Raw genomic sequence first — 89801 nt, forward strand, 5'->3', positions numbered from 1 at the left:
AGCGTCGGCAGCGTCAGGTGTGTAGAAGAGACAGATGCCGGAACTGACCCCCAACGTATTTGTGAGCGATTTGTGGGGAACTCCACACGACACTGGGAACACCAGGACTGCTGCCAACAGGCCTGACGTCATCATTCCCACTGTCCACAGGAGTTCCCATGTTGCAAGTACCAACCGCCCCAACCCCGCTGCTTGGTTCCGTCGTTTGCACGCCTGCCGTCGCCGCCATCGGCGACAGCGTCTGCGTCGAAGTCAAGGCGCCGAACGGCCAGTCCTACGACAACAACGAAAGCGGCAACATCTGCATCAACGGCGTGCCCGGTTCCAAGCAGTACCTGGTGTGGAACCGCGCCGGCAAGAAGACCATCAACGTCACCGCCGGCAAGCGCGGCGCCATCGAGAAGCTGAAAGCCGAGGTCCAGATCAACGCCCCCGCCGACGGCAAGCAGCCGCCGATGCTGACGGTGCGCAGCGCGCCGCACAACCCGACCGCGATGATACTGACCGTGCAGAACGCGCCCGAGCGCCGCACCCAGGGCACGCCGCGTCCGCGCATCGAGATCAAGCCGCGCATCACGGCGATGAGCGCGCAGACCATCCCCGCACGCGACGCCGCCAGCCATCCGATCCTGCTGCCGACCACGCAGCCGCGCCTGGCCATCAACGCCGGCGGCGGCGCCACCGCCGCCGTCTACAACTGGCAGCTGGGCGCAATCGCCCTGGGCAGCACGCATCCCACCCTGCAACACGATTTCGCCGCCCAGCTCAACCCCAACCGGCCGCACACGGTGTTCCACGTGCAGGTGACGGTGCAGCAGCCCGGCGAGGCCCCGCGCGTGATCCAGCGCAGCGTCAGCGTGGCCAATCCCTACTTCCTGGCGCGCCAGCGCGGCGTGCTGCAGCCGCCGGTGGACAGCAGCGACTTCAGCGCGCAATTCATCGACGGCAGCTTCCGCGCCAGCTTCGTGGTGCGCAATCCCGAAGCGGGCAACCTCACGCTGACCAGCATGCAGCTGGAACTGGCCTATGAAGACGGCCCGCGCGAATTCGAGCTGCGCCCCGCCGTCGCCAGCGTCATCGTACTGAAGGCCCAGGCTAGCACCCGCATCGACGTCGCGATCCCGAAAGCGCAGCTGCCGCGGCAGGCCATCGCCTTCAGCGTGCATTACAAGGGCACGGCGCCGAACGGCCTGCCGGTGCGCGTCAGCGCCCACTTCGACCTGCCCCTGCACATGAGCAAAAAACTGCTGGTCAACGCCAACGCGCAAGCCCTGCTGAGCGACCTGGCCAGCCGCCAACTGGTCGCCAATCCGGCCTCGATCACGCTGGACGAAGTGGCGCACCTGAGCAGCTACGGCATGCTGCCGGCCGCCGCCTCGTCGGCGCTGCAGGTCGGCGCCAGCCGCGTGCCCGCCGCGCTGGCCAGCGCGCTGCAACCGCTGCACACGCTGACGGCGATGGACATGCACATGGCGCCGCCGTTCCCGGTCGAAGGCCAGGAATGCGATCCATGGAATATGCCGGACCACATCCCCGACGGCATGTTCTGCATGCCGACCCAGGAAAAACGCTGGATGCAAATGCCGCCGCGCTTCATGAACGCCAAGAAGGGCGACTTGATCCTCAACCCCAGCAACGGCAGCCTGATCTCCGCCGTGCTGCAAACGGTGACGCCGCCGCAGCGCTATTCGCACTCCGGCATCATGACCCGCAACCGCGACGAGATCACCCACTCCACCGCCTCGGAAGACCGGCTGATCGAATTCATCGGCGGCGACGGCGCCCGTCCCGACGTGCTCAAATACCTGTGGCCGGGCGTGGTCACGCAGACCGTCGAACACGCGGTCGACGGCGAGGACATGATCGATCCCGAGACCGGCAAGAAGCACCCGATCGCCGGCTTCGCCACCATCGAATCGAAGATGGACCTGGGCGGCGTGGCGCCGGAGATCGTGCCGGCCATGGTGGTCAAGCCCGACCCGCTCAACGAAACGCTGGAGATCCGCCAGACGCTGCACGGCATCGCCGATTTCGCCGCCCAGCAGGCCGGCAAGAGCCACTACCGCTTCTTCTGCTACACCAAGCCGTCCATCGGCCTGACCGACAAGGCGCCGGCCAGCGCCAAATGGGCCGCCAACACCTTCCCGACGGTGTGCTCGTCGCTGCTGTGGATGTCGATCAGGCAGTCCGGCGTGCCGATGGAGGGCGGCATGCTGGAGCAGAGCGACCTGGCGGCCGGCGCGCAGATCGTGCAGTCGACGCCGGACGGCCTGTACGTCTACCAGTCCGACGAGCGCATCGCCGCCGGCGAGATCCTGTACTCGAAGATCCACGAGATGGTGCTGGAGAGCGCCGGCTGGGCCGGCAACGCGCTGACCGACGCCGCCGACGATACCGCCAACCAGATGCTCAACGCCTTCGCCTCCGACTGGTGCGAGACCGACGCCAAGGACTCCGACGCCTGGCGCCAGACCGGCGACGCCAACGCCGTCAGCCCGGCCAACCTGTGTTTCTTCGACGCGCCGCTGTACGGCTACGCCGAACCGCTGATCTACCGGCCGGCGCGCTGGGAGGAAGTGACCATCTACCAATGGAAGAAGGTGGCGCAGACCGGGACGCTGCACGGCGTGGTGCATTACGGCGGCAAGCCGGCGGCCGGCGTCAACGTGCAGCTGTCGCAGAACCAGTTCACCCACAGCGCCGCCGACGGCAGCTTCACGCTGACCGGTGTGCCGGTGGGCAGCGTGCAAGTCACGGCCGACAAGCAGGAGCTGCGCGGCGCCGCAACGGTGACGGTGGCGGCCAACCAGACCGCCAATGTGACGGTGGACCTGAAGGATCCGCCGCACTGGTTCCGCCGCGTCACCATCGACGGCTGGATGGCGACCACCGATTATGAATTCGCCGCCGCGGCCTATCCGCACAGCGTCGGCGATTTCTACAACATCGCCCAACTGGGGCCGTCGTCCGACACCCATGTGGTCAAGGTGTTCGACCAGGTGGCCGACGACGCGATGGGCCGCCTGATCCTGACGCTTGACCTGCTGGCCAACGACGTCATCCAGGTCAAGGCCACGCTGCGCTGCTATGGCGAAGGCTATGCCGACGGCGACAACTACCAGGAAGGCCACCTGGCGCCGTTCACCGTCGGGCCGAACAAGAGCGGCACCTGGTGGATGTTCGTCGACGGCGACAACTACGCCGAGGCGCACTTCACGCTGACCAACAAGGTCGATCCGGTGTAAGCCGCAAGGCCAGGGGGCGGCCCGGCCGCCCCTTGCAGCACGATAGTTGTGGAAATAAAAGATTTGTTCTTTTCATAATCAGAATTAAACTGGTTGTTCCCGCGCAGTCCGCTTCCAGGAACCGCCATCATGGCTTCACTTGCCAAGACCTCCCGTCCCGCCGCCCGCCTGATCGGCCGCCACAGCGCCGTGCAGGCCATGCTCGACTCCCCCGCCACGCTGACCTGGATCGCCGCGCCGGCCGGTTCCGGCAAGACCAGCCTGGGGCTGGAATTCTGCCAGGCCGCCGGCCCCACTGTGGCGTGGCTGCGACTGGACGAAGCCGACATCGACCCGGCCAGCTTCCTGCTCTACTTCGAACAGGCGATCGCCAACGGCGGCGTGGCGCCGGGCTGGCAACCGCCGCCGCTGCTGCGCGAACACCTGCCGGCGCTGCACGGCTACCTGCGGCTGTACCTGCGGGCACTGGGCGCGGCGCTGGCGCCGGCCAGCTGCATCGTGCTGGACGACGCCCACCGCTGCCAGGACGCGCCCTTCTTCCGCCAGTTCCTCGACACGCTGGCCACCGAACTGCCGCCGGCCAGCAAGGTCGTGGTGCTGAGCCGCGCGCTGCCGCCGGCCGCCTGCGCGCGCCTGCTGGCGCACGGCGACATGCATGAACTGGACGGCGCGGCGCTGGCCTTCAGCCGCGACGAAACCGAAATCCTGCTCAACGTGCTGGGCATCGTCCATGCCGACAGCGTGGCCGACAGCGTCTACAACTTCACGCGCGGCTGGGCCGCCGGCATCGCGCTGGTGGCCTCGTGGCTCAAGCGCCGCCCCGGCGCCGCGCTGGCCGCCGAGGACGTGCTGTCGGAAGCGATGGTGGGCTACCTGGCCGAGGAAGTGTTCAGCGCCTACAGCGACGAGGAACGCGCCACGCTGCTGGCCGTGTGCTGGCTGCCGCACTTCAGCGGCGCGTGGGCGGAGGCCTTGTCCGGCGCGCCGCACGCGGCCGACATCGTGGCCCGCCTGGCGGCGCAGGGGGCGCTGATCTACGAATACCCCGGCCGCCAATATGCGCTGCACCCATTGTTTCAGGGCTTCCTGCGCAAGTGGGCCGCCACCCGCATCGACGACGCGCAGCGCCGCGCATGGATCGCCGGCTGCATCGACACCCTGCTGGCCGACGGTGGCGGCGACACCGCCATCAAGCTGGCACTGGAACACGGCATGCCCGAACGCGCGGCCGGCCTGATCGAATCGCGCGCCGAAGCGATGCTGGCCAGCGCCCGCCACACCACGCTGGCGCGCTGGATCGACGCCCTGCCCGAAGCGCAGCGCAGCCCGTGGCACCACTACTGGCTCGGCCTGGCCGTGTTCATGAGCGACACCGCGCGCGCCCGCGCCGCGCTGCTCAAGGCGCTGCAGGCGTTCACGGAACAGAACCGGCCGATGCACCGCTTCCTGGCGCTGAGCGCCATCATCAGCTCCTACTTCTTCGACGGTGCCGCCGAACAGCCGCTGCGCGCCTTCCTGCAGCAGCACATGGGGCCATCGGAAGACTACGACCAGCTGCCCGATCCCGACCTGAAAGCCCACCTGACGCACAGCATGTGGAGCGGCTTGTTCATGACCGATCCCGGCCACCAGGACATGGACCTGTGGGAGCAGCGCGCGCTGGACGTGCTGCGCCAGCCGGCCGATCCGACGTTGAAGGTGCGGTTGGGCGCCATGCTGGGCCAGCACTACTACCAGTCCGGCCGCTACGCCGCCGTGCGCTCGGTGCGCGTGCTGCTGGACGGGTTGCCGGAAGCGGCCACGCTACCGCCGTACGCGCGCTACCTGTCGCACCTGGTGCAGCTGTACGACGCGCTGGCCGCCATGGACCACGCGCGCTTCGACGCCGTCCTCGCCGCCTGCCGCGCCAGTTCGGAAAGCAGCGGCATCCGCATCATGGACGCGCACTACGTGCTGCTGTACGCGGCCGCCAGCCTGCTGCGCGGAGAACTCGACAAGGCCGCCGCCGCCATCGCCGACGTGGCGGCGCAAACGCCGCCGCAGCACCACAACCTGGTGGCCCATCTGCAGCTGACCCAAACCTGGCTGGCCAGCTGCGGCGGCGACGGCCAGGGCGCGCTGGCGCACGCCCGCCTGGCGCATGAAGCGGCGCTGCGTTTCGGCAGCGTGCCCTACGAGATTTACGCGCAGGCCGCCAGCTGCGTCGCCTGGACGCTGCTGGACCGTGAACGCTGCGCCGCCGAAACCGTCGTGCTGCGCCAACATGGCCGCGACTACAGCTCGCCGCTGGCGGCAACCCTGGCCGACCTGCTGGAGGCGTGGCTGTTCATCACCGGCGCCGACGGCAAGGCGCAAGCGCTGCCGCACCTGCAACGCGCGCACCCGGCGCAGCTGCTGCTGGCGCAGGACAAGCTGCGCCGCGCGCTGAACCACATCGCCTCGCAGGGCGGCGGCTACCTGACCTTCGCCACGCCGCACATCCTGCAACCGCTGTGCGCGCACGCGCTGGCGGCCGGCATCATCCCCGGCGCGGCCAATATGCTGGTGCGCGCCTGGCGCCTGGCGCCGCCGGAAGACGCCGGCGACAACTGGCCGTGGCCGGTGCAGGTGCGCAGCTTCGGCGGCTTCGAACTGCGCATCGCCGGCGAGCCATTGCGCTCGCAAGGCAAGTCCAAGCACCGCCAGCTCGACATCCTGAAACTGATCGCGGCCCATGCGCCGTCCAGCATATCGCTGGAGCGCGCCGCGGAATTGCTATGGCCGGACGCCGACGGCGACACCGCGCGCCATGCGCTGGAGACCACGCTGTCCCGTCTGAGGGCGACGCTGGGCGCCGGCTGCATCCTGCTGGAGCAGGGAGCGCTGTCGCTGGCGCCGCAGCAGTGCTGGAGCGATACCGCCGCGTTGGAACGGCTGCTGCCACGCCTGCAAACCCTGACGCAGGAATGGGCCGCCGCCGGCGATGCGGCTCCGGCATCGCATGAAGCCGCGCTGCTGGCGACCGCCACGCAGGTGCTGTCGCTGTATCGCGGAGAATTGCTGCTCGGGGAAAGCGCGCCGTGGTTGTTGGCGCGGCGCGAACTATGGCGCGGCAAGCTGGCGCGCGCACTGGGCGACGCCGGACGCCAGCTGGCCCACGCCGGCAACACGGCCGCCGCCGCGCAGTTGCTGGAGCGGGCGCTGGAGGCCGACCAGTACTGCAAGGTGCTGAGCGCGGACCTGATGCGCATCCATCTGGACGACACGGCCTTCGAAGCAGGACTGTCGGTCTACCGCCGCTATCAACGCATGTCATTGAGCGCGCTGGGCGCGCCGGTGGCGCCGGAGATCGAAGCGCTGGCGCAGCAGCTGCTGGCCGGCGCCGCGCAATCCGGCCCCGCCCACTTTGCAGGCAAGACCGGACCGACGCGAACTACATGATGTACTTCAGATGCGCGGCCGGGATGCCCATGGTCTTGGCCAGTTCGGGATTGGCGCGTATCTGCCGCTCCGCGCCTTCCATCGCCGGCACCTGCTGCACATCCAGCCGCACGGTGTGGGCTTCCGCCGCGCCGCCTTCGGTGCGGCGCGTGACTTTCTGCTTGTCCGGCGACACCAGCAGCACCACGCCGCCATGATCGCGGGTAGCGTTGAGCAGCGTGCCGTGTTGGTCGTTTTGCACGGTCAGGCCGGTGTAGCCCGCTTCGCGCAGCAGCGCGGAGATGTCGTTGACCAGTTTTTGATCCTTATCCATTTTCATTTTCCTTTTAAGCTGGGAGCAAGCCGAGCGCGGTATCGACGCTGGCGTTTTGTACGAAGGTGCCGGCGGCCTTGGTGCCATTGCCGGGCAGGTAGTAAGCCTGGGAGAACTTGACGTTGGCGATCGCCGACGTCAGTTGCGGCAGCAGGTTCTGCACCTGCTTGCGCACCGCCGGCATGGCCGCTTTCAGCGCGTCGGAAGCGGGACCGGCGCAGAACGGCGAGCCGCCTTCGAACGAGAACCAGGTGCCGTCGACCGTCACGTGCAGGTGCTTCTGGCTGTCGAGGAAGACGAACAGGAACACCGAGATGGTGCCGTCGATATCGCTGCAAGCCCACGGGGTCTCGATATGGAAATCGAAATTGACCTTGGCCAGCATGTCGAAAGGCTTGTGCGCGGCCGGCGACTGGATAAAGTAGGGAACGCCGATCCACGGCGTGCCCTGTACGCGCAGGCCGCTGGTGAGCGAGGCGCCGGCGGCGATCAGCTGATTGGCGACCATGCCGACGTTGGCGTTGGTATTAATCAGCTTGCCGAGGTCGACCACGATTTCGCCGCTGGGACGGTGGACGACGGACACCACGCTGCCCGGAGGCGATTCGGTGAACAATTGGTCGGCGGCGCTCACGGCGTTCTGGCAGATAAAGATGCCGTTGAAGTAGCCCTGTATGAAGGTGTATGTGCTGGTGACTGACATGATGCTTTCTTCCTGTAGATGAAGCGCCGCCGATGGAGTATCGGTGACCGCTGGAAGAACGTTAATCTTGTCCGACCCACAAATGACTTGCAAATGCCCGATGGCCAAATTGCAAGCTAGCGCCGCCCACTTCTACGCCAGCACTTTCCCCGACAGCAAAGCAAGATAGATGTGGCCAAGATCGAGGCTGCGGTGCGCGCGGCGGCCCGCCCCCGGCAGGCAAGTTCAGGCCGTCGTTTCCCGCGCTGGGTTGAGCAAGGAAGTCAGCACGTGGTCAGCCCACTGGCCGTTGATTTTCAAATACTCCTTCGCCAACCCTTCCCGCTCAAATCCTAAGCGGGACAATAGTTTCTCGCTTCTGTGGTTGTTCGGCTGGAAATTGGCCATAATCCGATGCAGACCATGGCTGTCGAAGATGTAGGGAATAGCCGCTTCCAGGGCCTCCTGCATATAGCCCTGTCCCTGATGGCCGCTGCCGAGGGAAAATCCCAAATGGCAGGCCTGAAAAGGGCCCTGGATGATATTCGTAAAACTGCACTCGCCGATCACTTCGGCGCTGCCCGCCGCCAGTACCAGCCAGTAAAGCGCCGATTTTTCTGCGACTTCGCTTGCCATCTTGCGCAGCCGGCTTTCGACTGCCTGCAAGGTAAAGAACTGCTCCGACCGTTCAGGCTCCCACGCATGCAAATGGGCGCGGTTGGACACGCGATAAGCGAGAACGCCGGCGCTGTCTTCGATCGTGGGAGCTCGGGGTACCAGGCGTTCAGTGATGAGGCGATCTAGCTTGTGATTAACCATGAGCGGAGATCAAAACAGTGTTTTCTTGGAACTCTTCATGCAAATTCCCATGGGGGTCAAGTCTGACATTCGGACACAAGCTCTACTGTACGTCCCTCAATAGCTGACCTCGTGTCCGAATGTCAGACTTGACCCCGGGGTTACTGTTTCAACAGACCCTCGATCGCGTCCAGCAGCACCGGCTCCTGGAACGGTTTGCCGAAGTAGGCGTTCACGCCCAGTTGCAGCGCGTAGTTGCGGTGCTTGTCGGCGCTGCGCGAGGTGATCATGATGATGGGGATGTTCTTGGTGCGCTCGTCGCCGCGCACATTGCGGGTCAGGTCGAAACCGTCCATGCGCGGCATCTCGATATCGACCAACATCAGGTCCGGCGTGACGCCCTGCAGCTGCTCCAGCGCGTCGACGCCGTCCTTGGCCAGGACCACGCTATAGCCTTCGCGCTCCAGCAGGCGCTGGGTCACGCGGCGCACCGTCATCGAATCGTCCACCACCATGATCGAGCGGCCCGGCGCGCGCGGCGCGCGGCTGTCGCCGGCCGCTTGCGCGTAGTGCTGCTTCATCTCGGGATGGTGCGCCAGGTGCTGCGCCAGCGCGACCGGGTTCAGGATCAGGACGATGTCGCCCGAACCCAGCACCGTGGCACCGGCGATGCCGACCATGCGCGCCAGCTGCGGGCCGATGTTCTTGATCACGACCTCGCGGTTGCCCAGCACTTCATCGACGCGCACGGCCAGCCGCTCGTTGCCGTTCTTGAGCATCATCACCGGCGCGGAGCGCTGCACCGGCGGATGCGCCGCCGCGTCGCCCAGCAACGCTGGCAAGTAATGCAGCACGGCGTGCTGGCCTTGGATCGGCACATAGCCGTTGTGGTGCGCTTCAACCAGCGCCGCTTCCTTCATCTGCAGCACCTGCTCGACCAGGATGGCCGGCAGCGCGTAGGTCTTGCCGGCGGCAGCCAGCAGCACGACCTGCGTGACGGCCAGCGTCAATGGCAAGTGGATGATGAAGCGCGTGCCTTTGCCGCGCTCCGTGAACGTGTCGACGCGGCCGCCCAATGCCTGGGCTTCGGACTGCACGATGTCCATGCCGACGCCGCGGCCGGACAGCTCGGTCAGCGCTTCGGCGGTGGAGAAGCCTGGTTCGAAAATCAGGTCGGCGATCTGAACGTCGGTGACTTCTTCGTCTGCTTGCAGCAGGCCGTTGCTGATCGCCTTGGCGCGGATGCGCTCCAGATCGAGGCCGGCGCCGTCGTCGGTGAATTCGATGACGACTTCATTGCCCTGCTGCGTCACTTGCACCAGCAGTTCGCCGGTTTCGCTCTTGCCCGCTTCGCTGCGGGCGGCGCGGCTTTCCACGCCGTGCGCGATGGCGTTGCGCAGCAGGTGCTCGAACGGCGCGGCCATGCGTTCCAACACGCTGCGGTCCACCTCCACCGCGCTGCCGCGAATATCCAGGTTGACGCGCTTGTCGACTTCCTTGGCGCTCTGGCGGGCGACGCGGAACAGGCGCTCGGAGATGCTGGCGAAGGGCACCATGCGCACGCGCATCAGGTCGCGTTGCAGGTCGCGCGTGAGGCGCGCTTGCAGCACCAGGTCGTCGCCGGCGTTGTCGACGCTGCGGGTCAGGCTTTCGTGGAAGGAGGCGACGTCGTTGACGCTTTCCGCCATCATGCGGGTCAGCTCCTGCAGGCGCGTGAAACGGTCGAATTCGAGTGGGTCGAATTCGCGTTCGCTGGAGATCGACATGCGGGAAGCGATCTGCGATTCAGCTTGCATTTCGACTTCGCGCAGTTGACGGCGCAAACGGGTCAGGTTTTCGGAGAAGTCGAACAGCGAGGCGCGCAACGTTTCGACCTCGTTCTCCAGCTTGGAGCGGGAGATCGATACTTCACCGGCCTGGTTCACCAGACGGTCAAGGATGTCGGCGCGCACTCGGACCAGTGGCGATTTGACGCTCGATTGCAGCTCGTCGGCCGGCGCGAGGGCGGTCGGCGTGGCGGCTGGGCTGTCGCCGGCGTCCGCGGCGATGTCGCCGGTGCCGGCGATGGCGGGTTCATTGGCCTCCATGCTGGCTACATCGGCGGCCAGGCCGGCGGCGGCTTGCTGCAAGGCGTCCGGATGCTGGAGCTGTTCGAACAGCAGCAGCGCGTGGTCGTAGTGGGCCAGCAGTTCGTCGAACGCTTGCGGCGTGGCGGAACCGGCGTGCACCATGTTTTCAATGTGCGTTTCGATTTCGTGGGCATGCTGGCCGAGGCGCATTGCGCCGGCCATGCGGGCGCTGCCCTTCACGGTGTGCAGGAGGCGCAGCAGGCTTTGGGCGTGCGCGGTGTCGGCGGGACTGTGCTGCCAGGCGCGCAATGCTTCGCCTACTTGCGGCAGCAGGTCCGCGCCCTCTTCCAGGAAGACTGGCAGCAGGTCGGCATCCAGTTCGTCGTTGAAGATCGCTGGTGCAGCGGTCAGGATTTCCGGTTCGGCCGGAGGAAGTTCGAGGATCTCGGTTTCCAGTTCGGGCTCGGGCTCGGGCTCCGGCTCCGGTTCAGGCTCCGGCTCGAAGATTGGCGGCTCCGGCTCCAGCTCCAACGCGGAAACTGGCGGCGCCGGCTCAGGTTCCGACGCAGGTTCCGCAGCCAGAGGCTCGGCTATCTTGAGCGGCGGTTCGGCGAAGGCATCGTCAAACGCTGCGTTGAACAGGTCATCGATGCTGTCGTCGGTCCGCGCTTCCGCTTTTTTCGGCGCTTCCACTGCCGCAGGAGCACCGGATTCCGGCGCGCTTCCGCTGAGCGCATCAAACGCCTCGCGGAACAGCCTATCCATCATCGACTCCATCGGCGCGGGTGGCGCGCTGGTGATGTCGTGCATCGTCTCCGCGACCAGATCATCCAGCCGGGCTTCGATCGCATTGCTGGCGGCGGGCGCCGTAGCTTCCAGCTCAGCGCGCAGGTCGTGCAGCGCGGTGACCAGCTCCGGCTGCGCGGACGGCATGTCGCCCGCCGCAAAACTTTGCAGCATCTGGCGGATGCGCTCTATCGTAAAGTCCAGCAAATCATGCTGCACCTGGTCCAGGTGCGGCGCAGGCGGCAGCAGCGCCTGGAGCGTGGACTCCAACGCCAACGCCAACTCGCGCAAAGCCTTGAAGCCCACCGTGCCCGAAGTACCGGCCAGCGTATGCGACGCCTGCAATGCCTCCGCATTGACCGGACGGCGCGGCTCATGGCGCCACTCGCCGAAGTCCTGCGTCAGCAGGCGAACCAATTCGTCCGTCTCGTGCAGATAGATGTTGTACAGCGGTAGAGGAATCTCCAGTTCGCCGATATGCTTGACGTTGTCGTCGCGCGGCACCGCCGGCGTGATGGTCGGGAATTCGATGACGTTGCCGGTGGAGGCGTACGCAGGTGGCGCCACCGCTTCCTCGGTTGCAGCAAGCGCAGGCTCCTCCGCCGCCACATCTTCCGGCGGCGGCACCGGCGACAGCGGCGACAGCGGCGACAGCGGCGGCGAAGGTGGCACAACCGCTGCGTCCACCGCGCCATCGATCACAAAATCGCCGCCATCCTGCACCCGCGCAGCCGCAGCGACCAGCGCTTCCGCGTTGCGCGCCGAAACGCCGGAGGCCACCAGCTCCACCACCCAGGCGCCCATCTGCCGCGCCGCTTCGTTGAGCAACTCAAACAATGCATCCGTCGCCGGCCGCGCTTCGGCCAGCCACACATTCATCACCCGCTCGATGCCATGCGCCGCATCGGCAAACTGGTTCAGGCCCACCATCCGTCCGCTGCCCTTGAGCGTATGGAAGGAGCGCCGCAGCATGGTCAGATGTTCCTCGCTACCCGATTCCGCGCGCGGCTTGGCCAGCGTCGCATCGACAAACTTCAGCACATCCTGCGCCTCGGAGATGAAGATATCGAGCAGCTCGGCCTCCACCGCCGCGTCGCTGCTGGCCGGCGCCGGCGCTTGCACCGGCATGGCCACGGGCGCCGGTGCCGGCACCTGCTGGTCCAGCACCGGTATCGACTCCGAACCCGCCATTTTCTTGAACGGCACCGAACGGAAAGTGCCATGCTCCGCGTCGAACGCAAAGCGCTCGCGCGCGCCGGCCGCGTTCTGCGCCAGCATATCGACAAAGAAGCCGAGCGCGCCGACGTTCTGCGCGATATCGTCCAGCGCCTTGGGCTCCAGCGACGGATCGCCCTCGCCGGCCGCCAGCGCATGAACAGCGGCCTTCACATGGCGAGCCGCCTGCGTGGCGCCTTCCTGGTCGAGCATCGCCAGCGCGCCCTGCAACTGGTGCAGCACCCGGTCCAGCTCCACCAGCGACGGGCGCTTCGACGGATCGATGTAGTACTCGTCGAGCACCTTCTCCACCTGTCGCAGGCCGGTCTTCATTTCCATCGCCAGCGCGACGACGGTATCGTCCTGCTGCATCTGCTGCGCCAGGCCGCGCTGCCACTGCGCAGGCTCCGGCGGCGTTTCGCCGGACACCAGCGCCAGCAAGCGGGCGCCTATCGTGTCGGCATGCGCGGCGAAATCGTCGGGCAGATGACGGATCTGCTCCAGTCCATGTTCGGCGAACAGCAGCGCGGTGGCCATCTCCAGCGCCAGCTCCTCGCTGCGGCCGGCGGAGATGGCGGTGCGCGCCACCTCGGCCAACTGCCGCAGCAGCACGCTCAATGCCGGCATCTCCAGCTGATCGCAAGCCTCGGCCACCTCGCCCAGCGCGCCGCCGAAAGCCGCATCCAGCGCCGTATCGATTTCCGCCCCGGCCAGCCGGTCCCAGTTGGCCTTCGCCTTCGCCATGCCGACCTTGGCGCGTTCCAGCGCCTCGAGGTCGATTTGGCCGTAGCGGCGGCGTTCGTAATCGGCCGGCACCAGGCCGTCGAGCGCGAACACGCGGCGCAGGCGCTGCACCGTTTCCGAGGCCGAAGCAGGCCCCGCGGCGGCGATGAAGAACAAGGCGTCGCGCAGCATCGCGTCCGGCTGCGCGGCGGTGCCCTGGCTCAGGCGGCGTATCTGCAAATTGATCATGCCGAACAACTGCTTGACGTACAGCCCACCCGCCAGTTCGCCGTTGGCCACCAGTTCGGCGAAGGCCTGCATCGCCAGCCAGAAGGTGCGCGCCTTGGCGTCCTGCTGCGCGGCGGCGACCAGCTTCACCGCCTCCAGCAGCGCGGCGGCATGCTCCTGCTGCTGCGCCGCGTCGGCGCTTTTCAAATACGGCAGCAGCGATTTTTCAAAGCGCTGACGGTAAGCCGTGTAGTCGGCGGCTGGCACTTCGCCGGCAGCCGCCGGATCGGCGCTGCGCGACAAGTCGGGATAGAACAAATCGGCCGGATGGATGCGCTCCGTGCCCAACATCTCCTGCACCGCGCGGTAATACGGGAACAGCTTGACCGGTTGCGATGGCCCGCCTTCCAGCAGCTCCTGCAAATACTCGACCAAGGCCTGATACAGCTCCGCCAGCGTCTGCGCATGGTCGGTGCTGCATTTGAGCGCGCCGGCCTTGAAGCGGTCCAGCGCGTCCTCGGCCACCTGCGTCACCAGGCCGACGCCGTCCACATCCACCATCATCAGCGCGCCGTGCGCCTGGTGCAGATGGGATTTGGCGTGCTGCAGCTGGGTCGCCTGATCTTCCGGCGCCCGGCCGCCCGCCTCGAACAGGGCGGTTTTCGAGCGTGCCAGCGACTCGCGGATTTCCACCATCACCCACGACAAGGGGCCGGTATCAAATTGCGGTTGCGGCGGATTCGGAAAATCAGTTGTGGTCATGCTTGCCTCGGCCTTTCAATGATGGGCGGTTCAGGACGCGATACGGAATCGCGCCACCGAGTTTTTCAATTCCTGCGCCAGCACTGACAGCTTATGAATCGATTGTGCGGTTTGTTGGGTGCCGTCCTGCGTCTGCTCGGTCACCGTCAAAATGTGTTGGATGTTCTGCGCCACGCCGGTCGCCGACGTGGCCTGCTGGCCGGTCGCCATCGAGATACCGGAGATCAGCTCGGCCAGGCGGTTCGACACCTGCGAAATGTCGTTCAGCGCCGCGCCGGCCGCGTCGGACAGGCGCGCCCCTTCGACCACGCCCTGGGTCGATTTCTCCATCGCCGCCACGGCGTCGTGGGTATCGGTCTGGATGGTGCGCACCAGCGCGCCGATCTGCTTGGCCGCTTCGCCCGAGCGTTCCGCCAGGCGCTGCACCTCTTCCGCCACCACCGAGAAGCCGCGTCCCGCCTCGCCTGCCGATGCGGCCTGGATCGCCGCGTTCAGCGCCAGCACGTTGGTCTGTTCGGTAATGTCGGAAATCAGTTCGGTGATCTCGCCGATCTCCTGCGACGATTCGCCCAGGCGCTTGATGCGCTTGGAGGTGTCCTGGATCTGCTCGCGGATCTCGTGCATGCCCTTGATGGCGTTTTCCACCGCCGTCGCGCCCTGCTGCGCCGCCGCCACCGACTGGCGCGCCACGTCGGCCGATTCGCTGGCCGAGCGCGAGACATCGGTAATCTCGTTGGCCATCTTGACCACGGTGGCCGATGCATCCTGGATCTCGCGCGACTGCTGCTGCGACGCCAGCAGCAGGTCGCTGGAGATGCTCTGCGCGTGGGTGGACGCCTTGGTCACCTGCTCGGCGGTGGCGGTCACGCGGCCCACCAGGCCGCGCAGCTCTTCGACCGTGTAGTTGACCGAGTCGGCGATGGCGCCGGTGATGTCCTCGGACACCGTGGCCTGCACCGTCAAGTCGCCGTCCGCCACTTCCTGCAGTTCGTTCATCAGGCGCAGAATCGCCGCCTGGTTTTGATCGTTCATGGCCTTGGCTTCTTCTTCCTTGCGCTGCGACTGCTGGCGCATGGATTCCGCCTCCTGGCGGCGGCGGTCGGCGCCACGGGTGCGGTTGTACGAATCGACCAGCAGCACGCGGCCGATGGCCGCCGCCGACACCAGCGTCAGCATGCCGCCGGCCACCATCAGCCAGAAGGTCATGCCCAGCGAATCCTGGTCCTGGCGGTAGGCCTGCTGCAACACCGACAGGCGCTGGCGCAGCGCCTCGTTGTCGGTGAAGATCAGCTGCTCGGCGCCCTTGGCGGCGCTGAATTTATCCAGCTTGTCGAGGATGCCCGTGACCAGCTTCTGGTATTGCTCGAATTCGGTTTTCAACGCCGTGAACTTCTCGCGCAGGTCCGGCTCGCGCACGGCGGCCAGTCCGAGCGGCGCGCTGCCGTTGAGGAAGCCGTCGACGGTGTTGCGGAACACGGTGGTGTCGCGCCCCAGCTGGAACGCGCTGTCCGACTTGATGCCGCCGCCGATGAGGAATTCGCCGGCGCTGCGGCTCATGCGCTGGGTCAGCATGGTCAACTTGCCGAGCGCCGCGATCTCGCGCGCCGTCCCGCCGCGCTGCACCTTGAGCGCGGAGATTTCCTCGGTGTGGGTCAGCAGGCCGGGCGACATGGCGTTGAGTTTTTGCAGCGTCTTGTCGACATCGCTCAAATCGGTCTTCAGCAGCAGGATGGTGTTGGCCGCCTTGTCCGACTGGTTCCACTGCTTGCGCGCGGCCGCGACGACCGGCGCCAGCGACGAAATCGGCTCGCCGATCTCGCGGCCCTGATAGCGGCCGCCGCGCGTCATCAGCACAAAGTCGTTGTTCAGTTCATTGCGGCTTTCCTCCAGCTGGCGGAAGCCTTCGGCGCTGCCCTGCACCGCGTTCGGCGTCGCCTTGCCGATGCGCTGCGAGTGCATCAGCGCATCGCTGGCGACCTGGGTCTGGGTCGAGCGGTTGGCGCCGTGGATGGTGTTGAGGGCGACGAACAAGGCGCTCAACAGCAAGCTGACCGCCAGCGCCGTCGACAGGATGCTCAGCTGGCGCTGCGCCGGCAGGTGGCCGATCAGCGGCAGCTTGAAGCCGGCGCCCGCTTCGGCCGCCGCGACGGGCGCACTGCCACGCCGGCCCAGCGCATCGCGCAGGCGCAGCGGCGCGGCGCTGTCTTCGCTGTCGGCGTGACTGGTGCCGACGGGCGCCTGCTGCGCCTGAACGGCGGTGTGCATGAACTGCGAATCGCCTGCTTCGCCGAATTCTGAATTCGCTGCCAGATCCTGGCCGGCATTCCGGTTGCCACGCGAGAAAAACCCCATCTTGAAAGCCATTACACCCTCTCCGGATTAGTTGCGACCTACACCAGTATGCCGCCCTTACAAACCAACTTGCAGAAAACGCGCTTCGCGCACCAGCTGCGCCAGGTCGATGCGGGTCCATTGCTGGCCCTCGCTGTCGGTGAAATGCTGGCGGCACCATTCGGGTCCGGCGTCGTCCTGCGCCTCCACGGCCTGCATGTCGGCCAGCTTGCGCAGGCCCAGCACGCGCTCGGCCAGCAGTGCGCAGTTGAAGCCCAGCGAGGGCGCGAATGTGATCAATCGGCAGTCGGAGGCCGCGGCGTCGCCGGTGGCCTGGCCCTGGTAGCGCGCCAGGTCGACCACGCCGGTCAGGTTGCCCCGTATATTGGCCAGGCCCTGATACCAGTCCTGCGCCAGCGGCACCGGCGTGACCGGTTGCAGCGGAACGATCTCGCTGATCTGCGTCAGGTCAAGCAGGCAAAGACGGCCGCCTACCAGCACGCCCAGTTCGCGGCCGCCGACGGCGACGCCGGTTTTGGCGGCCTGCATGCGCTCGAGCAGCTGCACCTGGTACTGGCGCAGGCGGCTGCGGCGTTCCGGACCGGCCGGTGTGGATGGGGTATCGGGCGTCTGGCTGCTCATCGTTTAGCCGAGGGCGGCGATTTTGGCCAGCAATTCGGCGGCGTCGACCGGTTTCACCAGGTAGTCGCGCGCGCCCTGGCGCAAGCCCCAGATACGGTCGGTCTCCTGGTTCTTGCTGGAGCAGATAATCACCGGCACGTCCTGCAGGTCGGGATCGCGGGCGATCGCGCGCGTGACCTGGAAGCCGTTCGCGCCGGGCATGACCACGTCCATCAGGATCAGCTGCGGCTTGTCGGCCTTGATCTTGGCCAGCGCTTCCTCGCCGTTTTCGGCGGTGGAGACGGAAAAACCGTTCTTGACCAGGATGTCGGTCAGGTAGTAACGCTCCGTGGGCGAATCGTCGACGATCAGAATTCTTTGTATGGCCATGGTATTCCCCTGAAGCTTAGTTATTCTCTTAGTTATTCTTGTGGTGAGACTGCGCCGCCGGTGTGCTCGCGCACCGCGGCCAGCAGGCTGTCTTTGGTAAATGGTTTGGTGAGGTAGGCCGCCGAGCCAACCATGGCGCCGCGCGCGCGGTCGAACAGGCCGTCCTTGGACGACAGCATCAGCACCGGCGTGGCGTGGAATTTGGCGCTCTTCTTGATCAGCGCGCAGGTCTGGTAGCCATCGAGGCGCGGCATCAGGATGTCGCAGAAGACCAGCGCCGGATGATGGTCGTTGATCTTGGCCAGCGCGTCGAAGCCATCCTCGGCCAGCACCACCTGGTAGCCGGCCTGGGTCAGGAAGATCTCGGCCGACCGACGTATCGTGCTGCTATCGTCGATCACCATGATTTTCAGGGCATTAGCGTGCGGCGTGGTCGTCGTCATAGTCGGTTCGCTGGAATGGTGGCTACACCATAGCATAGGCGGGAGGCGGCTGGCGCGTTAGTCGCAACGCTTAATAGCAGCGTTTAACAACGCGCCAGTCGGCCGGCGCGGGGTATCAGATGGCTACCATCTCGAAATCGTCCTTGCGGGCGCCGCATTCCGGGCAGCTCCAGTTCATCGGCACGTCGGTCCAGCGGGTGCCGGCGGCGATGCCCTCGTCCGGCAAGCCGGCTTGTTCGTCGTAGATCCAGCCACAGATCAGGCACATCCAAGTCTGGAACTCCTGCGTTGTTTCATTGCTACTCACGTTCTGTCACCCTTCAATCAAGTAAAATGCTGAATTAGGTATCTTAATCTACCCGCCGTGCAAAACCAAACATCTCCTCTCATATTAAGCTTCGGCGCCGCCGATCCGGCCGGCGCGATCGGCGTCCAGGCCGACCTGGCAGCATTTTCCGCCCTCTCCTGCACCGGCCTGGCGGTGACCACCGCGTTGCTGATCGGCGACAGTGCCCGCGTCGAAGACGCGCAGGACATCGATGCCGACTGGGTTTCCGACCAGGCCCGCGTGATCCTGGAAGACATGACGATGGCCGCCTTCAAGGTCGGCGCGTTGAATAATGTCGAGCAGGTCGCGGCCATCGCCGAGATCCTGTCCGACTATCCCGATGCGCCGCTGATCCTCGATCCCTTCAGTTCCCGCCTGCCCGATCCGGCCGACGCCGACGAAGTCGAAGAGCTGCTGACGGCCCTGCGCCAGCTGCTGGTGCCGCAGGCCACGCTGCTGATGCTGTCGCAGGTGGAGCTGGGCCGGCTGGCCGAAACCTGGCGCGAAGGCGCCGAGGACACCATGGAATCGGATGTCGAGCATTTGCTGGCCCTGGGCTGCGAATTCGTGCTCGTCACCGGCACCCACGCCGGTGCGCAGCAGGGCGAAACGGCCGCGCCGAACACGCTGGCCAACACCCTGTTCGGCGCCGACGGCATGATCAGCCACGACGCCTGGCAGCATATGCCCGGCCCATTCCTGGGCGCCGGCGGCACGCTGTCGGCGGCGATCACCGCCTTCATGGCGCGCGGCAGCGACGTGCCGGACGCGGTGAAGGCGGCCCAGGAATACACCGTCGGCGCGCTGGCGCACGCCCAGCGCTACGGCATGGGCAAGTTCATACCGAACCGTTTCTTCCACATGCAGCAGGCTTTACCAACTTGATATTGAAGATGCCATCATGACCACGACTTCCAAAAAACAGGTTTCAAAGAACGACGAGTTGTTCGAACGCGCCCAGAAAACCACGCCCGGCGGCGTCAACTCGCCGGTGCGCGCCTTCCGCTCGGTGGGCGGCACGCCGCGCTTCATCACCCGCGCCGAAGGCCCGTACTTCTGGGACGCGGACGACAAGCGCTATATCGACTACATCGGTTCCTGGGGCCCGGCCATCGTCGGCCACGCGCATCCGGTGGTGGTGAAGGCGGTGCAGGAAGCGGCCGCGCGCGGCCTGTCGTTCGGCGCGCCGACCGAAGGCGAGGTCCTGATGGCCGAGGAAATCTGCCGCCTGGTGCCGTCGATCGAGCAGGTGCGCCTGGTCTCGTCGGGCACCGAGGCGACCATGAGCGCGCTGCGCCTGGCGCGCGGCGCCACGGGCCGCGACAAGATCATCAAGTTCGAGGGCTGCTACCACGGCCACGCCGATTCGCTGCTGGTCAAGGCGGGCAGCGGCCTGCTCACCTTCGGCAATCCGACGTCGGCCGGCGTGCCGGAGGACTTCGTCAAGCACACGCTGGTGCTGGACTATAACAACGTACAGCAGCTGGAAGAGGCGTTCGCCTCGTTCGGCGACGAAATCGCCTGCGTGATCGTCGAGCCGGTGGCCGGCAATATGAACCTGATCAAGGCCAGCGAAGCGTTCCTGAAGTCGATGCGCGCGCTGTGCACCAAGCATGGCGCGGTGCTGATCTTCGACGAAGTGATGTGCGGTTTCCGCGTGGCGCTGGGCGGCGCGCAAGCACTGTACGGCATCAAACCGGACCTGACGGCGCTGGGCAAGGTGATCGGCGGCGGCCTGCCGGTGGCGGCCTTCGGCGGCAGCGCTGAGTTGATGAGCAAGATGGCGCCGTTGGGCGCCGTCTACCAGGCCGGCACCTTGTCGGGCAATCCGGTGGCGGTGGCGGCGGGCATGACCACCCTGAAGATCATCCAGGAGCCGGGCTTCTACGAGAAACTGAGCGCGACGGCTACGCGCCTGGCGGCCGGCCTGACCAAGGCGGCCAAGGATGCGGGCATCGTGTTCTGCGCCGACGCGGTGGGCGGCATGTTCGGCCTGTACTTCAGCGAGACGCCGCCCAACAACTACGCCGAGATGATGGCCGGCGACCGTGCGCGCTTCAATGTGTTCTTCCACGCGATGCTGGACGAAGGCGTGTACTTCGCGCCGGCCGCGTTCGAGGCGGGCTTCGTCTCGGCGCAGCACAGCGACGCGGTGATCGACGAGACCATCGCCGCCGCCGCCCGCGTCTTCAAAAAACTCGCGTAAAAACCGGGGGGCAAGTCTGACATTCGGTGTTAGATTTCGTCTTCCTCGTCCTCTTCGGACAGCTGGATCACGCCGGTGTTGAAGTTGTATTCGAACAGGTCGCCGTAGCGGCCCCACTCGATGGCCACGCGCAGCGCGCGTTCCGCCTCTTCTTCGCTGAGCGTGAAGCGCAGCAGCTTGAGGAACAGATCCTCCGGCAAGTCGCCCGACTTGTCCTGCTGCAGACCGTGACAGATGTAGGCGATCAGCGGCACATGCTCCAGCAGCTGCTTGCCGAAGATCTCCTGCCGCTCCGTGTTGCTGGCCGCCGCGTACTTGCCACCCAGATCGGTCAGCAAAATATCGCCGTTGGTCAGGTAGGCAAAGCCTAGCAGGATCAAGCCGTTCAACACTTCCAGCAGTTCGGCGTCGGTCAGCTCCGTTTCTTCGGCCAGCTGCGGCAGGTCGGCGCGGCCGGAGAACGGCTCTTCGGACAGCAGCTCCAGGATACCTTCCATGTGCGCGATGTCGGCCTGCGGCAGGCGGTCGCCCAGCTGCAGCTTGACTTCTTTCTCGCTGATCAAGCCGCGGCGGCCGGCGCCGGCGGTCATCAACTCATACACCTTGTCGATCAGTTGGCGCACTTCCGGCCCTTCGGCCTTGCGCGGCTGCGGCAGCGAGATCGGCAACTCGGCGCGCACGCGGCCAGGATCGCTGGCGAAGATCAGCACGCGGTCGGCCATCATCACCGCTTCCTCGATATTGTGCGACACCACCAGGATCGCCTTGGTCGGGATCTGGCCGGACTGCCACAGCTCCAAAATCTCTTCGCGCAGGCGCTCGCCGGTCAGCACGTCCAGCGCGGAAAACGCCTCGTCCATCAGCAGCACTTCCGGCTCCATCACCAGCGCGCGGGCGATGCCGACGCGCTGGCGCATGCCGCCCGACAGCTCGCGCGGCAGCGCGCCTTCAAAACCGGACAGGCCGATCAGCTCAATCACCTTTTCGGCGCGGCGCGCGCGCTCCTCGGCCGGCATGCCTTGCGCCTCCAGCCCCAGCTCGACGTTCTTCTGCACCGTCAGCCACGGGAACAAGGCGAACGACTGGAACACCATGCGGATCCCGCGCGCCGTGCCGTACAGCGGCATGCCGCGATACAGCACCTGGCCTTCATCGGCCTGGATCAGCCCCGCCATGATGCGCAGCATGGTCGATTTGCCGGAACCCGACTGCCCCAGCAGCGCGACGATCTCGCCCTCGTTCAGCGTGAAGTCCACGCCTTCCAGCACCGAACGCGCGGAGCCGTCGGCGCCGCGAAAATGCTTGCCGACCGATTTCAATTCGACGATAGGAGTGCTCATAATTCGATCTCAATACTAGAAATGCAGCCGGCTCTCGGCCATGGTGTACAGGCGGCGCCACACGAAGTGATTGAAGCCCATGACGAAGATGCACATGATACCGATGCCCAGCGCGATGCGCGGGAAATCACCTTTGGTGGTCATCTCCTGGATGTAGCTGCCGATGCCGTGCGCCTTCAGCGTGGTCGGGCCCCAGCTGACATATTCCGCCACGATGCTGGCGTTCCACGAGCCGCCGGTGGCGGTGATGGCGCCGGTGACGAAGCTGGGGAAAATCGCCGGCAGCAGGTAGCGACGCCATTTGAGCCAGCCGGTCAGGCCGAAGTTCTTGGCGGCGTGACGCAGTTCGGTCGGGATGGTGGAGGCGCCGGCGATCACATTGAACAGCAAATACCACTGGGTGCCGAGTATCATCAGCGGCGACAGCCAAATGTCGGGGTTCAGGTGGTAGCGCACGATCAGCACCACCGCCACCGGGAATACCAGGTTGGTCGGGAAGGCTGCCAGGAACTGCGCCACCGCCTGCGTGCGCGAAGCCCAGCGCGGGTTCATGCCGATCCAGACGCCGACCGGCACCCACACCAGCGCGGCCAACGCCAACAGCAGGATCACGCGCGTCAGCGTGTACAAGCCAAGCACGAACACATGCCCCACTTCGGCCCAGCCGACTTCCGTGCTGATGAAGTGGCCCAGGCTCCACAAGGCGTAGAACACCACGGCGGCGATCACCGCATCCCACACGCGCTGCGGCACCAGCGAGGGCTGGTCGCGGCGGGCGCGGATCGAGGTGCCGTCATGACTCAGGCGGAACAGGGCGATGGAGCGCGACAGCAGGTTGCCGAACCATTCGACCATGGCCTGCGTGCGCTCGGTGCGGCGCAGCCAGGTGAGCAGCCACGATTGCTGGGCGGTGTCGCTGCCGGTTTCCTCGAAGCGGAACTTGTCGGCCCATGCCAGCAAGGGGCGGAAAAACAATTGGTCGTACATCAGCACCCCGACCAGCATGGTGAGGATGGCCCAGCCGATGGCGCCCATGTCGCTCTTGGCGATGGCCATGGCGATATACGAACCGATGCCGGGCAGCTTGATGTCCTGGCCGGAGACCGAAATCGCTTCCGACGCCACCACGAAGAACCAGCCGCCGGACATCGACATCATCATATTCCACAGCAGGCCGGGCATGGCGAAGGGCAGCTCCAGGCGCCAGAAACGCTGCCAGCCCGAGAGCTGGAACACGCGCGCCGCTTCCGACAATTCGGCCGGCACGGTGCGGAAACCCTGGTAGGCGGAGAACGCCATATTCCAGGCCTGCGAGGTGAAGATGGCGAAGATCGCCGCGCACTCCACGCCCAGCAGGCTGCCGGGGAAAAAGGCGATGAAGGCGGTGACGGTGATCGACAGGAAGCCGAGGATGGGGATCGATTGCAGGATGTCGAGCATCGGCACCAGCACTTTTTCGGCCAGCCGGTATTTGGTGGTGAGGGCGGCGAACACGCAGCTGAACACCACCGACGCGCCCAGCGCGATGAACATGCGCAGCGTGGTGCGCAACAGGTAGTAAGGCAGGTAGCTCGGATCGAGCGACAGCGGCAGCGTCTGGCCCAGCTCATAGGGGCGGACCATTTGCTGGCTGCCGTAGGCCAGCAGGACGAACAGCGCCAGCACGATGGGCAGCAGGGCCCAGTCCCAGCGGTTACCGCCAGCTTCGACCACCTGGCGGGGGAAAAATTGCCGTTTTTTGCTCATCGTTTTGTGCTTTCTTCGGCCAGAATAACCGATGCGAGTGACCGGAGAGTGACACAGGCCGCCATTCTAAAGGATAACTTAAGTGAAATTAATTACGATCGTGAAAGTTGGTGACTATTTACGGCCCTTGTAAGGCGCATAATTATGTGACTATAGGATTAATATTGCGCGTTATGAAATTGATTGCTGAAAAACGGTCCAAGACCGACAAATACGACGTCCTGCGCTTCGTGCGCAACAACGGCAGCTGCACCGACACGGTGATGCCGCGCCAGGGCATCTTGCCACACGATCTGTTGCACTACGTGGTGGAATCGGCCTTGCCGCTGCGGCACGGCTTCCTCAGCCTGCTGGCGCGCGGCGCCGATGCGCAGTTCGTCATGGAGGCGGTGCACGATGCCGCCAACAAGGACGTGGAGACCGAGGCGGTGCAGGCGGAAGCGATCGTCGAGGGGCTGCAGGCGCAGTTGTGGTCGGGCGCGTTCGACGAGCAAGCCTTCCTGGCCGGCGCCGCCTCCGCCTGCACGGCGCGCGACAAGCAGCCGTTCGACTTCAGCAAGATCGGCATCGACATCAAGGCGGCGCTGTACGACCGCGCGCTGTCGCTGAACGAAAAATGGATCACGGCGCCCTACTTCAGCACCCTGTCCTTGGAATTCAGCCCGCAGCCGGTGTGACGCTTACTTCAACCACCCACGGCGGCGGAAGTACCAGAACGGGGCGATGGCGCTGGTGATCATCAGCGCGATGGCGAACGGGTAGCCGAGCTGCCATTCCAGCTCCGGCAGCCACTTGAAGTTCATGCCGTAGATCGAGGCGATCAGGGTCGGCGGCAGGAAGGCCACGCTGGCCACCGAGAAGATTTTGATGATCTTGTTCTGGTTGATGTTGATGAAGCCGACCGTGGCGTCCATCAGGAAGTTGATCTTGTCGAACAGGAAGGACGTGTGGCCGTCCAGCGATTCGATGTCGCGCAGGATCTGGCGCGCTTCCTCGAACTGTTCCGAATTGAGCAAGCGCCCGCGCATCAAAAAGCTGACCGCGCGCCGCGTATCCATCATGTTGCGGCGGATGCGGCCGTTCAAGTCTTCCTCGTGGGCGATGGCGTTCAGCGCGGCGGCCGCGTCCTGGTCGGTGAACTCTTCCTGCAGCACGCGGCCGCTGACTTCTTCCAGGTTCTGGTAGATGCCTTCGAGCGCGTCGGCCGAGTACTCGGCGTCGGTCGCGTACAGGTCCAGCAGCACGTCCATGTAGTCGGCGATCGAGCCGGGCCGCGAACGGGCGCGCATGCGCACCAGGCGGAACACCGGCAAATCGTCGGTGTGCACCGAGAACAGCATCTTGCGCGCCAGGATGAAGGCCACCGTGACGATGCGCGACGGGCCGTCCTCTTCTTCCAGCAAAAAGTCGGTGCGCAGGTGCAGGTCGCCGTTTTCCGCTTCGTAGTAGCGGGCCGACGCTTCGATGTCCTTGACTTCGTCCTCGCCCGGCAAGGTCACGCCGTAGATGGTCTTGACCCACGCGCGTTCGTCGTCCGTCGGGTCGGTCAGGTCGACCCAGACCGGCTCGACCTGTTCCAGGTCTGCGCGACTGTCGATGGGTACCTGGTTGAGCCGGCCATTCTGGAGAACGAAAACATTGATCATGGGTACGCGAGCCTTCTGGAAACAGCGCAAGTGTACCCGCAAAGCCCCTGCCGAGGCCAGCCTGCCATGCGGTTTTTCGGCCTAGCGGGTCGCTTTTTCTATCATTTTATCGGTGGCCGACTGCGGGGCCGCGTCGGCCGGGTCCGGCTTGGGTACTTTGGGCGCTTCGATGCCGCGCGTGTCGAGCGCCTTGACCACCTTGCCGCCCTTGCAGTCGACGTCCGACAGCACGGTTTTGCCGTCGATGACGCACTTGCGCAGCACCCCGGCCGGCGCCGCCGGCACGGCCACCGCGGCCGCCGATGCAGACGCTGAGGCCGAGGCCGACGCGGCCGCCGGCGCCTGGCCGCTCAGCTTGGCCAGTCCTTCGGTGAAGAAATTGCGCTCATGCCGGGCCGACATCAAAAACGCCATCGCAATCGCCGCCAACGAGGCCATGATGATGGCCACCTGGATCAATCCGAGTCCACGCTGCTTGCTTAACATCGCTGCCTCCTAGGGTAATTCCGCCGATCCCATGCGGCGCAGGATCACGCCGGTGCGCCGCGCCAAATAGCCCGAATCGCGGTGCTTGTCGAAGAAGCGCGGATTGGGCAACATCACCGCCAGCTTGGCCGCCTGGGCCGCGCCCAGGTTGGCCGCGCTGACGCCATAATAATGCCGCGCCGCCGCCTCGGCGCCGAAGGTGCCGGTGCCGAACTCCACCACGTTCAGGTAGATCTCGAAGATGCGTTCCTTGTCCATCAAGGTTTCCAGCATGTAGGTGATGATCAGCTCCTGGCCCTTGCGCACATAGCTGCGCGAGCCCGACAGGAACAGATTCTTGGCCAGTTGCTGGGTGATGGTCGAGCCGCCCGACACCACCTTGTGCTTCTTGTTGTTCTTCTCGTAGGCCTTTTGCAGCGCATCCCAGTCGACGCCCTCGTGCTCGGAGAAATTGGCGTCCTCGGAGGCGATGATGGCGCGCTTGAGGTTGTTCGAGATGCGGCTGTACGGTACCCACATCTGCTGGATGTTGGCGTCCGGGTTCTTCTCGCGCAGCACCGAGCGCTGCTCGCGCATGAAGCTGGTGGTCGACGGATTATGGTCGACCCACCACCAGATCTGCAGGAAGAAGTACAGTTGCACGACCAGCACCAGCAGTACCGGCAGGATGAAGATCCACTTCACCCAGCGCCATTTGCCCGCCTTGGCCGCGCTCACAGTTTTGCCCGCAGCGATAGCAGCACGTCGGCGGTGGCCGGCTGCACGCCGCGCCACAGGCTGAACGCCTCGGCGGCCTGCTCGACCAGCATGCCCAGGCCGTCGCGCAAGCGTGCGCCGTGCTGGCCCGCGAACTGCAAGAATACCGTGGGGGAGGCTCCGTACATCATGTCAAACGCCAGCGAACCGGGCGCGAAGACCGACGGCGACACCGGCGGCAATTCAGCGCTCAGGCTGGCCGAGGTGGCGTTGATGACGATGTCGAACGCGCCCTCGATGTCGCCATAGCCGCAGGCCGAGACCACGCCCTCGCCGCCCAGCGCGGCGAACTGTTCGACCAGCGCCTCGGCCGTGGCCACGGTGCGGTTGGCGATGACCAGCTGCGCCGGCCGATGTTCCAGGATCGGCAGCACCACGCCGCGCGCGGCCCCGCCCGCGCCCAGCAGCAGCACGCGCTTGCCGGTGATCGGCACGCCGGCGTTGTTGACGATGTCCGCCACCAGGCCAGCGCCGTCGGTGTTGTCGCCAACGATGCCGTCCTCGGTGAAGTGCAGCGTGTTGACGGCGCCTGCCGCGCGGGCGCGGATGGTCAGCGCCTGCGCCAGCTTCACCGCGTCCAGCTTGAACGGCACGGTGACGTTGGCCCCAAGGCCGCCCTCGGCGATGAAGGCTTGCACGGCGGCGGCGAAGCCGTCCACCGGCGCCAGCCGTTTTTCATACGTCAGTTCCTGCCCGGTCTGGGCCGCGAACGCGGCGTGGATCTCGGGTGATTTGCTATGGGCAATCGGATTGCCAAATACGCAGTAGCGGTCCATCAACGTCCTCCGCCGCTTAAGTCGGCTTGTAGTTTGTCTTCGCGGGTGAATTTGAACGTCGTGACGATCACCCACAGGTCATCTTTTTCGTTCGACAGCATATTCGGCGGGAACTTGCCGAACGGCGCAGCGCGGCGCACGATGTTCATCGCCGCCTCGTCCAGCGCGGTGTTGCCGGAGCTGCGGTCGACCTTGATGCCACCGTCCCGCTCGTAGATCGTGCCGTCCTGGAACACCGGGATCGACAGCACCAGCTGGCCGTACAGCTTGCGGCCATTCTGCTGCGGGAAGTTCAGCGTGCCGATGTCTTCGATCCGTTTCTGGATCGCCTTGTAGTACATCGCGTAGCCCACCCCGCGCGTGCTCGGCGTGATGAAGGTTTTCTTCGGACGCTTGTTCTGGTCCTCGATGGTTTCACTGATCTCGGCGGCGCGGCGGGCGATGGCCTTGCTGGCGTCGAGCAGGTCGGCGCCGGTCGGCAGCGGATCGGGCTTGGTCTTTTCCGTCACCGGCGGCGCGGTGAATGGGGTCTGCCTGGCCGCTTGCGTCAGCAGGTTCTGCTGTTGCTGTTCCAGCTCGGCGATGCGGCGCTTGGCGGCCTTGATGCTGTCGCCCGCTTCCATCTTGCGCATATCGGGCATGGGCGATTTGGAACGGCCCTTGTCGACGGTGCCGCCGCCGTCCAGGTTAGCCTGGGCCAACGCGTCGGCCTTCAGCGGCGCCTTGCTGTGCTTGGCGTTGACCAGGATCACTTCCAGCCCCGGATCGGTGGCTTGCACCGGCGTCGGACTCGGCGCGACAAAGTGCACCGCGAGCAAGGCGCCATGCGCCATCAGCGAGAGACCGATGGCGAGGTACAGCAAGCGATTTTCTCTGATAGACTTCACGCGAGGCCGGGGTAGAAAAGATAGGGCTGATTTTACGTCAAAGCAAGCGCCGGGCTGCGGGTTTTATTCCGCCGCCGGCTCCTCGGCGGCGGCCTCGACCGCCACTTCCGGCGCATCCACCGCTTCTTCCGGCGCATCGCCCGCTTCCTCGTCCTCGTAGTCCAGCTCGGCATCGGCGGCCACCGCGTCGGTGGTCGGGATCTCCAAGATGCGCGCTTCGATGGTCAGGTCCACCTCGTCCCAGCGCAGGATGTCCAGCTTGACCTGCGCGCCGCGCGCCACTTGCGGCATGCCCGGCAGGCGGATGATCAGCGGAATATCGACCAGGCGCAGCACCTCGTCCTTGAGCACCACGGCCTCGACCTGGCGCGCCTCCTGCTGGCCCAGCCAGCGCAGGCACCAGTAGCGTTCCATGTTCGACTGGTGATCGCCGTAGGCCGAGTAAGCCGCGTCGAACTGCGACACGATCGCGAACAGGTTGGCGTCCTTGTGCTTGAAATGCGCGACCAGCGGCGCGGTCACGCCGTGCTCGGCGCAGGCCAGGATCTGCCACTGGTTGACCAGGTCGGTATAGCGGCGCAGCGGCGAGGTGCTCCATGCGTACTGGTCCACGCCCAGGCCCTGGTGCGGCGCCGCATGGGTCAGCATGCGCACCTGCATCTTGGCGGCCCAGCCGCCCACGCCCTGGCCCTGGCTGCGGTAGATGCCCGGCACGCCATGGTCGTTCATCAGCTTGCCCCAGGTGCTGTTGGCGAAGATCATCAGCTCGGCGACGATCTTGTCCAGCGGCGCGCCGCGCTTGCGGCGGCTGACGGTGACCACGTCGTCTTCCACGTAGAAGTTGAAGTCCACGCGGTTGTTCTGTTCCGGCTTCAGGCCGAAGCCTTCGCGCTTGACCATGCGCGCCGCTTCCAGCACTTGCGCCCATTGCCAGATCAGGCCCAGCGATTCCTTGTGCGGATACTCGCCCTCGCCGCTGGCCAGGGTTTCCTCGTTGACCAGGTCGTCCAGGTCGTTGTGGCGCAGGTTGTTCGCGATCGGCACCATCTCGGCGCGGGTCTCGGTGGCCAGCACCGACCAGTCGGCCGGGTTCAGGGTGGCGTACAGCGACAGCGCCGGGCAGGTCTTGCCTTCGGCCAGCGTGAACGCTTCGACGATGGCATCCGGCAGCATGGTGATCTTATCGCCAGGCATGTAGACGGTGGACATGCGCGCGCGCGCCATCTTGTCGACCGCGTCGTCCGGCTGTATGCCCAGGCCAGGCGCGGCGATGTGGATGCCGATCCTGACGTTGCCGTCGTCCAGCTTGGTGACCGAGAAGGCGTCGTCGATCTCGGTGGTGGTGACGTCGTCGATCGAGAACGCTTGCACGTTGGCCAGCGGCAGCTTGGTCGGCGCCACGGGCACCGGCACGTCCGTGAAGCCGGCGCCGCGCGGGAAGTTCTCGAACAGGAACTTGGCCATGTGCAGCGCCTTCGGCGACGCCACGCCGCCGGCCGCCAGCATCAGCCGCTGCGGATTGGTGTGCAGCTCGTTGCAGGCGGCTTCCAGCGCCTTGTATTCGATCGAATTCTTGTCCGGCTTGAACAGCAGCTGCATGACGATGTTCTGCATCGAGGCCGGCAGCTGGTTGGCCTTCAGCTCTTCGACGTACCCGGCCTGCACCAGCGCCTGCTGTTTCTTTTTCTCGATGCCGGCCTGGGCCGCGCGCAGCGATTGCTCGGGCGCGGCCTTGTAGCGGCCGCGGCCTTTTTTGTAGAAGTAGATCGGCGCCGAGTGCAGGCTCAGGATCAGGCCGGCGGCTTCGGCCGGCAGCGGCGTGTGGCCGAAGTACTCGGCGCCCAGTTCGGCGAAACCGAATTCCTCCTCGCCCGCCACTTCCCACAGGAAGTCGAGGTCGATGTCGGCCGCGACCGCCTTGGCCTGTTCCATCAAATCCGTCGGCGACGGCTTCTCGTACTGCAGCAGCACGTCCTTGATCTTGACCTTGGTGCGCTTGCCGCTGGCCATTTCAACCTGGTAGGCCTCGCCGGCTTGCGACATCATGGAGCCGACCTTGAAATCGCCGGATTCTTCGAAAAATAGATTCATTGCTAGCTTCTGTTCGTTGTTATTAGTTTCAATTCCAGTACGGAAGGCAGAAACACTTCCGTCACCAGCAGAGTACCCTGACGGCGCCGATATAAACAGCGCCGTGCATATAATATGAGTTCTTGCGGACCGTCCAAGCCAAGCGCCTTGCGCGCGCGCTGCGCCAGGGGATGTCCTTCCCGCAATCTTGCAAATTCCAAAACACCGCGCCGCACTTGCGGGTCGCCAAACAAGGTCGATCCCAGCGAGCGCTCGCCCAGTGCGCTGAACAAGGGCCAGTCCGTGGCCGTGGCCGACATCGGCACCACCGTGTGCGCGAACACCACCGGCGTATTATCACACCGCAGCAGCACTTCCCTCTCCCAGACGCGGCCGGGCCGGTGCATGCCGATCGCCACCGCCTCGTCCGTCAGGCAGCGCGCCGTGGTCTGATGCAGGCACTGCACGCGGAACGCCTGGCTATGATCCTTCAGCTTGGCGGTCAGCGAACCGTCGGCCGTCAGCCACTGGCGGTAGGCGGGCGGCGCATTCAACGCCAGCACATGCGGCCGCCATTGCGTCTGCCGCAGCGAAGCACCACGTGTGGCGACCGTCACTGCTTGGCCTCGATACCGCAAAACTCCAGCACGGACTCCACATAGTCGGGGAACTCGGAAATGGCGTGGTCGCTGCCTTCGATGACCTGCTGGCGCGCGCCCGCATAGTGCGCCACCATGTCGCGATAGTCCAGCACTTCGTCGCCGGTGGCGGCGATCAGGAAGTAGCGCTGCTGGCGCGTGACCGGATTGACGGCCAATGCGCGCAGCTCTTCGATATATTCCTGCTTGAACTCGAACGGCTCGTCGGAATGGTATTGCGTGGTCACGCCGACGTGCTTATCCAGGTCCTTGAGCGGCACGATGGCCGGATTCAGCAACGCTGCGCGGCAGCCGATGCGCTCGGCCAGCCAGGTGGCGTAGTAGCCGCCCAGCGAGGAACCGACGATGGTCAGCTCGCCGGCGGGGATGCCCTCTATTAAAGAGAGCGCCAATTCCATCGCCAGCTTCGGCGAGGCCGGCAGCTGCGGGCAGATGAACTGGTCCGACAAGCCCAGCGCCGCCATGCGTTCGCCCATCACGCGCGCCTTCATCGATTTCGGCGACGAACGGAATCCGTGCAGATAGAGAATCATTGCGCCAGCGCTTCCAGGATCTTGTTGTGCACGCCGCCGAAGCCGCCGTTGCTCATCACCAGGATCTGGTCGCCCGGCTGCGCGGCCTTGACGATGGCCGCGACCAGCACGTCGACGTCTTCATAGGCGCTGGCGATCTGGCCCAGCGGCGCCAGCGCGTCGCCCAGGCTCCAGCCCAGCGCCTGCTGGCTGCCGAAGCCGAACACCAGGTCGGCGTCGGACAGGCTGCCCGGCAGCGCATCCTTCATCGCGCCCAGTTTCATGGTGTTGGAGCGCGGCTCCAGCACGGCCAGGATGCGCGCAGTCTTGCCGATCTTCTGGCGCAAGCCGCCGACGGTGGTGGCGATGGCGGTCGGATGGTGGGCGAAATCGTCATAAACAGTAATACCGTTTACCACGCCGCGCACCTCCATGCGGCGCTTGACGTTCTCGAAAGTGGCCAGCGACTTGGCCGCCTGCGCCACCGGCACGCCGACGTGGCGGGCGGCGGCGATCGCGGCCAGCGCGTTGGCGCGGTTATGCTTGCCGGTGAGTTGCCACTCCACGTGGCCGGCCACTTCGCCGCCGAAGATCACGTCGAAGCTGCCGTCATCGTATTCCTTCATCGCCCAATCGGCGCCCTCAGCGCCGCCGAAGCCTTCCTTCTCGCTCCAGCAGCCGCGCTTGAGCACGCGCTGCAGCGCGGCTTCGTCGGCGTTGAACACGACGCGGCCGATGCCCGGCACGGTGCGCACCAGGTGATGGAATTGGGTTTCGATCGCGCCCAGATCGGGGAAGATGTCGGCGTGATCGTATTCGAGGTTGTTCAGGATCGCGGTCTTGGCGTGGTAGTGCACGAACTTGCTGCGCTTGTCGAAGAAGGCGGTGTCGTACTCGTCGGCCTCAATGACGAAGAAGATCGAATCTTTGTCGCCTTGCATGCGGGCCGAGACGCCGAAGTTCATCGGCACGCCGCCGATCAGGAAGCCGGGCGCGTAGCCGGCGTCTTCCAGGATCCAGGTCAGCATGGCCGAGGTGGTGGTCTTGCCGTGCGTGCCGGCCACGGCCAACACCCATTTGTCTTTTAATATGTGGTCGCCGATCCACTGCGGGCCGGAGACGAACGGCAGGCCGCGGTTCATGATCTCTTCGATCAGCGGATTGCCGCGCGAAACTACGTTGCCGATCACGTACAGGTCGGGGTTGAGCTGCACCTGCTCCGGGCCGAAGCCCTGTATCAGTTCTATGCCCTGGGCTTCCAGCTGGGTGCTCATGGGCGGATAGACGTTGGCATCGCAGCCCGTCACGCGGTGGCCCGCTTCTTTAGCCAGGACAGCCAGGCCGCCCATGAAGGTGCCGCAAATACCGAGGATATGAATGTGCATAGTGATCAAGACGACGAATGAATACGGGATTTTACCCGACCCGACGCCCTTTTCCCGGTTAAGAGTATTATCTCGTCCATGACGCCGAATGTTATCGAAGAAGTCCTGCTGCTGCGTGCGGAGATCGCCGCGGCCGCCGCACGCCTGATCGCCCAGGACGGCCTGGACTACAACGCCGCCAAGCGCAAGGCCGCCAAGCAGATCCTCGGCGACACCCAGCCGCCGCCCAACCTGCTGCCGGACAACGCCCAGATCGAGGCGGAAGTGCGGATCTACCAGTCGCTATTCCATGCCGACACCCAGCCCGCGCGCCTGTTCCGGCTGCGCACCCTGGCGGTCGACATCATGGACGGCCTGGCCGCCTTCCATCCCTACCTGACCGGCGCCGTCTTGAATGGCACGGCCGGCCCGCACGACGACATCCACTTGCAGCTGTTCGCCGACAGCGCCAAGGAGGTGGAGATCTTCCTGCTGAACCGTAATTTGCAAATCGACATCTCCGAGACGCCGCACTTCAAGGGTCCGCGCCACGGCTCGGTCGAAACCGTCAGCTTCATGTGGCACAAGGAAGGCGTGCACGCCGCCCTGTATGAGCTCGACGACTTGCGCGGCGCCGTCAAAACCCGCGGCGACGGCAAATTGATGCGGGCCGATATCGCCGCCGTGCGCGCCCTGCTAGTTAACAGTGTCCACCCAAGTACTCCCGAAACTCCGAACGAACCTCAACCATGAACCAAAAACATCTCGCCGCCTACGTTGTTATCGCTTTGCTATTCGGCGCCTCCGGCGCTTATGTCGGCTTAAATAAAAAACCGCCGGCGCCGCCGATCACCACCACCCAGCCGGCCGGCGTCACCGGACCGGTGGACGCCTTATATAAGCAGTCGCTGCCGGACGCAAAAGGCGTGTCGCAGTCGCTGGCCCAATATAAGGGCAAGGCCATGCTGGTCAATTTCTGGGCGCCGTGGTGCGGCCCCTGCGTGCAGGAGATGCCGGAGCTGTCGGCGCTGGCCGCCGGAGAAGAGGGTAAGAAGCTGCAAGTTATCGGAATTGGTATCGATTCGCCAACAAATATCGCCGAATTTAGCGACAAGTTCAAAATCAGCTACCCGGTCTTCGTGGCCGGCATGGCCGGCACCGACCTCTCGCGCTCGTTCGGCAACGGCGGCGGCGGCCTGCCCTACACGGTGCTGATCGGCGCCGACGGCCAGGTCAAGAAGACCTATCTGGGCCGCCTGAAGTTTGACGAGCTGCGCAAGGACCTCGCAACTCTGTAAATAGTTTTGCAAGTTTTTTTCTCTTGCCAATGCCGGCGGTTGGCGGCAAAATGCGGAACTTTCGCGGAAAACGGTCCTGAACCATGGCAAAAAACCTCCTACTGCTCAACGGTCCCAACCTGAATTTACTGGGTAGCCGCGAGCCAGAGGTCTACGGCGCTAGCACTTTGGCCGACATCGAACACGCAGCCCAGGCGCAAGCCCAGGCAGCGGGCGCGAGCTTGTCCTGCTTCCAGAGCAACCACGAAGGGGCGCTGATCGACCGCATCCATGCCGCCAGAGCGGAAGGCGTGGACGCCATCGTCATCAATCCGGGCGGCCTGACGCATACCAGCGTGGCCCTGCGCGACGCCCTGGCGGGCGTGGCGATACCGTTTGTTGAAGTGCATATTTCGAATATTTACCAGCGCGAGTCGTTTCGCCACCACTCTTTTCTCAGCGCGATCGCTATAGGTACTATTTGCGGACTGGGTATCGAAGGATATCGGTTTGCCATCGACTTCGTTCTTAAAAAGCGATAATCTACGCGATCTGCGCGCAATTTCGCGCGGTTCCGCCCACAAGGCGCACCGCTCCATACTTACATAACAAAGACATTCCTGGGGGTTACATGGATTTACGCAAGCTGAAGACCTTGATTGATTTGGTCGCGGAATCGGATATCGCCGAACTCGAAGTGACCGAAGGCGAGAGCAAAGTACGTATCGTCAAGTCGTCCGCCATGCCGCAAAACCAGATGGTGATGATGCAGCCGCAAGGCATGCCGCAATACCACGCCGCCCCGCCAGCCGCACCTGCCGCCGCACCGGTGGCCGTGGTCGCCGCCGAGCCGACCGGCCACGTGGTCAAGTCGCCGATGGTCGGCACCTTCTACCGCTCGTCCGCACCTGGCTCGCCGGCATTTGTCGAAGTGGGCGCCGTGGTCAAGGAAGGCGACACCCTGTGCATCATCGAAGCGATGAAGCTGCTGAACGAAATCGACGCCGACAAGTCCGGCACGATCACCCAGATCCTGGTCGAGAACGGCCAACCGGTCGAATTCGGCCAACCGCTGTTTGTGATAGGCTAAGACCGGCCTGCGCCCTCCCCATCGGTGACGGGCGCGCCGGCTTGGTCCGCATTCCCTCCTCTACCTGACGTTACCGGCCTGCCGGTGCTCACAGACATACGCGAACCTATCATGTTTGAAAAAATCCTCATCGCCAACCGTGGCGAAATTGCCCTCCGTATCCAGCGCGCTTGCCGCGAACTGGGCATCAAGACGGTTGTGGTCCACTCGGAAGCAGACAAAGACGCCAAATACGTGAAGTTGGCGGATGAATCGGTGTGCATCGGCCCTGCGCCATCGACGCTCAGCTACCTGAACATGCCAGCCATCATCAGCGCCGCCGAAGTGACGGACGCCGAAGCGATCCACCCGGGCTATGGCTTCCTGTCGGAAAACGCCGACTTCGCCGAACGCGTGGAAAAATCCGGCTTCGTCTTCATCGGCCCCCGCTCGGAATCGATCCGCCTGATGGGCGACAAGGTCTCCGCCAAGCAAACCATGATCAAGGCCGGCGTGCCGTGCGTGCCAGGTTCGGAAGGCGCGTTGCCGGATGATCCAAAGGCGATCGTGCAAATTGCGCGCAAGGTCGGCTACCCGGTCATCATCAAGGCGGCTGGCGGCGGCGGTGGCCGCGGCATGCGCGTGGTGCATACCGAAGCCGCGCTGATCAACGCCGTGGCGATGACCAAGACCGAAGCGGGCACCGCCTTCGGCAATCCGGAAGTCTACATGGAGAAGTATCTGGAAAATCCGCGTCACGTGGAAATCCAGATCCTGGCCGACGAACACAAGAACGCCGTCTGGCTGGGCGAACGCGACTGCTCGATGCAGCGCCGCCACCAGAAGGTCATCGAAGAGGCGCCAGCGCCTGGCATCCCGCGCAAGCTGATCGAAAAAGTCGGCGACCGCTGCGCCGAAGCCTGCCGCAAGATCGGCTACCGCGGCGCCGGCACCTTCGAGTTCCTGTATGAGAACGGCGAGTTCTACTTCATCGAGATGAACACCCGCGTACAGGTCGAACACCCGGTCACCGAAATGATCACCGGCATCGACATCGTGCAGGAACAGATCCGCATCGCCGCCGGCGAGAAGCTGCGCTTCCGCCAACGCGACGTGATGCTGTCCGGCCACGCCGTCGAGTGCCGCATCAACGCCGAAGACCCGTTCAAGTTCACGCCGTCGCCAGGGCGCATCACTTCCTGGCACGTGCCGGGCGGCCCGGGCGTGCGCGTCGACTCGCACGCTTATGCGGGGTATTATGTACCGCCGCACTACGATTCGATGATCGGCAAGGTGATCACCTACGGCGCCACCCGCGAGCAGGCGATCCGCCGCATGCAGATCGCGCTGTCGGAAATGGTGGTCGAGGGCATCCAGACCAACATCCCGCTGCACCGCGAGCTGATGGTCGACGCCCGCTTCATCGAAGGCGGCACCAACATCCATTACCTGGAACAAAAGCTGGCAGACATGCCAGACCTGCATAAACTGAGTTTGAGTAACAAGGCGCCACAATAATGAGCTGGACTGAAATCGTCATCGAAATCGCCCGCGACCACGCGGAAGCACTGTCGGAAGCCCTGATGGACGTGGGCGCGCTGTCGGTGTCCGTGGAAGACGCGGACGAAGGCACCGACGCGGAACGTCCGCTGTTCGGCGAGCCGGGCATGGAACCGACCGAAGCGGCGTGGGATCACAGCCGCGTGGTCGCCCTGACCAACGAAGACGACGACCAGGCCGTGATCGTGGCGGCCGCCGCCGGCCAGGTCGGCCTGACCACCTTGCCGAAGTTCACCACCCGCAAGGTGGAAGAGCAGGACTGGGTGCGTCTGACGCAGTCGCAGTTCGCGCCCATCCACATCGGCAAGAACATCTGGGTCGTGCCGAGCTGGCACGAAGCGCCGGACGCCAACGGCCTGATCCTGGAACTGGATCCCGGCCTGGCCTTCGGCACCGGCTCGCACCCGACCACCCGTCTGTGCATGGAGTGGCTGGAAGCGAATCCGGCGCCGGGCAAGACCGTGCTCGACTACGGTTGCGGTTCCGGCATTCTGGCCATGGTGGCCAAGAAGGTCGGCGCCGGCGAAGTGGTCGGCGTGGACATCGATCCGCAGGCGATCGAATCGGCGGCCGACAACGCGGTGCGCAACAAGTGCGAGATCGAGTACTTCCTGCCGGACACCTTCGCGCAATCGAAGCACGCCACGCAACGTTTCGACATCGTGGTCGCCAACATCCTGTCGAGCCCGCTGAAACTGATGGCGCCGATGCTGTCGGGCCGCGTGGCCGACGGCGGCGCGCTGATCCTGTCCGGCGTGCTGGCGCGCCAGGCCGAGGAAGTGGCCGCCGCCTACGCCCCGTTCATCAAGCTGGGCGTGTGGGCTGAGCAAGACGGCTGGGTGGCGCTGCACGGCCGTCTCGGCAGCGATGTGGTTCCCGCGGCACGCTAACCACAGCAATGGCGCTCGCCACCAAATGCCCCCACTGCAACACGATATTTCGGGTCGCCCATGACCAGTTGAAATTACGTGGGGGCATAGTGCGCTGTGGCTCCTGTAATGAAGTCTTTGACGGCAACGCGGCCCTGCTGGAGCCGCTCGCCGCGGCGCCCCCGGCGCCCTCCCCTTCCCCCTCTCTGCTGCCTGACACCAAGCCCTTCGACCAGAAGATGGCCGCGCTGGATACCCGCGCCGCCGAAGTGCTGGGCAGCGACACCGCCGAACCCATCTACACGCTCGAGCTCGACACCGCGATGGACGCGGCCGAAGCGCTCGCGCATGCCGACGCGCCCGCCGCCGTCGAGCCCGAACCGCCGGCCGACGCCGGCCAGCCCGACGACGACGGCCGCTACGACGACGAAGCGATCGCCACCAGCCCGCTGGCCTTGCCGGCCGAGCCGCCCGACCTGCCAGCCGCCGTGGAGGCCGCGCTGGACCTCGACCTGGACGTGGAGCCGGACGCTGAACCTGCGCCTGCGCCTGAGCCTGAGCCCGCTCTATCCGCAACCCAGGAACCGCACTGGGATGCCGAACCCCATGCCGAGCCGTTCGAAAACGCGCTCAGCATCGAAGCCATATCGGATGAGGAACTGGACGCCGCGCTGGAAGCCGAACTGGCCGTCATCGAGCACGATGCCGCCGAGCCCGAATCCTCGCCGATCGCCTTCACCTCCATGCTGGCCGACCAGCGCCGCGAGCCGACGCTGGACGCAGCGCCGGCCGCCGCCGCCGCCATCAGCGAGGCCGAGCGCTTCAACGAGCTCGACGAAGTTGACGAAGAGGCGCTGGTGCAGCTGTCCTCCGCCGGCCTGGCCGAAGCCCAGGTCCAGGCCGTCCACGCGCACGCGCTCCTGCCGGACGAGCCCGTCACCGAAGAAGCCGCCGCCGAAGACGCCGCCGAGGAACCCGGCTTCATCAAGCGCGACCGCCGCCGCCAGAAGTTCGGCAAGGCCGCGACCATCGCCATGAGCCTGGGCACGCTGCTGCTGCTGGCGACCCTGGCGGCCCAGGGCCTGACCACCTTCCGCAACCAGATCGCCGCCGCGCTGCCGCCGCTCAAGCCGGCGCTGACGGCCGCCTGCAACGCGCTCGGCTGCAAGATCGAACTGCCGGCGCAGATCGACGACCTCGGCATCGAACAGGGCGAGCTGCAAACCCTGAGCGAGACCACCTTCTCCTTCGCCACCCAGCTGCGCAACCAGAGCGCCACCGCGCAAGCGTGGCCGCACATCGAACTGGTGCTCGACGACGCCAGCGACAAGGCCGTGTTGCGCCGCGTGTTCACGCCGCGCGACTACCTGGGCGCCGACGTCGCGCTCGACAAAGGCTTTGCCCCGCACACCGAACAATCTGTCAAACTGTACTTCGAATTGAGCCAGCTGAAAGCATCCGGCTATCACATCGCAGTCTTCTATCCTTAAAGACCTATCATGACCCAGACCTCTTTGATTTGTGGCTCGATCGCCATCGACACCATCCTGCAATTCCCCGGCCGCTTCGACAGCATCCTGCTGGCCGACCAGCTGCACAAGGTCAACGTCTCCTTCCTGGCGCCGACCATGCGCACCGAGTTCGGCGGCTGCGCGCCCAACATCGCCTACAACCTGCAGATGCTGGGCGGCGAGCCGCGCATCGTCGGCGTGATGGGCCAGGACAACAGCGCCTACATGGAGCGCTTCCGCAAGCTGGGCCTGTCCACCGAGAACATCCTGATCAAGCAGGAAGCCTACAACGCCCAGTGCTTCGTCACCGCCGATGAAGACAACAACCAGATCAACGCCTTCCACCCTGGCGCCATGTCCTACGCGCACGAGAACGACGTCGCCAAGGCTGGTCCTGCCGCGCTCGCCATCATCTCGCCGGACGGCCACCTGGGCATGAAGAAGCACGCGGTCGACCTGGCCAAGCTGCAGATCCCGTTCATCTTCGATCCGGGCCAGCAACTGCCGATGTTCAGCGGTGAAGAGCTGATCGAGTTCATCAACCAGGCCACCTACGTCACCGCCAACGACTACGAGATCGAACTACTGATGGACCGCACCGGCCTGACCGTGCCGGACATCGCCAGCCGCCTGGAAGCGCTGATCATCACCCGCGGCGAAAAGGGTTCGGAAATTTACACCGGCGGCCAGCGCATCGAGATCCCGGCCGTGCCGGTGGCAGCGGCGATCGACCCGACCGGCTGCGGCGACGCCTACCGCGCCGGCCTGCTGTTCGGCATCACCAAGGGCTGGAAGTGGGAAACCACCGGCCGCCTGGCCAGCCTGCTGGGCGCGATCAAGATCGCCAGCAAAGGCGCGCAGAACCACTCGCTGACGGCCGCCGAGATCGCCGACCGCTTCGAAGCCGCCTTCGGCTACCGCTACTGATCAGTACGGCGCGCTGTAGGCGCGCGAAAAAAAAGCCCCGTCTGCACTGAGCGCGATCTTGAGCGCGTTCAGGCCGACGGGGCTTTTTACTTGAAGGACGGGTCAGCGTCCGCTGAACAGCATGCCCAGCACCAGCAGCGCGATCTGCAGCAGGATCAGCGCCACCAGCAGCGACAGGTCCAGGTTGCCGACCAGCGGCACCACGCGGCGCAGCGGCCGCAGCAGCGGCTCGTTGAGCGCGCGCACGAACGGCGCCAGCGGCGCATGCGGGTTCACCCAGCTGAAGATCGCCTCGATCACCAGCAAGGCCATGAAGCCGTACAAAATCCACTCCAGGAAGCGCTGGAAGGCCATCAGCAGCACCAGCGGCGTGGTCCAGCCGGCCAGATACATCACCGAGGTGGCCAGCAGCACGATCAGGAAGGCGCCGATCAGGCTGGCCCAGTCATAGCCGCCCACACCGGGCACGATGCGGCGCAGCGGGCGCACCAGCCAGTCCGACAGCTGGAAGGTAAATTGGGCCACCGATGCCGGCGGGCGGACACGGATCGCTTGCATCCAGAAACGTAACAATAAAGCCCCGCCCAACAGGGTGGCGATGGCGTCGACAATCAACTTAACGATACTGAGCACGAGTCCCCTCCAAAAAAAAGCCGCTGTGTGATTGTCTCACACAGCGGCCCATTGCCTCAGCAGGCATCCAAGCTATTTAATTAGCTAGGACGGGTGCTGGTTGGGAACGGCCAAGCTGCGGCCGGTGCCAACACGGTTTTTGCTGCAGGAGCGGCGGCCGGAGCTGGAGCGGCTGGCTTGGCGACAGCTTCCTTCTTCGGTGCAGCAGCCTTTTTAGGCGCAGCTTTTTTCGCGACTGGCTTGGCAGCGGCAGGAGCGGCGGCTGCCACTACTGGAGCTGCGGCCGGAGCGGCTACCGGTTTAGCGGCGGCCTTCTTGGCGACTGGCTTTTTAGCTGCTGGCTTAGCGGCCGCTTTAACCGGCTTTTTTGCTGCTGGCTTAGCCGCGGCCTTTGCAGCCGGTTTGGCTGCTGCTTTTACCACTGGTTTTTTGGCGACAGCTTTTTTAGCTGCTGGCTTGGCTGCTGCTTTAGCGGCTGGCTTGGCGGCCGGTTTGGCGGCGACTTTTTTCGCTGCTGGTTTAGCGGCTACTTTTTTCGCTGCTGGCTTGGCTGCCGCTTTTTTTGCTGCTGGTTTAGCGGCTGGCTTGGCTGCTGCTTTTTTAGCTGCTGGCTTGGCGGCGGCTTTGGCGACGACTTTTTTCGCTGCTGGCTTGGCGGCGACTTTCTTCGCTGCTGGCTTGGCTGCTACTTTTTTCGCTGCTGGTTTAGCGCTCGACTTCGCAGTCGAGCCTTTGGCGACGACTTTTTTCGCTGCTGGTTTAGCCGCTACTTTTTTCGCTGCTGGCTTGGCTGCTGCTTTTTTCGCTGCTGGTTTAGCGGCTGGCTTGGCTGCGGCTTTTTTAGCGACTGGCTTGGCGACAGCTTTTTTCACTGCTGGTTTAGCTGCTGCTTTTGCTGCTGGCTTGGCTGCTGGTTTAGCGACTGCTTTTTTCGCGACTGGCTTGGCAGCGGCTTTTTTCACAGCTGGTTTAGCGGCTGGTTTGGCGGCAGCTTTTGCTGCTGGCTTGGCGGCGGCTTTCGCTGCGACAGGCTTCTTCGCTGGGGCGGCGGCTTTAGCTGCCGGTTTCTTTGCTGCTGGTTTCTTTGCGGCTGTTGCCATTTTTAGTTCTCCTTCATCGGGGATGGGAAAAATTCATTACAAGATTTAAACCCGTCCGGCCCGGAATTAGGCCAGGCGAATTATTCATCGGCACAAACGAACGACGGTTTGCGCTAATGAATTCGGCACCAGCTGAACTGCTGCAACCCCTCACGAGTGCAGCACTTCAGCCATCAACCTGGTCGCCGTCCGTGGCCGGTCGGCGCTCAGGTACAAAATCTTGTTGCGACGTTTTGCGGGTGGTCGGGCGTGTACTCAGCTCCATGGACCTACGTCGCAGCCCCACACGGTTTTCGTTTTCAAACAAAAAACCGCCCAGCCCGAACCTAATCAGGCAAGACGGCTAAATAAAAACGGTGTGGTCTTGTGCATATCTGTGTGAATCTGTATCCCGTATCGCGATCATCTCTGCGGCGTGTGTGACTGCAAAATTCTGCGCACTTCAAAACACGTCTTTTCAATCTCGTAAAGTACACGAAAACCTTGTCGGTGCGCAACCAGCACGATAGATATTCACGCGCTTTTTTTCGCGTTAAGCGCTTCAACTCACATGCGCATGCCGATTCCGCATGCCCGCTTGCGTCGTCGCGTGGCGATGTGCGCGCTCTATCGAGTTCGAAAAAAACGTTCGCGGTGTCGCGCGAAAAAGGTGCGATTCAAAGCGCGCCTTGTGCCGTCTGGGTTTCTGCGACGCTGCCGTCGCCGGCGAAAAAACTGCGCCACCCACTTCCGAATTCGAGAGCGCTTGCGCATCGCTTGCGCGCCGCCGCTACTCACTGTTTTAATTTCGTCGCGATTATGAGACAGAGTGCGGCGAATGGCAAGCACAATACAGCGGTGCACGCCACTGCTGATGCGCTGCGATGCGGATCGCGGCGCTGTTCGCGCATCGCGCGCGCATGCGCGACGCGGCGCGCGATCGGATCACGCGCATCGCTCGTCGTCATTTTTGCGGCACGTTCATGTCGCCGGCGAAGCGCTTCATCAAGCACCATCGGTCACGTCGTTCGGCCACGCGCCTATCGGCCGTCAACTCGGCGACGCTGTTCTCGCACGCGCGGTCGATGGCGTTCACCATCTCGCGGCCGCGCTGCGAGTACGCAGCCTCGGATGGAAATCGGCGGCGGTACTGATCAGCCGCTACGATTGTTTACGCTATTGAATAGCGGCGGCCAGTCGCTGCTGCGCTATGAGCCGGTGTCGCGCGGATCCGGTTAGACATACGCTCGACAGCGCATTGTTGGCTATGCGACAATCGCCGCCGGTTCAGCATCCGCCGACGCAAACACTTGAACCTCTTCGACCAGCTGCTCCACCAAAGCAAACGCCTTTACGCGCAGCGCGGGGCATTCATCTTCATTGCGGCCTTCGCCGCCGCCAGCACGCTCGGATCTCTCCTCATGGGCGCCGTGTGCCAACTGCTATCGCTGCAATGTCCACCGTACTGGCGGCAGGCATTCCCTGCGGGATCGCGCTTGGACTGGCTTACGTCAGCCTGGTCGACCAGGGCAAGGGACGTGCATTCGTCATCGTCACGGCGATCCATGCGCTGCACAACCTGGTCGCCTCCGTCATAGCGTTGGCCTAGTCACTTGCGCCGCCGATCTGGTATGCGATCGCGGCGTCTTCAATGCGGTCTTCAACATCTGCGACGACCACGCCAAAAAATATTCGTGGCCGATGAGCTGCGACCGCGATCCGCAGCGCCACGATCAAGGCCATCAGCCCCGCCATCGCCGCCGATAGCAAACGGCTGGCGCGGGACGGAATTGTGGAGGCGGTTGATTGATGTTAGTCTGCGCGAGTTGTAAAAAAAGCATCCACCCTATTCCACTTCACCACACGGAGCATCCATGTCATATCACTTGCGGCACTTACGCTGGCTAGGCCTGAGCGCTTGCCTGGCCGCCGCTTTCGGCCACGCGCAATTACCGGCGCCGTTGACCACCGGCCATCCACACCTGATGGTCAACCAGGCCCGGTTCGACGGCTTGAAAACCCGGCTGCCGATCGCGCCAGCCAACTTCCCCGCAGCTGGCGGCACCATCGAGTTCGATTGGACGCCGCGCGCGAAGGGACCTTTCGATCAGAAGGACGACGCCATTTTCGGCGCCGTCGGCGGCACCCGCAACAGCATCCTTATCCGGCATGCGGATGGCAGCGACGGCAATGGCTACATTGGTCTCCAGATCGGATTGCAGCAAAAGAAGGTCGCTTCGGTCGACGGCTACTGGGTCGCCGACACCGTCATTACACTACCCCGGGATACAAAAGTTCACATCGCGCTGAACTGGGACAGCGCGAAGCGCCAAGCCAGCTATGCCATCGACCACGGCGCGCCCATAACCATGAAGTGGAAGGGGATGGTCGGCAGCCCGGCCGAACATTGGGAGGCCAACGAGCAAGTCTTTGAAATCGGCGCGCGCCATGGAGAGCAAGTCGGCAAGTTCCAGGTGCGGGACCTGCAGGGAGCGGCCGTCTTCGACCATCAGGAAGACGATCTGGGCATGATGGCCATGAGCTGGCGCGACTTCATCGCCAACGTCGACAACTACCGGAACACGCTGGCCGCTTGCGCGCCGACGGCGACGCCTGCGGCGGAGCCGTCTACGTGCGATGTCGCCAAAGGAAATCAGGATTCGATCTTCCAGATTGCCGAACAGCTCGCGCTCGCCTACAAGCTGGGCGGCGACAGGAAGTACCTGGACGCCGCCCGCAAATACATCGACCTGATCACCCAAGTGCCCGTCAACGCCGGCGGCGAGTACGCGATGGGCGGCAGGGTGGCGGCGCTCGGCATCATCTACGACTGGCTGTATAACGAATTGGACGACACCCCATCGAGCGGCACGCCGGTCTATCGCTCGCTGATCCCGACCATTATCAAGAAGACGATCCAGTCCGGCGACACCCAGGCGGACTTGAGCAATTACCTGTGCGATTACAAGACCGACGACCACGGCACAGCCATTGTGAATATCCGTCCCGCCAGCGATCCGGTGGTCGACTGCGCCGTCAAGCCGATCTACGACTACCGGAACTGGAACCGCAATGCGAATCCGCACGTGCCCTCGCTGGCGCCCTACTATATAGGCGGCCACCAGATCAGCGACATCAGCAGCACAGCCTTCGGCGTGCTCGCCATCGCGGCCGAATATCCGGAAGTGCTGCCGCTGATCGACACCCTGTACGCGCATTTCGACCAGGGTTTCTGGCCGGCGAAGGCGCAAGTATCCGTCGACGGCGGCCACCAGATGGGCTTTGGCTACAGCCTGGAAGGCAACCTGGCCGCAACCCTGCAGTTGTGGCGCAGCGCCTTCGACACCGGCTCCAGTCCCGCGGTTTTCCAGGGCGAGTGGCAAAATAAAATGATCTACCCGTATATTTACGGCCTGCGCAGCAACCTGAGTTACCCGGCGCGGGGCGATAATTTCGATTTGACCGGCAACCACATCGCGGTCGCCAAGCTGGCCTTGATGGCGGCAAGCCAGGCCGGCGACGGCATCGCGCAAGCGTTCTACCGGCAGCAGATCCAGGGCAGCCGTGCCACCCAAACCAGCAATCTGCTGGAACTGCTCTACTTCCCGCAGGCGAACAGCGCGCCGGTGGGCGATATCTCCACGCTGCCGCTGTCGCGCCACTTCCGCGTGGGAGGACTGGTGGTCGCGCGCGACCGCTGGGACTACGCCAATGCCACCGTGCTCGACTTCAAGGCGTCGAACTTCTCCAGCGACAATCACCAGCACTTCGACCAGAACAGCTTCAACCTGTACTACAAAGCGCCGCTGCTGCTCGACTCCGGCGCCTACGACACCTATACATCACAGCACCGCTTCAACTACTACACCCGCACCATCGCCCACAACACGATCACGGTCTTCAAGGCGGATGAACAGTTCAAGCGCTATGACAATTTGTATAGCAACGACGGCGGCCAGTGGTATCCGACCCGGGAAACGATGTACCCGACGCTGGGCGACATCCAGCCCGGCGGCATTAACTACCAGGACGGCATCGTCAACTACGAGTACGACCCGCGCTACACCTATGTGCGCGGCAATGCCAGCAAAGGCTATTCGAGCGTGAAGCTGGATCAGGCCAGCGGCTTCCTGCGCAGCCTGATCTTCCTGCCATCCAGCCCATTCTGGGGCGCCCCTGTCACGGTGGTGTTCGACACCGTACGTCCTGCCGCGAGCGGGCTGGAAACCACCTTTCTGCTGCACATGACGAATGAACCGGCGGCGGCGGTCGGCGCCCCCCATCAGGGCAGCGGCCGCTACCAGCTGGGCTTCGCCGCCGGCGCGCCGCGCCAGCTCACCGTCCGCAACGGGGGCGGCATGGCCACCATCCAGACGCTGCTGCCGGAAAACGCCACCGTCCTCAAAGTGGGCGGCACCTCGGCCAGCTGCCCGCAGGTGAGCCAGGTCACCGGCAACGACGGCGGCATGGCCAACGATTGCCGCTATACCGTGCGCGACACCCGGTCCGGCGGCGCCGTCTGGCGCAATTATGCGCCGACGACCGACGCCGACAACTCCAAGGTCGCCAAGGCGGACTTCGGCGCCTGGCGTCTGGAGGTCGGCGGCGCCGCCTCGCAGGCCAATGTGCCGCAATACTTCCTGCATGTCATCGGCGTGGCCGACAACGACAACGGCAGCGGCCTGTCCGCCATGCCGTCCGCCCAGCGTCTGGTGGCCGATAGCGACACCGAAGCCGTGCGGCTGGGCACCAGCACCGTGATCCTGTTCAACCGTAACAGCGCGCCGGCGGCCAGCTTGTCCTTCGTGGCCGACCTGAGCCAGCCGTCCATCCTGGCCACCGGCCTGAAGCCGAATGCGGCCTATGCCCTGCTGACCACCACGGTGGCCGGCGGCACCCGCTTCCAGCTGACGGAAGCCAGCGACGGCAGCGCCACGCTGCGCAGCAGCAGCGAGGGGGTCGTCACGCTGAACTTCTAAGCGCGCATAAAAAAACGGACTCCGAGGAGTCCGTTTTTTGATGGCCGCAGCCGTCGGGCGTTTAATCCCAGTTCAGCGCGCCGCCGGTCTGGTATTCGATGACGCGGGTCTCGAAGAAGTTGCGTTCCTTCTTCAGGTCGATCATCTCGCTCATCCATGGGAACGGGTTCTCTTCCTGCTCGAACAGCGTCTCCAGGCCGATCTGGGTGGCGCGGCGGTTGGCGATGAAGCGCAGGTAGCCCTTGAACATGGTCGCGTTCAGGCCCAGCACGCCGCGTGGCATGGTGTCTTCGGCGTAGGCGTACTCCAGGTCCACGGCCTTCAGGAACAGCTGCTTGATCTCTTCCTTGAACGCCGGCGTCCACAGCAGCGGGTTCTCCATCTTGATCGTGTTGATCAGATCGATGCCGAAGTTGCAATGCATCGACTCGTCGCGCAGGATGTACTGGTACTGCTCGGCGGCGCCCATCATCTTGTTCTGGCGGCCCAGCGCCAGGATCTGGGTGAAGCCGACGTAGAAGAACAGGCCTTCCATCAGGCAGGCGAACACGATCAGCGACTTCAGCAGCTGCTGGTCGTTGTGCACGGTGCCGGTGGTGAAGGCCGGGTCGGTCAGCGTGTTGATGAACGGGATCAGGAACTCGTCCTTGTCGCGGATCGACTTCACTTCGTTGTAGGCGTTGAAGATCTCCGCCTCGTCCAGGCCCAGCGACTCGACGATGTACTGGTAGGCGTGGGTGTGGATCGCCTCTTCGAAGGCCTGGCGCAGCAGGTACTGGCGGCACTCGGGGGCGGTGATGTGGCGGTAGGTGCCCAGCACGATGTTGTTGGCGGCCAGCGAGTCGGCGGTGACGAAGAAGCCCAGGTTGCGCTTGACCAGACGACGCTCGTCTTCGGTCAGGCCGTTGGGGTTCTTCCACAGCTCGATATCGCGCTGCATGTTCACTTCCTGCGGCATCCAGTGGTTGGCGCAGCCGGCCAGGTATTTGTCCCACGCCCACTTGTACTTGAACGGCACCAGCTGGTTGACGTCGGTTTTGCCGTTGATGATGCGCTTGTCGTCGGCATTGACGCGACGCGCGACTTGCTCGGCATTGGCTTCGCCGGTAGCCAGTACGGCAGGATTGACAGCTTGCGGTGCGGCCGATGCGGCCTCTTCGTCCCAGGACAGCGACATGGTGGTTTCCTTCTGAATTCGGTGTAAAAAGAACCGCCCGGACGGGCCGGGACGGTTCACTCTCTATATTAGTACGATTTTACTGGCAGCTTATTGGCAAGCTTCGCATTCCTCGAAGCCGTCGTCGCCCGGACGCAGGTAGCAGGCCGCGCCGTCGGCTTCGGCTTGCGCCACCGACGATGCCGATGCCGCCGAACCGGCCAGGGCCGCCGTCGCCGGACCGGCCGCCGACATCGCGCTGGCCGACATGCCGCCGTCCACCGCCACCGCGTTCAACGCGCCGGTCTTGGAGGTCGATTTCTCCATGTGGGTGGCGGCGATGGTGCGCAGGTAGTAGGTGGTTTTCAGGCCACGCAGCCATGCCAGCTTGTAGGTCTCGTCCAGCTTCTTGCCCGAGGCGCCGGCCATGTAGATGTTCAGCGACTGCGCCTGGTCGATCCACTTCTGGCGGCGCGATGCGGCTTCCACCAGCCAGGTCGGCGAGACTTCGAACGCGGTTGCATAAATGTCACGCAGGTCTTGCGGGATGCGGTCGATCTTGGCCAGCGAGCCGTCGAAGTACTTCAGGTCGGAGATCATCACCTCGTCCCACAGGTCGCGCGCCTTCAGGTCGCGCACCAGGTAGGCGTTGATCTCGGTGAACTCGCCCGACAGGTTGGACTTCACGTACAGGTTCTGGAAGGTCGGTTCGATGCAGGCCGACACGCCAATGATATTCGAAATGGTCGCGGTCGGAGCGATCGCCACGCAGTTCGAGTTACGCATGCCGAACTTCTTGATGCGGTCGCGCACCGGGGTCCAGTCCATGGCGGCGGAGGTATCCTGCTCCAGATAGCCGCCGCGTTCGTCGGCCAGCAGCTTGATCGAGTCCTGCGGCAGGATGCCGCGGTCCCACAGCGAGCCTTTGTACGACTGATAGTGGCCGCGTTCTTCGGCCAGTTCGGTCGACGCCAGGTAGGCGTAGTAGCACACCGCTTCCATCGAGGTGTCGGCGAAGGACACGGCTTCGTTCGACGAGAACGGAATGCGCATCATGTGCAGGCAGTCCTGGAAGCCCATCACGCCCAGGCCCACCGGACGGTGACGCATATTGGCGTTGCGCGCTTTGTCGACGGCGTAGTAATTGATGTCGATCACGTTATCCAGCATGCGCATCGCGGTGCGGATGGTCTTCTTCAGCTTGACGTGATCGAGCTTGCCTTCTTTCATATGGGCTGGCATGTTGACCGAACCGAGGTTGCAGACGGCGATTTCGTCAGGGCCGGTGTTCAACGTGATCTCGGTGCACAGGTTGGAGCTGTGGACCATGCCCACGTGCGACTGTGGCGAACGGATGTTGCATGGGTCCTTGAAGGTGATCCATGGGTGGCCGGTTTCGAACAGCATCGACAGCATCTTGCGCCACAGGTCCAGCGCGGCGATCTTCTTGAACACGCGGATTTCGCCGGCGGCGGCCTTGGCTTCGTAGCCCAGGTAGGCTTTTTCGAAGGCCTTGCCGACCAGGTCGTGCAGGTCCGGGCAGTCCGATGGCGAGAACAGGGTCCAGTCGCCTTTTTCCATCACGCGCTTCATGAACATGTCCGGAATCCAGTTGGCGGTGTTCATGTCGTGGGTGCGGCGGCGGTCGTCGCCGGTGTTCTTGCGCAGGTCCAGGAACTCTTCGATGTCCATGTGCCAGGTTTCCAGGTAGGCGCAGACCGCGCCCTTGCGCTTGCCGCCCTGGTTGACCGCGACGGCGGTGTCGTTGACCACTTTCAGGAACGGCACCACGCCTTGCGATTTGCCGTTGGTGCCCTTGATGTGGGCGCCCAGTGCGCGCACCGGGGTCCAGTCGTTACCCAGGCCGCCGGCGAACTTGGCCAGCAGCGCGTTTTCCTTGATGGCGTCGTAGATGCCTTCCAGGTCGTCCGACACGGTGGTCAGGTAGCACGACGACAGCTGCGAACGCAGGGTGCCCGAGTTGAACAGCGTCGGCGTGGAGCTCATGAAGTCGAAGGTCGACAGCAGGTTGTAGAACTCGATGGCGCGCGCTTCGCGGTCGGACTCGTTCAGGGCCAGGCCCATGGCGACGCGCATGTAGAAGGCCTGCGGCATTTCAATGCGGACGTCACGGACGTGCAGGAAGTAGCGGTCGTACAGGGTTTGCAGGCCGATATAGCCGAACTGCAGGTCGCGGTCGGCGACCAGCGCCTTCGACAGGCGGGCCAGGTCGAACTCGGCCAGTTTGACGTCCAGCAGTTCGTTGGTGATGCCCTTGGCGATGTATTGCGGGAAGTAGGTCACGTATTCGGCGGCGGCGGCGCCCTGCGCGACTTCCTTGCCGAAGACTTCCTTGCGGATCGTGTGCAGCAGGATGCGGGCCGTCACTTGCGAGTAGGCCGGATCTTTTTCCATCAGCGCGCGGGCGGCCAGGATGGCGGACTTGTGCAGCTCTTCGACCGGCACGCCGTCGTACAGGTTCTTCAGCGTCTCGGCCAGGATGGCGTCGGCGTCGACGTGCTTTTCCAGGCCGATGCAGGCGGCGTTAATCAGGCCGGTGACGCGGCTCATGTCCAGCAGCTTGCGCTCGCCGTTTTCGACCACGTGGATTTGCGGCGCGTCGATCGCGGCGGAGGCGCCTTGCGCTTCCTTGGCGGCGCGGCGCTCTTCCATATGCTTGGCGCGATACAGCACGTAGGCGCGGGCGACATCGTGTTCGCCGGAGCGCATCAGCGCCAGTTCAACCTGGTCTTGCACGTCTTCGATGTGGAAGGTGCCGCCCGATGGCTGGCGGCGCACCAGCGCGGTGACCACGCTGGCGGTCAGCTGTTCTACCAATTCGCGCACGCGCGCCGAAGCTGCGCCCTGGCCGCCGTTAACGGCCAAAAAGGCCTTGGTCACGGCGATGGCGATTTTCGACGGTTCAAACGCGACGACCGCGCCGTTACGGCGGATGATGCGGTAGTCACCGAGGTCGCTGGCGGCCGTGACCGGGCTGCTGGCGGTGCTCGCAGCGGCTGCTGGTACCAGCGCTGGATTGATGGTGATGTCTTGAGTAGATTGCATTTAAGCTCCCCGATAACAGCGTGCAGTCAGTGCTGCGCGACGTAATGTTGTATAAAAAAAGGCCAAAATGAAGCGACCGGCCAAACCTGCCTGGCTGGTTAGACTGCAATAAAATGGGTGGTGAACTGGCCTTGTCGGCTTGTAAATAGTTTAAGAACCAGTGTCATGAGAACTACTATATCTAGTGATTGGTGTGAATCGATACACTGATTGTAGTGGTCAGGTAAGGGTAAGACAAGTGGAAATTTTGCCTTAAACGGCAATTTTTCTATTGACTTTGCGAAAGCCCTTTTGCGAAGCGTAGTCCGGCGCTAGCGCCCACTAACGCGAGCTCAGTCGGTGCCTTTTGATTAAGCAAAGTCTGCCAGCTTTTCCGATACCATTCCCAATCGAACAACGGTCCGGGGTCGGTTTTCCGGCCCGGCGCGATGTGTTCATGGCCCTGCACATCGGTCAGCGGATAGCGCGTTTGCAGCGCCAGGGTCAGCGCCGCCAGCGCTTCGTATTGGGCCGGTTCGAAGCCGCTGTCGTCGGTGCCCTCCAGCTCCACGCCGATCGAATAGTCGTTGCACTTCTCCCGTCCCCGGAAGGACGACAGCCCCGCGTGCCAGGCCCTCTCGTTGGCAGAAACATACTGCAGCACGCGGCCGTCACGACGGATGAAGAAGTGGCTCGACACTTTCAACCCTCGCAGGTCGGCGAACGAGGGGTCAGTATTATAGTCCAAGCGGCCGCTGAACAGGTCGGACACGTGCGGACCGCCGAAACAACCGCCCGGCAGCGAGATGTTGTGGATCACCAGCAGCGTGATGTCGGCCGGGTCGGGACGGCAGTCGGCATGCGGGCTGTCGTAGCGCAGCGCCGGCAGCCACCAGCCGTCCGCGCCCAGTGCCGGCGGCGTCACGCCTCCGGCTCCTGGATGTTCAGCTTCTGCATCTGGTAGCGCAGCTGGCGGAAGCTGATGCCCAACAGCTGGGCGGCCTGGGTGCGGTTGAACTGGGTCTGCGCCAGCGCCCGCAGGATGATGTCGCGCTCGATCTGGTTCAGGTAGTCGGGCAGGCTGCTGGGCAGCGCATCGAGATGCGGCAGCGGCGGCGTGCCGGCGGCGGGCGGCGCCGGCTCGGCCGGCGGCGGCGGCGACGGCATAGGCGCCACGCCCAGCGCGGCGGCCTCGGTGGCGGCCAGGTTCAAAGTCGACAGCGGCAACGCCGGCGTCGGCAGCGGCACGATCGCTTCGACCATGCGCGCGCCCTTCAGCGCCAGGTCGGCCACTTCGATCACGCCGTCGTTGGCGAAGGCCAGCGCCCGCTCCAGGATGTTTTCCAGCTCGCGCACATTGCCGGGAAAGGAGTAGCCGCGCAGCGCCTCGAGCACGCCCTCGCCCAGCCGCACCTGGTGTTCGAAGGTGCCCAGCCGGTCGAGGATGGCGCCGGTCAGCACGGCCAGGTCGTCGAGCCGTTCGCGCAGCGGCGGCAGGCTCAGTTCAATCACGTTCAGGCGGTAGAACAGGTCCTGGCGGAAGCTGCCCTGCTCCACGCACTGCGCCAGGTTCTTGTGGGTGGCGCTGATAATCCGCGCGTCGACCGGCTCCTCGGCGGTGGCGCCGATCTTGCGCACGCGCCGCTCCTGGATCGCCCGCAGCAGCTTGACCTGCATCGCCAGCGGCAGGTCGGCCACCTCGTCGAGCATCAAGGTGCCGCCGTTGGCCGCCTGGAAGAAGCCGTCCCGCTCATCGGCCGCGCCGGTGAAGGCGCCCTTGCGGTAGCCGAAGAACTCGGCCTCCATCAGCGCCTCCGGAATGGCGCCGCAGTTGACGGCGATGAAAGGTTTGCCGTTGCGCGAACTCTGGGCGTGGATCTCGCGCGCGGCCAGCTCCTTGCCGCTGCCCGATTCGCCGTTGATGGCGATCGGCGCCATCGAACGCGCCAGCCGCGCGATCTGCGCGCGCAGCGCCTGGATCACGGCCGATTCGCCCTTCAGCCGGCTGGCCGGCGGTTCGTCGCTGGGCGCTTCACCCGGCGGCGGCTCGGCGTTCAGCCGCAGCGCCGACTGCACCATCACCCGCAACTGGTCCAGCGCCACCGGCTTGGAGATGTAGTCGAAGGCGCCGGCCTTGAGCGCGATGACGGCGTTGTCGGCGCTGCCGAAAGCCGTCACCACCGCGATCGGCGTGTTCTTGTAGGCGGCGCTCACTTCGCGCACCAGCTCCAGCCCCAGGCCGTCGGGCAGGCGCATGTCGGTCAGCACCAGCTGGTACTCGCGTTCCGGCGTGGCCAGCAGGCCGCGCGCCTGCGCCAGCGTGGCGGCGCTGTCGACGTCCAAGCCCATTTTCAGCAGGGTCAGTTCCAGCAGCTCGCGCAGGTCGGCCTCGTCGTCGACCACCAGCACGCGAGGCGCGCGTTGGGAACCTCTAGCACTCATCGAACAGCCTTTCTACGTCTGCGCCGGATGGGCGAAGGTGATTACAAATCGCCCGCGCGAGCGGGGAGTCCCATCGGGGCTGGCTTTGATATCAAAACGATATTCGTAGTCCAGCCGCGCCTCGTTATTCAAACACAATTCGCGCGCCAGATATAGTCCCAGCCCGGTGCCCTTGCTGGATGTGGTGTAAAACGGTTCAAACAGGTGGGCGCGCACCTCGGGCGAGATGCCGGGGCCGTCGTCCTGCACGTGCAGCTCCATGCGCCGCGCCTTGTCGTTCACCAGCTCCATGCGGATCGAGTCCGGCCCGCCGCTGGCGTAGCGCACCGCGTTGTTGAGCAGGTTGAGCACCACCTCGCGCAGGTGCAGCGCGTCGAAGCGCACCAGCGTGCCGGCCGGCGCCGAGGCGCCGATGATGTCCGGGGTCAGGCCGTGGGTCTCGACGAATTCGGTTTTCAGCTCGGCCAGGAAGACGTCCAGCGCCAGCGGTTCGCTGTGCGGCTGCACCTTGCGCGACAGCTGCAAAATATCCTCGACCATGCGGTTGACCCGCGCCACGTTGTCGCCGACGATCTTCAGCAGCCGCAGGTGGACCATGCTGTCGAGGTCCTCGCCCAGCAGCGCGGTGGCGTGGCCGATGGCCGACAGCGGATTGCGCACCTCGTGCGCGATGCTGGCGGTGAGCCGCCCCATCGACGCCAGCTTCAGTTGCTGCGCCTGGTTTTCGATGCCGGTCACGTCCTGCAGGAAGATCACGCTGCGCTCGGTGCCCAGGCCGGCCGTGTTGACCGCCGCGAAACGCACCTTCAGATGCGCGGACAGGTCGCGGCGCGCGCTCCAGGCGGCCGTCACGTCCTGCAACGCCGCCTCGGCATACGGCTTGATGGTGACATACGAGGTGCTGCGCGCGGCGTCGGCGCGCCATTCGGCATAGGCTTGCGCCAGCGGCGCCAGCGCGGCGGCGGCCGACAGGTGGAACTTCATCTCGGGGCCGACCATGCCCAGCATCTGCTGCGCCGCCGGATTGCCGGCGAATACCTGGCCGTCGGGATCGACCACCAGGATGCCGTCGCCGACGTTGGCCATCACCAGCCGGTTCACGGCCTGCTGCACGGTGATCTCGACGCCGCGCTGGATCGCCAGTTCTTCCTGGCCGATCAACTTGGCCGCCATGCGGTTGACCACCAACACCGCGGCAAAGAAGGCCGCGCCGAACAGGCCCGCCTGCAGGTAGGGCTGGTCGCCCTCCATCATGAACACCCGCCAGGTCGATTCGGCCAGCATGAACAGCGCCACCAGCGCGGCGCAGAACAGCGACAGCATCAGCGGCGCCAGGATGGCCGAACCGGCCAGCGGGAACAGGTAGAGGATGGCCAGGCCGCTGCGCAAGCCGCCGCCGGCCACATACAGCAGCGAGATGATGGCCAGGTCGCAGGCGATCTGCGACAGCAGCTGCAACAGGAAGCGGCGCTGCCAGTACACCGCCGTCAGCGCGAACATGATCGCCAGGCCCAGGTAGATCAGGCAGATTTGCAGGTAGAGGTAGGGGCCGGAGGCGCGCAGGCCGTGGTTGTCGAAGCTCAGGTAGACCAGCAGCACCAGCGCGATCACCACCCGGGTCGCGTTGAGCGTCTGCAACGAACGCCAGAAGGTTGCGCGCGATTCGGCCGACAGGGCTTGCAGGCGCGCGATCACGCGCGGGGCCTTATGCCGCCGGCAGCGTGGCGTGGGCCGCGCTGCAATAGTCGCGGCCGCGCGCCTGCACGGATTCCGATGCCGGATAGAAGATGCCGCAATGGGCGCATTGCAGCATGGTCTCGGCCTCGGCCACGACCTTCTCATTCGAACGCGCGCCGCCGCCGGCAGGCTGCTGCGGCTCGCGGAACTGCTGCTGGTGGCGCTTCTGCGCCTCGCGGATCTTGCTGCGGACGGCGAAGATCACCAGGAACACCAAGGCCAACCAAAAGATAATACGGCTCATGCCCAACCCTTATGCAAAACCACTTCAAACACAAAACGGCTGCCGACGTAGGCCAGCAACAAGGTGGCGAAACCGGCCAGCGTGAAGCTGAGCGCGGTCTTGCCGCGCCAGCCGCGGAAGCGGCGGCCCGCCAGCAGCGCGGCAAACAGCACCCAGGACATCAGCGTGAACACCGATTTGTGATCCCACTTGAGCGCCTGGCCGAACAGCTGTTCGGAGAACACGATACCCGATAACACGGTCAGGCTGAGCAAAGCGAAGCCGATACCTATCATGCGGAACAACAGTTTTTCCATCGTCAGCAGCGCCGGCAGCCGGTCCAGCGCGCCGGACATGAAGCTCTTGCTGTCGGTGCCGGCGTGCAGGCGTTTTTCCTGCAAGGCCATCAGCACCGCGTGGAAGGCGGCCACCGTCAGCGTGCTGTAGGCCAGCGTGGCGATGGCGATATGCCAGCCGAACAGCGGCGACTTGCCCTCCAGCGGGATCACGCTGCCGGGGAAGCCCAGCTGCAGGGCGGCCGCCAGCGCCGCGTTCGGCATGACCAGACGGCGCATGCCGTCCAGGCTGAAATTCTGGTTTTCTATCCAGTACGCGCCCACCGACACCCACAGCGCCGACGACAGCATGGCGGCGAAGCCGATGCGGATAGAGCCCGCGCTGGTGCCGGTGCCGGGAAAACCCGCCACCTCGGACCACAGGCCGGCGCCGTGCAGCAGCCAGGCGGCGGCCGTCAAGCCGGAAATCAGGACGGCGCGGCGCGACGGCAGCACCGCGCAGAGGAGGTACAGCGCGATGGCTGCGAAGAGTAAGGAAGTCTGCATGTCCTTCAGTTTACACCATCGCTCAGTCGACGGCTGCCATGCGCAGCTCGTCGTTGTGATGGCGTTGCTGTTCTTCCATCACCAGTTGGCCCAGTTCGCGCTTGAGGGCGTTGAACTCGGCGGAGGCCGGATCGCGCAGGCGCGGCAGTTCCACCATCAGGTCGCGCTTGACGGTGCCGGGACGGTAGGTCATCACGACGATGCGGTCGGCCAGGTAGATCGCTTCCTCGATGCTGTGGGTGACGAAGATGATGGTCTTCTTCAGCTCGGCCCAGATGCGCAGCAGTTCGTCCTGCAGGTTGCGGCGCGTCAGCGCGTCGAGCGCGCCGAAGGGCTCGTCCATCAGCATGATCGGCGAGTCCAGCGCCAGCACCCGGGCGATCGCGACCCGCTGGCGCATGCCGCCCGACAGGTCCTTCGGGAAGCGGTGCTTGAAGTCGCTCAGCGACAGCATGCCGAGCAGCTGGTCGACCTTGGCCGTGATCTGCGCCTGCGGCATGCCCTTGATTTCCAGGCCGAAGGCGATGTTCTTTTCCACCGTCATCCACGGGAACAGCGCGTATTCCTGGAACACCATGCCGCGCTCGGGGCCGGGCGCCGTCACTTCCTTGCCGTCGGCGATGATGCGGCCGGAGCTGGGCGGCGCGAAGCCGGCGATCGCGTTCAGCAGGGTCGACTTGCCGCAGCCCGAAGGCCCCAGCAGGCAGACGAACTGGCCCTGCGGGATTTCCAGCTCGATGTCCTTGAGCGCCACCAGCTGGCGCTGATCGGCGGTCTGGAACACCTTGCTGACGTTCGATACGACGATGTGGGACGGGTTCATCAGTTCTCCAGGCCGCGGTGCCAGCGCAGCAGATGGTTGTTCAGCTGGTTGACGGCGGTGTCGATGATCAGGCCGATCAGGCCGATGGTGATCATGCCGGCCATGATCTTGTCCGACCAGAAGTACTCGCGCGCCTCCAGGATGCGGAAGCCCAGGCCGTTGTTCACGGCGATCATCTCGGACACGATCACCACGATGAAGGCGGTGCCGATGCCGATCCGCACGCCGGACAGGATATACGGCACGGCGGCCGGCAGGATCACGCGCAGGAACATGGTGCTGCCGCTGGCGCCGAGGTTGCGCGCGGCGCGCAGGTAGATGCTGTCGACCTGGCGCACGCCGGCGATGGTGTTCATCAGCACCGGGAAGAAGGCGCCCAGCACGATCAGGAAGATGGCCGGCGGGTTGCCCAGGCCGAACCACAGGATAGACAAGGGGATGTAGGCGATCGGCGGAATCGGCCGCAGCAGCTGCATCAGGGGGTTGAGCCAGGCGTACACGGTCTGGCTGGCGCCCATCACCAGGCCCAGCGGCAACGCCAGCGCCGCGCCGATGGCGAAGCCGACCACCACGCGGTACAGGCTGCCGAGGGCGTCGACGATCAGCTCGCCCGACACGGCCCACAGCAGCCAGCTGCCCTGCTCCGGGCTGTACGGCTGGATCGGCAGCAGATAGGCGATCCAGCGTTCCAGCACCGCCAGCGGCGACGGCAGCATCTGCGGATTGACCCAGCCCTTGATCGACACCAGCTGCCAGACGCCGATCACCAGCGCCGGCACGATCAGGCCGACACCGGCCTCCTTCAGCTTGAACTTGGCCATTTACTTGACACCCAGGCTTTTCTTGGCGGCGTCCAGCAGATCGGTCTTGACCCATTCCTTGGCGGCCGGCGGCTTGCTCATGCGGCCGACGCCGGTCTTGAACATGACGTCGGTGGTGATCTGGATGTGCTCGGGCGTGATGTCGTAGGAATACGGCGAATTGCCGATGGCGTCATTGAAATCGTCCTTGCTGATCTGGCCCTTGAACACCGTCTCGCGCACATACTTCTCGGCCACGGCCGGCTGCTCGATGAAGGTCTTGGTGGCTTCGACGAAGCAGCGCATGAACTTCTCGGCCAACGGGCGCTTCTCCTTGTAGAACTTCTCGGTCATCACCATGGTGCGGACCGGCTCGCCGATCGGGGTGTCGTAGGGCTTGAGGATCTCGTTGCCGTAACCCTTGTTGATCGATTGCGAAGACTGCGGCTCGGAGTTCATCATGGCGTCGATGTTCTTGCCCAGCAGCGCCTGGTTCAGGTCGGCGTAGGCCAGGTAGATCAGCTGCACGTCCTTGCCCGGCTGGTCGGACGCGGACAGGCCGGCCTGTTGCAGCTCGGCCAGCAGCAGCACTTCCTGGATGCCGCCGCGCGTGACGCCGACCTTCTTGCCCTTGAGGTCCTTGACGCTTTTCAGCTTCAGGTCGGCGCGACCGACCAGGCGCGCGCCGCCCTTGGCGAAACCGGCGACGACGAAGATGGGCGCGCCGCTGGCGCGGCCGGAGATGGCCGCCTCCGAGGCGGTGGTGCCAACGTCGAGTTCACCGGCGATAATCCCCTGCATCACGTCCAGTCCCTTGGCGAACACCCGTTCCTCGACCTTGATGCCGCACTTGGGGGCGATCTCCTTGATGTAGGAGACGGCGCCGTAGTGGGCGAACTTCAGGTTGCCGAGACGGACAACCTCCTGCGCCTGCGCGGCGCCGACGGCGGCCAGCAAGGCGGCGATGCTCAAGGTCTTGCCGATAGCGTTCAGATTCATCCATCTCTCCTGTCGTGGGTGGTAGCGCTGGGAAATGCAGATCATACCAAGCCGGCGATGAGTTGCCTATCGCCGTCAGTCCTTCAGGTATTTGTCGTAGATCGCCCGGTAGCGGCCGCTCTTGTGCAGCTGCGCCAGGCCGGCGTTGAAGTCGTCGCGGATGGCGGCGCTGCGGAACACCGGGCGGTAGTCGTTGGGGTCGGCGCGGATGAAGCTGTGTTCCTCCAGCGCCGGCATCACGAAGCCCGGCTGGCGCTGCTTGAGCAGGCGCGTGTAGTACTGGAAGATGCTGCGGTCGCTCAGCACCACCTCGTAGCGACCCAGCGCCAGCAGCTGCGGCTGGGCCTCCTGGCGGTTGTTCTCGACATAGTCCGGGCCGGGGACCAGCGGCTGCAGCCACACCGGGTAGCGCGCGGCCGCGCCGACAAAGGCAATCACGCTGCGACCCTGCAAGTCCTGCGGCTTGCGGATCTGTATCTTGCGGCTGGCCAGCGTGTAGAACACATTGTCGTAGATGACCGGCGCGGCGCCGTAGTGGCCGCCGTGGCGCGTCATGTCCTCGCCGACGTCCATCATGATGGCGTCGACGCCGCCGGCCTTGAACGTGAGCGGGATGCGGCCCATCGGCAGATAGCGCGCCTGCAGCACGTGGCCGCGGTAGGCCAGCGCCGCGCGCACCACCTCCACTTCGATGCCGGCATCCTCGCGCACTAATATAAAGGGCGGCAGATTGTCGCCGAAGGCCATGCTGACGGTGGCGGCGCCGGCCGGCCCGGCCAGCGCCAGCATTGTGCTTGCTAAGAGGTACGCTCGGTTCATGCGGTAAATGATAACAGGCCTGCCGGCGCCCGCCGCCTGCCCGATGGGGTAAAATGACGGCCACTGTTCATTCCGGGTTCATCATGCTAGACAATCTTACCCAACGCCTTGCCAAGGTCGTTAAAACCATGCGCGGCGAGGCCCGCCTGACCGAAGCCAACACCGCCGAGATGCTGCGCGAAGTGCGCCTGGCGCTGCTGGAGGCCGACGTCGCCCTGCCCGCCGTGCGCGAATTCATCGCCAAGGTCAAGGAAAAGGCCCTGGGCGAGGAAGTGATCTCCTCGCTGACGCCGGGCCAGGCCCTGGTCGGCGTGGTGCAGCGCGAGCTGGCCGCCCTCATGGGCGCCGACCTCGGCCCCGAGGCTTCGCAGCTGAGCTTTGCCCAGCAGCCGCCGGCGATCATCCTGATGGCCGGTCTGCAAGGTGTGGGCAAGACCACCACCGTCGGCAAGCTGGCCAAGTACCTGAAGGAAGAAAAGAAAAAGAAAGTGCTGACCGTCTCGGCCGACGTCTATCGTCCCGCCGCGATCGCCCAGCTGCAATCGGTCACGGCGCAAGTGGGCGCCGACTTCTTCCCGTCCACCGCGCAGGACAAGCCGGTCGACATCGCGCTGGCCGCGCTGGACTGGGCCAAGAAGCACTACCACGACGTGCTGATCATCGACACCGCCGGCCGCCTGGGCATCGACGAAGAGATGATGAAGGAAATCGCCGCCGTGCACGCGGCGGTCAAGCCGATCGAAACGCTGTTCGTGGTCGACGCCATGCTGGGCCAGGACGCGATCAACACCGCCAAGGCCTTCAACGACGCGCTGCCGCTGACCGGCATCGTGCTCACCAAGCTCGACGGCGACGCCCGCGGCGGCGCCGCGCTGTCGGTGCGCCACATCACCGGCAAGCCGATCAAGTTTGCCGGCGTGTCGGAAAAGCTCGACGGCCTGGAAGCGTTCGACCCGGTGCGCATGGCCAGCCGCGTGCTGGGCATGGGCGACATCATGGCGCTGGTGGAAGAGGCGCGCAAGGGCGTCGACACCAAGGCCGCGGCCGAACTGGCGGCCAAGGTCAAGTCGGGCGGCAAGTTCGACATGAACGACTTCAAGGCGCAGCTGGGCCAGATGAAGAAAATGGGCGGCATGGCCAGCCTGGTCGACAAGCTGCCGGCGCAGTTCCAGCAGGCCGCCGGCGGCGCCAACATGGACCAGGCCGACAAGCAGGTGCGGCGCATGGTCGGCATCATCGACTCGATGACGCCGCAGGAACGCGCCAAGCCCGAGCTGATCAAGGCCACCCGCAAGCGCCGCATCGCGGCCGGCGCCGGCGTGCAGGTGCAGGAAGTGAACCGCATGCTGACCCAGTTCGAGCAGATGCAGAGCATGATGAAAAAGCTGTCCGGCGGCGGCATGATGAAGATGATGCGCTCGATGAAGGGCATGATGCCGGGCATGCGCTAAGCCGGGGAAAAGCCTGCGCCATAGAGGGAAAAGCGCGCCGCCGCGGTGCGCTGCCCGGCGAAAGCCCGTGTTTACGTGGTGTTTCCGGGAAAAAACGCGAAAAACACTTGCATACTCGGTAAATCACCACCAATATTAGCCGGTGCGATCAATTGCGCAATTTTCCATGTGTTCGTTAAGGAGGCTCGAAGATGGCAACAGCCAAAAAAACCCCAGCAGCAGCACCAGCTAAGAAAGCCGCCGCGAAACCGGCAGCCGCAAAAAAGGCAGCACCAGCAAAAGCAGCAGCCAAGCCAGCAGCAGTGAAAAAAGCAGCCGCACCGGCAGCACCGCGCAAACCGAACGCCGCCTTCATGAAAGCGATGACGCCATCGGCCACCTTGGCCGCCGTGGTTGGCGCCGCCCCGCTGCCACGCACCGAAGTCACCAAAAAAGTCTGGGATTACATCAAGAAGCTCGACCTGCAAGATCCGGCCAACCGCCGCATGATCAATGCCGACGACAAGCTGAAAGCTGTGTTCGGCGGCAAAGCACAAGTGTCCATGTTCGAAATGACCAAGCTCATTTCCGACCACCTGAAATAAGCGCAGCGGCCAGTACAGCCGCGCCGGGATGCCGTCCTCGCTCACGCGATGACGGCATTTTTTACGTGGGGGTCAAGTCTGACATTCGGACACGGCCTCTGCCGTATGCGCCGCTACGGCAGAGGCCGTGTCCGAATGTCAGACTTGACCCCCGCCTCTTTCCAGTTGTTCCAGGCCGAGAGCACGGCGTTCGGATATTCGGGCTTGCCGCGGCTGCCGTTGTAGCGGCCCAGCGCCAGGTAGAGGTTGCCCGACTCCATGTCGATGTACATGCGCAGGATGGCACAGCCGTAGCGCAGATTGGTCTGCATATTGAACAGCGCGCTGCGGTTGCGGTCGCCGATCACATTGGTCCAGAACGGCATCACCTGCATATAGCCGCGCGCGCCCACCATCGACACCGCGTATTTGCGGTAGGCCGATTCCACCTGGATCAGGCCCAGCACCATGCCCGGCTCCAGGCCGGCGCGCCGCGCCTCGTACCAGACGGTGGTCAGGAACTCGTTGCGGGTTTGCTCGTCGGGCAGCTTGCGCTTCAGGCGCGACGACAGCTGCGCCAGCCAGCCCTGGTAGCGCAGACGTTCGGTGTCGGTGCGGAAGCTCGGCTGCGGCGGGGTCGCATCCTTGATGGCGTTGGCCAGCGCCAGCCGAACCGAATCGGCCAGCGCTTCTTCCTTCTGGTTGCCGGCGTGGGCATGGCCGATGGCGCCGGCCAGCGCCAGCACCACCGCCCACCCGGCCAGCATAGGCTTCACGTTCACGCCGCCATTTTGCCTTTGATGAAGCTGACGATGTCGGCCACCGGCACGGCGGTCGCTTCGGTGTCGCGGCGGCCCTGGTATTCCAGGTTGCCTTCCTTCAGGCCGCGGTCGCCGATCACCACGCGGTGCGGCACGCCGATCAGCTCCCAGTCGGCGAACATGCCGCCCGGACGCAGGCCGCGGTCGTCGAGGATGACGTCGATGCCGGCCGCTTGCGCGTCGGCGTACAGCTGCTCGGTCGCTTGCTTGACCGCCTCGCTGCGGTCCATGCCCATCGGGCACAGCACCAGCTCGAACGGCGCCAGCGAGGTCGGCCAGATGATGCCCTTGTCGTCGAAGTTCTGCTCGATCGCCGCGCCCAGGATGCGGGTCACGCCGATGCCGTAACAGCCCATCTGCAATGGCGCGGGCTTGCCGTTCTCGTCGAGGAAGGTGGCCTTCATCGCTTCCGAATACGCGGTGCCCAGCTGGAACACGTGGCCCACCTCGATGCCGCGTTCGATCGCCAGCACGCCCTTGCCGTCCGGCGAGGCGTCGCCCGCCACCACGTTGCGCAGGTCGGCCACGATGGTCGGCTCGGCCACGTCGCGGCCCCAGTTGGCGCCGGTGTAGTGGAAGCCGGCGTCGTTGGCGCCGCACACGAAGTCGGCCATGTTGGCGACGGTGCGGTCGGCCACCACGGTGACCGGGGCCTTGGTGCCGATCGGGCCCAGGTAGCCAGGAACGCAGCCGTACACTTCCAGCAGTTCCGCCTCGGTCGAGAAGCGGTGCGCCGCCAGGCCCGGCACCTTGCCGACCTTGACTTCGTTCAGCTCATGGTCGCCGCGCAGCAGCAACATGAAATACTGTTTAGCTACTTTGCCGTCGGTCTCGGTTTCCACCGTCAGCGCGATGGTCTTCACCGTCTGCGACAGCTCCAGCTTGAGCAGCTCGGCCACCGCTTCGCACTTGGTGGCGTTCGGAGTCGAGGTCTTGCTCAGGGCCTGGGCCGCGGCCGGACGGGCGACGGCCAGCGGCAGCGCTTCGGCCGCTTCCATATTGGCGGCGTAGTCCGAGGTCTCGCAATACACGATGGCGTCCTCGCCGGTGCTGGCGATGACATGGAATTCGTGCGAACCAGTGCCGCCGATGGCGCCGTTGTCGGCCGCCACGGCGCGGAACTTCAGGCCGAAGCGGGTGAAGATCGCCACATAGGCGTCAAACATGACTTGGTACGACGCTTGCAGGCCGGCCAGGTCGCGGTCGAAGGAGTAGGCGTCCTTCATGGTGAACTCGCGGCCGCGCATCAGGCCGAAACGGGGACGGCGTTCGTCGCGGAATTTGGTCTGAATGTGGTAAAAATTCAACGGAAGCTGCCGGTAGGATTTAATTTCCGACCGCACCACATCGGTGATGACTTCTTCCGAAGTGGGCTGGATCGCGAAATCGCGGCCGTGACGGTCCTTCACGCGCATCAGCTCCGGACCCATCTTGTCCCAGCGTCCGGTCTCCTGCCAGAGCTCGGCCGGCTGCACCAAAGGCATCAGCAGCTCAATGGCGGCGGCCTTGTTCATCTCTTCGCGGACGATGGCCTCGACTTTGCGGATGACGCGCAAGCCCATCGGCATGTAGGTATAAATGCCCGAACCGAGGCGTTTGATCATGCCGGCGCGCATCATCAACTGATGGCTGACGATCTCTGCGTCGGACGGCGCTTCTTTAAGCGTGGAAATAAAAAATCGTGAGGCGCGCATACGGTGAATTCTTTTTAAAAAGAGAGAGTTATAATCAACCTAATTTTAAAGGATTAGCTGGCTGATGCGTCCATACTTTATACAAATGCGTTCAATTGATGCCTCTCCGGCCGTTTTCGTACCCCGAAAACCCAGCCGTAGCGCGGTTTTGTGGGCAAAAATATAAGCAGGGAGCTCGGTCGCAGAAAGTTTGAGGTGCAAAATGCTCGATCGTGAAGGGTTTCGGCCCAACGTCGGCATCATCCTGCTAAACGCCCAGAACGAGGTGTGGTGGGGCAAGCGGGTGCGCGAGCACTCATGGCAATTTCCGCAAGGCGGCATCAAGTACGGAGAAACGCCGGAACAGGCGATGTATCGGGAGCTGGAAGAAGAGATCGGATTACGGGCAGAACACGTCAAAATCGTCGGCCGCACGCGCGATTGGCTGCGTTACGAAGTGCCCGACCACTTCATCAAGCGCGAGATTCGCGGCCATTACCGTGGCCAGAAGCAGATTTGGTTCCTGCTGCGCATGTGCGCCCGCGACAACGACGTCAACCTGCGCCTGACCGACCATCCCGAATTCGACGCCTGGCGCTGGCACGACTACTGGGTGCCGCTGGACGTGGTGATCGAATTCAAGCGCGACGTCTACCAGCGCGCCTTGCAGGAGCTGTCGCGCTTCCTGACCTGGCCGGCCAACGGCCACGAGCGCCGGCACCACGGTTCGCGCTATCTGCGCCAGCCGCACCCGCCGCGGCCGAATCCGGAAGCGCCGGGTTCGACCTGCGGCACGGAGGCGCCGGCCGAAGCGGCCGTGGTCGCAGAGCCGCAAAAGAAGATCGGTTAAATAGAACGGGACAGTCTGACTGTCCCGTTTTTTTTGCGGCGCAGCTTAGCTTCAGACGATGCGGCAAGCCTCGTCGAACGCCAGGCGCGGCGCGCGCGGACGCAGCTTGGCGGGATCGCCGTAGCCGAGGTTGCACAGGAAGTTGGACTTGAGCGCGCTGCCGGCGAAGAAGGCCTGGTCCACCTTGGCGTTGTCGAAGCCGGACATCGGTCCGCAGTCGAGGCCGATGGCGCGCGCCGCCAGGATCAGATAGCCGCCTTGCAGCGACGAGTTGCGGAAGGCGGTGGCCTGGATCGCCGCGTCGTTGCCGGCGAACCAGGAGCGGGCATCGACCGCCGGCGACAGCTGCGGCAGCTTCTCATAGAACTCCAGGTCCATGCCGACGATGACGGTGACCGGCGCCGCCATGGTCTTCTCGGCATTGCCGGCCGACAGCGCCGGCAGCAGCCGGGCCTTGGCTTCCGGCGAGCGCACGAACACCAGCCGCGCCGGCGAACCGTTGGCCGAGGTCGGCGCCCATTTCATCAGGTCGTACAGCAGCTCCAGCTGGGCGTCGCTGACGGCGCGGTCCAGCCAGCCGTTGTGGGTGCGGGCGTTGTAGAACAGGGTGTCGAGGGCGGTTTGATTGAGCATGGTTGATCCATCAAGTTTAAGGAATTGCTATTGTGGCGCGGGGCCACAGTACACATTGTAGCCAGCGGGTACAATGGCGCCATGTTTAATCCATCTTCCGACGACGTGCGCCGCTTCTTTTGCGAGACCTTCCGCAAGCAGCGCGCCAACGAAATCCTGACGCCGCTTGAAACCATGGCGGCCGACTGGGTGCGCCACCATCCCGAATATCACGACGTGCTGAGCGACGTCGACGCCGCGCTCGCGCGCGACTACTCGGTCGAAGGCGCGCAAGCCAATCCGTTTTTGCATTTGTCTATGCACCTGTCGATCGACGAGCAGATCTCGATCGACCAGCCGCGCGGCATCCGCGACGCCGCCACCGCGCTCACGCTCAAGCTCGACGACGCCCACGCGGCGCAACATGAAATCATGGAATGCCTGGGCGAGATGATCTGGAACGCCCAGCGCAACGGCACGCCGCCCGACGGCGAGGCCTACATCGAAGCGATCAAGCGCCGCATCAAATAAGGCGGGGGTCAAGTCTGACATTCGGACACGAACTCTACCGTAGCGGCCGCTACGGCAGAGTTCGTGTCCGAATGTCAGACTTGACCCCCGTGATTTTTTGCCTGGTTTAGCGGTGGACGGCCAGCGTGCCCGGCAGGCTGTGCAGGTAGGCCGCCAGGTCCTTGATGTCCTGGTTGCTCAGCGGCTTGACCTGGCCGGTCATGATCGCGTTGTTGCGGCCGTTGGCGCCGTCGCCGCGCTTGTAGGCAGTCAAGGCGTGCTCCAGATAGTCCTTGTGCTGGCCCGCCAGCTTCGGATAGCTGGGGTCGATCGGGGTGTTGAAATCCTTGCCGTGGCAGGCGAAGCAGCTGTACTTGTCGGCCAGCGCCTTGCCAGCGTCGATATTGCCGCCAGCCATGGCGGAGAAGGAAACGGCGGAGCAGAACAGCGCGGTGATCAGTTTTTTCATGTCGTCGGTCCTCATTTCGCGGCGGTGGCGGTGGCGGTCTGCTGCGAATAGAACGCGGCGACGTCGGCGATGTCCTGGTCCGTCAGGCTGCCGGCGATCCCTTTCATCGACGGATGCTTGCGGTCACCCTTTTGATACGCCTTCAACGCACCCTCGATGTACTTGGCCGACTGGCCGCCTATCATCGGCACCTGGAACACTTCCGGGAACGTGGCCTTGTAGCCGGGAATGCCGTGGCAACCTATGCACATTTCAATCTTGGCCTTGGCGTTCTGGGCGTTGCCCACGATGTCGGCCGCCGTGGCGAATTGGGCGAGGCCTGCGAGCACGAGGAGTGCGGTGATTTTTTTCATGGTATTTGCAAGGTAAGTAATCGGATACTACCGCGGATGCAAAACTTGACTTTTGCACTATTAACCTGCGATTCTAACTCAAGACTTTCGGCTACGCCACAGGGAATCATTGCCGCAACAACACACTGTCAAGCCCGGGCGGCCGAGTACTCCCTCTAACGAACTCCCCTATACTCTGACTTATCCCCTTCTTTTTGAGATCGACACGCATGCACGCCAAACAACGCTTTGAAGGTTCCGACCAGTACGTCGCGACCAGTGACCTGAAACTGGCCGTGAATGCGGCTTTGACGCTGCAGCGCCCGCTGCTGATCAAGGGCGAGCCGGGCACCGGCAAGACCATGCTGGCCGAGGAGGTGGCGGCCGCGCTGAACATGCCGCTGATGCAGTGGCATATCAAGTCCACCACCAAGGCCCAACAGGGACTGTACGAATATGACGCAGTGTCGCGTTTGCGCGACTCCCAGCTGGGCGACGAGCGCGTGCGCGACATCCACAACTACATCGTCAAGGGCGTGCTGTGGCAAGCCTTCACCGCGCCCGAGCCGGTGGTGCTGCTGATCGACGAGATCGACAAGGCCGACATCGAGTTCCCCAACGACCTGCTGCGCGAGCTCGACCGCATGGAGTTCTACGTCTACGAAACCCGTGAAATGGTGCAGGCCAAGCACCGCCCGCTGGTCATCATCACCTCCAACAACGAGAAGGAGCTGCCGGACGCCTTCCTGCGCCGCTGCTTCTTCCACTACATCAAGTTCCCGGACCGCGACACGATGGAGCAGATCGTCGCGGTCCACTACCCGAATTTGAAGAAGGAATTGCTGGCGCAGGCGCTGCAAACCTTCTACGAGGTGCGCGACGTGCCGGGCCTGAAGAAAAAGCCGTCGACCTCGGAATTCCTCGATTGGCTCAAGCTGCTGCTGGCCGAGGACATCCCGGCCGAGGCGCTGCGCAGCAAGGACGCCAAGGCCATCGTGCCGCCGCTGCACGGCGCGCTGCTCAAGAACGAGCAGGACGTGCACCTGTTCGAGCGCCTGGTGGCCATGAACCGGGCCAACCGCTGATGCACCAGCTCGCCCGCCCCGCCGCCCCGATCGCTCCCGTCACGCTGGAACTGCACGGCGTGCGCCTGGAACCGCTGGCCCCGCAGCACGCCGACGGCCTGCGCGCGGCCGCCCACGACGGCCAGCTGTGGAAGCTGCGCGTGACCTCGGTGCCCGAGCCGGAACAGGTCGAGGCCTACATCGCCACCGCGCTGGAAATGCGGCCGGCGCGGCTGGCGTTCGCCGTGGTCGAGGTCGCCAGCGGCGCCGTCATCGGCACCACCAGCTACCACGACATCGTGCCGGCCATCGCCCGGCTGGAGATCGGTTATACCTGGTATGCGCAAAGCCGCCAGCGCAGCCACGTCAACACCACCTGCAAGCTGCTGTTGATGACGCACGCCTTCGAAACCCTGGGCGCGGCGCTGGTGGGCCTGCGCACCGACAATTTCAACTTCGCCTCGCAGGCGGCCATCGAGCGCCTCGGCGCCAAGCAGGACGGCGTGCTGCGCCACCACCAGCTGCGCCGCGACGGCACCGTGCGCGACAGCGTGATGTACAGCATCGCCGCCGGCGAATGGCCGGAGATCAAGGCGCAACTGCGCTACAAGCTGGCGCAACACGGGACGAGCTGACATGCTGATCGATTTCTTCTTCACCCTCAAGGACGCCAAGATCCCGGTCACGATCAAGGAGTTCCTGACCCTGCTCGAGGCGATGCAGCAGAACGTCATCGACGCCTCGATGGACGACTTCTACTACCTGTCGCGCCTGACCCTGGTCAAGGACGAGGCCCACTTCGACAAGTTCGACCGCGCCTTCGCCCAGTACTTCAAGGGCATCAACGCCGCCTTCGAGACCAACAGCGCGATCCCGCTGGACTGGCTGATCAAGCGCATGCAGCGCGAGCTGAGCGAGGAGCAGAAGGCCCAGCTGGAGAAATTCGGCTACGACAAGCTGATGGACCGGCTCAACGAGCTGCTCAAGGAACAAAAGGAGCGCCACGAAGGCGGCAGCAAGTGGATAGGCACCGGCGGCACCTCGCCGTTCGGCAACGGCGGCACCAATCCCGAAGGCGTGCGCATCGGCGGCAAGGGCGGCAACCGCACCGCGGTCAAGGTGTGGGAGGCGCGCGCCTACAAGGACTACGATGGCGAACGCGAGATCGGCACCCGCAACATCAAGGTGGCGCTGCGCCGGCTGCGCAAGTTCGCGCGCCAGGGCGCCGAGGACGAACTGGCGCTCGACGCCACCATCCGCGCCACCGCCAACAACGCCGGCTTCCTCGACATCCGGATGCAGCCCGAGCGCAAGAACAACATCAAGGTGCTGATGCTGTTCGACGTCGGCGGCACCATGGACGACCACATCGAGCGCACCGAGGAGTTGTTCTCGGCCGCCAAGACCGAATTCAAGAACATGGAGTTCTTCTACTTCCACAACTGCGTGTACGACTATATGTGGAAGAACAACCGCCGCCGCAATTCGGAGCGTTTCCCGACCTGGGACATCCTGCGCAAATACCCGCCGGACACCAAGCTGATCTTCGTCGGCGACGCCACCATGAGCCCCTACGAGGTGCTGCAGCCGGGCGGCTCGGTCGAGTACAACAACGAGGAGGCCGGCAGCGCCTGGCTGGCGCGCTTCACCAGCGCCTTCCCCAAGTTCGCCTGGCTCAATCCGGAGCCGGAGGGCGTGTGGCAGTACCGGCAGTCGATCGCCATCATCCGCCAACTGATGAACGAGCGCATGTTCCCGCTGACCATGGACGGCCTGGAGCGCGCCATGCGCACGCTGAGCAAATAAGCGGGAAACACAAGTGTTTCCCACGTAAAACAATGTAAAGAGTGCCCGCTACAATTTTAAACAAATATTAACTTGCCATCGTATCGTACGACGTTTAGCCTGTCTTTTCTTTATGCTGTAGGCCCTCTCCCCGCCCACAAAGACCGCACGTTTTTATGTTACGCACAAAAAAAATTCAACTGCGCCTGCGCCGCCTGGCGCGCCACGCCAGCAGCCGCCTGATCTTCGCCGGCCTGCTGGCGCTGGAGGCGCTGATCTTCCTGCTCGACGTCGACACCGGCGCCAGCATCTCCTACTCGCCCTTCCTGGTGGCGCCGACCGCGCTGGCGGCCTGGCTGCTGGGGCGGCGCGCGGCGCTGTTGTTTGTCGTCCTGTCCAGCCTGGCCCGCGTGTTCGACTACGCCACCACGCGCGGCCAGCACGACGGCCCTTCCCTGCTGTTGTACGAGTTCCTGCAAAGCGCGCTGCTGTACGCCATCGTCGCACTGCTGGCGCTCTACCTGCGCGGCCGGCGCGACGCGCTGCTGCGCCATGCGCGCAAGGTGCGCGACGCCGCCCGCCGCGAACGCCACCGGCGCATCCTCGATTCGGCCATCCGGCGCGCGATCCCGGAAGACGTGGCCGCGATCATCCGACTGACCAACTCGGGCGGAGAGAGCGGCGGCTTCGACCAGGCCGTCACCGACAGCGTGCGCCAGGCCACGCTGGCCGCCACCTTCACCGCCGGCATCGTCGACGGCGCCGCGCTGCGCGACTTGTGGAGCGGCGGCCAGACCACGGTGCCGATCGAGTTCTGGGTCTGCGAAATCGACGCCAAGGTGGTCAGCTACATGATGATACTGGGGGTGGACGGGCAGAAAAGCATGCAACGAGAACTGCACGCGATGGTGGTCGAGGACAACTACCGCGGCCACGGCGTGGGCAGCCTGATGGTCGACTTCTTCTGCACGCATTACAAGCACCGCCGCCTGGTCTCGGCCTGCCGCGACGGTTCGGCCATGCTGCACATGCTGACCCGGCGCGGCTTCGCGTTGCTCACCCGCAGCGACCAAGGCTACCTGATCCTGGCGCGCGACTAAGCCTGCCGCGCGGCCTCAGGCCGGCAGTTGCAGGCGGTAGCCGACCGCCGTTTCGGTCAGCAGGTAGCGCGGCTGGGTGGGGTCGGCCTCCAGCTTGTGGCGCAGGTGGCCCATGTAGATGCGCAGGTAGTGGCCGTTCTCCGATTGCGACGGCCCCCACACGGCGCGCAGCAGTTGCGGGTTGCTCATCACGCGCCCGGCGTTGCCGACCAGGACCGCCAGCAGCCGGTATTCGGTCGGCGTCAAATGCACATGTTCGCCGCCGCGCGTGACGCGGCGGTTCTGCAAATCCACGGCGACGTCACCGAACTGGATCACGCCGGCGTGGTCGGCGGCCGGCTGGCGCTGGCGGCGCAGGGTGGCGCGCACCCGCGCCAGCAGCTCGCCCACGCCGAACGGCTTGGTCAGGTAATCGTCGGCGCCGGCGTCCAGCGCGCGGATCTTGTCGGCCTCGTTGACGCGCGCCGACAGCACGATCACCGGCACGCTGGACCACTTGCGCAGGTCGGTCATGAAGTCGATGCCGTCGCCGTCCGGCAGGCCAAGGTCGAGCACCACCAGGTCGGGCTTGCGGGTGCCGGCGTCGATCAGGCCGCGCTGCAAGGTGGCCGCCTCGTGCACCTGCCAGCCCTCCTCCTCCAGCGCGCTGCGCACGAAGCGGCGGATCTGCGGTTCGTCTTCCACCAGCAAGGCGGTGGGGGCGGTATCGGGGGTGCTCATAGTGTTCCTTCGGTTTCCGGTTCCGGCATGGCCGGCGGGCTGCCCAGCGCCAGCGTCATGACGAAGGCGGCGCCGCCCAGCGGCGATGGCGCCGCGTGAATGCGGCCGCCGTGCGCCTCGACGATGGCGCGGCAGATCGCCAGCCCCAGTCCCACGCCCGGCTTGGCCGACTCGCGCTCGCCGCGGGTGAATTTTTCAAACACGGCTTCTTCGCGCCCGTGCGGCAGGCCCGGACCGTCATCATAAACCATGACGTCGATCCAGGCGCCGCGCAGCGCGGCGGCGATCTCGATGCGCGAGCCCGGCGGCGTGTACTTGGCGGCGTTCTCGAGCAGGTTGCACAGCACCCGCTCGATCAGCACGGCGTCAAAGCTGAGCAAGGGCAGCCCGGCCGGCAGGTGGGTGCGCAGCGTGTGCCCCTGCAGCAGCGAGCCGCTGGCGCGCAGCGCGCTGCCGACCACCTCTTCCAGCGCCTGCCATTGCAGGTTGAACTTGACCTCGCCGCTCTGGATGCGCGCCATGTCGAGCAGGTTGGACACCAGGGCGCTCATGCGCAGCGCCTCGTCGTGCAGCAGGGTCGCCGTCTCCAGCTGGGCCGGCGCCAGCGCCGGCCGCGAGCCGGCCAGCGATTCGGACAGGCCCACCAGCGACGTCAACGGCGTGCGCAGGTCGTGCGACAGCGCCGCCAGCAGCGAGTTGCGCAGCCGCTCGGACTCCATGTTGACCAGCGCGTTCTGCGCCACCTCGATGTAGTGCACGCGCTCGAGCGCGATCGCGGCCAGCGCGGCGAAGGTGTCGAGCTGCTGGCGCTGCTCCGGGATCAGCATCCAGCGCCGGTACTCGGGCTCGATCGCCAGCACGCCGCGGGTGCGCATCGGCGCCACCAGCGGCAGGTAGAAGATGCGGCTGGCCGGCAAGGTGTCGGTGCCCAGGCCGGCGCCCTCGGCGCGGTCGAACGCCCATTGGGCGATGCCGATGTCGAGCACCATGCGGTGGCTGCGGGCGCCGGCGTCGGCCTCGCGCGGCGCGGCGGCCGGCGCCAGCAGGCGGCCGGCGTCGTCCGGCACCAGCAGCGTGGCGCGGGCGCGGAAGGCGCGCTGGATGAAGCCTTGCGTGATCTCGAAGATCTGCTCGGTCTGCAGCGCGCCCGACAGCTCGCGGGCGAACTCGTACAGCGCGCGCGAGCGCTTCTCGCGGTGCGAGGCCACGCGCGCCTGGAAGCGCAGGTCGGCCGTCAGGTGGCCGGTGATCAGTCCCACCGCCAGCATGACGACAAAGGTGACCAGGTACTGCAAGTCCGACACCGCGAAGGTGAAGCGCGGCGGCACGAAGAAGAAATCGAAGCAGGCCACGCTGACGCAGGTGGCCACCACCGACGGCCCGCGCCCGAAGCGCACCGCCACCAGCACCACCACCAGCAGGAACAGCATGGCGATGTTGGCCAGGTCGAGGTAGGCCAGCAAGGGCGTGGCCAGCAGCGCGGTGGCGACGCTGGCGCCGCTGGCGGCCACGTAGCCGAGCGCGCGCCTGCGCGCCTGCGCCGGATCCGGCTCGCCGTCCGGGCCGGCGTCGGCGGCGCTGCCGGCGTGGCCGGCGCTGGCGCTGGCGGCGTCGGCGCCGCGCGCGGCCGGCGCGGCCTCCTTGCTGGGCGCGCCGATCTCGACCAGGTCGATGTCGGGCCCGTAGCGCGCCAGGCGCTTGATGTGCGGCGCGCGCCACGGCCAGGTCGGGTGGGCGCGGCCCACCACGATCTTCGACAGGTTGTGGTTGCGCGCATACTCCACGGCGGCCAGCGCGATGTCGTGGCCGGACACCACGGCGGTGCTCGCGCCCAGGTCTTCGGCCAGCTTCAGGGTCTTGAGGATGCGCTCGCGCTGGACGGCCGGCAGCCGTTGCAGCGACGGCGTTTCGATGTAGATCGCGTGCCAGCCGGTACCCAGCTGGCTGGCCAGGCGCGCCGTGCTGCGCACCGTGTGCTCGCCGCCCGCGCGCGGGCCGACGCAGGCCAGCAGCGCGGCGCCGGTCTTCCAGATGTCGCCGATCGACTGCTCGACGCGGTAGGCGCGCACGTCGTCCTCGATGCGGTCGGCGGTGCGGCGCAGCGCCAGCTCGCGCAGCGCGATCAGGTTACCCTTGCGGAAAAAATTCCTGGAGGCGCGCTCGGCCTGCTGCTCCTTGTACACCTTGCCGCTCTTGAGACGGGCCAGCAGTTCGTCGGCCGGAATGTCGACCAGCACCACCTCGTCGGCCTGGTCGAACACGGTGTCGGGCACGGTCTCGCCGACGCGGATGCCGGTGATGCCGCCGACCACGTCGTTCAGGCTTTCCAGGTGCTGCACGTTGACCGTGCTGAGTACGTCGATGCCGGCGTCCAGCAGTTCCTCGACATCCTGCCAGCGCTTGGGATGGCGCGAGCCGGGCGCGTTCGAATGCGCCAGCTCGTCCATCAGGATCAGCGGCGGCCGGCGTGCCAGCGCGCCGTCGATGTCGAATTCGGCGAGCTGCTTGCCGCGGTGGGCGACCTGCCTGAGCGGCAGCACGTCCAGTCCCTCCAGCATGGCCGCGGTCTCGCTGCGGCCATGGGTTTCGATCACGCCGACCAGCACCGGCTGGCCGTCGGCCTGCAGCTTGCGGGCGGCGGCCAGCATGGCGTAGGTCTTGCCGACGCCGGCCGAGGCGCCGAAGTAGATGCGCAGCTTGCCGCGCGCCGCCTTGCGTTCCTGGGCCTGCACCTGGGCCAGCAAGGCGTCCGGATCGGGGCGTTCTTTATCGTTGGGGAACATGTGGTATCGCTAAACCTTGGGCTGAACACGCTGATTTAGCGAGTATGCGCACTTTCCGCGTCCAGCGCCAGATTCAGCGCCAGCACATTGACCCGCGGCTCGCCGAAGAAGCCCAGCGTCTGCGACTGGCGCTGGGCGTCGATCAGGGCCTGGACCCTGGCCGGGGCCAGCTGGCGGACGGCGGCGATGCGCGCCAGCTGGTACTGGGCGCCGGCCACGCTGAGCTCGGGATCGACGCCGCTGGCCGAGGCCGTGACCAGGTCGACCGGGATCGCCAGCCGGTTGGGCTGGCCTTGCGGCTCGGCCGCCTTGAGGGCGTCGATGCGGCCCTTGACGGCGTCGTTCTGGGCCGGGTTCAGCGGACCGAGGTTGCTGCCGCCGGAATTGGCGGCGTTGTTGGGCATCGGGCCGGTGGCCGACGGGCGGCCCCAGAAGTACTTGGGCGACGAGAAGGACTGGCCGATCAGCGAGGAGCCGATCGCCTTGCCGTTCACTTCGATGATGCTGCCGGCGGCCTGGGCCGGGAAGGCGACGGTGCCGACGCCGGTCACGGCCAGCGGATACAGCACGCCGCAGATCACGGTCAGGGCGCCGAACAGCACCAGGGCGGGACGAATTTGGGATGTCATGATGGCTCTCCTAGTTAGACGAGATGGAACATGGTCAGCACCACGTCGATCAGTTTGATGCCGGCGAACGGCAGCACCAGGCCGCCCACGCCATACACCCAGATGTTACGGCGCAGCAGCGCGGCGGCGCCGATGGCGCGGTAGCGCACGCCCTTCAGGGCCAGCGGGATCAGGAACACGATGATCAGCGCGTTGAAGATCACGGCCGACATGATGGCCGAGTTCGGGCTGCTCAGGTGCATGACGTCGAGCGCCTTGAGCGCCGGGAAGGTGCCCACGAAGGCCGCCGGGATGATGGCGAAGTACTTGGCGACGTCGTTGGCGATCGAGAAGGTGGTCAGCGAACCGCGCGTCATCAGCATCTGCTTGCCGATCTCGACGATCTCGAGCAGCTTGGTCGGGTTCGAATCGAGGTCGACCATGTTGCCGGCCTCTTTCGCGGCCTGGGTGCCCGAGTTCATCGCCACGGCGACGTCGGCCTGGGCCAGCGCCGGCGCGTCGTTGGTGCCGTCGCCGGTCATGGCGACCAGCCGGCCTTCGGACTGGTAGCTGCGGATCAGCTTGAGCTTGTCCTCCGGCGTGGCCTCGGCCAGGAAGTCGTCCACGCCGGCCTCGGCGGCGATGGCGGCGGCGGTCAGCTTGTTGTCGCCGGTGATCATCACGGTCTTGATGCCCATGCGGCGCAGCTCGGCGAAACGCTCCTTGATGCCGCCCTTGACGATGTCCTTCAGTTCGACCACGCCCATCACCCGGCCGGCGTCGACCACCACCAGCGGCGTGCTGCCGCGGCGCGAGACGTCGTCGACGGCGCGCGCCACTTCCACCGGATACGGCTGGCCCATCGCCTCCACGTACTGGCGCACGGTGTCGGCCGCGCCCTTGCGGACGTGGCGGTCGCCGAGATCGACGCCGCTCATGCGGGTCTGCGCGGTGAACGGCACGAACACCGCGTGCAGCGCCGCCATCTCGCGTTCGCGGATGTTGAACTTCTGCTTGGCCAGCACCACGATGCTGCGGCCTTCCGGGGTTTCGTCGGCCAGCGAGGCCAGTTGCGCGACGTCGGCCAGCTGCTGCTCGGTCACGCCGGGGGCGGCGTAGAAGGCCGAGGCCTGGCGGTTGCCCAAGGTGATGGTGCCGGTCTTGTCGAGCAACAGCACGTCGACGTCGCCGGCCGCCTCCACCGCGCGGCCGGAGGTGGCGATCACGTTGGCTTGCATCATGCGGCTCATACCGGCCACGCCGATGGCCGACAGCAGGCCGCCGATGGTGGTCGGGATCAGGCACACCAGCAGCGCGATCAGCACGGTGATGCTGATCGGCGTGCCCGATTTGGCCGCCTCCACCGAGAACAGCGAGAACGGCAGCAGCGTCACGGTCACCACCAGGAACACGATGGTCAGCGCCACCAGCAGGATGGTCAGGGCGATCTCGTTCGGGGTCTTCTGGCGCTTGGCGCCCTCCACCATCGAGATCATGCGGTCGAGGAAGGTCTCGCCCGGATTGGCTGTGACCTTGATCACCAGCCAGTCCGACAGCACCCGGGTGCCGCCCGTGACGGACGAAAAGTCGCCGCCCGATTCGCGGATCACCGGCGCCGATTCGCCGGTGATGGCGCTTTCGTCGACCGAGGCCACGCCTTCGATCACTTCGCCGTCGATGGGGATCACGTCGCCCGCTTCGACCAGCACGAAGTGTCCCTTGCGCAGGTCGGCGGCCGACTGCGGCAGCCAGGTGGTGCCGTGCTTGGGCGAGGCCAGCTTCTTGGCCGTGACCGACTGCTTCAGGCTGCGCAGCGAGGCCGCCTGCGCCTTGCTGCGGCCCTCGGCCAGCGCCTCGGCGAAGTTGGCGAACAACACCGTGAACCACAGCCAGATGCTGGTGGCGAGGATGAAGCCGGGCGCGGCTTCGCCCTGGCCGTACAGCGCCTGGATGTACAGCAGCGTGGTGATGATGCTGCCGACGTAGACCACGAACATGACCGGGCTGCGCAGCTGCACGCGCGGGCTCAGTTTGCGGAACGAATCGACGATGGCCGGCACCAGCAGTTCCGAGTCGAACAGCTTGAGTTTTTGCGCTGGCGGATTGGACAACAGCGTCATCTCTTTTTGAGTGGCTTGTGACATGATGATTCCTTATTTGGCAAACAGCTGCAGGTGTTCGACCACAGGGCCGAGCGCCAGCGCCGGTACGTAATTGAGCACGCCGACCAGGGCGACCACGCCGACCAGCAGGCCGACGAAGATCGGGCCGTGGGTGGGCAAGGTGCCGGAGTTGACTTCCAGGCGCTGCTTGCCGGCCAGCGAACCGGCGATCGCCAGGATCGGCACGATCACGCCGAAGCGGCCAAACCACATGGCGATGGCCAGCATGGTGTTGTAGAACGGCGTATTGGCGGACAGGCCACCGAAGGCGCTGCCGTTGTTGTTGGCGGCCGAGCTGAACGCGTACAGGATCTCCGAGAAGCCGTGCGCGCCGGGATTGAGGATGCCCGCCTTGCCGTCGGCGCACATGACGGCGATGGCGGTGCCGGTCAGCACCAGGGTCGGCGTGACCAGGATGGCGATCGAGGTCATCTTCATTTCATAGGCCTGGATCTTCTTGCCCAGGTATTCGGGCGTGCGGCCTATCATCAGGCCGGCGATGAACACCGCCATGATGGCGAAGATCAGCATGCCGTACAGGCCGGAGCCGACGCCGCCGAAGATCACTTCGCCGAACTGCATCAGCAGCATCGGGATCATGCCGCCGATCGGCATGAAGGAATCGTGCCAGGCGTTGACCGCGCCGCACGAGGCGGCCGTGGTCACCGCCGCGAACAAGGTGGTGGCGCTGATGCCGAAACGCGCTTCCTTGCCTTCCATATTGCCGCCCGGTTGCAGCGCGTTCATGGCCTGGTCGACGCCCATCGCCTGCAGCGCGGGGTGGGCTTGCTGCTCGGCGCCCATCACCGCGACGGTGCACGCCACGAACAGCAAGGTCATGGCGGCCAGCACGGCCCAGCCCTGGCGCTGGTCGCCGACCATGCGGCCGAAGGCGAAGCACAGGCCGGCCGGGATCAGGAAGATGGACAGCATCTGCGCGAAGTTGGTCAGCGCGGTCGGGTTCTCGTAGGGATGGGCCGAGTTGGCGTTGAAGAAGCCGCCGCCGTTGGTGCCCAACATCTTGATCGCTTCCTGCGAGGCGACCGGTCCCATGGCGATACTCTGGGTCGAGGTGGTCAGCGTTTCGGTGACTGCTTCGCCCTTGGCGTCCTTGAGCGGCTGGCCGTCGGCGCCGACTTTCGGCTGGGTGTAGGTGACGGGGTCCATCAGGGCCACGTCCTTGTAGGCCGAGAAGTTCTGGATCGCGCCCTGGCCCACCAGGAAGATGGCGAAGATGAACGACAGCGGCAGCAGCACGTACAGGGTGGAGCGGGTGACGTCGACCCAGAAATTGCCGATCGATTTGACCGAGCGCGACGAGAAGCCGCGGATCAGCGCATAGGCCACGGCGATGCCGGTGGCGGCCGAGAAGAAGTTCTGGGCGGCCAGCACCAGCATCTGGGTCAGGTAGCTCATGGTCGTCTCGCCGCCGTAGCCCTGCCAGTTGGTGTTGGCGACGAAACTGACGGCGGTGTTGAACGAGGAATCGGGGCTGACGTTACCCAGGCCCTGGGGATTGAGCGGCAGGTACAGCTGCACCCGTTGCAGGCCGTAGGTCGCCAGCGCGCCCAGGCCGTTAAACAGCATCAGCGCGATGGCGTAGGCCTTCCAGTTCTGGCCTTCGGTCTTGCCATCCTTGCCGGCGATGCCGGCGGCGCGGTACAGCAGGGATTCGATCTTGCCCAGCCAGCCCAGGCCGGGGACGGCGCCGCCGTCGCCGACGCGGGCCAGCAGGATGCCCAGTGGGTAGGACAGCGCCAGCAGCGCGGCCAGGAACACCACCAGCAGGATGATGGATTGGGTAGTCATTACAGGTCCTCCGCTTTCAACAAGGCCACCACCAGGTAGACCAGCAGGCCGGCCGCAGCCAAGGCCCCGATCAGGTAAAAGGTGTTCATTGCTTACCTCCTAACTTGTCGCAACCGATGGCAAACGCCACCGTCACGGCAAAGAAGACCACCAATGCACCGATAAATACTATGTCCATCACACCCCTCACAGGTCTTGTTTTTGATACTCGAAAGGTTAGCGGCTAGGGTCTAAAGATTGTGTAAAGACTTGGGGGCGGGGTGTAAACAAGATGTAAAAATGGCCGGTATTTACGTTTTATATACACGCGCGGCCCGACTATTTAGAACATTTTTACGGGGGCAGGAATACGCTTTTTCTGTCGCAACTACCTGAAGAAAACATGCTTACCTCCCTACACGGCATCTGGGTGCCGCTGGTCACCCCCATGCATCATGGTGAAATCGATCTACCCCGTTTACAGAACCTGGCCGCCGACCTGATAGACCAGGGCGTGCACGGCCTGGTGGTGTGCGGCACCACCGGCGAGGCGCCGCAGCTGGACCTGGCCGAACAGGGCGCGGCGCTGGCCGCCGTGCTGGAGGCGGCGCACAAGCGCTGCCCGGTGCTGATGGGCATAGGCGGCAGCGACACCTACGCCGCCGCCAGCCGCGTGCTGCAATTCGACGACATGGACCTGGCCGGCTACCTGGTGTCGACGCCGGCCTATGTGCGCCCTTCGCAGGAGGGCCTGGTGCGGCACTTCGAAACCATCGCCGCCTCGACCGGGCGTCCCATCGTGCTGTACAACGTGCCGGCGCGCACCGGCGTCAACCTGGAGCTGGCCACCGCCAGCCGGCTGGCCGAGCGGCCGCAGTTCGCCGCCATCAAGGAAGCCGGCGGCCGGCTGCGCCAGATCACCGACCTGGTCGAACACACGCCGCTGTCGGTGCTGTGCGGCGACGACGCGCTGCTGCTGTCCGCGTTGTGCAGCGGCGCCCACGGCGCCATCTCGGCTTCGGCCCACATCCGCGTCGACTTGTTCGTGCAGCTGTATGAACTGGTCGAGGAGCAGCGTCTGCCCGAGGCGCGCGAGCTGTTCGCCAGGCTGCAAAGCCTGATCCAGCTGATGTTCTCGGAACCCAACCCGGCGCCGCTGAAGGCCGCGCTGGCGATGCAGGGCGTGCTGCGCGAAGAACTGCGCCTGCCCATGACGCCGGCCACCACCGGCTGCAAGGCGCGCATCGCGACCATGCTGGAAGCGCTGGACGATGTTCCCTTTTACGCTTCGGCGGAGGTCATATGATCGTCGCCCTCACTGGCATGGACGGCAACGCCACCGTCTCCGACCTGGCCGAAGACCTGGCGATGCTGCGGGTGGCGGCCGGCAGCAGGGTGCTGCTGGTCAGCCCCAACCCCGGCGCCTACGATCCGCATCTGTACGACGACCTGGTGATCGACGCCTCCGACCGCGACGCCGACGCGGCGCTGGCCCGCGCGGCCGTCATCGTGGCGCTGGTGCGCCCGGCCGAAATAGAACAAGGCCGCCACGCCGACTTCCTGACCCGGCTTCGACGTGCGCAAGAGCTCAATCCTTGCGCCCGCGTGCTGGTGACCGTGGCGCACGGCAGCAAGCCGCTGACGCCGCACCAGACCGGATGCCTGCTGGTGTTCGTCGCGCAAATCCCCGGCGCGCGCCTGGCCGACACGCTGGAACTCGACCAGCGCGGCACCTACCATTCCCACCACAGCGAACTGGAACTGGACTCGCGCAAGACGGCCTATGTGCTGTGCGCCCCGGAAGTGCGCCATCTCTACAGCGAAGTATTCCGCGGCGGCGGCGCCAAGGCTTACACATGGGGGTCGCCCTAAAATCGGTTTTTACTAAGCGCTGCTAACCACTGCTGCGGTGTTTAGCGGCGTTTAGTTCCGAAATATCGCGGACTCGCACGAAATATCGATGGTTAGCATTGGGTAGTAGTGGTTATCGCGTTTTAGTAACAGTCGAAAAAACAGGCCCCGCCCTCCGCATACCTAACGTCGCGGGCAAAAAAGAAAAGGGGCGCGCGCAACGCGCCGCCCCTTTGAAGACCGGATGCTAGACCGATCAGAACACTTTGCTGATGGTCAGCTGCAGCGCGGTCTTGCCCAGGAATTTGCCGTTGGCCGGCGAAGCGTAGGCGGTTTTATCGGCGTTGGTGCCGATCACCGCCAGCGCGCCGGTCACCACGCCGAAGTCCTTGGTGGCGCCGATTTTCCAGTCGCTATAGCTGGCCGCGCCGTTGTGCTTGACGTTCTGGTGGCCGGCATGCAGGTTGACGGTGTAGCCCTCGCCCGCCTCGATGTTGGCGCCCAAGTCCAGATAGCCGCTGTTCTTGCTGTCGACAAAACCAAACAGATTCGTCACCGAGTGCGAATACTTGATATAAGCCGGGCCATAACCCAGCTGGCCATACACCTCGGTGGTGTTGGCGTTGGCGAAGCCGCTGACGTGCGACAGGTCGTTCGACGGGTAGACATAGGTCAGCACGCCCACGTCGTAGGACACATCGGCGCTGATCTGGCCGCGTTTGCCGGCGTAGATATCCCACTCGATGTCGCCGCTGCCGCCGGCGTCCTTGGTCCATTTGATGGTCGACAGCCAGGTGCCGGCGTAGAAGCCGGTCGGGTTGTTGGTGTAGTCAAAGCCGCCTTGCAGGGCTGGTTTCAGGCGCGTCTGCGAAATGCCGCGATAGCGGTAGTCGCTGATCACCGCGGCGTTGAAGCTGGTCTCATTATCCGGCTTGGCGGCCGGCGCTGCATCCTCGGCGTAAGCCTGCGTGCCCGTGAAAGCAGCGACGACGGCTGCGGCGAGTATCAATTTCTTCATGATGCGGTCTTTCTGTTGGTGGTTAGATCAAGTGGTAAAAACATCAAACGGTAAAAACTTCGCGGTACAGGGCGTCCATATCGGCCGGCGCCTGTCCGTGGATAACGGTGCTGGCCAGCGTGGCCGACATCACCTGTGCCACATAGGCGCGCACCGCGGCGCGCTCGGACTCCGTGGGTTCGCCGGCGCCGCCGACCAGCACAAACAGCACGTGCAAGCCGGGATTGAACATGCGCGCGGCATTCAAACGGGCGATCAGCTGGTAGCGGGTCGACAGGTCGGCCTGGTCCGGCTTCAGCGGCACCACCGCCAGCCGCGCGGCGGCCAGCGCGGCCCGGCTCTCGGCGCTGTCGCGGCCCTCGGTATCGACCAGCACCGCCGCGCCGTCGTGCCGCCTGGCGGCCGTCACGATCATGCAGCGCCCCGCGCCCTGAAGCTGAAGCGGCCGAATTCGGCGCCGGGCAATGCCTGCATCACCGCCTCCATCACCCGCGCCACCAGCGATTCGCCCACGCACAGCCACACTTTCATGCGGGCGCCGTGTTCGCAGGCCTCGATGCGCATGAACTCCAGCGCGTCGCCGCAAATGCGCATCACCATCTGGCGCAGCGCCGTCACGGCGCTGGTGTCGACGGTCAGCTGCATCACGCAGGCCGGCGCCGTTTTGCGATAGTCGGTGGCCCAAATCGAGCGGCGCTGGGCCGCCCTGGTATGGAAGAAAGCATGCATATCGAACCCCTGGATTGATCGTTGCGATACAAAACAGCTTATCGATGGCGCCGTAAAAACGGTCTAAAAAGGCGGGCCGTGGTTGTAAACATCGTGTATAAATTGGCCCGCGCCGTTTTTTTGCCGCGATTACGCCCGGTTGAGGATAGAATACGCAAACGTCCGCATAAAACTGTACATAAACCCAGTATCGAAATTACAAGCTTGATCACGTATGGCCACTAAAAAACCAGTTTCCGACTACAGCGAAGCATCCATCCGGGTCCTCAAGGGCCTCGAACCCGTCAAGCAACGCCCGGGTATGTACACCCGCACCGAGAATCCGCTGCACATCATCCAGGAGGTGATCGACAATGCCTCGGATGAGGCGCTGGGCGGACATTGCAAAAACATTATCGTCACGCAGAACGCCGACGGCAGCATCACCGTCGAAGACGACGGCCGCGGCATCCCGGTCGGCCTGCACCCCGAAGAGGGCGTGCCGACGGTGGAAATCGTGTTCACCCGCCTGCACGCGGGCGGCAAATTCGACAAGGGTTCGGGCGGCGCCTACGCCTTCTCCGGCGGTTTGCACGGCGTCGGCGTGTCGGTCACCAACGCGCTGTCCAAGCGCCTGGAGATCACCGTCTGGCGCAAGGAGCCCGACGGCACCGGCCTGCACAAGCTGGCCTTCGAGCACGGCGACGTGGTCGAGCCGCTGTCCTCCGTGGTCGCGCCGCGCGACGGCAAAAAGTCCGGCACCCGCGTCACCGCCTGGCCGGACGCCAAATATTTCGACTCCCCCGCCATCTCGCAGACCGAGTTGCAGCGCCTGTTGCGCTCCAAGGCCGTGCTGCTGCCGGGTGTGACCGTCACGCTGACCAACGCCAAGACCGGCGAATCGCAGGTCTGGCAGTACAACGACGGCCTGCGCGGCTACCTGACCGAGGCGCTGGCCCAGGCCACCGACGGCGAGACCCTGATCCCGCTGTTCGAAGGCGCGCAGTTCGCCGGCCCGGACGCCGAAGGCTTCGCCGAGGGCGAAGGCGCGGCCTGGGTGGTGGCATGGACCGAACAAGGCGCCGTGGTGCGCGAATCCTACGTCAACCTGATCCCCACGCCCAACGGCGGCACCCACGAATCGGGCCTGCGCGACGGCTTGTACGGCGCGGTGAAGAGCTTCGTCGAGATGCACTCGCTGCTGCCCAAAGGCGTCAAGCTGCTGCCGGAAGACGTGTTCGCGCGCGTCTCCTTCGTGCTGTCCGCAAAAGTGCTGGACCCGCAGTTCCAGGGCCAGATCAAGGAACGCCTGAACTCCCGCGACGCCGTGCGCCTGGTCTCGACCTATTCGAAGCCGGCGCTGGAGCTGTGGCTGAACCACCACGTCGACTACGGCAAGAAGCTGGCCGAACTGGTCATCAAGCAGGCGCAATCGCGTCTGCGCTCGCTGCAAAAGGTCGAGAAGAAGAAATCGTCCGGCGTGGCCGTTTTGCCGGGCAAGCTGACCGACTGCGAATCGACCGACGTCGCCCGCACCGAACTGTTCCTGGTCGAGGGCGACTCGGCGGGCGGTTCGGCCAAGATGGGCCGCGACAAGGAATTCCAGGCCATCCTGCCGCTGCGCGGCAAGGTGCTCAACTCCTGGGAAACCGATCGCGATCGCCTGTTCGCCAACAACGAGATCCACGACATCTCGGTGGCGATCGGCGTCGATCCGCACAGCGCCGACAGCATGCCGGATCTCTCCGGTCTGCGTTACGGCAAGATCTGCATCCTCTCCGATGCGGACGTCGACGGCTCGCACATCCAGGTCTTGTTATTGACGCTGTTCTTCAAGCACTTCCCCGGCCTGATCGCCAACGGGAATATCTGCATCGCCCGGCCGCCGCTGTACCGCGTCGACGCGCCGGCGCGCGGCAAGAAGCCGATCCAGAAGCTGTACGCGCTCGACGCCGGCGAACTGGTGGCGATCGAGGACAAGCTGCGCAAGGACGGCCTGAAGGAAGGCGCCTGGTCGATCTCGCGCTTCAAGGGCCTGGGCGAGATGAACGCCGAACAGCTGTGGGAAACCACGATGAACCCGGACACCCGCCGCCTGCTGCCGGTATCGCTGGGCGCCTACGCGCACGGCGAATCGTCGGCGCGCTTCAATATGTTGATGGGTAAGGGCGAAGCGGCCGCGCGCCGCGCCTGGATCGAAGAACACGGCAACGAAGCCGAAGCAGATATCTAATTACTGACCGACTATGACTCATCAAGCAAATCTCTTTGACGAACCGGCGCCGCAAGCGGCAGCGGTGGCTCAACCTGTGGCACCTGCGGCACCTGCGCCCTCGCCTGCGCCCGCGCAAGCGGCCGGCGACGAGGCCGTGCACGACGGCGCAAGCGCCGCTCCGCAGGACGGCGGCGGCAATGACCACAATGGCGGCGGCAACGACGGCAATGGTGGCGGCAACGACGGCCCACCGGGCGGCGGCGATGACGGCGACGGCGGCGACACGCTGACCCTGTCCACCTTCGCCGAACGCGCCTATCTCGACTACGCCATCTCGGTGGTCAAGGGCCGCGCGCTGCCGGACGTGTGCGACGGCCAGAAGCCGGTACAACGCCGCATCCTGTACGCGATGAACGAAATGGGCCTGAACAGCACCGCCAAGCCGCGCAAGTCGGCGACCGTGGTCGGCGACGTGCTCGGTAAATTGCACCCGCACGGCGACCAGTCGGTGTACGACGCCATGGTGCGCATGGCGCAGGACTTCTCGCTGCGCTACCCCCTGGTCGACGGCCAGGGCAACTTCGGCTCGCGCGACGGCGACGGCGCCGCGGCGATGCGATACACCGAAGCCCGATTGACGCCGATCGCCAAGGTGCTGCTCGACGAGATCAACCTCGGCACCGTGGAATTCCAGGCCAACTACGACGGCTCGACCGAAGAACCGTGCCTGCTGCCGGCACGCCTGCCGATGGTGCTGCTGAACGGCGCCTCCGGCATCGCGGTCGGCCTGGCGACGGAAATTCCGTCACACAACCTGACCGAAGTGGCGCAAGCGGCCGTCGCGATGATCCGCAATCCGAAGATCAGCCACGCCGAATTGATGGCCATGATCCCGGGCCCGGACTTCCCCGGCGGCGGCCAGATCATCACCCCGCCGTCGCAGATCAGCGACATGTACGCGACCGGCCGTGGCAGCATGAAAGTGCGCGCCCGCTGGAAGATCGAAGAGCTGGCGCGCGGCCAGTGGCAGGCGGTGGTCACCGAACTGCCGCCGGGCACCTCGTCGCAAAAGGTGCTGGAAGAGATCGAAGAGCTGACCAACCCGAAGATCAAGATGGGCAAGAAGGCGCTGTCGCCGGAACAGATGGCGCTCAAATCGCTGATCCTGAATTCGCTCGACACGATACGCGACGAATCAGGCCGCGCCGCGCCGGTGCGCCTGGTGTTCGAACCGAAGTCCAAGAACCAGGACCAGACCGAATTCATGCTGCTGCTGCTGGCGCATACCTCGCTCGAATCGTCGGCCTCGATCAACCTGGTGATGATAGGCGGCGATGGCCGTCCACGCCAGAAGGGCCTGACCGACATCCTGCAGGAGTGGGTCGAATTCCGCTTCGCCACCGTCACCCGCCGCACGCAGTACAAGCTGGGCAAGGTCGACGCGCGCATCCACATCCTGGAAGGCCGCGAGACCATCCTGCTCAACATCGATGAAGTGATCCACATCATCCGCAATTCGGACGAACCGAAATCGGCGCTGATGGAACGCTTCCGCCTGTCGGAGATCCAGGCCGAAGACATCCTGGAAATCCGCCTGCGCCAACTGGCCCGCCTGGAAGCGATCAAGATCCAGCAAGAACTGGCCGAACTGCGCAAGGAAAAAGGCCTGCTGCAAGACCTGCTCGACAACCCATCGTCGATGAAGCGCGCCATCATCAAGGAAATCGACGCCGACGCCAAGACCTATGGCGACGCCCGCCGCACCCTGATCGAAGAAGCGCAGAAAGCCGTGGTTGAACAGAAGGTGGTGGACGAAGCGGTCACCGTCATCATTTCGGAAAAAGGCTGGATACGCGCGCGCACCGGCATCGGCCACGACGCCGCACAATTCACCTTCAAGGCCGGCGACACACTGTACGGCGCCTTCGAATGCCGCACGGTGGACAACCTGCTGGCCTTCGGCAGCAACGGCAAGATCTATTCGGTGCCGGTAGCGGCCCTGCCTAACGCGCGCGGCGACGGAGTGCCGATCACCACCCTGATCGACCTGGCGTCCGGCGCCCGCATCCAGCACTACTACGCCGGCACCGGCAGCACGCAGCTGCTGCTGGCCACCAGCGCCGGTTTCGGCTTCGTCGCCAAGGCCGGCGACATGGTCAGCCGCATCAAGGGCGGCAAGGCCTTCATCACCCTGGAAGACGGCGACGTGCCGCTGCCGCCGGCGGTCATCGCCGACGGCGCCAGCGCGGTAGCCGTGTTGTCGGCCAATGCGCGCGTGCTGGTGTTCGGCATGGACGAGATGAAGGTGCTGACCAACGGCGGCCGAGGCGTGATCCTGATGGAGTTGGACGACAAGGAAACGCTGATCGCGGCCAAGCCTATCAGCCAGAAAGGCGTGATCGTGGCCGGCATCGGCCGTGGCGGCAAGCCGCAGGAAGAACGCCTGTCCGCTTCGGCGCTGGCGGTCCACTTCGGCAAGCGCGCCCGCAAGGGCAAGGCGCTGGCGACCAAGATCAAGCCAACCTCGTTGACGCCTATCGTCTAAAACACACAGACGAAAAAAACCCCGGAGGGGGTCAGTTCCGGCATCGTGCCACGCGTGGCACGATGCCGGAACTGACCCCCTCCGGGGTTTTTTATGCGCTGCCGATTAGTTCTTGGCGGCGGCGGCTTTGATGTCGGCAGCCGATTTGGCTTTGACGGCGTCGGTCTTGTTGGCGGCGATGGCTTTGTCGGCGGTCGCGTCAACGGTTTCCTTGATGGCCTTGGCGTCGGCTTTCACGTCTTTTTTGCCGGCTTTTTCTTCAGCCTTGGCGACCGATTTGTCGCCCTTAGCTTCTGCCTTGGCTTTGTCTTCAGGATCGGCCTTGGCTACTTTTTCGTTGGCTTTGGCCTTTTCCACGCTGACGTGGGCGGCGCCGGCGTCATGGGTCTTGTGGGCTTTGGCGACAGCCTTGTCGACTTTCTTGTCGGCCTTGACGTCGGCCTTCAATTCCTTCTGCTGCGCCTTGGCCACGTCCTGGCCGGCTTCATTTTCAGCCTTGACGACGGCCGGAGTCTGCACCGGGGTGGTTTGTGCGTAAGCGGCGGTTGCAAACAGGCCGGCGATCAGGGTAGCGATAATCTTGTTCATGGTGTTTCCTCTCAAAGTTTTATTTGGATGCGTTCTTGTCTTGCCACGTACCCAGAATAGGCCGATGCGATGAAGCACTCTGTACGGTATCGTACTTAAGGCCGATTACTTGCCCGCCCCCGGCCGCGAGTACAAATCGATGATGGCGCCGATGGCGTCGGCGCAGACGGCGCAGAACTTATCGCTGCGGTCGAACATGATGCACTGCATCTGCGGACGATAGTAGCCGCTGGCCTCATAGTTCGCCCCCTCGAACGCGCCCACCGTGTGGAACTGCGGGTCTTTCGAGAACAGCGCGTTGGTCGATTCCAGGTCCTTGCGGAACAAGGCGCTCATCTCCGACTCCGGCCGGTTGGCGGCGCGCAGCGCGGCGCGTTCCTTCTGGTAGGCGCGCGACGCGGTTTCATAGGTATCCTTGGCCCACGGCGTCGGCAGCGGCGTGCCGTCCTTGACGAACTTCTTCCATTTCAGCTTGGACGGGTCGCGCAGCGCCGTGGCATTCGGCTCCCACGGCTCCTGGCGCGTGCCGTTCGACTGGTAAGCCACCGGTGAGGTGTAGTACTCGTCGGCCAGGCCGGCGAAGTGGTGGCCGAATTCGTGCACGAACAGGTAGTCGGCCCAGTCGTTGTTGGCCGCCGCGGTACTGAACTGGCCGAAGATGCCGCCGCCGCCGTAAGTCTCGTTGTTCACCAAAATCTCGATGAACTCATACGGCGCGTACTGCGCCAGCTCGCGCAGCGCGCGGTTGTCGGTGGTGAGCACATAACGCTCGCTGCCGAAGATGTCGTAGCGCGTACCCAGCGCCGACGCATGATGCACGCCGGTCGAAGGACGCGACACGCCCGATTCCTCGGTCGGCAGCGCCAGCGCCCAGACGTTGAAGTCCTTGGCGCGCTCCTTGAACGGCGAGGTGGCGAACAGGTGGTCGGCCAGCTTGCGCGCGGTCGCTTCGAACTTGGCCATGTCGGCCTTGGTGTAGCCGTCGCCCAGGATCAGCAGGTCGACCTTGTCCGGCGACGGGCCGTTGACGCGGATCGCGATCGGCTTGGGCGCAGCCGCCATCGACGCGGGCGGCGTCTGCTTGCGCACCACGTCCATCGCGTCGGTATCGACATCGGCGGTCCACACCACCGAGAAGGCGTTGCGGTCGTCGCGCTTCAGGATGCGCACGCGCACCGGGCGGTCCGGCTTGGGAAAGCGCACCGATTCCTGGAAGCCGCGATTGCCGTGCGCCGCCTCGTCGGTGCTGCGCCATTCGGCGAACACGGTGGAGAAACCACGCGAGTACAGCAGCTCGCCGGTCTTGGCGTCCACCACTTCGACCATGTTGTTGCCGCGATTGGTGTCGTCGATGGTGCGGCGCATATCGCCCGGCCACGGCAGCGGCTCGATCACCACGCGCTCCATCGCATAGTTTTCGTTGAGCGCGTTGCCGCTGTGGAGATAGTCGAGACGGACGGTGGCGGGTTGCGCGGCCATAGATGGCAGGGCGGCGACGGCAGCGAAAGCGGCCAACGCAAAGGATAAAAGGCGGCTCATGGTCATCCTGTGGTCAAGTTACAGAGACCGCCATTGTAATCCCGGCAGGACGGGGTGATGGGAGTGACCTACCCACTCGCCGCACTGAAACCTCCTGCTTTTTCCGCTGGATCTTACTTGTTTATCCTGTTTTTACAGTGTAAGCGTGCAGCCGCCCCATCTGGCATCGATGACTGAAAGCGTGGACACTTCGAATTTTTAACGTCGGAGGGTCTGATGATTGTTTCAGCAAAGGACAGGTTGTGGAAAGAGCGGATCGCTCAATGGTATGAGAGTGGGCTGACGCAGAGTGCCTATGCCAGGCAGATTGGCGTTGCTCAGAAGAGCATTAGTTACTGGGCTCATAAATTCAGTGGGCAGCAGGTGCTGCCAGCCACGCCAGCCTTGCTGCCGGTACAAGTCATCCTCCCATCAACTGATGCCGTAGCCGAAATGACGCCACCTATCACGCTGC

Annotated in this window: 80 protein-coding genes; 29 read left to right on the plus strand and 51 right to left on the minus strand. The window is 64.8% G+C overall.

Annotated features, from left to right (window positions below; translation table 11 throughout):
* The first annotated feature begins 158 nt into the window (after nucleotides 1-158).
* A complete protein-coding gene (locus AC07OK_RS09580) occupies nucleotides 159-3245 on the plus strand; it encodes a carboxypeptidase-like regulatory domain-containing protein (RefSeq protein ID WP_494690093.1) in 3087 nt (1028 codons plus the stop codon).
* A 129-nt stretch (nucleotides 3246-3374) separates the two neighbouring features.
* The gene (locus AC07OK_RS09585; protein WP_494690094.1) at nucleotides 3375-6665 is read left to right on the plus strand and encodes an AfsR/SARP family transcriptional regulator; all 3291 of its coding nucleotides are present in this window, start codon (nucleotides 3375-3377) and stop codon (nucleotides 6663-6665) included.
* Here AC07OK_RS09585 and AC07OK_RS09590 read toward each other — a convergent pair.
* From AC07OK_RS09590 to AC07OK_RS09630, 9 genes are all read right to left on the minus strand, one after another.
* On the minus strand, nucleotides 6658-6978 hold the full coding sequence (locus AC07OK_RS09590; RefSeq protein WP_494690095.1) for a hypothetical protein: 321 nt from the start codon (nucleotides 6976-6978) through the stop codon (nucleotides 6658-6660). The two genes, AC07OK_RS09585 and AC07OK_RS09590, sit on opposite strands and share 8 nt — an antisense overlap.
* Before the next feature lie 13 nt (nucleotides 6979-6991).
* Entirely contained in the window at nucleotides 6992-7681 is a 690-nt protein-coding gene (locus tag AC07OK_RS09595) for a hypothetical protein (RefSeq protein WP_494690096.1), read from the minus strand.
* Nucleotides 7682-7906: 225 nt separating this feature from the next.
* Entirely contained in the window at nucleotides 7907-8479 is a 573-nt protein-coding gene (locus tag AC07OK_RS09600; RefSeq protein WP_494690097.1) for a GNAT family N-acetyltransferase, read from the minus strand.
* Between the two features lie 140 nt (nucleotides 8480-8619).
* Nucleotides 8620-14241: a hybrid sensor histidine kinase/response regulator gene (locus AC07OK_RS09605; RefSeq protein ID WP_494690098.1), complete on the minus strand. Its 5622-nt coding sequence runs from the start codon at nucleotides 14239-14241 to the stop codon at nucleotides 8620-8622.
* 30 nt (nucleotides 14242-14271) lie between these two features.
* Nucleotides 14272-16605 carry a methyl-accepting chemotaxis protein gene (locus AC07OK_RS09610; protein WP_494690099.1) on the minus strand — a complete coding sequence of 778 codons (2334 nt, stop codon included), beginning with the start codon at nucleotides 16603-16605 and terminating at the stop codon, nucleotides 14272-14274.
* A gap of 45 nt (nucleotides 16606-16650) precedes the next feature.
* Complete coding sequence (locus AC07OK_RS09615; RefSeq protein WP_494690100.1) at nucleotides 16651-17214, minus strand: chemotaxis protein CheW; 564 nt, start codon at nucleotides 17212-17214, stop codon at nucleotides 16651-16653.
* A gap of 3 nt (nucleotides 17215-17217) precedes the next feature.
* Nucleotides 17218-17583, minus strand: a complete 366-nt coding sequence (locus AC07OK_RS09620) for a response regulator transcription factor (protein WP_020701176.1) — start codon at nucleotides 17581-17583, stop codon at nucleotides 17218-17220.
* A gap of 32 nt (nucleotides 17584-17615) precedes the next feature.
* On the minus strand, nucleotides 17616-18026 hold the full coding sequence (locus tag AC07OK_RS09625; protein ID WP_494690101.1) for a response regulator: 411 nt from the start codon (nucleotides 18024-18026) through the stop codon (nucleotides 17616-17618).
* 115 nt (nucleotides 18027-18141) lie between these two features.
* Nucleotides 18142-18294 carry a rubredoxin gene (locus AC07OK_RS09630; protein ID WP_494690102.1) on the minus strand — a complete coding sequence of 51 codons (153 nt, stop codon included), beginning with the start codon at nucleotides 18292-18294 and terminating at the stop codon, nucleotides 18142-18144.
* Between the two features lie 96 nt (nucleotides 18295-18390).
* Here AC07OK_RS09630 and thiD point away from each other — a divergent pair, with 96 nt between their 5' ends.
* Together thiD and hemL are read left to right on the plus strand one after the other, a co-directional pair.
* Nucleotides 18391-19239 carry a bifunctional hydroxymethylpyrimidine kinase/phosphomethylpyrimidine kinase gene (thiD, locus tag AC07OK_RS09635; RefSeq protein WP_494690103.1) on the plus strand — a complete coding sequence of 283 codons (849 nt, stop codon included), beginning with the start codon at nucleotides 18391-18393 and terminating at the stop codon, nucleotides 19237-19239.
* Nucleotides 19240-19255: 16 nt separating this feature from the next.
* Nucleotides 19256-20560 (plus strand): glutamate-1-semialdehyde 2,1-aminomutase, encoded by a 1305-nt coding sequence (gene hemL, locus AC07OK_RS09640; protein ID WP_494690104.1) that lies wholly within the window; start codon nucleotides 19256-19258, stop codon nucleotides 20558-20560.
* 29 nt (nucleotides 20561-20589) lie between these two features.
* Here the strand turns inward: hemL and AC07OK_RS09645 are convergent, their stop codons facing one another.
* On the minus strand, nucleotides 20590-21900 hold the full coding sequence (locus AC07OK_RS09645) for an ABC transporter ATP-binding protein (protein WP_494690105.1): 1311 nt from the start codon (nucleotides 21898-21900) through the stop codon (nucleotides 20590-20592).
* Nucleotides 21901-21915: 15 nt separating this feature from the next.
* Nucleotides 21916-23646, minus strand: coding sequence for an ABC transporter permease (locus tag AC07OK_RS09650; protein ID WP_494690106.1), 1731 nt, complete (start codon nucleotides 23644-23646; stop codon nucleotides 21916-21918).
* A gap of 173 nt (nucleotides 23647-23819) precedes the next feature.
* On the opposite strand from AC07OK_RS09650, the gene AC07OK_RS09655 reads away from it, so the two are divergent.
* Nucleotides 23820-24323 carry a hypothetical protein gene (locus tag AC07OK_RS09655; protein WP_494690107.1) on the plus strand — a complete coding sequence of 168 codons (504 nt, stop codon included), beginning with the start codon at nucleotides 23820-23822 and terminating at the stop codon, nucleotides 24321-24323.
* A gap of 3 nt (nucleotides 24324-24326) precedes the next feature.
* Here the strand turns inward: AC07OK_RS09655 and corA are convergent, their stop codons facing one another.
* The 9 genes from corA to mpl form a co-directional block, all read right to left on the minus strand.
* On the minus strand, nucleotides 24327-25292 hold the full coding sequence (gene corA / locus AC07OK_RS09660; protein ID WP_217940965.1) for a magnesium/cobalt transporter CorA: 966 nt from the start codon (nucleotides 25290-25292) through the stop codon (nucleotides 24327-24329).
* An 81-nt stretch (nucleotides 25293-25373) separates the two neighbouring features.
* Nucleotides 25374-25778: a DUF4124 domain-containing protein gene (locus AC07OK_RS09665; protein WP_494690108.1), complete on the minus strand. Its 405-nt coding sequence runs from the start codon at nucleotides 25776-25778 to the stop codon at nucleotides 25374-25376.
* Between the two features lie 9 nt (nucleotides 25779-25787).
* Complete coding sequence (gene mtgA / locus AC07OK_RS09670) at nucleotides 25788-26495, minus strand: monofunctional biosynthetic peptidoglycan transglycosylase (protein ID WP_494690109.1); 708 nt, start codon at nucleotides 26493-26495, stop codon at nucleotides 25788-25790.
* The gene (gene aroE / locus AC07OK_RS09675) at nucleotides 26492-27310 is read right to left on the minus strand and encodes a shikimate dehydrogenase (protein ID WP_494690110.1); all 819 of its coding nucleotides are present in this window, start codon (nucleotides 27308-27310) and stop codon (nucleotides 26492-26494) included. The genes mtgA and aroE overlap by 4 nt, the downstream gene beginning before the upstream one ends.
* Nucleotides 27310-28143: a TonB family protein gene (locus tag AC07OK_RS09680; protein WP_494690166.1), complete on the minus strand. Its 834-nt coding sequence runs from the start codon at nucleotides 28141-28143 to the stop codon at nucleotides 27310-27312. The genes aroE and AC07OK_RS09680 overlap by 1 nt, the downstream gene beginning before the upstream one ends.
* A 117-nt stretch (nucleotides 28144-28260) precedes the next feature.
* Entirely contained in the window at nucleotides 28261-30288 is a 2028-nt protein-coding gene (locus tag AC07OK_RS09685; RefSeq protein ID WP_494690111.1) for a ribonuclease catalytic domain-containing protein, read from the minus strand.
* 2 nt (nucleotides 30289-30290) lie between these two features.
* Nucleotides 30291-30884 carry a chorismate--pyruvate lyase family protein gene (locus AC07OK_RS09690; RefSeq protein WP_494690112.1) on the minus strand — a complete coding sequence of 198 codons (594 nt, stop codon included), beginning with the start codon at nucleotides 30882-30884 and terminating at the stop codon, nucleotides 30291-30293.
* Nucleotides 30881-31459: a YqiA/YcfP family alpha/beta fold hydrolase gene (locus AC07OK_RS09695; protein WP_494690113.1), complete on the minus strand. Its 579-nt coding sequence runs from the start codon at nucleotides 31457-31459 to the stop codon at nucleotides 30881-30883. Before AC07OK_RS09695 ends, AC07OK_RS09690 begins: the two co-directional genes overlap by 4 nt.
* The gene (mpl, locus tag AC07OK_RS09700; protein ID WP_494690114.1) at nucleotides 31456-32823 is read right to left on the minus strand and encodes a UDP-N-acetylmuramate:L-alanyl-gamma-D-glutamyl-meso-diaminopimelate ligase; all 1368 of its coding nucleotides are present in this window, start codon (nucleotides 32821-32823) and stop codon (nucleotides 31456-31458) included. Before mpl ends, AC07OK_RS09695 begins: the two co-directional genes overlap by 4 nt.
* Before the next feature lie 78 nt (nucleotides 32824-32901).
* Here mpl and AC07OK_RS09705 point away from each other — a divergent pair, with 78 nt between their 5' ends.
* The 8 genes from AC07OK_RS09705 to AC07OK_RS09740 all read left to right on the plus strand — a co-directional run bounded on the left by AC07OK_RS09705 (nucleotide 32902) and on the right by AC07OK_RS09740 (nucleotide 40015).
* Complete coding sequence (locus AC07OK_RS09705; protein ID WP_494690115.1) at nucleotides 32902-33555, plus strand: hypothetical protein; 654 nt, start codon at nucleotides 32902-32904, stop codon at nucleotides 33553-33555.
* Nucleotides 33552-34100 carry a TlpA family protein disulfide reductase gene (locus tag AC07OK_RS09710; protein ID WP_494690116.1) on the plus strand — a complete coding sequence of 183 codons (549 nt, stop codon included), beginning with the start codon at nucleotides 33552-33554 and terminating at the stop codon, nucleotides 34098-34100. The genes AC07OK_RS09705 and AC07OK_RS09710 overlap by 4 nt, the downstream gene beginning before the upstream one ends.
* 83 nt (nucleotides 34101-34183) lie before the next feature.
* Nucleotides 34184-34621 carry a type II 3-dehydroquinate dehydratase gene (gene aroQ / locus AC07OK_RS09715; RefSeq protein WP_020701157.1) on the plus strand — a complete coding sequence of 146 codons (438 nt, stop codon included), beginning with the start codon at nucleotides 34184-34186 and terminating at the stop codon, nucleotides 34619-34621.
* A gap of 89 nt (nucleotides 34622-34710) precedes the next feature.
* Nucleotides 34711-35169: an acetyl-CoA carboxylase biotin carboxyl carrier protein gene (accB, locus tag AC07OK_RS09720; RefSeq protein ID WP_494690117.1), complete on the plus strand. Its 459-nt coding sequence runs from the start codon at nucleotides 34711-34713 to the stop codon at nucleotides 35167-35169.
* A 111-nt stretch (nucleotides 35170-35280) separates the two neighbouring features.
* On the plus strand, nucleotides 35281-36666 hold the full coding sequence (accC, locus tag AC07OK_RS09725) for an acetyl-CoA carboxylase biotin carboxylase subunit (protein WP_492927771.1): 1386 nt from the start codon (nucleotides 35281-35283) through the stop codon (nucleotides 36664-36666).
* The gene (gene prmA, locus AC07OK_RS09730) at nucleotides 36666-37598 is read left to right on the plus strand and encodes a 50S ribosomal protein L11 methyltransferase (RefSeq protein ID WP_494690118.1); all 933 of its coding nucleotides are present in this window, start codon (nucleotides 36666-36668) and stop codon (nucleotides 37596-37598) included. Before accC ends, prmA begins: the two co-directional genes overlap by 1 nt.
* 8 nt (nucleotides 37599-37606) lie before the next feature.
* Nucleotides 37607-39067, plus strand: a complete 1461-nt coding sequence (locus AC07OK_RS09735; protein ID WP_494690119.1) for a DUF3426 domain-containing protein — start codon at nucleotides 37607-37609, stop codon at nucleotides 39065-39067.
* A 9-nt stretch (nucleotides 39068-39076) separates the two neighbouring features.
* On the plus strand, nucleotides 39077-40015 hold the full coding sequence (locus AC07OK_RS09740) for a carbohydrate kinase family protein (protein WP_494690120.1): 939 nt from the start codon (nucleotides 39077-39079) through the stop codon (nucleotides 40013-40015).
* Nucleotides 40016-40117: 102 nt separating this feature from the next.
* On the opposite strand, the gene AC07OK_RS09745 is transcribed toward AC07OK_RS09740, so the two are convergent.
* Both AC07OK_RS09745 and AC07OK_RS09750 read right to left on the minus strand, forming a co-directional pair.
* The gene (locus AC07OK_RS09745) at nucleotides 40118-40648 is read right to left on the minus strand and encodes a YggT family protein (protein ID WP_494690121.1); all 531 of its coding nucleotides are present in this window, start codon (nucleotides 40646-40648) and stop codon (nucleotides 40118-40120) included.
* Between the two features lie 80 nt (nucleotides 40649-40728).
* On the minus strand, nucleotides 40729-41748 hold the full coding sequence (locus AC07OK_RS09750; protein WP_494690122.1) for a transcriptional regulator: 1020 nt from the start codon (nucleotides 41746-41748) through the stop codon (nucleotides 40729-40731).
* A gap of 863 nt (nucleotides 41749-42611) precedes the next feature.
* Here AC07OK_RS09750 and AC07OK_RS09755 point away from each other — a divergent pair.
* Nucleotides 42612-42881 carry a hypothetical protein gene (locus AC07OK_RS09755; RefSeq protein ID WP_494690123.1) on the plus strand — a complete coding sequence of 90 codons (270 nt, stop codon included), beginning with the start codon at nucleotides 42612-42614 and terminating at the stop codon, nucleotides 42879-42881.
* A gap of 111 nt (nucleotides 42882-42992) precedes the next feature.
* Here the strand turns inward: AC07OK_RS09755 and AC07OK_RS09760 are convergent, their stop codons facing one another.
* Nucleotides 42993-43166 (minus strand): hypothetical protein, encoded by a 174-nt coding sequence (locus AC07OK_RS09760; RefSeq protein ID WP_494690124.1) that lies wholly within the window; start codon nucleotides 43164-43166, stop codon nucleotides 42993-42995.
* A 14-nt stretch (nucleotides 43167-43180) separates the two neighbouring features.
* Here AC07OK_RS09760 and AC07OK_RS09765 point away from each other — a divergent pair, with 14 nt between their 5' ends.
* Entirely contained in the window at nucleotides 43181-43336 is a 156-nt protein-coding gene (locus AC07OK_RS09765; protein WP_494690125.1) for a hypothetical protein, read from the plus strand.
* Here AC07OK_RS09765 and AC07OK_RS09770 read toward each other — a convergent pair.
* Nucleotides 43333-43470, minus strand: a complete 138-nt coding sequence (locus AC07OK_RS09770) for a hypothetical protein (protein ID WP_494690126.1) — start codon at nucleotides 43468-43470, stop codon at nucleotides 43333-43335. The genes AC07OK_RS09765 and AC07OK_RS09770 overlap by 4 nt on opposite strands.
* Nucleotides 43471-43601: 131 nt before the next feature.
* Between AC07OK_RS09770 and AC07OK_RS09775 the strand changes: the two genes are divergently transcribed.
* Nucleotides 43602-46706 carry a heparinase II/III domain-containing protein gene (locus AC07OK_RS09775; protein ID WP_494690127.1) on the plus strand — a complete coding sequence of 1035 codons (3105 nt, stop codon included), beginning with the start codon at nucleotides 43602-43604 and terminating at the stop codon, nucleotides 46704-46706.
* Nucleotides 46707-46767: 61 nt separating this feature from the next.
* Here the strand turns inward: AC07OK_RS09775 and AC07OK_RS09780 are convergent, their stop codons facing one another.
* From AC07OK_RS09780 to AC07OK_RS09830, 11 genes are all read right to left on the minus strand, one after another.
* Nucleotides 46768-47883 (minus strand): ribonucleotide-diphosphate reductase subunit beta, encoded by a 1116-nt coding sequence (locus AC07OK_RS09780; protein WP_494690128.1) that lies wholly within the window; start codon nucleotides 47881-47883, stop codon nucleotides 46768-46770.
* A 90-nt stretch (nucleotides 47884-47973) separates the two neighbouring features.
* The gene (locus tag AC07OK_RS09785) at nucleotides 47974-50928 is read right to left on the minus strand and encodes a ribonucleoside-diphosphate reductase subunit alpha (RefSeq protein ID WP_494690129.1); all 2955 of its coding nucleotides are present in this window, start codon (nucleotides 50926-50928) and stop codon (nucleotides 47974-47976) included.
* Nucleotides 50929-51196: 268 nt separating this feature from the next.
* Entirely contained in the window at nucleotides 51197-51832 is a 636-nt protein-coding gene (gene ampD, locus AC07OK_RS09790; protein WP_494690130.1) for a 1,6-anhydro-N-acetylmuramyl-L-alanine amidase AmpD, read from the minus strand.
* Nucleotides 51829-53349, minus strand: a complete 1521-nt coding sequence (locus AC07OK_RS09795) for a sigma-54-dependent transcriptional regulator (protein ID WP_494690131.1) — start codon at nucleotides 53347-53349, stop codon at nucleotides 51829-51831. The genes ampD and AC07OK_RS09795 overlap by 4 nt, the downstream gene beginning before the upstream one ends.
* 12 nt (nucleotides 53350-53361) lie before the next feature.
* Nucleotides 53362-55044, minus strand: coding sequence for a sensor histidine kinase (locus AC07OK_RS09800; protein WP_494690132.1), 1683 nt, complete (start codon nucleotides 55042-55044; stop codon nucleotides 53362-53364).
* A 10-nt stretch (nucleotides 55045-55054) separates the two neighbouring features.
* Nucleotides 55055-55330, minus strand: a complete 276-nt coding sequence (locus AC07OK_RS09805) for a PP0621 family protein (protein WP_116991643.1) — start codon at nucleotides 55328-55330, stop codon at nucleotides 55055-55057.
* Entirely contained in the window at nucleotides 55327-56151 is an 825-nt protein-coding gene (locus AC07OK_RS09810; protein ID WP_494690133.1) for a cytochrome C assembly family protein, read from the minus strand. Before AC07OK_RS09810 ends, AC07OK_RS09805 begins: the two co-directional genes overlap by 4 nt.
* 22 nt (nucleotides 56152-56173) lie before the next feature.
* A complete protein-coding gene (locus AC07OK_RS09815; RefSeq protein WP_494690134.1) occupies nucleotides 56174-56974 on the minus strand; it encodes an ABC transporter ATP-binding protein in 801 nt (266 codons plus the stop codon).
* Nucleotides 56974-57795, minus strand: coding sequence for an ABC transporter permease (locus AC07OK_RS09820; RefSeq protein ID WP_494690135.1), 822 nt, complete (start codon nucleotides 57793-57795; stop codon nucleotides 56974-56976). Before AC07OK_RS09820 ends, AC07OK_RS09815 begins: the two co-directional genes overlap by 1 nt.
* Nucleotides 57796-58773 (minus strand): ABC transporter substrate-binding protein, encoded by a 978-nt coding sequence (locus tag AC07OK_RS09825; RefSeq protein WP_494690136.1) that lies wholly within the window; start codon nucleotides 58771-58773, stop codon nucleotides 57796-57798. It abuts the gene before it with no gap.
* Nucleotides 58774-58848: 75 nt separating this feature from the next.
* The gene (locus tag AC07OK_RS09830; protein WP_494690137.1) at nucleotides 58849-59562 is read right to left on the minus strand and encodes a substrate-binding periplasmic protein; all 714 of its coding nucleotides are present in this window, start codon (nucleotides 59560-59562) and stop codon (nucleotides 58849-58851) included.
* Between the two features lie 113 nt (nucleotides 59563-59675).
* Between AC07OK_RS09830 and ffh the strand changes: the two genes are divergently transcribed.
* Together ffh and AC07OK_RS09840 are read left to right on the plus strand one after the other, a co-directional pair.
* A complete protein-coding gene (gene ffh, locus AC07OK_RS09835) occupies nucleotides 59676-61043 on the plus strand; it encodes a signal recognition particle protein (RefSeq protein ID WP_332852945.1) in 1368 nt (455 codons plus the stop codon).
* Between the two features lie 191 nt (nucleotides 61044-61234).
* Nucleotides 61235-61627 (plus strand): SWIB/MDM2 domain-containing protein, encoded by a 393-nt coding sequence (locus tag AC07OK_RS09840; protein WP_116991652.1) that lies wholly within the window; start codon nucleotides 61235-61237, stop codon nucleotides 61625-61627.
* Between the two features lie 113 nt (nucleotides 61628-61740).
* Here the strand turns inward: AC07OK_RS09840 and AC07OK_RS09845 are convergent, their stop codons facing one another.
* The gene (locus tag AC07OK_RS09845) at nucleotides 61741-62373 is read right to left on the minus strand and encodes a lytic transglycosylase domain-containing protein (RefSeq protein ID WP_494690167.1); all 633 of its coding nucleotides are present in this window, start codon (nucleotides 62371-62373) and stop codon (nucleotides 61741-61743) included.
* An 11-nt stretch (nucleotides 62374-62384) separates the two neighbouring features.
* Nucleotides 62385-64121 carry a proline--tRNA ligase gene (locus AC07OK_RS09850; RefSeq protein WP_494690138.1) on the minus strand — a complete coding sequence of 579 codons (1737 nt, stop codon included), beginning with the start codon at nucleotides 64119-64121 and terminating at the stop codon, nucleotides 62385-62387.
* Between the two features lie 202 nt (nucleotides 64122-64323).
* On the opposite strand from AC07OK_RS09850, the gene AC07OK_RS09855 reads away from it, so the two are divergent.
* A complete protein-coding gene (locus AC07OK_RS09855; RefSeq protein WP_494690139.1) occupies nucleotides 64324-64950 on the plus strand; it encodes an RNA pyrophosphohydrolase in 627 nt (208 codons plus the stop codon).
* Nucleotides 64951-65001: 51 nt separating this feature from the next.
* Here AC07OK_RS09855 and AC07OK_RS09860 read toward each other — a convergent pair whose 3' ends face one another.
* Nucleotides 65002-65583: a malonic semialdehyde reductase gene (locus tag AC07OK_RS09860; RefSeq protein ID WP_494690140.1), complete on the minus strand. Its 582-nt coding sequence runs from the start codon at nucleotides 65581-65583 to the stop codon at nucleotides 65002-65004.
* Between the two features lie 81 nt (nucleotides 65584-65664).
* Here AC07OK_RS09860 and AC07OK_RS09865 point away from each other — a divergent pair, with 81 nt between their 5' ends.
* Complete coding sequence (locus AC07OK_RS09865) at nucleotides 65665-66093, plus strand: DUF1841 family protein (RefSeq protein ID WP_494690141.1); 429 nt, start codon at nucleotides 65665-65667, stop codon at nucleotides 66091-66093.
* A 106-nt stretch (nucleotides 66094-66199) separates the two neighbouring features.
* Here the strand turns inward: AC07OK_RS09865 and AC07OK_RS09870 are convergent, their stop codons facing one another.
* A complete protein-coding gene (locus AC07OK_RS09870; protein ID WP_026334048.1) occupies nucleotides 66200-66541 on the minus strand; it encodes a c-type cytochrome in 342 nt (113 codons plus the stop codon).
* A gap of 11 nt (nucleotides 66542-66552) precedes the next feature.
* Entirely contained in the window at nucleotides 66553-66894 is a 342-nt protein-coding gene (locus AC07OK_RS09875; protein ID WP_494690142.1) for a c-type cytochrome, read from the minus strand.
* Nucleotides 66895-67103: 209 nt separating this feature from the next.
* On the opposite strand from AC07OK_RS09875, the gene AC07OK_RS09880 reads away from it, so the two are divergent.
* From AC07OK_RS09880 to AC07OK_RS09895, 4 genes are all read left to right on the plus strand, one after another.
* Nucleotides 67104-67958 carry an AAA family ATPase gene (locus AC07OK_RS09880; protein WP_217940928.1) on the plus strand — a complete coding sequence of 285 codons (855 nt, stop codon included), beginning with the start codon at nucleotides 67104-67106 and terminating at the stop codon, nucleotides 67956-67958.
* A complete protein-coding gene (locus AC07OK_RS09885) occupies nucleotides 67958-68572 on the plus strand; it encodes a GNAT family N-acetyltransferase (RefSeq protein ID WP_494690143.1) in 615 nt (204 codons plus the stop codon). Before AC07OK_RS09880 ends, AC07OK_RS09885 begins: the two co-directional genes overlap by 1 nt.
* A gap of 1 nt (nucleotide 68573) precedes the next feature.
* Nucleotides 68574-69743 (plus strand): vWA domain-containing protein, encoded by a 1170-nt coding sequence (locus tag AC07OK_RS09890; protein ID WP_494690144.1) that lies wholly within the window; start codon nucleotides 68574-68576, stop codon nucleotides 69741-69743.
* A 155-nt stretch (nucleotides 69744-69898) separates the two neighbouring features.
* Nucleotides 69899-70822 (plus strand): GNAT family N-acetyltransferase, encoded by a 924-nt coding sequence (locus tag AC07OK_RS09895; protein ID WP_494690145.1) that lies wholly within the window; start codon nucleotides 69899-69901, stop codon nucleotides 70820-70822.
* A 15-nt stretch (nucleotides 70823-70837) separates the two neighbouring features.
* On the opposite strand, the gene kdpE is transcribed toward AC07OK_RS09895, so the two are convergent.
* Genes kdpE through AC07OK_RS09925 form a run of 6 tightly spaced genes read right to left on the minus strand, consistent with a single transcriptional unit; the run spans nucleotide 70838 to nucleotide 78993 of the window.
* On the minus strand, nucleotides 70838-71542 hold the full coding sequence (gene kdpE, locus AC07OK_RS09900; RefSeq protein WP_494690146.1) for a two-component system response regulator KdpE: 705 nt from the start codon (nucleotides 71540-71542) through the stop codon (nucleotides 70838-70840).
* Entirely contained in the window at nucleotides 71539-74325 is a 2787-nt protein-coding gene (kdpD, locus tag AC07OK_RS09905; RefSeq protein WP_494690147.1) for a two-component system sensor histidine kinase KdpD, read from the minus strand. The genes kdpE and kdpD overlap by 4 nt, the downstream gene beginning before the upstream one ends.
* A gap of 35 nt (nucleotides 74326-74360) precedes the next feature.
* The gene (kdpC, locus tag AC07OK_RS09910) at nucleotides 74361-74954 is read right to left on the minus strand and encodes a potassium-transporting ATPase subunit KdpC (protein WP_494690148.1); all 594 of its coding nucleotides are present in this window, start codon (nucleotides 74952-74954) and stop codon (nucleotides 74361-74363) included.
* 14 nt (nucleotides 74955-74968) lie between these two features.
* The gene (gene kdpB / locus AC07OK_RS09915) at nucleotides 74969-77077 is read right to left on the minus strand and encodes a potassium-transporting ATPase subunit KdpB (RefSeq protein WP_494690149.1); all 2109 of its coding nucleotides are present in this window, start codon (nucleotides 77075-77077) and stop codon (nucleotides 74969-74971) included.
* Between the two features lie 9 nt (nucleotides 77078-77086).
* The gene (kdpA, locus tag AC07OK_RS09920; protein WP_494690150.1) at nucleotides 77087-78904 is read right to left on the minus strand and encodes a potassium-transporting ATPase subunit KdpA; all 1818 of its coding nucleotides are present in this window, start codon (nucleotides 78902-78904) and stop codon (nucleotides 77087-77089) included.
* Nucleotides 78904-78993 (minus strand): potassium-transporting ATPase subunit F, encoded by a 90-nt coding sequence (locus tag AC07OK_RS09925; RefSeq protein ID WP_020701117.1) that lies wholly within the window; start codon nucleotides 78991-78993, stop codon nucleotides 78904-78906. Before AC07OK_RS09925 ends, kdpA begins: the two co-directional genes overlap by 1 nt.
* Before the next feature lie 293 nt (nucleotides 78994-79286).
* On the opposite strand from AC07OK_RS09925, the gene dapA reads away from it, so the two are divergent.
* Both dapA and AC07OK_RS09935 read left to right on the plus strand, forming a co-directional pair.
* A complete protein-coding gene (dapA, locus tag AC07OK_RS09930; protein ID WP_494690151.1) occupies nucleotides 79287-80189 on the plus strand; it encodes a 4-hydroxy-tetrahydrodipicolinate synthase in 903 nt (300 codons plus the stop codon).
* Nucleotides 80186-80755, plus strand: coding sequence for a hypothetical protein (locus AC07OK_RS09935; protein WP_494690152.1), 570 nt, complete (start codon nucleotides 80186-80188; stop codon nucleotides 80753-80755). Before dapA ends, AC07OK_RS09935 begins: the two co-directional genes overlap by 4 nt.
* Nucleotides 80756-80990: 235 nt before the next feature.
* On the opposite strand, the gene AC07OK_RS09940 is transcribed toward AC07OK_RS09935, so the two are convergent.
* The 3 genes from AC07OK_RS09940 to AC07OK_RS09950 are packed head-to-tail and all read right to left on the minus strand — an operon-like array spanning nucleotide 80991 to nucleotide 82481.
* On the minus strand, nucleotides 80991-81752 hold the full coding sequence (locus AC07OK_RS09940) for a TorF family putative porin (protein WP_494690153.1): 762 nt from the start codon (nucleotides 81750-81752) through the stop codon (nucleotides 80991-80993).
* A 43-nt stretch (nucleotides 81753-81795) separates the two neighbouring features.
* Nucleotides 81796-82167: a hypothetical protein gene (locus AC07OK_RS09945; protein WP_494690154.1), complete on the minus strand. Its 372-nt coding sequence runs from the start codon at nucleotides 82165-82167 to the stop codon at nucleotides 81796-81798.
* Nucleotides 82164-82481: a hypothetical protein gene (locus AC07OK_RS09950; RefSeq protein ID WP_494690155.1), complete on the minus strand. Its 318-nt coding sequence runs from the start codon at nucleotides 82479-82481 to the stop codon at nucleotides 82164-82166. Before AC07OK_RS09950 ends, AC07OK_RS09945 begins: the two co-directional genes overlap by 4 nt.
* Nucleotides 82482-82695: 214 nt before the next feature.
* Here AC07OK_RS09950 and AC07OK_RS09955 point away from each other — a divergent pair, with 214 nt between their 5' ends.
* Together AC07OK_RS09955 and parC are read left to right on the plus strand one after the other, a co-directional pair.
* Entirely contained in the window at nucleotides 82696-84693 is a 1998-nt protein-coding gene (locus tag AC07OK_RS09955; protein ID WP_494690156.1) for a DNA topoisomerase IV subunit B, read from the plus strand.
* A 268-nt stretch (nucleotides 84694-84961) separates the two neighbouring features.
* Nucleotides 84962-87220: a DNA topoisomerase IV subunit A gene (parC, locus tag AC07OK_RS09960; RefSeq protein WP_494690168.1), complete on the plus strand. Its 2259-nt coding sequence runs from the start codon at nucleotides 84962-84964 to the stop codon at nucleotides 87218-87220.
* A gap of 105 nt (nucleotides 87221-87325) precedes the next feature.
* On the opposite strand, the gene AC07OK_RS09965 is transcribed toward parC, so the two are convergent.
* Nucleotides 87326-87808: a hypothetical protein gene (locus AC07OK_RS09965; protein ID WP_494690157.1), complete on the minus strand. Its 483-nt coding sequence runs from the start codon at nucleotides 87806-87808 to the stop codon at nucleotides 87326-87328.
* A 105-nt stretch (nucleotides 87809-87913) separates the two neighbouring features.
* Nucleotides 87914-89347, minus strand: a complete 1434-nt coding sequence (locus AC07OK_RS09970; protein ID WP_494690158.1) for an IgA Peptidase M64 — start codon at nucleotides 89345-89347, stop codon at nucleotides 87914-87916.
* Between the two features lie 216 nt (nucleotides 89348-89563).
* On the opposite strand from AC07OK_RS09970, the gene tnpA reads away from it, so the two are divergent.
* Nucleotides 89564-89801, plus strand: a 238-nt coding sequence (gene tnpA, locus AC07OK_RS09975; RefSeq protein ID WP_494690159.1) for an IS66 family insertion sequence element accessory protein TnpA, incomplete at its 3' end; no start/stop codon positions are given.

It is taken from the genome of Duganella sp. GW821-FHT07G03 (assembly GCF_059418605.1).

Coding starts and splice junctions, on each gene's coding strand:
- AC07OK_RS09870 (WP_026334048.1), bottom strand. CDS start 66,541: ATGAAAAAACTGATCACCGCGCTGTTCTGCTCCGCCGTTTCCTTCTCC.
- accC (WP_492927771.1), top strand. CDS start 35,281: ATGTTTGAAAAAATCCTCATCGCCAACCGTGGCGAAATTGCCCTCCGT.
- AC07OK_RS09945 (WP_494690154.1), bottom strand. CDS start 82,167: ATGATCGTGACGGCCGCCAGGCGGCACGACGGCGCGGCGGTGCTGGTC.
- AC07OK_RS09795 (WP_494690131.1), bottom strand. CDS start 53,349: ATGAGTGCTAGAGGTTCCCAACGCGCGCCTCGCGTGCTGGTGGTCGAC.
- AC07OK_RS09595 (WP_494690096.1), bottom strand. CDS start 7,681: ATGTCAGTCACCAGCACATACACCTTCATACAGGGCTACTTCAACGGC.
- AC07OK_RS09755 (WP_494690123.1), top strand. CDS start 42,612: ATGCGGATCGCGGCGCTGTTCGCGCATCGCGCGCGCATGCGCGACGCG.
- AC07OK_RS09765 (WP_494690125.1), top strand. CDS start 43,181: ATGTCCACCGTACTGGCGGCAGGCATTCCCTGCGGGATCGCGCTTGGA.
- AC07OK_RS09855 (WP_494690139.1), top strand. CDS start 64,324: ATGCTCGATCGTGAAGGGTTTCGGCCCAACGTCGGCATCATCCTGCTA.
- kdpE (WP_494690146.1), bottom strand. CDS start 71,542: ATGAGCACCCCCGATACCGCCCCCACCGCCTTGCTGGTGGAAGACGAA.
- AC07OK_RS09740 (WP_494690120.1), top strand. CDS start 39,077: ATGACCCAGACCTCTTTGATTTGTGGCTCGATCGCCATCGACACCATC.
- AC07OK_RS09895 (WP_494690145.1), top strand. CDS start 69,899: ATGTTACGCACAAAAAAAATTCAACTGCGCCTGCGCCGCCTGGCGCGC.
- AC07OK_RS09605 (WP_494690098.1), bottom strand. CDS start 14,241: ATGACCACAACTGATTTTCCGAATCCGCCGCAACCGCAATTTGATACC.
- kdpD (WP_494690147.1), bottom strand. CDS start 74,325: ATGTTCCCCAACGATAAAGAACGCCCCGATCCGGACGCCTTGCTGGCC.
- AC07OK_RS09860 (WP_494690140.1), bottom strand. CDS start 65,583: ATGCTCAATCAAACCGCCCTCGACACCCTGTTCTACAACGCCCGCACC.
- accB (WP_494690117.1), top strand. CDS start 34,711: ATGGATTTACGCAAGCTGAAGACCTTGATTGATTTGGTCGCGGAATCG.
- mpl (WP_494690114.1), bottom strand. CDS start 32,823: ATGCACATTCATATCCTCGGTATTTGCGGCACCTTCATGGGCGGCCTG.
- AC07OK_RS09950 (WP_494690155.1), bottom strand. CDS start 82,481: ATGCATGCTTTCTTCCATACCAGGGCGGCCCAGCGCCGCTCGATTTGG.
- AC07OK_RS09775 (WP_494690127.1), top strand. CDS start 43,602: ATGTCATATCACTTGCGGCACTTACGCTGGCTAGGCCTGAGCGCTTGC.
- kdpA (WP_494690150.1), bottom strand. CDS start 78,904: ATGACTACCCAATCCATCATCCTGCTGGTGGTGTTCCTGGCCGCGCTG.
- AC07OK_RS09630 (WP_494690102.1), bottom strand. CDS start 18,294: ATGTGCCTGATCTGTGGCTGGATCTACGACGAACAAGCCGGCTTGCCG.
- AC07OK_RS09685 (WP_494690111.1), bottom strand. CDS start 30,288: ATGAATCTATTTTTCGAAGAATCCGGCGATTTCAAGGTCGGCTCCATG.
- AC07OK_RS09955 (WP_494690156.1), top strand. CDS start 82,696: ATGGCCACTAAAAAACCAGTTTCCGACTACAGCGAAGCATCCATCCGG.
- AC07OK_RS09620 (WP_020701176.1), bottom strand. CDS start 17,583: ATGGCCATACAAAGAATTCTGATCGTCGACGATTCGCCCACGGAGCGT.
- prmA (WP_494690118.1), top strand. CDS start 36,666: ATGAGCTGGACTGAAATCGTCATCGAAATCGCCCGCGACCACGCGGAA.
- dapA (WP_494690151.1), top strand. CDS start 79,287: ATGCTTACCTCCCTACACGGCATCTGGGTGCCGCTGGTCACCCCCATG.
- AC07OK_RS09970 (WP_494690158.1), bottom strand. CDS start 89,347: ATGAGCCGCCTTTTATCCTTTGCGTTGGCCGCTTTCGCTGCCGTCGCC.
- AC07OK_RS09695 (WP_494690113.1), bottom strand. CDS start 31,459: ATGATTCTCTATCTGCACGGATTCCGTTCGTCGCCGAAATCGATGAAG.
- AC07OK_RS09680 (WP_494690166.1), bottom strand. CDS start 28,143: ATGGCGCATGGCGCCTTGCTCGCGGTGCACTTTGTCGCGCCGAGTCCG.
- AC07OK_RS09810 (WP_494690133.1), bottom strand. CDS start 56,151: ATGCAGACTTCCTTACTCTTCGCAGCCATCGCGCTGTACCTCCTCTGC.
- AC07OK_RS09825 (WP_494690136.1), bottom strand. CDS start 58,773: ATGAATCTGAACGCTATCGGCAAGACCTTGAGCATCGCCGCCTTGCTG.
- AC07OK_RS09585 (WP_494690094.1), top strand. CDS start 3,375: ATGGCTTCACTTGCCAAGACCTCCCGTCCCGCCGCCCGCCTGATCGGC.
- AC07OK_RS09865 (WP_494690141.1), top strand. CDS start 65,665: ATGTTTAATCCATCTTCCGACGACGTGCGCCGCTTCTTTTGCGAGACC.
- ffh (WP_332852945.1), top strand. CDS start 59,676: ATGCTAGACAATCTTACCCAACGCCTTGCCAAGGTCGTTAAAACCATG.
- AC07OK_RS09650 (WP_494690106.1), bottom strand. CDS start 23,646: ATGAGCAAAAAACGGCAATTTTTCCCCCGCCAGGTGGTCGAAGCTGGC.
- AC07OK_RS09710 (WP_494690116.1), top strand. CDS start 33,552: ATGAACCAAAAACATCTCGCCGCCTACGTTGTTATCGCTTTGCTATTC.
- kdpB (WP_494690149.1), bottom strand. CDS start 77,077: ATGTCACAAGCCACTCAAAAAGAGATGACGCTGTTGTCCAATCCGCCA.
- AC07OK_RS09890 (WP_494690144.1), top strand. CDS start 68,574: ATGCTGATCGATTTCTTCTTCACCCTCAAGGACGCCAAGATCCCGGTC.
- AC07OK_RS09655 (WP_494690107.1), top strand. CDS start 23,820: ATGAAATTGATTGCTGAAAAACGGTCCAAGACCGACAAATACGACGTC.
- AC07OK_RS09875 (WP_494690142.1), bottom strand. CDS start 66,894: ATGAAAAAAATCACCGCACTCCTCGTGCTCGCAGGCCTCGCCCAATTC.
- AC07OK_RS09850 (WP_494690138.1), bottom strand. CDS start 64,121: ATGCGCGCCTCACGATTTTTTATTTCCACGCTTAAAGAAGCGCCGTCC.
- AC07OK_RS09780 (WP_494690128.1), bottom strand. CDS start 47,883: ATGTCGCTGTCCTGGGACGAAGAGGCCGCATCGGCCGCACCGCAAGCT.
- kdpC (WP_494690148.1), bottom strand. CDS start 74,954: ATGACATCCCAAATTCGTCCCGCCCTGGTGCTGTTCGGCGCCCTGACC.
- AC07OK_RS09845 (WP_494690167.1), bottom strand. CDS start 62,373: ATGCTGGCCGGGTGGGCGGTGGTGCTGGCGCTGGCCGGCGCCATCGGC.
- AC07OK_RS09805 (WP_116991643.1), bottom strand. CDS start 55,330: ATGAGCCGTATTATCTTTTGGTTGGCCTTGGTGTTCCTGGTGATCTTC.
- AC07OK_RS09665 (WP_494690108.1), bottom strand. CDS start 25,778: ATGTTAAGCAAGCAGCGTGGACTCGGATTGATCCAGGTGGCCATCATC.
- corA (WP_217940965.1), bottom strand. CDS start 25,292: ATGATCAATGTTTTCGTTCTCCAGAATGGCCGGCTCAACCAGGTACCC.
- AC07OK_RS09830 (WP_494690137.1), bottom strand. CDS start 59,562: ATGCTGGCGCTGGCCGGGCCGGCCGGCGCCGCCACCGTCAGCATGGCC.
- AC07OK_RS09785 (WP_494690129.1), bottom strand. CDS start 50,928: ATGCAATCTACTCAAGACATCACCATCAATCCAGCGCTGGTACCAGCA.
- aroQ (WP_020701157.1), top strand. CDS start 34,184: ATGGCAAAAAACCTCCTACTGCTCAACGGTCCCAACCTGAATTTACTG.
- AC07OK_RS09820 (WP_494690135.1), bottom strand. CDS start 57,795: ATGGCCAAGTTCAAGCTGAAGGAGGCCGGTGTCGGCCTGATCGTGCCG.
- AC07OK_RS09735 (WP_494690119.1), top strand. CDS start 37,607: ATGGCGCTCGCCACCAAATGCCCCCACTGCAACACGATATTTCGGGTC.
- AC07OK_RS09925 (WP_020701117.1), bottom strand. CDS start 78,993: ATGAACACCTTTTACCTGATCGGGGCCTTGGCTGCGGCCGGCCTGCTG.
- aroE (WP_494690110.1), bottom strand. CDS start 27,310: ATGGACCGCTACTGCGTATTTGGCAATCCGATTGCCCATAGCAAATCA.
- AC07OK_RS09815 (WP_494690134.1), bottom strand. CDS start 56,974: ATGAACCCGTCCCACATCGTCGTATCGAACGTCAGCAAGGTGTTCCAG.
- AC07OK_RS09885 (WP_494690143.1), top strand. CDS start 67,958: ATGCACCAGCTCGCCCGCCCCGCCGCCCCGATCGCTCCCGTCACGCTG.
- AC07OK_RS09940 (WP_494690153.1), bottom strand. CDS start 81,752: ATGAAGAAATTGATACTCGCCGCAGCCGTCGTCGCTGCTTTCACGGGC.
- AC07OK_RS09880 (WP_217940928.1), top strand. CDS start 67,104: ATGCACGCCAAACAACGCTTTGAAGGTTCCGACCAGTACGTCGCGACC.
- AC07OK_RS09770 (WP_494690126.1), bottom strand. CDS start 43,470: ATGGCCTTGATCGTGGCGCTGCGGATCGCGGTCGCAGCTCATCGGCCA.
- AC07OK_RS09625 (WP_494690101.1), bottom strand. CDS start 18,026: ATGACGACGACCACGCCGCACGCTAATGCCCTGAAAATCATGGTGATC.
- AC07OK_RS09935 (WP_494690152.1), top strand. CDS start 80,186: ATGATCGTCGCCCTCACTGGCATGGACGGCAACGCCACCGTCTCCGAC.
- AC07OK_RS09645 (WP_494690105.1), bottom strand. CDS start 21,900: ATGAGCACTCCTATCGTCGAATTGAAATCGGTCGGCAAGCATTTTCGC.
- AC07OK_RS09705 (WP_494690115.1), top strand. CDS start 32,902: ATGACGCCGAATGTTATCGAAGAAGTCCTGCTGCTGCGTGCGGAGATC.
- AC07OK_RS09965 (WP_494690157.1), bottom strand. CDS start 87,808: ATGAACAAGATTATCGCTACCCTGATCGCCGGCCTGTTTGCAACCGCC.
- AC07OK_RS09750 (WP_494690122.1), bottom strand. CDS start 41,748: ATGGCAACAGCCGCAAAGAAACCAGCAGCAAAGAAACCGGCAGCTAAA.
- AC07OK_RS09610 (WP_494690099.1), bottom strand. CDS start 16,605: ATGGCTTTCAAGATGGGGTTTTTCTCGCGTGGCAACCGGAATGCCGGC.
- AC07OK_RS09590 (WP_494690095.1), bottom strand. CDS start 6,978: ATGGATAAGGATCAAAAACTGGTCAACGACATCTCCGCGCTGCTGCGC.
- AC07OK_RS09580 (WP_494690093.1), top strand. CDS start 159: ATGTTGCAAGTACCAACCGCCCCAACCCCGCTGCTTGGTTCCGTCGTT.
- hemL (WP_494690104.1), top strand. CDS start 19,256: ATGACCACGACTTCCAAAAAACAGGTTTCAAAGAACGACGAGTTGTTC.
- AC07OK_RS09840 (WP_116991652.1), top strand. CDS start 61,235: ATGGCAACAGCCAAAAAAACCCCAGCAGCAGCACCAGCTAAGAAAGCC.
- AC07OK_RS09600 (WP_494690097.1), bottom strand. CDS start 8,479: ATGGTTAATCACAAGCTAGATCGCCTCATCACTGAACGCCTGGTACCC.
- AC07OK_RS09615 (WP_494690100.1), bottom strand. CDS start 17,214: ATGAGCAGCCAGACGCCCGATACCCCATCCACACCGGCCGGTCCGGAA.